At 35.2% G+C, this 114,702-nt stretch carries 126 protein-coding genes, 7 pseudogenes and 1 riboswitch (2 of these 134 cut by a window edge); of the genes and pseudogenes, 29 read left to right on the top strand and 104 right to left on the bottom strand.

Annotated elements, in window-relative coordinates; translation table 11 throughout:
* The 3 genes from ACWNMZ_RS03805 to ACWNMZ_RS03795 form a co-directional block, all read right to left on the bottom strand.
* Window positions 1–253, bottom strand: partial view of a methionine ABC transporter permease gene (locus ACWNMZ_RS03805; RefSeq protein ID WP_235250848.1) — the 5' portion only. It extends 410 nt beyond the left edge of the window; the window shows 253 of its 663 coding nt (coding positions 1–253); it begins with the start codon at window positions 251–253; the stop codon falls past the left edge of the window.
* Window positions 246–995 (bottom strand): methionine ABC transporter ATP-binding protein, encoded by a 750-nt coding sequence (locus tag ACWNMZ_RS03800; RefSeq protein WP_235250847.1) that lies wholly within the window; start codon window positions 993–995, stop codon window positions 246–248. The genes ACWNMZ_RS03805 and ACWNMZ_RS03800 overlap by 8 nt, the downstream gene beginning before the upstream one ends.
* 116 nt (window positions 996–1,111) lie before the next feature.
* Window positions 1,112–1,726 (bottom strand): LysE/ArgO family amino acid transporter, encoded by a 615-nt coding sequence (locus ACWNMZ_RS03795; RefSeq protein WP_048718628.1) that lies wholly within the window; start codon window positions 1,724–1,726, stop codon window positions 1,112–1,114.
* 123 nt (window positions 1,727–1,849) lie between these two features.
* On the opposite strand from ACWNMZ_RS03795, the gene ACWNMZ_RS03790 reads away from it, so the two are divergent.
* Window positions 1,850–3,319 (top strand): aminotransferase-like domain-containing protein, encoded by a 1,470-nt coding sequence (locus tag ACWNMZ_RS03790; RefSeq protein WP_235250846.1) that lies wholly within the window; start codon window positions 1,850–1,852, stop codon window positions 3,317–3,319.
* 8 nt (window positions 3,320–3,327) lie between these two features.
* Here the strand turns inward: ACWNMZ_RS03790 and ACWNMZ_RS03785 are convergent, their stop codons facing one another.
* The 6 genes from ACWNMZ_RS03785 to ACWNMZ_RS03760 form a co-directional block, all read right to left on the bottom strand.
* Window positions 3,328–3,984, bottom strand: a complete 657-nt coding sequence (locus ACWNMZ_RS03785) for a FusB/FusC family EF-G-binding protein (protein WP_031535473.1) — start codon at window positions 3,982–3,984, stop codon at window positions 3,328–3,330.
* Window positions 3,985–4,113: 129 nt separating this feature from the next.
* Window positions 4,114–4,389, bottom strand: a complete 276-nt coding sequence (locus ACWNMZ_RS03780; protein ID WP_031535475.1) for a CD3324 family protein — start codon at window positions 4,387–4,389, stop codon at window positions 4,114–4,116.
* Window positions 4,390–4,646: 257 nt separating this feature from the next.
* Window positions 4,647–5,627, bottom strand: a complete 981-nt coding sequence (locus ACWNMZ_RS03775) for an LLM class flavin-dependent oxidoreductase (RefSeq protein ID WP_109768075.1) — start codon at window positions 5,625–5,627, stop codon at window positions 4,647–4,649.
* A 35-nt stretch (window positions 5,628–5,662) separates the two neighbouring features.
* Window positions 5,663–6,658 (bottom strand): LLM class flavin-dependent oxidoreductase, encoded by a 996-nt coding sequence (locus ACWNMZ_RS03770; RefSeq protein WP_235250845.1) that lies wholly within the window; start codon window positions 6,656–6,658, stop codon window positions 5,663–5,665.
* Window positions 6,659–6,748: 90 nt separating this feature from the next.
* A complete protein-coding gene (locus tag ACWNMZ_RS03765) occupies window positions 6,749–7,051 on the bottom strand; it encodes a DUF3219 family protein (RefSeq protein ID WP_235250844.1) in 303 nt (100 codons plus the stop codon).
* Between the two features lie 55 nt (window positions 7,052–7,106).
* Complete coding sequence (locus ACWNMZ_RS03760; protein WP_449598281.1) at window positions 7,107–7,358, bottom strand: ATP-binding protein; 252 nt, start codon at window positions 7,356–7,358, stop codon at window positions 7,107–7,109.
* A gap of 20 nt (window positions 7,359–7,378) precedes the next feature.
* Here ACWNMZ_RS03760 and ACWNMZ_RS03755 point away from each other — a divergent pair, with 20 nt between their 5' ends.
* A complete protein-coding gene (locus ACWNMZ_RS03755) occupies window positions 7,379–7,729 on the top strand; it encodes a diguanylate cyclase domain-containing protein (RefSeq protein WP_235250843.1) in 351 nt (116 codons plus the stop codon).
* A 309-nt stretch (window positions 7,730–8,038) separates the two neighbouring features.
* On the opposite strand, the gene ACWNMZ_RS03750 is transcribed toward ACWNMZ_RS03755, so the two are convergent.
* From ACWNMZ_RS03750 to ACWNMZ_RS03740, 3 genes are all read right to left on the bottom strand, one after another.
* A complete protein-coding gene (locus tag ACWNMZ_RS03750) occupies window positions 8,039–8,212 on the bottom strand; it encodes a hypothetical protein (RefSeq protein ID WP_449598269.1) in 174 nt (57 codons plus the stop codon).
* Window positions 8,197–8,520, bottom strand: a complete 324-nt coding sequence (locus ACWNMZ_RS03745; RefSeq protein WP_235250840.1) for an MFS transporter — start codon at window positions 8,518–8,520, stop codon at window positions 8,197–8,199. The genes ACWNMZ_RS03750 and ACWNMZ_RS03745 overlap by 16 nt, the downstream gene beginning before the upstream one ends.
* A gap of 85 nt (window positions 8,521–8,605) precedes the next feature.
* The gene (locus ACWNMZ_RS03740; RefSeq protein WP_235250838.1) at window positions 8,606–9,184 is read right to left on the bottom strand and encodes an isochorismatase family cysteine hydrolase; all 579 of its coding nucleotides are present in this window, start codon (window positions 9,182–9,184) and stop codon (window positions 8,606–8,608) included.
* 117 nt (window positions 9,185–9,301) lie between these two features.
* On the opposite strand from ACWNMZ_RS03740, the gene ACWNMZ_RS03735 reads away from it, so the two are divergent.
* A complete protein-coding gene (locus ACWNMZ_RS03735) occupies window positions 9,302–9,904 on the top strand; it encodes a TetR/AcrR family transcriptional regulator (protein ID WP_235250836.1) in 603 nt (200 codons plus the stop codon).
* A gap of 86 nt (window positions 9,905–9,990) precedes the next feature.
* Here ACWNMZ_RS03735 and ACWNMZ_RS03730 read toward each other — a convergent pair whose 3' ends face one another.
* The 17 genes and pseudogenes from ACWNMZ_RS03730 to ACWNMZ_RS03650 form a co-directional block, all read right to left on the bottom strand.
* Window positions 9,991–10,332: a zinc ribbon domain-containing protein YjdM gene (locus ACWNMZ_RS03730; protein WP_235250834.1), complete on the bottom strand. Its 342-nt coding sequence runs from the start codon at window positions 10,330–10,332 to the stop codon at window positions 9,991–9,993.
* 239 nt (window positions 10,333–10,571) lie between these two features.
* Window positions 10,572–12,020: a DEAD/DEAH box helicase gene (locus ACWNMZ_RS03725; RefSeq protein WP_235250832.1), complete on the bottom strand. Its 1,449-nt coding sequence runs from the start codon at window positions 12,018–12,020 to the stop codon at window positions 10,572–10,574.
* 132 nt (window positions 12,021–12,152) lie between these two features.
* Entirely contained in the window at window positions 12,153–12,344 is a 192-nt protein-coding gene (locus tag ACWNMZ_RS03720) for a hypothetical protein (RefSeq protein ID WP_031535506.1), read from the bottom strand.
* Between the two features lie 274 nt (window positions 12,345–12,618).
* Window positions 12,619–13,365: an amino acid ABC transporter ATP-binding protein gene (locus tag ACWNMZ_RS03715; protein ID WP_031535507.1), complete on the bottom strand. Its 747-nt coding sequence runs from the start codon at window positions 13,363–13,365 to the stop codon at window positions 12,619–12,621.
* A gap of 19 nt (window positions 13,366–13,384) precedes the next feature.
* Entirely contained in the window at window positions 13,385–14,128 is a 744-nt protein-coding gene (locus ACWNMZ_RS03710; protein ID WP_048719147.1) for an amino acid ABC transporter permease, read from the bottom strand.
* Window positions 14,129–14,191: 63 nt separating this feature from the next.
* The gene (locus ACWNMZ_RS03705; RefSeq protein WP_048719145.1) at window positions 14,192–15,028 is read right to left on the bottom strand and encodes a transporter substrate-binding domain-containing protein; all 837 of its coding nucleotides are present in this window, start codon (window positions 15,026–15,028) and stop codon (window positions 14,192–14,194) included.
* Between the two features lie 107 nt (window positions 15,029–15,135).
* Window positions 15,136–15,316, bottom strand: a riboswitch (Lysine riboswitch).
* A gap of 176 nt (window positions 15,317–15,492) precedes the next feature.
* A complete protein-coding gene (locus ACWNMZ_RS03700) occupies window positions 15,493–15,600 on the bottom strand; it encodes a methionine/alanine import family NSS transporter small subunit (RefSeq protein WP_081836551.1) in 108 nt (35 codons plus the stop codon).
* A gap of 1 nt (window position 15,601) precedes the next feature.
* Complete coding sequence (locus ACWNMZ_RS03695; RefSeq protein ID WP_235250830.1) at window positions 15,602–17,104, bottom strand: sodium-dependent transporter; 1,503 nt, start codon at window positions 17,102–17,104, stop codon at window positions 15,602–15,604.
* Window positions 17,105–17,583: 479 nt separating this feature from the next.
* A complete protein-coding gene (locus ACWNMZ_RS03690) occupies window positions 17,584–18,195 on the bottom strand; it encodes a hypothetical protein (RefSeq protein WP_235250828.1) in 612 nt (203 codons plus the stop codon).
* 12 nt (window positions 18,196–18,207) lie between these two features.
* A complete protein-coding gene (locus ACWNMZ_RS03685; protein ID WP_235250826.1) occupies window positions 18,208–19,377 on the bottom strand; it encodes a ParM/StbA family protein in 1,170 nt (389 codons plus the stop codon).
* A gap of 536 nt (window positions 19,378–19,913) precedes the next feature.
* Window positions 19,914–20,750: an aldo/keto reductase gene (locus tag ACWNMZ_RS03680; protein ID WP_349204535.1), complete on the bottom strand. Its 837-nt coding sequence runs from the start codon at window positions 20,748–20,750 to the stop codon at window positions 19,914–19,916.
* Between the two features lie 28 nt (window positions 20,751–20,778).
* Window positions 20,779–21,468: pseudogene (locus tag ACWNMZ_RS03675) on the bottom strand (NAD-dependent epimerase/dehydratase family protein); the annotation flags it as partial.
* Between the two features lie 171 nt (window positions 21,469–21,639).
* Entirely contained in the window at window positions 21,640–22,323 is a 684-nt protein-coding gene (locus ACWNMZ_RS03670) for a DUF421 domain-containing protein (RefSeq protein WP_047945101.1), read from the bottom strand.
* A gap of 274 nt (window positions 22,324–22,597) precedes the next feature.
* Window positions 22,598–22,924 carry a hypothetical protein gene (locus ACWNMZ_RS03665; RefSeq protein ID WP_226793915.1) on the bottom strand — a complete coding sequence of 109 codons (327 nt, stop codon included), beginning with the start codon at window positions 22,922–22,924 and terminating at the stop codon, window positions 22,598–22,600.
* Window positions 22,925–23,157: 233 nt separating this feature from the next.
* Window positions 23,158–24,651 (bottom strand): annotated as a pseudogene (locus ACWNMZ_RS03660) (phospholipase D-like domain-containing protein).
* A 209-nt stretch (window positions 24,652–24,860) separates the two neighbouring features.
* Window positions 24,861–25,325 carry a hypothetical protein gene (locus ACWNMZ_RS03655; RefSeq protein ID WP_109768765.1) on the bottom strand — a complete coding sequence of 155 codons (465 nt, stop codon included), beginning with the start codon at window positions 25,323–25,325 and terminating at the stop codon, window positions 24,861–24,863.
* Window positions 25,326–25,605: 280 nt separating this feature from the next.
* Window positions 25,606–26,181 carry a recombinase family protein gene (locus ACWNMZ_RS03650; protein ID WP_026677826.1) on the bottom strand — a complete coding sequence of 192 codons (576 nt, stop codon included), beginning with the start codon at window positions 26,179–26,181 and terminating at the stop codon, window positions 25,606–25,608.
* Window positions 26,182–26,604: 423 nt separating this feature from the next.
* Here ACWNMZ_RS03650 and ACWNMZ_RS03645 point away from each other — a divergent pair, with 423 nt between their 5' ends.
* Window positions 26,605–28,263, top strand: a complete 1,659-nt coding sequence (locus tag ACWNMZ_RS03645; RefSeq protein ID WP_449598268.1) for a multicopper oxidase family protein — start codon at window positions 26,605–26,607, stop codon at window positions 28,261–28,263.
* Between the two features lie 227 nt (window positions 28,264–28,490).
* Here the strand turns inward: ACWNMZ_RS03645 and ACWNMZ_RS03640 are convergent, their stop codons facing one another.
* Together ACWNMZ_RS03640 and ACWNMZ_RS03635 are read right to left on the bottom strand one after the other, a co-directional pair.
* The gene (locus ACWNMZ_RS03640) at window positions 28,491–29,021 is read right to left on the bottom strand and encodes a DUF6944 family repetitive protein (protein ID WP_031538325.1); all 531 of its coding nucleotides are present in this window, start codon (window positions 29,019–29,021) and stop codon (window positions 28,491–28,493) included.
* A gap of 298 nt (window positions 29,022–29,319) precedes the next feature.
* On the bottom strand, window positions 29,320–29,925 hold the full coding sequence (locus ACWNMZ_RS03635) for a recombinase family protein (RefSeq protein ID WP_031538326.1): 606 nt from the start codon (window positions 29,923–29,925) through the stop codon (window positions 29,320–29,322).
* Window positions 29,926–30,098: 173 nt separating this feature from the next.
* On the opposite strand from ACWNMZ_RS03635, the gene ACWNMZ_RS03630 reads away from it, so the two are divergent.
* Both ACWNMZ_RS03630 and ACWNMZ_RS03625 read left to right on the top strand, forming a co-directional pair.
* Window positions 30,099–30,413: a helix-turn-helix domain-containing protein gene (locus ACWNMZ_RS03630; protein ID WP_031538327.1), complete on the top strand. Its 315-nt coding sequence runs from the start codon at window positions 30,099–30,101 to the stop codon at window positions 30,411–30,413.
* A gap of 183 nt (window positions 30,414–30,596) precedes the next feature.
* Complete coding sequence (locus ACWNMZ_RS03625; protein ID WP_031538328.1) at window positions 30,597–30,881, top strand: hypothetical protein; 285 nt, start codon at window positions 30,597–30,599, stop codon at window positions 30,879–30,881.
* A 137-nt stretch (window positions 30,882–31,018) separates the two neighbouring features.
* On the opposite strand, the gene ACWNMZ_RS03620 is transcribed toward ACWNMZ_RS03625, so the two are convergent.
* From ACWNMZ_RS03620 to ACWNMZ_RS03585, 8 genes are all read right to left on the bottom strand, one after another.
* A complete protein-coding gene (locus ACWNMZ_RS03620; RefSeq protein ID WP_031538329.1) occupies window positions 31,019–33,967 on the bottom strand; it encodes a Tn3 family transposase in 2,949 nt (982 codons plus the stop codon).
* A gap of 70 nt (window positions 33,968–34,037) precedes the next feature.
* Window positions 34,038–34,622 carry a recombinase family protein gene (locus ACWNMZ_RS03615; protein ID WP_031538330.1) on the bottom strand — a complete coding sequence of 195 codons (585 nt, stop codon included), beginning with the start codon at window positions 34,620–34,622 and terminating at the stop codon, window positions 34,038–34,040.
* 204 nt (window positions 34,623–34,826) lie between these two features.
* Entirely contained in the window at window positions 34,827–36,164 is a 1,338-nt protein-coding gene (locus ACWNMZ_RS03610) for a glucose-6-phosphate isomerase (RefSeq protein WP_031538331.1), read from the bottom strand.
* 240 nt (window positions 36,165–36,404) lie between these two features.
* On the bottom strand, window positions 36,405–36,896 hold the full coding sequence (locus ACWNMZ_RS03605; RefSeq protein ID WP_031538332.1) for a hypothetical protein: 492 nt from the start codon (window positions 36,894–36,896) through the stop codon (window positions 36,405–36,407).
* A 346-nt stretch (window positions 36,897–37,242) separates the two neighbouring features.
* Complete coding sequence (gnd, locus tag ACWNMZ_RS03600) at window positions 37,243–38,136, bottom strand: phosphogluconate dehydrogenase (NAD(+)-dependent, decarboxylating) (RefSeq protein WP_031538333.1); 894 nt, start codon at window positions 38,134–38,136, stop codon at window positions 37,243–37,245.
* Window positions 38,137–38,334: 198 nt separating this feature from the next.
* Complete coding sequence (gene zwf, locus ACWNMZ_RS03595; RefSeq protein WP_031538334.1) at window positions 38,335–39,807, bottom strand: glucose-6-phosphate dehydrogenase; 1,473 nt, start codon at window positions 39,805–39,807, stop codon at window positions 38,335–38,337.
* 96 nt (window positions 39,808–39,903) lie between these two features.
* On the bottom strand, window positions 39,904–40,068 hold the full coding sequence (locus ACWNMZ_RS03590) for a hypothetical protein (protein ID WP_155986760.1): 165 nt from the start codon (window positions 40,066–40,068) through the stop codon (window positions 39,904–39,906).
* A 474-nt stretch (window positions 40,069–40,542) separates the two neighbouring features.
* Entirely contained in the window at window positions 40,543–40,908 is a 366-nt protein-coding gene (locus tag ACWNMZ_RS03585) for a winged helix-turn-helix transcriptional regulator (RefSeq protein ID WP_031538335.1), read from the bottom strand.
* A 203-nt stretch (window positions 40,909–41,111) separates the two neighbouring features.
* On the opposite strand from ACWNMZ_RS03585, the gene hxlA reads away from it, so the two are divergent.
* The 3 genes from hxlA to ACWNMZ_RS03570 all read left to right on the top strand — a co-directional run bounded on the left by hxlA (window position 41,112) and on the right by ACWNMZ_RS03570 (window position 43,655).
* Entirely contained in the window at window positions 41,112–41,744 is a 633-nt protein-coding gene (gene hxlA, locus ACWNMZ_RS03580) for a 3-hexulose-6-phosphate synthase (RefSeq protein WP_031538336.1), read from the top strand.
* Between the two features lie 8 nt (window positions 41,745–41,752).
* The gene (gene hxlB / locus ACWNMZ_RS03575; RefSeq protein WP_031538337.1) at window positions 41,753–42,310 is read left to right on the top strand and encodes a 6-phospho-3-hexuloisomerase; all 558 of its coding nucleotides are present in this window, start codon (window positions 41,753–41,755) and stop codon (window positions 42,308–42,310) included.
* A gap of 358 nt (window positions 42,311–42,668) precedes the next feature.
* Window positions 42,669–43,655: a Gfo/Idh/MocA family protein gene (locus ACWNMZ_RS03570; protein ID WP_031538338.1), complete on the top strand. Its 987-nt coding sequence runs from the start codon at window positions 42,669–42,671 to the stop codon at window positions 43,653–43,655.
* A 375-nt stretch (window positions 43,656–44,030) separates the two neighbouring features.
* On the opposite strand, the gene ACWNMZ_RS03565 is transcribed toward ACWNMZ_RS03570, so the two are convergent.
* Both ACWNMZ_RS03565 and ACWNMZ_RS03560 read right to left on the bottom strand, forming a co-directional pair.
* Complete coding sequence (locus tag ACWNMZ_RS03565; protein ID WP_349205235.1) at window positions 44,031–45,080, bottom strand: LacI family DNA-binding transcriptional regulator; 1,050 nt, start codon at window positions 45,078–45,080, stop codon at window positions 44,031–44,033.
* Window positions 45,081–45,153: 73 nt separating this feature from the next.
* Entirely contained in the window at window positions 45,154–46,491 is a 1,338-nt protein-coding gene (locus tag ACWNMZ_RS03560) for a glycoside hydrolase family 30 protein (protein ID WP_235252481.1), read from the bottom strand.
* Between the two features lie 388 nt (window positions 46,492–46,879).
* Between ACWNMZ_RS03560 and ACWNMZ_RS03555 the strand changes: the two genes are divergently transcribed.
* Entirely contained in the window at window positions 46,880–47,554 is a 675-nt protein-coding gene (locus tag ACWNMZ_RS03555; RefSeq protein ID WP_235252479.1) for a YesL family protein, read from the top strand.
* Window positions 47,555–47,771: 217 nt separating this feature from the next.
* On the opposite strand, the gene ACWNMZ_RS03550 is transcribed toward ACWNMZ_RS03555, so the two are convergent.
* Window positions 47,772–49,001, bottom strand: a complete 1,230-nt coding sequence (locus ACWNMZ_RS03550; protein WP_235252477.1) for a helix-turn-helix domain-containing protein — start codon at window positions 48,999–49,001, stop codon at window positions 47,772–47,774.
* 304 nt (window positions 49,002–49,305) lie between these two features.
* Between ACWNMZ_RS03550 and ACWNMZ_RS03545 the strand changes: the two genes are divergently transcribed.
* A complete protein-coding gene (locus ACWNMZ_RS03545; RefSeq protein ID WP_235252475.1) occupies window positions 49,306–50,940 on the top strand; it encodes a M4 family metallopeptidase in 1,635 nt (544 codons plus the stop codon).
* Window positions 50,941–51,129: 189 nt separating this feature from the next.
* Here the strand turns inward: ACWNMZ_RS03545 and ACWNMZ_RS03540 are convergent, their stop codons facing one another.
* The gene (locus ACWNMZ_RS03540) at window positions 51,130–52,014 is read right to left on the bottom strand and encodes an AraC family transcriptional regulator (protein ID WP_235252474.1); all 885 of its coding nucleotides are present in this window, start codon (window positions 52,012–52,014) and stop codon (window positions 51,130–51,132) included.
* 157 nt (window positions 52,015–52,171) lie between these two features.
* Between ACWNMZ_RS03540 and ACWNMZ_RS03535 the strand changes: the two genes are divergently transcribed.
* Window positions 52,172–52,912 (top strand): SDR family oxidoreductase, encoded by a 741-nt coding sequence (locus ACWNMZ_RS03535; RefSeq protein ID WP_235252473.1) that lies wholly within the window; start codon window positions 52,172–52,174, stop codon window positions 52,910–52,912.
* A gap of 91 nt (window positions 52,913–53,003) precedes the next feature.
* On the opposite strand, the gene ACWNMZ_RS03530 is transcribed toward ACWNMZ_RS03535, so the two are convergent.
* The gene (locus ACWNMZ_RS03530) at window positions 53,004–54,461 is read right to left on the bottom strand and encodes a DHA2 family efflux MFS transporter permease subunit (RefSeq protein WP_235252471.1); all 1,458 of its coding nucleotides are present in this window, start codon (window positions 54,459–54,461) and stop codon (window positions 53,004–53,006) included.
* Between the two features lie 31 nt (window positions 54,462–54,492).
* Window positions 54,493–55,068: a TetR/AcrR family transcriptional regulator gene (locus ACWNMZ_RS03525; protein WP_235252469.1), complete on the bottom strand. Its 576-nt coding sequence runs from the start codon at window positions 55,066–55,068 to the stop codon at window positions 54,493–54,495.
* A gap of 292 nt (window positions 55,069–55,360) precedes the next feature.
* Between ACWNMZ_RS03525 and ACWNMZ_RS03520 the strand changes: the two are divergent.
* Window positions 55,361–55,840 (top strand): annotated as a pseudogene (locus ACWNMZ_RS03520) (nitroreductase family protein); the annotation flags it as partial.
* A 312-nt stretch (window positions 55,841–56,152) separates the two neighbouring features.
* On the opposite strand, the gene ACWNMZ_RS03515 reads toward ACWNMZ_RS03520, so the two are convergent.
* Together ACWNMZ_RS03515 and ACWNMZ_RS03510 are read right to left on the bottom strand one after the other, a co-directional pair.
* The gene (locus tag ACWNMZ_RS03515; RefSeq protein WP_235252468.1) at window positions 56,153–56,704 is read right to left on the bottom strand and encodes a GntR family transcriptional regulator; all 552 of its coding nucleotides are present in this window, start codon (window positions 56,702–56,704) and stop codon (window positions 56,153–56,155) included.
* A complete protein-coding gene (locus tag ACWNMZ_RS03510; protein WP_235252466.1) occupies window positions 56,680–56,865 on the bottom strand; it encodes a GntR family transcriptional regulator in 186 nt (61 codons plus the stop codon). The genes ACWNMZ_RS03515 and ACWNMZ_RS03510 overlap by 25 nt, the downstream gene beginning before the upstream one ends.
* Before the next feature lie 165 nt (window positions 56,866–57,030).
* On the opposite strand from ACWNMZ_RS03510, the gene ACWNMZ_RS03505 reads away from it, so the two are divergent.
* The 3 genes from ACWNMZ_RS03505 (at window position 57,031) to ACWNMZ_RS03495 (ending at window position 59,710) form a co-directional block, all read left to right on the top strand.
* Window positions 57,031–58,467, top strand: coding sequence for a DDE-type integrase/transposase/recombinase (locus tag ACWNMZ_RS03505; RefSeq protein WP_016205479.1), 1,437 nt, complete (start codon window positions 57,031–57,033; stop codon window positions 58,465–58,467).
* 159 nt (window positions 58,468–58,626) lie between these two features.
* Window positions 58,627–58,953, top strand: coding sequence for a hypothetical protein (locus ACWNMZ_RS03500; protein ID WP_284561086.1), 327 nt, complete (start codon window positions 58,627–58,629; stop codon window positions 58,951–58,953).
* A gap of 202 nt (window positions 58,954–59,155) precedes the next feature.
* Entirely contained in the window at window positions 59,156–59,710 is a 555-nt protein-coding gene (locus ACWNMZ_RS03495) for a ComEC/Rec2 family competence protein (protein WP_152910776.1), read from the top strand.
* Between the two features lie 482 nt (window positions 59,711–60,192).
* On the opposite strand, the gene ACWNMZ_RS03490 is transcribed toward ACWNMZ_RS03495, so the two are convergent.
* The 4 genes and pseudogenes from ACWNMZ_RS03490 to ACWNMZ_RS03475 form a co-directional block, all read right to left on the bottom strand.
* A complete protein-coding gene (locus ACWNMZ_RS03490) occupies window positions 60,193–61,341 on the bottom strand; it encodes a zinc-dependent alcohol dehydrogenase (protein ID WP_031537008.1) in 1,149 nt (382 codons plus the stop codon).
* A 114-nt stretch (window positions 61,342–61,455) separates the two neighbouring features.
* Window positions 61,456–61,626, bottom strand: coding sequence for a DUF559 domain-containing protein (locus ACWNMZ_RS03485; RefSeq protein WP_081836609.1), 171 nt, complete (start codon window positions 61,624–61,626; stop codon window positions 61,456–61,458).
* 180 nt (window positions 61,627–61,806) lie between these two features.
* Complete coding sequence (locus tag ACWNMZ_RS03480; protein ID WP_155986740.1) at window positions 61,807–61,959, bottom strand: hypothetical protein; 153 nt, start codon at window positions 61,957–61,959, stop codon at window positions 61,807–61,809.
* A gap of 310 nt (window positions 61,960–62,269) precedes the next feature.
* Window positions 62,270–62,605: pseudogene (locus ACWNMZ_RS03475) on the bottom strand (DUF4317 family protein); the annotation flags it as partial.
* A 344-nt stretch (window positions 62,606–62,949) separates the two neighbouring features.
* Here ACWNMZ_RS03475 and ACWNMZ_RS03470 point away from each other — a divergent pair.
* The 3 genes from ACWNMZ_RS03470 to ACWNMZ_RS03460 are packed head-to-tail and all read left to right on the top strand — an operon-like array spanning window position 62,950 to window position 66,653.
* Window positions 62,950–64,425 (top strand): spore germination protein, encoded by a 1,476-nt coding sequence (locus ACWNMZ_RS03470; protein WP_235252360.1) that lies wholly within the window; start codon window positions 62,950–62,952, stop codon window positions 64,423–64,425.
* 4 nt (window positions 64,426–64,429) lie between these two features.
* Entirely contained in the window at window positions 64,430–65,563 is a 1,134-nt protein-coding gene (locus tag ACWNMZ_RS03465) for a GerAB/ArcD/ProY family transporter (RefSeq protein WP_081836610.1), read from the top strand.
* A 31-nt stretch (window positions 65,564–65,594) separates the two neighbouring features.
* Window positions 65,595–66,653 carry a Ger(x)C family spore germination protein gene (locus ACWNMZ_RS03460; protein ID WP_268817929.1) on the top strand — a complete coding sequence of 353 codons (1,059 nt, stop codon included), beginning with the start codon at window positions 65,595–65,597 and terminating at the stop codon, window positions 66,651–66,653.
* Between the two features lie 81 nt (window positions 66,654–66,734).
* On the opposite strand, the gene ACWNMZ_RS03455 is transcribed toward ACWNMZ_RS03460, so the two are convergent.
* The 5 genes from ACWNMZ_RS03455 to spxA form a co-directional block, all read right to left on the bottom strand.
* Complete coding sequence (locus ACWNMZ_RS03455; protein WP_031537013.1) at window positions 66,735–67,004, bottom strand: transposase; 270 nt, start codon at window positions 67,002–67,004, stop codon at window positions 66,735–66,737.
* A 919-nt stretch (window positions 67,005–67,923) separates the two neighbouring features.
* Window positions 67,924–68,259: an IDEAL domain-containing protein gene (locus ACWNMZ_RS03450; protein ID WP_031537014.1), complete on the bottom strand. Its 336-nt coding sequence runs from the start codon at window positions 68,257–68,259 to the stop codon at window positions 67,924–67,926.
* A 147-nt stretch (window positions 68,260–68,406) separates the two neighbouring features.
* Complete coding sequence (locus ACWNMZ_RS03445) at window positions 68,407–68,835, bottom strand: RrF2 family transcriptional regulator (protein ID WP_031537015.1); 429 nt, start codon at window positions 68,833–68,835, stop codon at window positions 68,407–68,409.
* Between the two features lie 262 nt (window positions 68,836–69,097).
* Window positions 69,098–69,232 (bottom strand): BA3454 family stress response protein, encoded by a 135-nt coding sequence (locus tag ACWNMZ_RS03440; RefSeq protein WP_031537016.1) that lies wholly within the window; start codon window positions 69,230–69,232, stop codon window positions 69,098–69,100.
* Between the two features lie 27 nt (window positions 69,233–69,259).
* Window positions 69,260–69,655, bottom strand: coding sequence for a transcriptional regulator SpxA (spxA, locus tag ACWNMZ_RS03435; RefSeq protein ID WP_031537017.1), 396 nt, complete (start codon window positions 69,653–69,655; stop codon window positions 69,260–69,262).
* A 186-nt stretch (window positions 69,656–69,841) separates the two neighbouring features.
* Here spxA and ACWNMZ_RS03430 point away from each other — a divergent pair, with 186 nt between their 5' ends.
* The gene (locus ACWNMZ_RS03430; protein ID WP_031537018.1) at window positions 69,842–70,063 is read left to right on the top strand and encodes a hypothetical protein; all 222 of its coding nucleotides are present in this window, start codon (window positions 69,842–69,844) and stop codon (window positions 70,061–70,063) included.
* A gap of 94 nt (window positions 70,064–70,157) precedes the next feature.
* On the opposite strand, the gene ACWNMZ_RS03425 is transcribed toward ACWNMZ_RS03430, so the two are convergent.
* The 8 genes from ACWNMZ_RS03425 to ACWNMZ_RS03390 form a co-directional block, all read right to left on the bottom strand.
* Window positions 70,158–71,057 (bottom strand): aldo/keto reductase, encoded by a 900-nt coding sequence (locus tag ACWNMZ_RS03425; RefSeq protein ID WP_031537019.1) that lies wholly within the window; start codon window positions 71,055–71,057, stop codon window positions 70,158–70,160.
* A gap of 150 nt (window positions 71,058–71,207) precedes the next feature.
* Window positions 71,208–71,924 (bottom strand): SDR family oxidoreductase, encoded by a 717-nt coding sequence (locus ACWNMZ_RS03420; protein ID WP_031537021.1) that lies wholly within the window; start codon window positions 71,922–71,924, stop codon window positions 71,208–71,210.
* A 91-nt stretch (window positions 71,925–72,015) separates the two neighbouring features.
* Window positions 72,016–72,528 (bottom strand): type 1 glutamine amidotransferase domain-containing protein, encoded by a 513-nt coding sequence (locus ACWNMZ_RS03415; protein WP_031537022.1) that lies wholly within the window; start codon window positions 72,526–72,528, stop codon window positions 72,016–72,018.
* Window positions 72,529–72,673: 145 nt separating this feature from the next.
* Complete coding sequence (locus ACWNMZ_RS03410) at window positions 72,674–72,829, bottom strand: hypothetical protein (RefSeq protein WP_284561524.1); 156 nt, start codon at window positions 72,827–72,829, stop codon at window positions 72,674–72,676.
* Window positions 72,819–73,841, bottom strand: coding sequence for an LLM class flavin-dependent oxidoreductase (locus tag ACWNMZ_RS03405; RefSeq protein WP_031537023.1), 1,023 nt, complete (start codon window positions 73,839–73,841; stop codon window positions 72,819–72,821). Before ACWNMZ_RS03405 ends, ACWNMZ_RS03410 begins: the two co-directional genes overlap by 11 nt.
* Window positions 73,842–73,875: 34 nt before the next feature.
* On the bottom strand, window positions 73,876–74,841 hold the full coding sequence (locus tag ACWNMZ_RS03400) for a TIGR03571 family LLM class oxidoreductase (protein ID WP_031537024.1): 966 nt from the start codon (window positions 74,839–74,841) through the stop codon (window positions 73,876–73,878).
* Between the two features lie 11 nt (window positions 74,842–74,852).
* Window positions 74,853–75,104, bottom strand: a complete 252-nt coding sequence (locus ACWNMZ_RS03395) for an ArsR/SmtB family transcription factor (RefSeq protein WP_371472758.1) — start codon at window positions 75,102–75,104, stop codon at window positions 74,853–74,855.
* A gap of 258 nt (window positions 75,105–75,362) precedes the next feature.
* Window positions 75,363–75,488 carry a hypothetical protein gene (locus tag ACWNMZ_RS03390; protein WP_264298268.1) on the bottom strand — a complete coding sequence of 42 codons (126 nt, stop codon included), beginning with the start codon at window positions 75,486–75,488 and terminating at the stop codon, window positions 75,363–75,365.
* A gap of 164 nt (window positions 75,489–75,652) precedes the next feature.
* Between ACWNMZ_RS03390 and ACWNMZ_RS03385 the strand changes: the two genes are divergently transcribed.
* On the top strand, window positions 75,653–75,826 hold the full coding sequence (locus tag ACWNMZ_RS03385) for a hypothetical protein (protein ID WP_193224634.1): 174 nt from the start codon (window positions 75,653–75,655) through the stop codon (window positions 75,824–75,826).
* A gap of 40 nt (window positions 75,827–75,866) precedes the next feature.
* Here ACWNMZ_RS03385 and ACWNMZ_RS03380 read toward each other — a convergent pair whose 3' ends face one another.
* Window positions 75,867–76,385 carry a DJ-1/PfpI family protein gene (locus ACWNMZ_RS03380; protein WP_031537026.1) on the bottom strand — a complete coding sequence of 173 codons (519 nt, stop codon included), beginning with the start codon at window positions 76,383–76,385 and terminating at the stop codon, window positions 75,867–75,869.
* A gap of 148 nt (window positions 76,386–76,533) precedes the next feature.
* Between ACWNMZ_RS03380 and ACWNMZ_RS03375 the strand changes: the two genes are divergently transcribed.
* Entirely contained in the window at window positions 76,534–76,923 is a 390-nt protein-coding gene (locus ACWNMZ_RS03375) for a winged helix-turn-helix transcriptional regulator (protein WP_031537027.1), read from the top strand.
* A gap of 524 nt (window positions 76,924–77,447) precedes the next feature.
* Here ACWNMZ_RS03375 and ACWNMZ_RS03370 read toward each other — a convergent pair.
* The 12 genes and pseudogenes from ACWNMZ_RS03370 to ACWNMZ_RS03315 all read right to left on the bottom strand — a co-directional run.
* Window positions 77,448–77,621: a hypothetical protein gene (locus ACWNMZ_RS03370; protein ID WP_155986741.1), complete on the bottom strand. Its 174-nt coding sequence runs from the start codon at window positions 77,619–77,621 to the stop codon at window positions 77,448–77,450.
* Window positions 77,622–78,222: 601 nt separating this feature from the next.
* Window positions 78,223–78,895 (bottom strand): annotated as a pseudogene (locus ACWNMZ_RS03365) (DUF421 domain-containing protein).
* A gap of 257 nt (window positions 78,896–79,152) precedes the next feature.
* Entirely contained in the window at window positions 79,153–80,013 is an 861-nt protein-coding gene (locus tag ACWNMZ_RS03360; protein ID WP_031537030.1) for a DUF421 domain-containing protein, read from the bottom strand.
* A 31-nt stretch (window positions 80,014–80,044) separates the two neighbouring features.
* Window positions 80,045–80,251 (bottom strand): DUF1657 domain-containing protein, encoded by a 207-nt coding sequence (locus tag ACWNMZ_RS03355; protein ID WP_031537031.1) that lies wholly within the window; start codon window positions 80,249–80,251, stop codon window positions 80,045–80,047.
* Window positions 80,252–80,263: 12 nt separating this feature from the next.
* On the bottom strand, window positions 80,264–80,614 hold the full coding sequence (gene spoVAE / locus ACWNMZ_RS03350; RefSeq protein WP_031537032.1) for a stage V sporulation protein AE: 351 nt from the start codon (window positions 80,612–80,614) through the stop codon (window positions 80,264–80,266).
* The gene (spoVAD, locus tag ACWNMZ_RS03345; protein WP_031537033.1) at window positions 80,611–81,630 is read right to left on the bottom strand and encodes a stage V sporulation protein AD; all 1,020 of its coding nucleotides are present in this window, start codon (window positions 81,628–81,630) and stop codon (window positions 80,611–80,613) included. The genes spoVAE and spoVAD overlap by 4 nt, the downstream gene beginning before the upstream one ends.
* The gene (gene spoVAC, locus ACWNMZ_RS03340; RefSeq protein WP_031537034.1) at window positions 81,630–82,109 is read right to left on the bottom strand and encodes a stage V sporulation protein AC; all 480 of its coding nucleotides are present in this window, start codon (window positions 82,107–82,109) and stop codon (window positions 81,630–81,632) included. The genes spoVAD and spoVAC overlap by 1 nt, the downstream gene beginning before the upstream one ends.
* A gap of 17 nt (window positions 82,110–82,126) precedes the next feature.
* The gene (locus ACWNMZ_RS03335; RefSeq protein ID WP_031537035.1) at window positions 82,127–82,600 is read right to left on the bottom strand and encodes a YhcN/YlaJ family sporulation lipoprotein; all 474 of its coding nucleotides are present in this window, start codon (window positions 82,598–82,600) and stop codon (window positions 82,127–82,129) included.
* Window positions 82,601–82,679: 79 nt separating this feature from the next.
* Window positions 82,680–82,886 carry a DUF1657 domain-containing protein gene (locus tag ACWNMZ_RS03330; protein WP_031537037.1) on the bottom strand — a complete coding sequence of 69 codons (207 nt, stop codon included), beginning with the start codon at window positions 82,884–82,886 and terminating at the stop codon, window positions 82,680–82,682.
* Window positions 82,887–82,977: 91 nt separating this feature from the next.
* Window positions 82,978–83,100: a hypothetical protein gene (locus tag ACWNMZ_RS03325; RefSeq protein ID WP_264298269.1), complete on the bottom strand. Its 123-nt coding sequence runs from the start codon at window positions 83,098–83,100 to the stop codon at window positions 82,978–82,980.
* Window positions 83,097–83,315 (bottom strand): hypothetical protein, encoded by a 219-nt coding sequence (locus ACWNMZ_RS03320; RefSeq protein ID WP_035416354.1) that lies wholly within the window; start codon window positions 83,313–83,315, stop codon window positions 83,097–83,099. The genes ACWNMZ_RS03325 and ACWNMZ_RS03320 overlap by 4 nt, the downstream gene beginning before the upstream one ends.
* Before the next feature lie 944 nt (window positions 83,316–84,259).
* Window positions 84,260–84,433: pseudogene (locus ACWNMZ_RS03315) on the bottom strand (NAD-dependent epimerase/dehydratase family protein); the annotation flags it as partial.
* A gap of 422 nt (window positions 84,434–84,855) precedes the next feature.
* Here ACWNMZ_RS03315 and ACWNMZ_RS03310 point away from each other — a divergent pair.
* Window positions 84,856–85,539 (top strand): GNAT family N-acetyltransferase, encoded by a 684-nt coding sequence (locus ACWNMZ_RS03310; protein WP_449598267.1) that lies wholly within the window; start codon window positions 84,856–84,858, stop codon window positions 85,537–85,539.
* A gap of 55 nt (window positions 85,540–85,594) precedes the next feature.
* On the opposite strand, the gene ACWNMZ_RS03305 is transcribed toward ACWNMZ_RS03310, so the two are convergent.
* The 7 genes from ACWNMZ_RS03305 to ACWNMZ_RS03275 form a co-directional block, all read right to left on the bottom strand.
* Window positions 85,595–85,918, bottom strand: a complete 324-nt coding sequence (locus ACWNMZ_RS03305; RefSeq protein WP_031535519.1) for a hypothetical protein — start codon at window positions 85,916–85,918, stop codon at window positions 85,595–85,597.
* A gap of 307 nt (window positions 85,919–86,225) precedes the next feature.
* The gene (locus ACWNMZ_RS03300; RefSeq protein ID WP_349205449.1) at window positions 86,226–86,453 is read right to left on the bottom strand and encodes an HTH-like domain-containing protein; all 228 of its coding nucleotides are present in this window, start codon (window positions 86,451–86,453) and stop codon (window positions 86,226–86,228) included.
* 303 nt (window positions 86,454–86,756) lie between these two features.
* Window positions 86,757–87,998 (bottom strand): TerD family protein, encoded by a 1,242-nt coding sequence (locus ACWNMZ_RS03295; RefSeq protein ID WP_349205448.1) that lies wholly within the window; start codon window positions 87,996–87,998, stop codon window positions 86,757–86,759.
* Window positions 87,999–88,623: 625 nt separating this feature from the next.
* Window positions 88,624–89,409 carry an endonuclease I family protein gene (locus tag ACWNMZ_RS03290; protein WP_435406685.1) on the bottom strand — a complete coding sequence of 262 codons (786 nt, stop codon included), beginning with the start codon at window positions 89,407–89,409 and terminating at the stop codon, window positions 88,624–88,626.
* Window positions 89,410–89,782: 373 nt separating this feature from the next.
* Window positions 89,783–90,739 carry a TRM11 family SAM-dependent methyltransferase gene (locus tag ACWNMZ_RS03285; protein WP_349205445.1) on the bottom strand — a complete coding sequence of 319 codons (957 nt, stop codon included), beginning with the start codon at window positions 90,737–90,739 and terminating at the stop codon, window positions 89,783–89,785.
* A 112-nt stretch (window positions 90,740–90,851) separates the two neighbouring features.
* Window positions 90,852–91,331, bottom strand: a complete 480-nt coding sequence (locus ACWNMZ_RS03280; protein WP_349205444.1) for a hypothetical protein — start codon at window positions 91,329–91,331, stop codon at window positions 90,852–90,854.
* 175 nt (window positions 91,332–91,506) lie between these two features.
* Window positions 91,507–92,253, bottom strand: coding sequence for an HIRAN domain-containing protein (locus ACWNMZ_RS03275; RefSeq protein WP_349205443.1), 747 nt, complete (start codon window positions 92,251–92,253; stop codon window positions 91,507–91,509).
* Between the two features lie 333 nt (window positions 92,254–92,586).
* On the opposite strand from ACWNMZ_RS03275, the gene ACWNMZ_RS03270 reads away from it, so the two are divergent.
* Window positions 92,587–93,702, top strand: coding sequence for an IS4 family transposase (locus ACWNMZ_RS03270; RefSeq protein WP_169188410.1), 1,116 nt, complete (start codon window positions 92,587–92,589; stop codon window positions 93,700–93,702).
* Between the two features lie 329 nt (window positions 93,703–94,031).
* Here ACWNMZ_RS03270 and ACWNMZ_RS03265 read toward each other — a convergent pair whose 3' ends face one another.
* Complete coding sequence (locus ACWNMZ_RS03265; RefSeq protein ID WP_235252358.1) at window positions 94,032–94,532, bottom strand: HipA domain-containing protein; 501 nt, start codon at window positions 94,530–94,532, stop codon at window positions 94,032–94,034.
* A 551-nt stretch (window positions 94,533–95,083) separates the two neighbouring features.
* Between ACWNMZ_RS03265 and ACWNMZ_RS03260 the strand changes: the two are divergent.
* From ACWNMZ_RS03260 to ACWNMZ_RS03250, 3 genes and pseudogenes are all read left to right on the top strand, one after another.
* Window positions 95,084–95,212: pseudogene (locus ACWNMZ_RS03260) on the top strand (hypothetical protein); the annotation flags it as partial.
* Window positions 95,213–95,443: 231 nt separating this feature from the next.
* A complete protein-coding gene (locus tag ACWNMZ_RS03255) occupies window positions 95,444–95,755 on the top strand; it encodes a hypothetical protein (protein ID WP_048718321.1) in 312 nt (103 codons plus the stop codon).
* Between the two features lie 526 nt (window positions 95,756–96,281).
* Window positions 96,282–96,476 carry a hypothetical protein gene (locus tag ACWNMZ_RS03250; RefSeq protein WP_235252357.1) on the top strand — a complete coding sequence of 65 codons (195 nt, stop codon included), beginning with the start codon at window positions 96,282–96,284 and terminating at the stop codon, window positions 96,474–96,476.
* Window positions 96,477–96,708: 232 nt separating this feature from the next.
* On the opposite strand, the gene ACWNMZ_RS03245 is transcribed toward ACWNMZ_RS03250, so the two are convergent.
* Entirely contained in the window at window positions 96,709–97,065 is a 357-nt protein-coding gene (locus ACWNMZ_RS03245) for a winged helix-turn-helix transcriptional regulator (protein ID WP_235252356.1), read from the bottom strand.
* A gap of 167 nt (window positions 97,066–97,232) precedes the next feature.
* Here ACWNMZ_RS03245 and ACWNMZ_RS03240 point away from each other — a divergent pair, with 167 nt between their 5' ends.
* Entirely contained in the window at window positions 97,233–97,979 is a 747-nt protein-coding gene (locus tag ACWNMZ_RS03240; protein WP_235252355.1) for an SDR family NAD(P)-dependent oxidoreductase, read from the top strand.
* Window positions 97,980–98,445: 466 nt separating this feature from the next.
* Here ACWNMZ_RS03240 and ACWNMZ_RS03235 read toward each other — a convergent pair whose 3' ends face one another.
* The 16 genes from ACWNMZ_RS03235 to ACWNMZ_RS03160 all read right to left on the bottom strand — a co-directional run bounded on the left by ACWNMZ_RS03235 (window position 98,446) and on the right by ACWNMZ_RS03160 (window position 110,129).
* Window positions 98,446–98,667: a YdbC family protein gene (locus tag ACWNMZ_RS03235; protein ID WP_235252354.1), complete on the bottom strand. Its 222-nt coding sequence runs from the start codon at window positions 98,665–98,667 to the stop codon at window positions 98,446–98,448.
* Between the two features lie 263 nt (window positions 98,668–98,930).
* On the bottom strand, window positions 98,931–99,260 hold the full coding sequence (locus ACWNMZ_RS03230) for a hypothetical protein (RefSeq protein WP_235252353.1): 330 nt from the start codon (window positions 99,258–99,260) through the stop codon (window positions 98,931–98,933).
* Between the two features lie 649 nt (window positions 99,261–99,909).
* On the bottom strand, window positions 99,910–101,499 hold the full coding sequence (locus ACWNMZ_RS03225; protein WP_349204536.1) for a recombinase family protein: 1,590 nt from the start codon (window positions 101,497–101,499) through the stop codon (window positions 99,910–99,912).
* A gap of 15 nt (window positions 101,500–101,514) precedes the next feature.
* The gene (locus ACWNMZ_RS03220) at window positions 101,515–101,793 is read right to left on the bottom strand and encodes a hypothetical protein (RefSeq protein ID WP_235252351.1); all 279 of its coding nucleotides are present in this window, start codon (window positions 101,791–101,793) and stop codon (window positions 101,515–101,517) included.
* Window positions 101,794–101,828: 35 nt separating this feature from the next.
* Complete coding sequence (locus ACWNMZ_RS03215; RefSeq protein WP_235252350.1) at window positions 101,829–102,266, bottom strand: hypothetical protein; 438 nt, start codon at window positions 102,264–102,266, stop codon at window positions 101,829–101,831.
* Between the two features lie 27 nt (window positions 102,267–102,293).
* Window positions 102,294–103,121: a recombinase family protein gene (locus tag ACWNMZ_RS03210; RefSeq protein WP_235252349.1), complete on the bottom strand. Its 828-nt coding sequence runs from the start codon at window positions 103,119–103,121 to the stop codon at window positions 102,294–102,296.
* Between the two features lie 56 nt (window positions 103,122–103,177).
* The gene (locus tag ACWNMZ_RS03205) at window positions 103,178–103,300 is read right to left on the bottom strand and encodes a hypothetical protein (RefSeq protein WP_268817925.1); all 123 of its coding nucleotides are present in this window, start codon (window positions 103,298–103,300) and stop codon (window positions 103,178–103,180) included.
* A 102-nt stretch (window positions 103,301–103,402) separates the two neighbouring features.
* On the bottom strand, window positions 103,403–103,897 hold the full coding sequence (locus ACWNMZ_RS03200) for a hypothetical protein (protein WP_235252348.1): 495 nt from the start codon (window positions 103,895–103,897) through the stop codon (window positions 103,403–103,405).
* Between the two features lie 82 nt (window positions 103,898–103,979).
* Window positions 103,980–104,360, bottom strand: a complete 381-nt coding sequence (locus tag ACWNMZ_RS03195; protein ID WP_235252347.1) for a hypothetical protein — start codon at window positions 104,358–104,360, stop codon at window positions 103,980–103,982.
* Between the two features lie 15 nt (window positions 104,361–104,375).
* Window positions 104,376–105,224: a hypothetical protein gene (locus ACWNMZ_RS03190; RefSeq protein ID WP_235252346.1), complete on the bottom strand. Its 849-nt coding sequence runs from the start codon at window positions 105,222–105,224 to the stop codon at window positions 104,376–104,378.
* Window positions 105,225–105,272: 48 nt separating this feature from the next.
* Window positions 105,273–105,794, bottom strand: a complete 522-nt coding sequence (locus ACWNMZ_RS03185; protein ID WP_235252345.1) for a hypothetical protein — start codon at window positions 105,792–105,794, stop codon at window positions 105,273–105,275.
* Window positions 105,795–106,351: 557 nt separating this feature from the next.
* The gene (locus ACWNMZ_RS03180; RefSeq protein WP_235252344.1) at window positions 106,352–106,873 is read right to left on the bottom strand and encodes a hypothetical protein; all 522 of its coding nucleotides are present in this window, start codon (window positions 106,871–106,873) and stop codon (window positions 106,352–106,354) included.
* Window positions 106,874–107,013: 140 nt separating this feature from the next.
* Complete coding sequence (locus tag ACWNMZ_RS03175; protein WP_235252343.1) at window positions 107,014–107,358, bottom strand: hypothetical protein; 345 nt, start codon at window positions 107,356–107,358, stop codon at window positions 107,014–107,016.
* Window positions 107,359–107,400: 42 nt separating this feature from the next.
* Entirely contained in the window at window positions 107,401–107,736 is a 336-nt protein-coding gene (locus tag ACWNMZ_RS03170; RefSeq protein WP_235252342.1) for a hypothetical protein, read from the bottom strand.
* 604 nt (window positions 107,737–108,340) lie between these two features.
* Complete coding sequence (locus tag ACWNMZ_RS03165) at window positions 108,341–109,240, bottom strand: tyrosine-type recombinase/integrase (protein WP_235252341.1); 900 nt, start codon at window positions 109,238–109,240, stop codon at window positions 108,341–108,343.
* A 427-nt stretch (window positions 109,241–109,667) separates the two neighbouring features.
* Window positions 109,668–110,129 (bottom strand): hypothetical protein, encoded by a 462-nt coding sequence (locus tag ACWNMZ_RS03160; RefSeq protein WP_235252340.1) that lies wholly within the window; start codon window positions 110,127–110,129, stop codon window positions 109,668–109,670.
* A gap of 265 nt (window positions 110,130–110,394) precedes the next feature.
* Here ACWNMZ_RS03160 and ACWNMZ_RS03155 point away from each other — a divergent pair, with 265 nt between their 5' ends.
* Entirely contained in the window at window positions 110,395–111,855 is a 1,461-nt protein-coding gene (locus ACWNMZ_RS03155; protein WP_235252339.1) for a helix-turn-helix domain-containing protein, read from the top strand.
* Between the two features lie 698 nt (window positions 111,856–112,553).
* On the opposite strand, the gene ACWNMZ_RS03150 is transcribed toward ACWNMZ_RS03155, so the two are convergent.
* Window positions 112,554–113,747: an SH3 domain-containing protein gene (locus tag ACWNMZ_RS03150; protein ID WP_235252338.1), complete on the bottom strand. Its 1,194-nt coding sequence runs from the start codon at window positions 113,745–113,747 to the stop codon at window positions 112,554–112,556.
* 19 nt (window positions 113,748–113,766) lie between these two features.
* On the bottom strand, window positions 113,767–114,702 hold the end of the coding sequence (locus tag ACWNMZ_RS03145; RefSeq protein WP_235252337.1) for a type I restriction endonuclease subunit R. The gene runs 2,139 nt beyond the window's last position; only the last 936 of its 3,075 coding nucleotides appear in the window; its start codon lies beyond the right edge, outside the window; its stop codon occupies window positions 113,767–113,769.

Here is a 114,702-nt window from a genome sequence, read left to right as displayed (position 1 = left end):
TTATTCTTGTAAACGGAATAAGGAAGACAACCAATAATAAAAATGGAAACGAGCGAATAATATTTACTATTAAATTCAGCGTAGAAAAAACAAAAGGATTCTCCAACATTTTGCCCTTTCTAGTTAAGAAAAGCAAGGTACCAACTGGAAGACCTATTATAATGGCTGCTAAAATAGATATACCAACCATTACAAAGGTTTGTCCAATTGATTGCCAAATTTCCATTCTATATTGAATCAATATCTCAGGCATGGTCTAGCTCACCATCCTTTTTCAGCTGCTCTACCAAGCGTTTTGAAGTATTATTGATTTGCTGTATTCCTTTTGGTTCAATTGCCACTGTATCATAAATTTCACCGTCTTCAATGACCGTCACTCGATTGCATATACTTTTAATTACTTCCATCTCATGGCTGACGATTACAATCGTTACGCCTAGCCGTTTATTTACATCCTCTAATACATGTAAGATTTCAGCTGTCGTTTTCGGATCAAGAGAAGATGTTGGTTCATCGCATAATAATACTTGCGGATTATTCGCAATTGCCCTAGCAATCGCAACACGCTGCTTTTGTCCACCGCTTAATTGGGCAGGATACTTCTCCATAAAGCTTTCCAATCCAACAAATTGTAGACACTCTATTACACGATTTCTTCGTTCTTTCCTTGGATAATTAGCCAACTCTAAAGAGACTAAAATATTTTCATAAACTGTCTTATTAGCTACAAGATTGAAATGCTGAAAAATCATCCCGATGGATTGGCGAGCTTGACGAAGTTCTTTGTAGCTCAAGCTAGTCAACTTTTTGCCGTCCACTTCCACTACCCCGTCTTCAGGTACCTCTAATAAATTCATTAATCGAAGTAACGTGGATTTACCGGCACCACTCGCACCAATAATCCCGAAGATTTCTCCTTTATGTATCGCTAAACTAATAGACTTAATGACCTGGTAATTCGCATAACTTTTACTGACATTATGCAATTGAATCATCTAAAAAAACCCCCTTTATCATTTGAAGGGTAATTACAACCTTTTCATTATAGCGAAATATTGGTAGGTTGTCATTTTGGATGCCCAAATAGATTAACAGACGTGGCCATGGTCCTCTACAAGGTTAACAGATTTGTTCCCAAATAAAGTGCCATTCCCCAAATGATTATGGCAGATAGCTGATTCATGCGCTTTAAAACGATCCCATGGGTATCAATTTGCCCAAGCTTTCGACCTAGCAAAACTAAAAAACAAAACCATATCCATGAAACACTCATGCAAGCAACCGCAAAAATAATTTTTTCTTCACCACTATAAGCAAGAGAGCTTGTACCGATGACTCCAATCGTATCCAGAATTGCATGTGGATTTAATAAAGAAACGGAGGCGGCGAACGTAATTTGTCGACGTGGAGAAAACCGTATTTTTTCTTGTTTAATTCCCACTTCCGCAGCACTCTTCCACATAGCCCATCCCATATATACTAAGAAAAAGAATCCAATAAAAAACAAAAATGCTTTTACCCATGCAAAGGTAAATACCACCACAGAGACACCAGCAACAGCTAAATAGATTAGTAAACTGTCACAGATACTAGCTGTTATGATTGCCGGTAACGCATATGTGAATTTTTTATGTGTTGCTCCTTGATTAAACAAAAATATATTTTGAACGCCTAAAGGTAGTATTAACCCAAATGCCAATATCATTCCATGTAATAATGCTTCCATCCTTATTCCCCCTCTTCTTCCTACAGAATAGCGAAGAAGAGGCGTTCTGTCTCCATCCAATTGGATGGTCATTAACCCAACCATTTTGATAAAATAAGAGAAAATAAAGATAGGAGTATACTCATGGCAGAAATTGAATGGAAACCACAAAAAAGCTCAACCGTTTCTTTACACCAGCAAATAACTTCCTTTATGAAAAAGAAAATAACGCATGGAGAATGGACAATTGGTATGAAGCTCCCCTCTCAACGGAATTTAGCCAAGCAATTCCAAGTTAACCGAAGCACCATTATAACAGCCCTAGAGGAACTAGCTGCTGATGGGTTAATTGAAGCAAAGGTGGGGAGCGGAACAAAGGTAATAAATAATACGTGGAGCTTGCTTGCATCTACTCCTCCGCCAGATTGGATTAGTTATGTAAAATCAGGCATACATCAACCAAACATTTCTATCATCCAAGAAATTAATCAAGCAGAAGCAAATCCAAGTATTATTAGGTTGGGAACAGGTGAGCTTTCTCCAGAATTGCTACCTAAAGAACGCATGGAACAAACATTTCAATCTAGCGGAAAATTAAATCTCTCTCTTGGATATACAGAACCGAAGGGAAGCTTAGCTTTACGCCAAACAGTAAGTGCCTATTTGAAGACGAAAGGAATTATAACTTCCTCTGAATCCATTTTAATCGTTTCAGGAGGACTTCAAGCATTGCAATTACTTTCTATTGGGCTATTAAAAAGAGGGTCTACTATCTTTCACGAAGCCCCCTCCTATTTAAATTCTATTCATGTATTTCAATCTGCGGGAATGAACTTAATAGGACTTCCTCTTGATGAAGAAGGGTTAGCGTACGATGCTATTGGACGAATTAAGAGTAAGACCCAGCAAAAATCAGCATTACTATATGCCATCCCTAATTTTCACAATCCAACAGGTACATTAATGTCTGAAAAGAGGCGAGCTGACTTAATAGCAGTTTGCCAAAAAGAATCGATTCCTATTATTGAAGATGATGTGTACGGAGATTTATGGCTGGACAGCCCTCCGCCTAGGCCTTTAAAAGCAATCGATACGCAAGGAAATGTTCTTTACATTGGCAGTATCTCCAAATCCTTAAGTCCTGGACTGAGAATTGGTTGGATTGTAGGACCAGAACCAGTCATAGAGCATTTAGCCGATATAAAAATGCAGACAGATTATGGTTCCAGCACCTTATCTCAGTCTGTTGTAGAAAGCTGGCTGCATCATGGCTTATATGAGGATTTTCTAAAGGAAGTAAAAGCTGAGCTCAGGTATAGAAGAGATTTTACAATGGGATTATTAAAGAAATATTTTTCAGATATTGCAACATGGCTCTCTCCTAAAGGCGGGTTCTATATATGGCTAAAACTAAAGCCAAGCATCTCTACACGAAAGCTATTTGATTTAGCACTTCGTGAAGGAATTCTTATCAATCCAGGAATCATTTATGATAAAACAGATGATCAGCATCTGCGCATATCCTATTCATATGCTACATTGGATGAATTAGAAAGAGGATTGATAATCTTAGCACAGGTAATTAAAATACAAGCAAAAGGACAGTTCTACTGATGATGTCCTCAGTAGCGCCGTCCTTCTGCGGTCTGAAAAAATTCTTGCAAATATGCGGTATTGTCTATATTCCTATTGCATTCGCTGCTATCTGTACAAATAAAATTTCCAATAGCCTTGTAATAATCTGCATTTTTGGGTTTTTTGTCTTTGGTAATCGTTGAAAAATAAGCAACTTCTCCAAAGCTATTGCAGAAAGAGCAAATATTTTTTTTATTAGTTGCTGTCATTTTCCCCTCCATTCCTACTAATTGTCCTTCTAAATCATAAATAATAAATTTTCTATTAGACTTTCCATCCGTCCAGCTTAAATAGGTTAGTTTATGGTGATCGATTGTTGTTAAATCAGGTAATTTTAATTTCTTTTGCTTTGGAAATAATTTTTTTAGTTGTTGTTCCGTCAGTTTCGGAAATGGCAATACATATGCAGTAAGTCCCTCGATGTATTGATCGTATTCATTCTTTGTTTTCCATTTGGAAATATCCAATAACGCTTGCTGTTCACTTGATGCTTGAGGAAAAAGTTCTAAAACTTTCGCATGAGCTAATTCTATTACGGCAACTAACACTGTTTTAGGTAAGCTTTTATTCATACTATCCTTAATAATGGCGATCTGTTTTTTAATAAAATTCAGTTGTTCATTTTTGATAAATGGTTCTGTCATTGCATTCTCTCCTATTATTTTGTTGTGTCCTGTCTTTCTATTTTAGTAAAACTCACTCCCTTTCTAAAATGGAAAAGATGATTGAGAAACAATTTTTACATAAAAAACACTGATGAGAGGTCACCAGTGCTAGTCTTTCTTTTTATGTGAGTACACGATTTTCTTAATTGTTTCCGTGGAGAGATGATATTCTATTGCCAATGCCTGAATAGTGCTTCCATTAGCAAAAGCTGCTTTTATTGCATTGTTTCGGCCATCTAGCATTTTTCTTCCACCACTTGAAGTTCCCCACTTCTTATACGCATTTTCTTGTTTCGGAATATACAAGGTCTCACCTTGAACATATTTTTGAATTTCTACAACAAGCTTTTCAGGTAAAACATTCGTTGCATTTGTATACTTCAATTTTGCCCGCTCCCTTATTTTTATTTTTTTCTAAAATAAGGTGCAAAGCCAAAATATTAGTTAGCGATAAAAATTACTTGTTTCGCCCCATGCAAAGTATCGCCTTTCTAATAATAGGCTTTGCATGAGTGGAAGTAGTATCAGACAATCGTATGTGATTCTCCAACTGTAAGCACCCCCTTTTACATTATTATAGCTAAATTTAATAAGTGTTTACATTCAAAGTTTAAGACTGCTTTCGTATCAAACAGCCAAATTTAAAGAATGGCCTCTGCTAATAAGGTATATGACTGCATTTTGTCCTCAAAGTCATAAATATTGGTGATTATCATAAATTCCTCTGTTTGATAGACTTCACTTAAATGCAAAATCTCGTCTTTTACCTTTTTGGGCGTCCCAATTATCGCTCGTTTTCGATTTTTTCTTATGATTGCTTGGTCTTCTTCTGATAGCTGAATCCCTTTTGCCTCTTCTTTTGAAAGAATAAAAGTGTCTTCGCCTTTTTCAATTGCTAGCAGCCAAAGATCTTGGCTAACTGCCATTTCTTCTGCTTCTTCCTGTGTTGGTGCACAAACAACAAATACACATACATTTGCTTGTGGGTTTCTAAGAATGCTAGACGGCTGGAAGTTCTCCCGATAATGTTTCATCGCAATGCTGCCACTGATTGGATTTATAAAGTGCCCATAAGTAAAAGCAGCTCCCTTTTCTGCGGCTAATCTAGCTCCCCGCTGCGAGACACCTAGCATCCAAATTTCTGGTCGAGTTTCAATGGATGGATACGCTTGGACCTCTTGATTAGATTGCGTATTGGCTATATATTCTTGAAGTGCCGTAACCTGACGCGGGAATTCATTTAAGCTTTTTCTCATTCCATCTGTTAAAGCTAGCCGAGTAGGCGCAGATCCACCTGGTGAACGTCCAATCCCTAAATCCATTCTGTTCGGATACAATGCTTCTAACACCTTAAAGTCTTCCGCAATTTTAAAAGGACTATATTGTGGAAGCAAAACGCCACCAGAGCCTACACGTATCTTATTTGTCTGTGCGGCAATAGTCGAGATAAGAACCTCTGGGGAAGTCCCAGCAATTCCATTGGAGTTATGATGTTCAGCAACCCAAAAACGAGTGTAGCCAAGCTCCTCTGTTCGTTTTGCCAATTTAATTGTATTTTGAAGTGCAAACCCTGCATTTAAATTCTTACTAATAACAGATTGATCCAGTACACTCAATTTCATTTGAATGACCTTCTTTCCTTACGTTTTAAAAAATATTACCATATTTCCTTTGCAATAAGCTCATAAGACTTCTTTCTACTTTCATAGCTATTCGTAATAGTCACAATCATCATTTCGTCTGCATTGTACGCTGATTGCAGCTCAACCAATTCCTTTTTAACCTCTTTTGGACTTCCAATAATCATCTTTTGACGCATTTCTTTCATTCTTTCTTGTTCCTCACTCGTAAAAGAATAATTTTTTGCCTCTTCTATAGTGGGAATACCTTTATTTTTTTTCCCTTTATCCGTTTGGATTTTCGATAGGAACCAGCTTAAAGCCAGCTCTTCAGCCTGTTCTGTTGTTTCCGCGCAAATAATCGATATCGTTACAATCACTTGAGGTTCCTGAATGCCATCATTTTGTCTAAATGAGCTTCTATATGTATTCACAATCTCGATTCCATCTCTATCGCTCATAAAATGTCCAAATGCATAGGCTGTCCCATGCTCTGCCGCTTGTATAGCACTTTTTTCACTCGTTCCGAGAATCCATGGAACAGGAGCCACATCAGGAAAAGGGTGTGCTGTTATTTTGGAGAACATCTGATCTGCTGGGTAGTTATTATATAAAAAATGTAGAAGCTCTTTAATGGAGTTAGGCATATTCCGAACATTTTCTAAAAAGTTCCCAGAGAGCGCAATCGAAGCTTCGGCAGATCCTCCTGGCGCTCTCCCTATTCCTAGATCGATTCGATTTGGAAATAATGTCGCTAGCATATTAAATGTTTCCGCTACTTTATACGGTTTATAGTGTGGTAATAATATGGCTCCAGCACCAATTCTTATCTTTTCTGTATTGGCACCAATATACCCAAGCATTACTTCTGGAGCAGAACTAGCAAGGCCGGGAAAATCATGATGTTCCGCAATCCAATATCTTGTATATCCTAGTTTTTCTCCACATTGGGCAAGCTTCATTGATTCTATAAGTGCATCTTGAGAGGTTTTCCCAGATAAAACAGGTGCTTGATCTAAAATACTTAATTTCATATAGAGAACCTCCCTTTCCGTGTATATATAAGAAAAAACAGATCTCTAAATCCGATAAAGATGATCTGTTTTGCTAATTCCCTTCTGAATTTATTCCACTTCCACTAATTCCAAAAAGAAATCACTAATGCTGTTTTCATCGGAGAAATTGGTATAGGAAGTGGAATATTTGTTGATTTTCCCTCTAAAAGCCACTTGCTCATTAGGGATATTTACATCAAATACATTTTCGTATAAAAACTTCGTAACTACGTGGTATTCTTCCCCACCTCTTACTTTAAATTCAAAGCTTACCATTGTTAACAGCTTCTCTGATTTGTTACTTTTAACCTTTTCCTCTTTATAATTGGAAACAGTTAATGCAAAGTCATTTAAGAAAACTTTATTTACCATCTTAATAGCTCCTTATTTAGAAAGTGGAAGCAGAGGGACGGTTATGGAGGTCGGGTTAATCGACCTCATTAAAACCTTCCCTCTGCTCCCCTATTTTCACCGTAATTTCTGTTCCTTTTCCTATCTCACTTTGGACTTGGATTTCTCCTTCATATAAATCAATGAATTTTTTGACAATGGAAAGGCCTAGACCATTTCCCCCAATATTTCGATTTCTTGATTTGTCGGCTTTATAAAAACGCTCAAATATATGCATGAGTGAATCTTTGTCCATTCCGATTCCTGTATCTCTTATTTTAACAGCAATACTCCCATTCTCCGATTTAAATGCCTCGTGAATTCATTGTTATCGTAGAAGAATCATCAAAAAATGAATTAGAAAATATTGCAGACCGGATTATCCAAAGTACTTCGCAACCATATTTCATAAACAAAACGGAAGCTCAAGTTTCTGTTAGCATTGGTATAAGTCTCTATCCGAATGACGGTGAAACGAAAGAAATACTTCTTGAAAATGCGGATAGAGCAATGTACTATGCGAAAAACAATGGAAAAAACCGCTTTAAATTCTATACACCTGATTTAATGAACATTGATCCCCCAAAAGAAGGATTTATCGAAAAATGGCGGAATACACTCCAGAATTCTTTATTTAAAATTGATAAAAAGGGGAAATAGGATTTAAATGCATTTGTACTGGTTAATTAGACATTGACTAGCAAAAGACTAGCAAAAGTAAGAGGAGGGGACATAACTATTCTAATTTTAAGATAAACCCAAACAATTATACGAAGATACCAACGAAGGATTCGGCTAATTGTTTGGGCTTTTTTAATCATTTAATTGTATTCAAGGAAATTTGTTGCTATGACCTGCAGCTCAATACACTTCGCTTTCCATGTGGCAATCGCCAATCCTCTTCATTGCAATATAGACTACATTTTCATACTAGTTATTTATGATTATACATATAGTCATATGTTAAAACTAATTTATTCCAACCACTCGTTTTTCCTCTTGCACTCCTTTAAGTCCTACTAAAGTTATAATCATCAAGACAATTCCAATACCTGCTCCAAATATCGCAATTTGGTGCATCCCTGTAATAGAATCCGATTTTAAAAACAAACCATTTCCTGCAGAGGCTAGCATTGCGCCCATATACATAAATCAGGGGTAAATATTGCGATAAAACTTGATAGACCTACTAATGATGTGGCTATTAAAAAAAGTAATCTAGGACCATATAAATCAATCAATTTCCCTACAACAGGCTGCCCTATTGCCGTTGCTAAATACAAAGCAGAAATAAGCCAAGCTGTTTGTGAAGGTGAAACACCGAATGCTTTTCCAATTGGAATTAAAGTAACAGAAATAATAGAAGAGTTAATAGGGTTCAAAATAGACCCTAAGATCATCGGGGCAATCAACTTTTGATTAAAGTAGCTTTTATCTTGAGTATTTGCCAATATTATTCCTTCCTTCTTATTTATCATGTTCACACAAATAGACTCACAACAAAACAAGGACTATTTTTTGAAAAAACAACCCCCTCTATCTTTCATTCAGTGTATCAATCCAGTCTTGCACATTTAACACATCAGCCTGACTAGGAAAGACTTTATCCATTAAAACGTCATGGACCTCTTTATTCGTATCGAAACAGGCGTCCGCTAGTACCTTTAATTGAAAATCCTTGTCCGCTGCTTCCCTTAAAGTAGATAGAACGACTCCACTTGTTGAAATTCCACTAAGAACTAGTGTATCAATTTGCTGGGAACGCAAAATAATCTCCAAATTGCTTCCAGCAAATGCACTTATTCGATATTTTGTAACAATAGCCTCCCTTACTTCTGGTTTTACAGATTCATGAATTTGTGTTGCTTCATCAAGGACAGTCATCCCACCGTACTTTAATACACTGGAAAATCTTTTGTTTTTTGGACTAATTTCAGGGTATCCTTCTCTGAATCCCACTCTAATAAAAATGACTGGAATAGCATGTTGGCGGGCTGCCATTATTACTTTCTGATAGGTTGTTAATGCCTCTTCTTTATTTTCCCCTAAGTTTGAAACAATGCCGTTTTGAACATCCATAACTAGTAGCGCTGTTTTACTATTGTGATATTGCATATATTGTAATCTCCTTTCTATTAGGTTAAAATTAAGCGGAGTACTCTCTCACTTATAATAAACGGAGAATTCTCCGATTGTCAATGAAAAGCATTATTTTTTGGGGAGTGATAACGAATGACTAATGGAAAATTAACTAATATACGATTGGAAAGACGAGATGCAGCAGAGAATCGTCAACGAATATTAGAGGCAGCGCTGAAGTTATTCGAGCAATATGACGTGGAACAAGTTAGTATGAATCAAATTGCAAAAGAAGCAGATATTGGTACAGGAACACTCTATCGTCGGTACCGTAACAAAGGGGAATTATGTCTCGATTTAATCAAAGATAATATAGTAATATTCTTTGATAATATGGAAAATTATTTGCAGGATAATCAAACAGCTACTCCAGCTGAGCGATTAAAAGGCATTATTCGTTTATTCATCCAATTTAGAGAAAGCAAAGCCCAATTGCTTAAAGGTGTAGAGGATTCTGAGGCATCACCACCCTCAAAACCCAGAACGCGCAGTCCCTTACACGATCAATTGCATCAGCAATTTGTGAACCTATTCAATGAAATGAACAGCACTTCAAAAAAAACTGACACCAATGTCTTTAAAGCAGATATTTTATTAGCCGCTCTTAAAAGTGATTCCTATTTATTTCAACGAGAGGTTCGTGGATATTCACCAGAAGATATTGCAGAAGCACTATATGAAATGTTCATTCTATAAGCTGCAAAAAGACGGTTCTATTGAGGACAACAATATTAATTGTCCTCCAGTAGAACCGTTCCTTTGACTGCCTTGATCTTAAAAATCTATATTTTCTTCACAAATTCCGATTTTAATTTCATTGCTCCAAATCCAGCAATTTTACAATCAATATCATGATCACCGTCTACCAAGCGAATATTTTTCACCTTTGTTCCTTGCTTTAAAACAGAGGAACTGCCTTTTACCTTAAGATCCTTGATTACCGTAACTGTATCCCCGTCGTTCAAAACATTTCCATTTACATCTTTGATCACTCTATTATCACCATCTGTTTCCAAATCAGTGTTTGACGTCCACTCATATCCACATTCTGGACAAACCAAAAATGTCCCATCATCATATGTATATTCCGAATGACATTTCGGACAATTAGGCAAATTGCTCATTATTTTATTTCCTCCACCGCTTGAATTTGTACTAAAGTACTATTATATCAAAAACAGTGGAGCAGTAGAATGAACCTCCATACAATCATTCATTCAAATAAGGTCTTGCTTATGACGTTCTTTTAAAAAATCCCAAGATATCTAATTTTGCAGATGATGCTATTTATGGGAAAGGTAATTACAATAATCTCAAAGGAATCTACACGAAAGATTCGTAATCAATAGTAACTAAGCATTTCTCAGTTCTTATTAGCCTCATATACCTTCAACTGCTTACCTTTTATGGTTGTTTTCTTCATTTTATCCAGTACCATAGGCCCTTTATTATTTAAAATTTCAACATAAGAATGAGTATCCATTATTGTAATGATCCCAATATCCTCTGCTGTTACTCCGTCTATTTTAGCGATCGTTCCAACAAAATCTACTGCTCGAAGCTTCTTTTTCTTACCGCCATTAAAGTATAGCTTCATAATATGCTTGTTTAGTTTTTCATTTTTCGCCTTTTTAATTGTTGGCTCTACGTTTTTCTTTGCCTCAAATTCCGATTTATTAGCAGAAACCTCTTCTTTGGAAGGAGCTATTATAGCTGGAATTACAAAACCGATATATTCTTCAATCTCTTTTAAGAACTTATCTTCAAATGGGGTAACAAATGTGATAGCTTTCCCTTTTTTACCTGCCCGACCTGTTCTACCTGTACGATGCACATAGCTTTCCTTTTCTAAAGGAAGGTCATAGTTAATAACATGGGTGATATTATCAATATCAATCCCTCTAGCTGCTACGTCTGTAGCAATTAAATAGCGGAACTCTCCCCTTTTAAAGTCATTCATTACTTCAAGTCTGTCTTCCTGTACCATACCACCGTGAATTTGATCACAGTTATATCCTAAATCAGATAACTGATCACACAATGTATCTACTCTATCCTTTGTTCGGCAAAAGATGATACAGCTATCGGGATTTTCAACAATCGTTACATCTTGAAGAATAGAGAATTTGTCTTTTTCCTCTACTTTCATAAGCGAATGATCAATTTTATCCGTTGTGAGTCCAGTTGCCTTTATTTCAATATCAATAGGTGTCTTCATATAGCGAAGAGATAGATCTTTAACCGCCTCAGGTAGGGTAGCTGAAAATAGCATCGTCACTCGATTTTTTGGTAATGCCTTTATAATAGCCTCTACCTGTTCAATAAACCCCATGTTTAGCATTTCGTCTGCTTCATCTATTACAAGGTAGTTAATTTGATCTAAAATCAACGTACCTCTTTCTATATGATCTAATACACGTCCTGGTGTACCTACCACTATATGCGTTTTTTGTTTTAATTCTGTTTTTTGGATAGCAAAAGGCTGTTTTCCATATACAGCTGTTGCTTTAATCCGTTTAAATCTCCCTATATTGATAAAGTCCTCTTTCACTTGAACAGCAAGTTCTCTTGTTGGTGTCAAAATTAACGCTTGAGGCTTATTTTCTTCCCAATCAACTAATTCACAAATAGGAATCCCATAAGAAGCAGTCTTACCACTTCCTGTTTGTGATTTGACAACAAGATCGATTTTTTCTAACACGAGTGGTATTACTTTACTCTGAACTTCTGTTGGTATTTTATATTCTAAACTATCCAGAGCCTTTACTATTTGATTACTTAATTTAAAATCATGAAAACCTTTTTCACTCATTACGAAGCCTCTTTTATTTTGAATTATTCTTCTTATTATTTCCGTAACATTTATTCCCTTATACAAACTTCTATTATACGCTATCTTTTCTTGGCAAATGTACAATCCTTTATAAAACAGTCTAAAAAAGACCTACCCTTTTGGTAAGTCTAATGCTTGATATGCGGATTGATACTTTCCGCCTGCTGCTACTTCTGAATGATACAATGCTCTTATAGCCGAACTTTTATCAAGGTCATGTTCATCAATCAAATCCTTTAAGCGTATCTGTAAGTCCTTATTATCTTTGATTAACTTTTTCATTTGTGATTTCATGTATTTCATAAGATATCTATCCTTCCTAGAGCACAGCTTGCACTTCACTCTATTATGACATAGAATCCTCAAATATTAAAAACATCTTTAACTTATGCTAAGGTTCACCAATCTTATGCTCCGTATTGCCTTTTCTCGTGCGCTTTAGGTGCATATTCCCATTTCACCAATTTTTTCTAATAGAAAAAGATGACCTCTACACAGGCAGAGATCATCTTCTATGACTAAAACTCACTTATTTGGTTGCGGATTATCTTCCTCATTCTCTAGCTATAGCTATAAGTTAGGATGGTTGCGTTACTAAAGTGCGCTTTAAGAATTCTCTCGTACGTATTTGTGTCGGGTTATGGAAAATTTGATCTGGACTTCCTTCTTCTGCAATAACTCCTTTGTCCATAAAGATAACCCGATCAGATACTTCCTTCGCAAATTCCATTTCATGTGTTACGATGATCATCGTTTGACCGGAATTGGCGAGGTCTTTCATGACTTTTAGTACTTCTCCCACCATTTCTGGATCAAGAGCGGAAGTAGGCTCATCAAACAACATGACATCTGGACTCATCGATAGGGCTCTCGCAATTGCAACACGCTGCTTTTGACCACCAGATAGCTGTTTTGGCTTTGCATTAATATATTTATCCATTCCCACAACTTTTAAATAATGCATGGCCATCTTTTCTGCTTCTTCTTTGGATCGTTTCAACACCTTTACTTGTCCCACCACACAATTTTTAAGGACATTGTGATTATTAAACAAATTAAATTGTTGAAATACCATACCAAGATGTTTGCGATAATCTGCGACATTATGATTGCTATCCAATATATTTGCACCATGGTAAAATATTTGCCCGCCACTTGCTTTTTCTAATAAATTTATACAACGAAGAAGCGTAGATTTACCAGATCCAGAGGAACCAATGATGGAAACAACTTCCCCTTTATTTACGGAGAAATTAATGTCTCTAAGTACTTCATGTGTTCCATAGGATTTGTTCAGATGCTGTATATCAATGATTTGTTCCATCGTTCTTCACCTTCTTCCATTATTTTTTATCTAATTCTAACTGTGCATCATTTCCGATGATCGTGTAATTATTCGATCCATCTAACTTTTTCTCCATATATAGCAATATTCTCGTAACAATAAAGGTCATTACAAAATAAATCATACAAGCTACGAAAAACGATTCAAAATATCTAAAGTTATTTCCTGAAATGGATTTTGTAACAAAATATAATTCCGTAACAGAAATTACGTTTAATACAGATGTATCTTTAATATTAATAACAAATTGGTTTCCTGTTGCTGGTAGGATATTTCGAATAACCTGTGGTAACACTACATTCCACATTGTTTGTAGATGATTCATGCCAATTGCATGAGCCGCTTCAAACTGGCCCTTATCAACGGAAACAATCCCACCACGAACAATTTCCGCCATATATGCTCCTGTATTAATGGATACAACAATAATAGCTGCAGTGAGCACATCCATATTTAAACCAAAAGCTAGCGCGGAACCATAAAAGATAACCATCGCTTGGACGATCATCGGTGTTCCGCGGAAGAATTCAATATAGATAGACAAGATGATATTAATTACTTTTAATATAACTTTTTTTACTACTCGTTCCGGGGTCGGGATAGTGCGAATAACCCCTGCAACCAATCCGATTGCTGCTCCAATAATAGTTCCGATTAACGCAATCAAAAGCGTTACACCAGCACCACGAAGAAACATCGGCCAGTTCTCTGAAATTATTTTAATGATCCACTCAAAACTCATCTTTTCTCCTCACTTACTTGATAAAACCGTCTGTATAAAGGCTACAGTCGGTTTTATCCTTTTTTATTCTGCTGCAGGTTGATTTTTAATAGCATTATCCATCATGCTTGTACGTTCTTCTTCTGGAATATCTGCTAAAATTTTGTTAATCTTCTCTGTTAAGTCACTGCCCTTTTGAAGACCAACAGCGGTAGTTGTCTCCTCTTCTGACGTTTTGAATCCATCCTTAAATTCAACCATTACAAACTTATCATTTGCAGTGGAAGCACTAATCCCTTCTGGACGTTCAGATACATATCCATCAATAACTCCTGACTCCAGTGCTACTCTCATAGCGGGGAAGTTATCCATTGCCGTCTTTTTTTCTACACTATTAATTTGATCAATAACAGAATAATGGAATGTATTTAACTGTGCCGTAATTTTTGCTCCTTTAAAATCCTGGATAGACGTAGCATTTTCAAACTCACTACCTTTTTTTACTACCATTACTAAATTGGATGTATAGTAGTTACCTGAAAAATCTATTGTTTCTTTACGCTCTGCAGTCGGTGACATCCCTGCGATGATGGCATCAATTTTTCCTGAAACTAATCCTGGTACTAAGCCATCCCACTCTGTTTTTACAATCACTAATTCTTTTCCTAAACCTTCTGCCACTTTTTTAGCAATCTCTACATCATAGCCTCCAGCATATTCTGAAGACCCTTCAATTTTCACCGCACCATTAGAATCATCATTTTGCGTCCAGTTAAACGGAGCATAACCTGCCTCCATCCCTACTTTAAATGTATTATCATCATTCGATCCAGAAGCTGAATCGCTGCTTGTCCCACATCCAGCTAATAAAAGCATTGCGGATAATATTAAAACTAAAAATAATGTTAACTTGTTTCTCATGATGTCTTTCCCCCTGTTTTCCTATTAATCTACTAAAACAAAAAAAGACCTGAGATAAACTCAGGTCGTAGTATATGCGATAGCCCTAAAGTCCTCTCTTTTATCCCAAATGAGATAGCACAACTCAATAAACTAGGTGTTTATTGAGACAGTCCTGCAGCTCTTAACTACAGACCCAGCATGTAATATGGAGAATATTACAAACTTCGGCGACATTTCCTTCTCCCTAGCATCAAAGCTCCTCAAACTCCACTAAAGACTGTTAAATATCGCGCCTCTACCTCACTGTAAAAAAAAAGTGAGGTCTTATTCAATTAGTTTTTATAGTAACGTATTTTGTCGATATTCGTCAACTTGTTTTTTGTTATCCATTATTTCTTTTGAATTTTTAGTGAACTTTTCCTCTTTTTCAACCAATAAAAAAGGATCAACCATATCGTTATGGCCAATCCCTTTTAAAATTATTATTTAGCTTTCTTAGAAACTCTTACGACATTAAAGATACTGGCTGCTAAGCCGCCCCATAGGATAACCATTCCAACTACCATCATGGTGATCGCACTAGCTGACATATTAAACAACCTCCTTATTCTTGTCTAGAGCATTAGATTTCCACTTTTTAAAGGATAGAAGAACCCCAATAATGATGCTCAAAGCGACTACTAACACACCTGCATACAAAATTAATGTTGTTGGATATCCTTCATAATTCTCCTTTAAATTCTGACGAATGTTGTCAACCATCATATAACCAAGAACAAGAGGTGTTACAATACTTAAACAGAACTTCCACCAAGCACCAATACGTATATCAGAAATAGCATTCGAATGAGTCTGTAGTCCATTTAATCCTCTAAAGAACCAAGCAATTAAGATGACTTCTACTAATCCTGCCGTAACAATTCCAAAGTTATTTATAAAGTAGTCAACTACATCAAGTAAATATAAACCGCCATTTGTTGCAAAAAGCAAGGAGATTACTGTTGCCACTAGCCCGCTTGTTAGTACCGCTTTTGTTCGTGATACATTAAACTTCTCTTGAACTCCTGCGATGAAGGTTTCTACGATAGAAATAAGCGATGTCATACCTGCAAAAACAAGAGAAAGGAAGAATAATACCCCAAATAGACCATTCATTCCAGGGAATTCATTGATGATGCTAGGGAAGACTACAAATGCTAGTCCAATCCCACTACTTACTACATCTTCAACAGCAACGCCTTGTTGATTTGCCATAAAGCCGAGTGCAGCAAATACACCAATACCTGCCAATAATTCAAAGCCAGAATTTGCAAATGCAGTAATGAATGCATTATTATTTATATCCGACTTTTTCGGTAGATAACTTGAATAAGTAATCATGATTGCAAACCCAATCGATAAAGAGAAGAAGATTTGCCCATATGCTGCAATCCAAACCTTTCCGTCAAGAATCATTTCCCAGTTTGGTTTAAAAAATGCGTTTAATCCTTGTGTCGCTCCATCAAGAGTTAAAGCACGAATTACGATTACTAAAAACATAACAATCAGGATAGGAAGGAATATTTTATTTAATCTTTCAATCCCTTTTGAAACTCCACGATATAAAACAAAGAGTGCAACTGCCCACACACAAAGTACTGGAATAACAATACCAGGAACTAATCCGCCTATTGTGCCAGGTTGATCCGCTATCTTTAATACACTACCAAAAAAGAAGCTTTCAGGGTCTGAACCCCATTGCGTTCCAAATGAATAAATTGTAAATTTTATCGCCCATGCGACAATAACTGCATAATAAGTACAGATGACAAAGGCAATTAATAATTGCCACCAACCAAGCCATTCTGCTTTTTTATTTAAACGGAACAGCGATAGTGGTGCTGAACCACGAAATTTCTGACCGATTGTAAACTCTAAAATTAATATTGGGATCCCTGCTGTTATAATTGCAAATAAATATGGTAAGAAAAAGGCTCCACCTCCATTTTCATAAGCTACTGCTGGAAACCTCCAGATATTCCCTAAACCAATGGCAGATCCGACAGCTGCCAAGATAAAGCCATACCGTGATCCCCATTGTTGACGTTGTTCCATAAGATGACCTCCGATTAATCACTGTTTTAGAAAGATTCAGATAATTTTTCACATTTTATTAATATAGCGGCTATTTTTTGAAATGTCAAACTATTTATTGATTTTTTTGTCGAATTTTTGTTTTTTCTTTTCTATCACTTGTTTTGCATTTCTCCGTACAAAGGAACTCCATGAAAAACTTGTTTCCCCTAACTGTTACACATCCCTTAGCATATAAATCTACGGAAATTGTTTAAATAAATATAGTAACTGTAAAAAATCCTATTTATGGAAGCGATTGAGCCCAAACAAAAAACCAAAAAATATTGAGTTCTCAGCATTTTTTGGTTTTAATCTCTCTATTTTATTAACTAACTATTTTTTGAATAGACATTTTAGAATAGGCTGCTAAATCATTTCAGAAATGCATGGAATTACACACTCTATCCATCTTCGACAAATTTCGAGAATTCCCTGTGCATCCTAACTTTCAACCTACTCTACTTGTTCATGGAATGAAGAAAGTCTCCTAATAAACTATCTAAATCTTCATTTTCACTGTCTTCTGGTTCCTTTTCCGCTTCTGCTTCTATTGATTGATTATGTGTTGCTTTATCCCAATCAAAATTGTCTAAATCATCCACGCTATCTATCTCTTCGACAACAGCTCTTTCCTCGATTGCATGCAAGTAGTCATCTACTTCCGATGCTGCCTTAAGCTCGCTTGTGCTTTCTTCTTGCAAATACAATGCCTCATTTATATCTAAGGAGTTGCTATTTAATGATGCAAGCAAAGCAGTCGCACGAACTGGATCCATTAAAAGTTGGTATATAATAGAGCCTAACAAGGCCTCAGAATGCTCGTGCTTTAACCAGTTCCGCTGTGATTTGCTCAATTTATGGGGAAGAGGAATCGTAATCGTTTCTCGTTCCTTCGAAAAAGATTGACCAACCCCTTGCAGCACAAACTCAGCGATTTTACTAGAAAAATTCCTTCTTTCAATTTCCTTGAGCTTTTGTAAATGGTTTAAAAGATGATCAGGAGTATCAGAAGGGACACGAAACGAAATAGCTTGTCCTCTCTTAATCCCATTTGAGCTTGAGTTTTTCATATAATCACCTTATTAATTTTTCACAGGTTCTTGTGGTGGTTTAGGCTTTTCCGTCTTTCTTACAAAATCAGTAATGAGCTTATAATACGCATTAGCCATCATCCAAATACTCTCTTTCTCATCTTCAAAGAATTCAATATTATACCCATCTAAATTATTATTTAATGTTTTAATGTACTCTTTTAATACATTGGCTCCTCCACCAACAAAATAACAGATTTCTGTCTGGGAATTTTTCTGCCATACATTACGTAATAATCGATATTGTTTTTTCGCTAGTTCAAGTAGGATACGATCTGTAATATCATGAACACTAGTCCTGCTTCCCTTAACCATAATATGATTCCGGTCATTTTTTCTCGTGATAATTTCCACCACATCACGACGGCTGTCTAGTTCAATGCCATGCTTTGATCTAATTTCTTCTCTTATTGCCTCTAATGATTCCGATACGCCAAGATTAAATCCTTGTGCCTTATCATCATCGACATTTCGATTCTTAATAACAGCGATATCCGTAGATAATCCCCCGATATCCTGAATTATAATTCTTTTATCGATCAAATCTTTATTAATAATTTTTAGATTGTTATCCATTACAAGATTTATATAGGCTGCAAATCCCTCAGGGTAAATCTTTACCTCATTAAACTTAATATTTACTTTCAATCCTTGGTATTTTGGTGTAACAAGAAACTCCACTTGATGGACAGAACCAACAAATTTAGATCGGTATCCAGCATCTTTTCCTTCCTTCACTTCACGTAGAGGGAGGCCAGTGCCAAGCGTATAATTGGCATCAATCACATTTTTCATTCGTGGAAATGAATTCGAATTTTTCTCATTAACGGCATCTAATGCCAATGTAGCAAAAAGCATGACTAATGTTTGATCTTCCTCCGATTTAGCACTGCCTGGATCTAATTCGGTTGCACTGCTACTCTTTGTTGCTAAATGGCCAACACGATAGATAGCATTATTTTCTTTTAATGCAGGGGAGTGAACCTTAATATGTATTCCTTCGAGAGGATTCTTGTTATCTAATTCTTCTATTCCTATTACAGGACGATCTTCTGTATCTCTTGCCACAATATTAGGAATATTCAATTCGTACTCTACTTCTCCAAAGATTGCCTTAATGGAGTCATTACCAACATCTACAGCCGCAATTCTAGAGCTCATCTTTTCATCATTCCTTTTCTTTTTATTGGATACTCTGTTTTCTAAATATCCTATTTCTTATTTAAGGCTATAAGAGATTGCTAGATTAATCAATTGATTTGCCAAAAAAACACTTAATTGTAAACATCTCGTAAACTAAGTGTATTTGTAGACATTTTCGTAATCTTTGAATACAAATGTGTATACATTCAGTAAATACAGTATGTTTACACATTTGTTTACACATTTGTTTACACGTAAACGACTTTGTATACGTATTGTTTACTTTTTGTATACTTGTAATTGTTTACGTAAACAATTCTTTTCCAAGGAAATTACTGTCTAGGCTTTTAAACATTGTTCGGGGATTTCCTTTATCTTGATATCATCTCCTAAGAAAAAGGAGTCAATTTTATTAGTTCAGATTATTCTTCTGTATCCTGAATATTAGAGTTGGTATTTTGATAAAAACAGCACCTCTCTATCAATGGAGGATGCTGTTTTTTTATTATTCAGTTGCCCATTTTATTACTACTAGAGAATATTTAATACTAAACTTATACTTTAGAAAAAGTATCAGGATTAGCAAACATCCTTTGGTCCTGATTTAGTGCACTGATTTTATCCATGTCCTCTTCTGAAAGTTCAAAATCAAAGACATCCTTATTTTCAGCAATGCGATGGGGCTTAACCGACTTTGGAATCGTCACTACTCCTGTTTGTATGTCCCAGCGGATAATAATTTGCGCTGGTGATTTATTGTATTTTTTTGCAAGTTCAACCAAAATTGGTTCCTCAAGCAGACCACCCTGCATTAATGGAGACCAAGCTTCAAGCTGGATGCCGTGCTTTTTGCAAAAATCATGCAATTCTCGTTGATTAAATCTGGGATGATATTCTACCTGGTTGACCATCGGCACAATTTCACTGTTTGCGATTATTTCTTCAAGATGATGAACCTTAAAATTACTTACCCCAATTGCCCGGACACGTCCATCCTTATAAAGCTGCTCAAGTGCTTTCCATGTGTCTACAAATTTTCCTTGTGAGGGAAGTGGCCAGTGAATTAAATACAGATCTAGATAATCGAGCCCCAATTTCTTCATGCTTACGTCAAAAGCCGCTAATGTTGCTTCATATCCTTGGTCAGCATTCCAAACTTTTGTTGTAATAAATAGTTCCTCACGAGGAACATTTGATTCAGCAATGGCTTTGCCTACACCCTCTTCGTTTTTATAAGCAGCAGTATCGATGCTTCGGTAGCCCACTTCAAGAGCAGCTTTAACTGAATTTACAACTTCTTCTCCATCCTTTACTAGAAAAACGCCTAAACCTAACCATGGCATCTCCACACCGTTATGCAAAGTAGTAGTACTTTTAAGATTAGAAATCATCTATTATCTCTCCTTATTAAAATAGTCATTACATTTTTTCGTAATCTCTCCACTTATGAACAGGCTGCCAATTTAATAATTTCTTCGCCTTTTCATTGTTTAATAATGGCGCAAATCCAGATATATCTTTACGAAAATCCTTTACAGTTGGAAAGCATGTTTCCATTAACTGTTTACTTTCTATATCCATACTTGTTTCATCCGCCCCGATATTAAGGGCAACTGACCCAAGTCCATCTGTCTCAATTGCCAATCGGTAGGCACTCGCAGCATCTCGTGTATCAATATAACTCCAGAGAATCGTTTTTCGCTGTTCTGGATCATGGATAAACCTAGGGAAATTTTCGTACTTTTCAGGGGAGATAACATTTCCTAAACGAAAAGATACGACCTGCATCCCTGTTCTACGATGAATCATATCTGCTGTTTTCTCATTTACAATCTTGGATAAACCATAACTCTCTTCCGGCAATTGTGGGTGATCTTCATCTATTGGCACATATTGTGGTGTTAAATTTTGCTTTGAAAAACAAATACCATAGGAGGACTCACTTGAAGAGATTACCGCTTTTTTAATCCCTAAATTCCCTGCTGCTTCTAAAATGTTATATGTAGACATAACGTTGTTTTCAAAGGTCACTTCATTTGGATGGGAATATGCCACCGGAATCGCTGCAAGATGGACAACCGCATCTGCATCAGCTAATACCCCATATAGGGGTAGCGTCAGGAAAATGCGGATTTACAACGTTAAGGAAATCAAAATATAAAAAGTCTAATTTCTCGGTGTTATAAGTGAAAAATTAGGCTTTAGTTACTTCATTAAAGCGCCTGATTGTTGAAGACTAAAGTTTATATTCACCAAGAAATGCTCTTATCCTAACAAATTTTATTTAGGACTTACATGTATGCCTTCACTCTCTCGCCAATCTGCGTAAAGTATACGCTTTACATTATCATATCCATTGGTAGTTAATTGGTTATCTAACCACTGTTGATCAAATCCGAGTTCATGTAAATTATCCCATAAAATTTCCCCATCTATAATTAACGATGTTGGGAGGTCTACTGGACTTTCTGGAAGATTGAGATCTTGCTTGTCTGGTTTTTGATACTTGGATTTTAATAATAAACTTATTTGCCCATTAGCTTCCAATATACCGTATTTGACTTCGCGAACTGAAAAGACATTATTTTGACGGAGTATACTCAATACTTGATTTACATCCAATTTGTTCTTTGTAAGTAACTTTCTGTCCATAACACCATCTCGAATGATGATGTTAGGATTGCCTAATAAGAGAGAACGTGTCGATTTATTTTTTAGAGTCATAAACTCTATTCCAAACATAAGAAACGTCCACAATCCGATGGCATATAAAAAATGAAAAATCCCTACCTTATCTTCATAAATGGTATTTCCTAAAAGATCTCCAAGTACTAACACAAAAACTAAGTGAAACGGGGTTAACTGATAGATGGATGTTCTGCCTGTTATGATAATGATAAAAAATAAAGTGGCAAAACCAACGATGACTTTGATCGTCAGTAAACCAATATTGACTTCTTCCAAAGTTTTTTCCTCCAATTTAAATTTTACTTAGTTGTAAGATCTTGAGGTTTAGATAAAGAGGCTAGTTTTAGTATTAAAGCTCGAGTTACAATTCCAACCATGATGTAATATATGAATGAATAACTGTATCTCCACTCATAATAATACACAAGTTCGACCCACTCGGAAAAAGGTTCACCAATAAAGGCGTATGTGAGTACCATAGTGATTTGTGCGATTATAAAAATTTTCCATGTTCTAAAATATTGATATAACAACATGTAAGCTACAGGTATCATTGAAAAATCAAAGGGAAAGGCCCTAGGAATAATAGGTAGAATGCAATTGGATAATCCCAAAACCTATATTGTAAGCCAACTACATCTAATAAGGTTGTTGTTATGATAATTATGGTACCAAATAACAAAATTTCTAAAATAATGTCTCGTTTAACAAGTTTAGCCCATATAACCCAAGGCACAACTAAAAAAACGACTAGTATCCACCATTCCCAAGTTAAAAACTCATTTTTTAGCCAACCATTTAATTCTAAATGATAGAGCTTATCTTCTAATAAACGTATTTCCTTAAGATTTTCAAATATATTATCTATTGATATCACCTCTATATTTAAATGAAAAGGTAACAGATATTTTTGAATTCAAACTCTTTGAGCTGCCTTTTTAGTATTACCGTTTTTTAGTAATGAATTTCCATCGTAAATAAGAAAAAACCCATGTTGGAAGTTCTTATAATACACGGGTTTTCGACTTTTTTTCAAATAAGTCAGAAATATATTAAAAACAAAGTTAAATCTAGATTTAAGATAGAACAATAAAAACAGGATACATCAACTTATAATAATGGAGAAAGCAGACGAGCACCTTGTTCAACAATGCGCTCGGTCAGGGATCGTTGCAACAAGTCTTCAATTCTTAATGGTACAGAATCAGTAAGATCCCCCTCGAACTGCTCTGTGAGTTCTCTTGCCACATCAGCACTGTACACGACTTGACACACCTCATAATTCAGGCGAAAACTTCTCATATCATAGTTTTCTGCGCCTACTTCTGCAATTTCCTCATCAATGATCATCAGTTTCGCATGTAACATTCCTTTATTGTACTGGTAGATTTGGACCCCAGCTTCTATAAGTTCCCCGTAATAGGTACGACTTGCATAGCCCACGCTTTTTTGATCAATGTGGCGAGGAACCAGCAATCTTACGTGCACACCACGAGCTACTGCTGTCTTTAATGCCATGATAATATCCGTTTCTGGTACAAAATAGGGTGTTGTTAAATCAATAGTCTTGGTCGCCTGTGTTATACATATAAAGTAAGCTTGCCGAATGACTGGGGTAGGAATTCCAGGGTTTCCTTCCAACGTATGGATATACGCTTTATGCAATGTCCTAGTTTTTGCGGATATGTCCATTTCTTTATCATCAAGGGTGCTCAACTCTGATCCCAATTCGGCTGACCATTTGGAATGATCTGCTCTGCCGATTGAATTGATTTTCGTTACCTTTGATTTTGTTTTCAAATTTGTTTTTGATTTTATCCGTTCCGGCACAGCGATTTCCCAATGAACATCAAAGACAGTCAGCAAATCGACTTATGCTTCTCCTATGACTTGCAAATGAGTATCCCGCCAGAAGCCAACGTCAGGCTTCAATCCTGTATATTCATATCCTACGTTAATGCCACCATTAAAAGCTATCTTTCCGTCGATTATGGCCATCTTACAATGATCCCGATAATTCCAATTGGACAAAATCCAGGGAAAGCGTAAAGGAAATATTGTCCTGCATTCTATCCCTGCTTCCACCATCTGCGTGATTTTTTCACGCGGGAATTTATAACTCCCCAAGCCATCTCTCATAAAACGAACCTGCACTCCATTTACTGCTTTTTCGATTAGCAGTTCTGTGATGCGATTACCAATTTGGTCATTCCGATATATGAAATATTCCAGATCAATTGTTTTTTGGGCTTTTTTTAGGGATTCAAGGAGTTGTTCATATTTTGCTATTCCATTGTTAAACACTTGGACTTGGCCCATTCGAAGCCCATTCACAGTGAAATGCCGTAAAGCATCGGCAATTACCGATGCTGAATCACCGAATGTCTCAGGTAATTTGTTAGATTCATTTTTAGAAGAGTTCAATCTTTTTCGATGAATAAACTTAGGGTTTGATACGCTAAGATAAAGCAAGAAACCAATGACTGGCAAAAGAAGGACGATTATTATCCAATTCAATGCCTTGGCAGGCCTACGTACTTCCCAAATTGCTATGAATAAGATAAAGAACGTATTTAACAGGTATAGAAAAAAAATCCACTCCAACTAAAATTCCTCCTTAGTTTTTCCCTTAACATGTACAAACTATGTAGCAAGTATACGTTTGGAATACGAGGAATTGTTTAGATTAACCTTTTCTCATGAGACACCTCAAATAATTTTGTAATTAGTTTGTTTTGTCACAGGAAATTTAATGTTGGAGATGTATCGAAAAACAAAAAAGGAGGTTCGTTTTACATTTATTCCATTTAAACCTAAAATCTTACATAATTCTGCTGTAGCTGACTAAGTATATTTGATGTTAAAAAGACTCCAACAGGGGGCAAGGTACCACTAATTACGGGATATCCGGTAAGAGCTCTATCGGTTGTAGCAATCCATGTTCCGTATTCGCCTGCTTGTAAAGAAGGAGGTTTCATAATAAATCGTCCATTTAAAATAAAATGTCGAATTCTAATTGTAGCATCATCAATGATAGTTAATGTACCGGAGAACATAGCATAAGGTGAATCAAATCTTATCTGTTTAGTATTCTCATCCCAATATCCACTAATAGGAATAGGTGTACCACGAAAATTAACCGTACCAATTACCCTGTTATCTGTAATAGAGTTAATGTTGAGTACGCCCCAAACGATTGGTTTACCAGCTATAGCAGCATGGATACCCCATACTGATGGGAATGGAATACTAACCATTGTTTGCTGTGCAGTTTGCAATACTAATCTCCCCCTAAATTTAAAGTTTATGTTCTGAAGAATAAAGGATTAGATATCTTATTTACTACCCTATATAAAGGACCAATCCAGTATATGCACCACAAGCTGAATATGTTTACTTTTAACGGTTAGAAGCTCATCCTTTCGTTGAAAAATGCAGCTCATTCAAAAAATAGTTGTTAACTTTTAAGAAATCACTCGTGATGGAATCAAAAATCACGTGACAAAAAGTTATTTATTCAACTATATGGCCTTTTCTGGAATATGGGGTAAGGAAGGACTATTTGTTCTCTTCTGATAGCTTTCTATATAATGAAGCTCTAGACACATTTGTAATTTCGCAAATTTGATTTACAGTCATATTTCCTTCTTTATATAGCTTAACTGCATAATTCATTCCTGCGTGATTTTTATGATATTTCTTTAACCGACCTTTAAACTTTCCTTCTTTCTTAGCCAACTCAATCCCTTCACGTTGTCGCATACGAATAAGATCTCGCTCTAATTGGTTAACACCAGCCATTACTGTAATTAAGAATTGGCTGTATGGATTATCATCTGATAAATCTAGCCATGTATCTTTTAGTGATTTTAAGCTTGCTTTTTTTTTCCGTATGTTATCGATTAATTCAAATAGGTCTTGTGTGCTACGAGTAATTCGAGTTAAGTCTGTAACATAAATGATGTCATCTTCCTGTAGATCCTCTAACATTTTTTGAAGTTGCTCGCGATCCTTTGTTGCTCCAGAAACTTTTTCTTCGTATATAATATCCATTCCAATTTCATTTAGCTGCTCAAATTGCCTTGAAGGATTTTGGCTGGTCGAACTAACACGTATATAACCGATTTTCCGCAAAATATCACCTCGTTTTTGAGACAAGTCTTATGAGACGCTCTTAACTATGATTGTCACTTTAGACGTTATTTTGCACCAATTTTAATCGCTATTTTGCATTATAAGTAATAAAAAAGTTATCTTAAAATGATAGCTGATAAGTTAAAATAAAGTTCTTCAACTTAAAATTAAGTGGTTAAAACAACAGTTATGATATTCCATTAAAGGGCCAGATTGTTGAGGAACGTTTTCAAGTAAATAGATTATTCTAGTATGAATATACGCATGAAATGCTCCTTTCCTGCATATACCGTAGTGATATGAAGAGGAGAGGATGAAATGGTACAACCTTTAGATCCTAAAAGGATTCCTAAATTCGTAAATCAACTCGTTATCCCACCGGTATATATGCCTACTATTCTTAGACAGCCAATATCTGGTGAAGTGATCGGGCATGCGTATAAAATTGAAGCAAGTGAATTCCAGCAGCAAATCTTACCGCCTGGATTCGGTACCACGAAAGTTTTTGGTTACAGTGGTATGATACAGGACCCGTACACGGGAAGAGCGGTTTACTATAAAAGTGCTCCAGGTTCCACATTTGAAGCCATTCGAGGAATTCCTGTACATGTTCAATGGATAAACAACATTACTGGTCCCCATTTTCTTCCGGTTGATCCGACACTCGATTGGGCAAATCCAAATTCCATGTCAGTTCCTCTACCACCATTTCCATCATTTCCACCAGGATTTCCCCTAGCACAGCAACCAGTACCTATTGTCCCTCATTTGCACGGAGGAGAGCATCCATCTTATTTTGACGGTTATCCTGATGCTTGGTTTACTGCAGATGGAAGGACCGGTATGGCTTTCATAACTAATACCTATACATTCCCCAATGTACAACAGCCTACAGCTCTTTGGTATCATGACCATACCATGGGAATGACTCGATTGAATAATTACGCCGGGCTTACAGGGTTCTATTTGCTCCGTGATATGAATGACCCCATTGTCCCGTTTCTTCCTAGTAGAGAAAATGAGATTCCACTCAACATTCAGGACCGATCTTTTAATACTGATGGTTCTCTTTTCTATGATCATATGGGGGCTAACCCAAGTATTCATCCTTATGTGGTACCAGAGTTTTTTGGAAACACGATAATGGTGAATGGTAAGGTGTGGCCGAACCTTAATGTCAAACCTCAACAATACCGTTTTCGTGTTCTGAATGGTTCAAATGCTCGTTTTTATCGTTTACAGCTTTCCAATAAACAGAAATTTATCCAGATTGGCACCGATGGAGGTTATTTACCTCAAGCTGTAGAACTTTCCTCACTTTTGATTTCACCGGCAGAACGAGCAGATATCCTTATTGATTTCTCTACTTTAGCTCCTGGTACAACCGTTATTTTAACGAATACTGCTAACGCCCCGTTCCCTGATGGAACACCGGCAGACCCACAAACTGTTGGTCAAATTATGCAATTTACAGTCATAAATGAAACTGTCTTACCGCCAAAGAAATTGCCACCTGTTCTTAACAGCATTCCTCAATTAAAGCCAACAAAAACGAGAACTTTGACTTTATTCGAACTGGAGGGTCCTAATGGTCCCTTGAAAGTTACGTTAGATGGCCAACTGTGGGGTAATCCCGTTTCTGAGCTGCCTCAGGCAGGAACGACAGAAGATTGGCAAGTTGTTAACCTTACCGATGACACCCATCCAATCCATCTTCATCTCGTTCAGTTCCTGCTCGTTAGCCGCCAGAAATTCCATTCTGACGCTTATTTGAAAGACTGGATGCAACTAAATCAAACGACGCCTCCTAGCACCCCACCTTATTTTGTTAAGCCTAAGACACCACCAATAGACGCATATTTACAAGGTCAACCTATTGCACCTCCACTCAATGAGAAAGGGTGGAAGGATACCATACAAATGAATGCGGGAGAAGTGACAACGATAAGAGTTCGGTTTACTTCCCAGGATGGCAGTCCCTTTCCATTCGACCCTAGCCTTGGGCCTGGATATGTATGGCATTGCCATATGCTTGAACACGAGGATAATGAAATGATGAGACCGTTAAAGGTATTGCCTTAAAGATCTAAAAAAATAAACATGGTCAAAATAAATTTTGTTCTTTGGCAAAGTAAGGTGAACTCGAAATATAAGTTATTCCGCTAGCTTACCAAAAGTAATTCCTGTAACTATTTAAGTAATAAATACCCAAAAAGGAGATAGAACTAGATTCGATATCCATATTTTATCTCCTTTATTATCCAAGCTAAATACGCTTTTCCATTACAATGTAAACTATATATTCAAAATTACTTACTTTGGCCTAAAGCTGAAATGATGGAACCGATGGCTTGGATCCAACTTCCGACCACATTCAGTTCTTGCCCCTCCCTGTTCCTTAGTTCGTTGATACCTGAAAGTGCTTGTAATGCATTACCAATTGCTTGTAGAAGGTTTCCATATATGCTGTAAAGCTCTTTTACAGTAGGTTCACGGCCTAGAGCATCAGCAAGAGATACTCCACCACCAACTGCTTGAAGTAAATTTCCTTTTATGTTTAATTCCTTTTTTGTTTTTTCGCTAAAATTTATTAATATCCCTACAATGACCGTTGAATTTCCTATTGCCTGAATTTCGTTGCCTATCTTTTCAAGGGTAAAGTTTTTTTCACTATCTGCTACTAATGAATTTCCGGTTGCTTGTAATACATTTCCCCATAGATTTAAATCTCCAAGCAGAGTATCGGAAATATTTTTGGAAGGTGTAGCTCCGATAGCTGAAAGGGTTGTTCCAATCGCTTGGACCCAAGAACCAAACGTTGCTTTCAGTTCATTATCCATAACTTGAACACCTTCTTTTAATTATTGTAAACATTTATAGTTTGCTTTGTTACAGATGTATCCAAAATTAGATAAATGGCAAAAAAAATAGTTTGTTGTAGGGAGAAAAATTTGGGGGTGTTTATGTATAGAAGTTAAGTTATTCAGCAATCGGGCGCTTTTCATGAGTAAAAAAAGCCTAATTTCTCACTTACAACACCGAGAAATTAGGCTTTTTTTATATTTGAATTTCCTTAATGTTGTAAATCCGCATTTCCTGACGCTACTACTATTAAATAGTTTAAGAACCCGTAGATTTCTATTCTGCGAGCTCCTTTTTAATCCTATAAACAGTTGATCGAGTAATGGCATTTTTTTCTGCGATTTGCTTAATTGGGGTTCCGGATTTCAACATTCTTACGACTTCTTGATAGACTAATCGCTTTTGTGGATTCTTTGCATTAGGTGAATAAAGTAACGGACGCCCTTTGTAAACTCCTTTTTCTTTGGCAATTTTTATACCTTGGGCTTGACGACGTTTACTTTCTGTCCGTTCCATTTCTGCAACCATCGCCAAAATCTGAACAATCAAATCTTTCATAAATCGGTCCAACAAGGGGTTTCCAATAGCTTCAGCTAAGATAGGCATACTCGTCACGATCAAACCTGCATTTTTATTTTTTAAAGTAGTAACCGTTTCAATAATCTCATTGTAGTTCCTTCCTAGTCGATCAATTGCTTCAACCATGAAATAATCTCCTTCACGAACAAAATCAAGAGCTTTTTGGAATTGCTCTCGATTATTTACTGCAGCACCAGATTTCTTCTCTGTAAATATTTTTTCTGCGCCAAAACTTTTCAAGTTTTCAATTTGCCGTTCCAAATTTTGATCTTCAGTAGAAACTCTAGCATAAGCAACTTTCATTTCGTAATTTTCTCCTTTTACAAATCTATTTAATAGACACCCTAATCATACACTTAAAACCTAATCTTAACAATAATGCTTAAGTGGTTGTTTAAGGTTTACCCTAAATAGACATTGAATAAAAAATATGAAACAATGGACAGGAATCCAAAAAAAGGGAGTGACAAAAGACAATGCAAAAAATAAATTCTTTAACTCAATGTACAGAAATACAACTAGAGGAAGCACACAGAAAATATTTAATTATCTATCCATATTTACAAAAGCCAAAATATTTAGAAAAGATTAGCGTTGAGGAAAACATTTCAATTCGCACTTTGCGTTATTGGATTCAGAAATATCAAGAACTAGGTTTAAGAGGACTGGTTCGAATGAAAAGAACTGATAAGAGCAAAGTGAAAGTTGACCTAGCAATCCAAGACCAAGTAAAAAAATATTCTTGTCCAACAAAGGTATTTCAATTACTTCCATTTACCGAAGAACACTAGCTTGGTGTGAAGATAATGATTTACAATCTCTACGAACTACGCAATTAATTGCTAATTGAAATTCCTTTATTTTTCTATTTTATTCAAGGTAAGTAATATTCAAAGGAAATGTATTACTACAGAACCTAAAGCATAGGTTTAATGTAAACCTTTCTAACAATGTCAGATAAAGGGGGCAATTATATGAATAATACCAATTCAAAGTCAGAACAAAGTGATCAATCGCCAATAAGTTCTAGCCTTAGACTTGCCCTAATAACTGCTATTCTTACTACTATTGAAGAAGGCATTGCAACTATAGAAGCGATAACAGTTATAGATGAGGAAATCATTAATTCAGAAAAAGAAAAACAAGATCAAAAAGAATTAGATGAAAAGTTTGAAAAGATGCAGCAGCAAATTGACAAATTAACAACTGAATTAACAAAAGTAACAAAAAAGGAAATGGGAACAAACAGAAAGCAGTAGGTTTTTATCACAAGATAGCAAGGAGTACTAATAATCAAATTATTAAAGGGGTACGACCGAGATACATGTAAAAAAGGGTCATAGTATGGTATTGTTTACCATTTATAACCCTTTCTTGCTCTTTACTTTCTTATATACTATACAGGAATATCTCCCTCGATTGGTTGTGGAATATTTTCTAAATCGATCATATAGTCTCCGAAACGTTTTATATGCCTAGTCAGATAAGGGCTAAGCATGACAATATCTTCTTTTGAAAATACATAGCCTTCTTTAGAAAGTTCCCACAAAATAAGTGTTATATCACATACATTTTGGAATATCACTGCGTTGGCAACTAAATCATTATATTTAATTCGCTTTTCTTGTTCTTCTGGATCATTTTCTGAAATGATCCCATCGCCACCAAAAAATAGCCATTTGGAAAAGCCGTTATATGCTTCGACTTTGTTTGTACTAGCACCAATTTGCTCTCTTAGTTTTATATCAGAAATATATTTAAGCAAAAATACAGTTCTTACAATCCTTCCTAATTCCCTAAAAGCTTGATATAATCGGTTTTTTCTACTATAGTTACTTAGTTTTCTAAGTAGTGTAGAGGGTAATATTTTACCAGCTTTTATAGAAAGAACCACTTGGAGCAGATCTTGCCAGTGTGTTTCAATTAGGTCCCAGTCAACGGTATCACTAAACAACTGATCAATGTGGTGATATTTTGTGTCCTTATCAGCCCTGTAAAATTTTAAATCCTTCCAATTTCGAATACGAGGCATTAAATTAATCCCCAATAAATGTGCAAGTGCAAAAACAGGCGTTGATTGACCTTGCGTATCAGCATGTAACGTATCGGGCTGAATGTCTGATTTATTTTTCAGCAAACCATCAATAATATAAACTGCTTCCCAAACTCCACATGGAATGAAGTGACTAAAGAGTGCAATATAAGTATCTGAAACATGATGATATGCAATCCCCCCATAACCTCCGTATCGAATGTGGTATTCAGAGATTAAGTTTTCTTCGTAGAGATCAAATTTTGTTCCATCTGCAGCAGCCGTTTTTCCATCACCCCATAGTCTAGGCAAACTAAATTGATTGTATTGATTTAAAATATTACGAATAGCTTCGTCTATTTTAGATGCATTAATATGTCGCCGATTTACAAATGAAATCATGTGTGGGGTTACTGCTTTTTTCATGTGCTTAGAAGTCTGTGTTGGTCCTAAATTACATCCGTATCCAAAAGAAGTAATGATATAACGTTCCATTGCATTTTCAAGCTTAGGATCTGAACCAGATAATGGTCCAAAATGCCGTGTCCAATTTGTCCAATGTTCTACATTACAAAGAATATCTAAGACATTTCGTTCAGGTAAACGTTGAGAAATAACTACCTCTAACGCCTTACTTGTCTGAGGTTGTTCTTTTCTCATTATTTTTCTCAACGTTGGTTCTCCATTTTCATTAATGATTACCTGGCCGTTATCAGGGTAGTTTAAATCTACTTTTTGTGCAGTATCTCCTAGCCAGAGCTTTAATTGTTGAACAAAATCCCCTGAATTTGAAGAAAAGCCAAGTTCCTTACAGTATTCATCTACCATAGGTTTACACTCATCCCAAGAAAGGAGCTGTTCACGGTAATCAGCAAAATTCTCTGATCCTTTTACACAAAGGTCTCCCGTTTTTAAATCGCTTGCAAGATAGGAAAAAATACAGATTTCAAGGTGTTTACGATGGATTAAGTTATTTTCTTTAGGTACATAAATCGTTTTTTTCCACTGTTCACTAGCAAATGAAAGATCCAAATCTATTTGTAGATTTTCAATTTTTCGGTTCTCATTATCACGTAAAAATTGTAAAGCTTCTAAAAGTGATTGATCCTGTGTGGTTGAATTAATTTCAATCATACTAATCAATCTAAAAAGAGTTTTCCTGTGGCTTTTATAGAACTTCCATAAAAGAGGAAGGTAGTTATTGCCATTATATGATGAAATTGATTCACAATCTTCTTTTAATGCGTCGATACCACCTCTTCTCCCTAATAACTCCCTTATTTTCTGACCAGTCAAGGTATCGTTCTCATTTATACTTGTGGCATTTAAGACTTCCGCCAAAACAGATATAAGATTTTCAGTTTTTGATCTATGTTTTTCTCGAAGAAGTTCTAGCTCCTCTTTGCCTTTGTTATGTATAGTTCTGACTCTTTTGAGAAACATCTCTACCAAACTATCTATAGCTGAAATTTTTGAGCGATAAATCATACAAAGTAGCAGCATATATCTTTTAGCTAAATTAAAGTCTTTTAATTCTGATGCATCAAGCGCTTTTGCTTCTAAAGCGAAGTGTTTAATTTTTAAATTTGGAATATCCTCTAGTAAGCTATCAATTTCTTCTATAAAATCAGTTAACAGAAGTAACCTATTTTGTATTTCTTTCATATGCGAAAGTGTTGCGCTTTTTGGAATTTCTTTTAATAAGTTATATTCAGAAGTCCGATTATCATTTTTAGTAACTAGTAATTGATCTAATTTTCGCTCAATTTCAGGAGTCAATTTTGAAAATACTGAATTAAATAACTGGTGATTCACTAATGTTCTTATACGACGAGCCAATCGATCTAATGTACTAAAAGCAGGTAATTCACACCTTTCTTTTATTAATATTTCAATGGATACGTTGATAAGATCGGCTGGATTGTCCATTACCTGTGTAGCCTTATAAATTGAAGTAGTTGCAATATGTAAGGCTTCTTTTCCATAAGGACGTACATTGAGGTAATCTCTAATTGCTTTTTGATGTCGGTAAATTGATTTACTATTGTAATTCGGTTCAACACTAGCAGAGAGATTCAAACAGGTCCGAATATGAATCATGATCTCTACAGGAATATCTTTCGGTAGAGGAAAGTAACCAAGTCGTTGGAAAGACTTTAACATAACTAATAGACTTAGAACTGAAACAGGTCCTCTAGCAACTTTATGCGCAAATTGGTTTTCTTCAGGTGTAGGGGAGTAAACATCACGAAGTTCTTTTGAAGTAGGACGTTTTTTAAATCTTGGATAAGCCGTACGTTCTATAGATGCCAAATTACCAACTCCATTCAAATTAAGTTGGGGGTGGTGACAGAGTAGCTGCCCTAGTCCGTCACATAATTCCCTAAAAATATAAGAGATTTTTAATTTGCTTCTCTAGTTTTCTTTTATTAATCGCTCGATATAATGATCCCTGTGAAAGTCCTGTACCTTCTACAATTTCTTTTACCGAGTATTCTTTACTGTCATACATCCTCAAGGCTATTTCAATTTTCCCTTGATCCACTTTAGGCCTTCCTAGTTTTTTTCCTCTTCTTTTACTCGCTTCTAACCCTTCTTTAACTCTTTCTACAATTAAATTTCTTTCTAACTCTGCGATGACACACATCATTTGAAACATGGCTTTTCCTGTTGATGTTCTTGTATCCATGTTCTCCTTAATAGAAACGAACTTTACACCAGTATCCTCGAATTGCTGAATAATAGAAAGAATATCAAGTGTTTTTCTCCCTAAGCGTGAAATACTTTCTACTACAACGGTATCACCTTTCCTTATTACATCTAGCAATGAGTTAAGTCCATCTCTATCCTTTGTAGTCCCAGTAAATTTCTCTTGAACCATTTTTTCACAGCCGTACTCAGAAAGTAATATAATTTGTCGGTCTAAATTTTGGTCAACTGTCGAAACTCGAGCATAACCGATTATCATAAAGAAGCCTCCTGCACAATTTAATAATCTAATTGTACAAGAGACATCATTTTTGTAAAAGTATTTGGTAAAACTTTTGGTAATTATTTTTGGTAACCTATAAAATTAGTAAAATCAAGCATCAGTATTTCTCATAAATATTGTTACAAAAAATATGGTTTTTGGTAACAATCTTTTTATTAATACAAAACCAATCAGATATAATTATTTTGATAAACGCTCCATGAGAGTAGCTTTTTCTGCTTCAAAACCAGGTTTGTCAAGTAAAGCAAACATATTCTTCTTGTATGCTTCGACTCCAGGCTGGTCAAATGGGTTAACTCCTAATAGATGGCCACTAATCCCACATGCCTTCTCAAAAAAGTAAACCATCTCACCGTAAGTGTATTCATTCATTTCATCCAGTTCAATCACGAGATTAGGTACTTCTCCATCTATATGGGCCATAAGGGTACCCTGAAATGCACTTTTGTTGACTTCATCCATCGTCTTACCTGCCAGGAAGTTTAATCCATCAATATTTTCTGGATCCTCCTGAATAGTCACTTCAATTCGAGGTTTCTTAATCTGTAAAACCGTTTCTAAAAGGTTTCGTCGACCTTCTTGTACATATTGCCCCATGGAATGCAAATCCGTTGAAAAATCAACGGAAGCAGGGAATAGCCCCTTTTGATCTTTTCCTTCACTTTCCCCAAACAGCTGCTTCCACCATTCCGATACGTAGTGAAGGGAGGGCTCATAGTTAACAAGCACTTCAATTGCTTTTCCCTTATTGTAGAGTACATTTCGGACCGCAGCATACTGATAGCTCTCATTTGTCAATAAATCAGGATTGTTGTATTTACGGGCTGCTGCTGCTGCCCCTTCCATCATATGATCAATATCAAGTCCTGCTACGGCAATTGGTAAGAGACCAACTGCTGTTAGCACAGAATACCTTCCACCAACATCATCCGGAATAACGAACGTTTCATATCCTTCTTCGTCCGCAAGCTTTTTTAATGCGCCTTTTTTCTGATCTGTAGTAGCAAAAATACGTTTTCTCGCCTCTTCTTTTCCGTATTTTTTCTCCATATAGTCACGGAAAATACGGAAAGCAAGGGCTGGCTCTGTCGTTGTTCCTGATTTAGAAATGACGTTAACAGAGATATCTTTCCCCTCTAATAGTTCAAATAAATGAGATATATAAGTAGAACTGATATTCTGACCGGCAAAATAAACATGTGTCTTATTGTTCATCTGGTTATGAAAGCTATGGGACAGAGATTCTATAGCCGATCTTGCCCCCAGGTACGAACCACCAATACCAATTACAACCATTGCGTCTGAATGTTTCTTGATTCTTTCAGCAGCTTGTTTAATTCTTTCAAATTCACTCTTATCATAGTTTAGTGGCAAATCGACCCAACCAAGATAATCAGAGCCGGGGCCTGTTTTTTCATGTAGCATTTTATGAGCCACTTTTACAAATTCACTTAGATTATCTACTTCACTCTTTTTCATAAATGCTAATGCATTGGAGTAATCAAACGAAATAGTCATACATTACTTCCCCTTTCAATCAAATTTAGCTTAGCTGCTTCAATCGGAGATCCTTCTCCGTAAAAAAGATCTCTCGGCATAGTAAAACGTTTCATGTTAGTGCATTCTCCTTTTCTACAGTATATAAGGGAAGTTTTTAAAAACACATTTAAACTCCCCCTTTTCAATTTTGAAAAATCCTTAGTGGGACCGTGTAATTATCAATAGCGTACATTAAAAGATAGTTAGTATTAAGAAAACTCAATGGTCCCTCTCTACATCGGCACTTAGTATGTCTTCTGTTTTGATTTCAAGTAATATTTCCAAGAATCTTATCGTTCCTAATACTTTTCGAGTGTCTCCCTCATTTTGAACATTCTCCATTTTCTTTTGTTGGATCAGTTCACTTATTACTTGCTTGAAAGCATTGGTTTTTATAAGCCATTCTCCAACCAGTAGCTTAGTTGAGTCTCTCTCGTGTTCGGTTTTGACAGCAAATAAACTTTCGGTATCTGTCTCTCTTAACGTGATTGAATTAAAATCTTCGCTCATTTGAATCCGAAAATAATTCCTTTCACTATCATAGTATTTTCCGTCCCTTAGAAGAAAATACTCTATCCCTAATACTATTTCATAAAAGGGCTCATTATCTGATGGAGAATGGAGTTCTTTTACTTCGATATTCTTCACCATGTCTAAATAGGTTTCTAAACCATATTGTGTGTTAATGATTTTTGCATCCAATACGTTCATGATGTCACACCTCAATATTGTTTTATTTTTTTGGCTCTGTTAAACTTGTCTGTTGGCTCCAGGTGCTCGCTTTCCGCGGGCGAGCCGGGAGCCTCCTCGGCGCTGTGCGGCTGCGGGGTCTCCCTTGTCCTGTTTTTCCCACAGGACGTTGAATCATCATCCGTGAATAGGCACCGCACGAGAAAATGTGAATGCATTTTCGAGGAGTCTCGCTCCTTCCGCTTCAATCAACATAGTTAGCACTATCAACGACTTAAGTAAATCTACCAATTTTTGGGATATACCAAACTAAAAATCCAATGAATTTCCGGCTCATTTTAACGAAAGACATATACAGCAGATGACTTTATGATTTTTCCACAGCATGTCCGCCAAATTCATTACGAAGGGAAGCTACCACTTTACCTGTAAATGTATCATTGTCTAATGAACGGTAACGCATTAGTAAAGACATAGCGATAACAGGGGTAGCTGTTTGAAGATCCAAAGCGGTTTCAACTGTCCATTTCCCTTCCCCAGAAGAATGCATAATGCCCTTAATTTCATCTAATTTTGCATCTTTAGAAAATGCGCGTTCTGTCAATTCCATGAGCCATGAGCGGATGACAGAACCGTTATTCCACACCCGTGCCACTTTTTCATAGTCAAAATCGAAATCGCTTTTTTCCAGGACTTCGAATCCTTCACCAATGGCGGCCATCATTCCGTATTCTATTCCATTGTGGACCATTTTTAAGAAGTGGCCACTACCAGATTTCCCAGCATATAAATACCCATTATCTACAGCTGTATCTCTAAAAATCGGCTCGACAATGCTCCATGCTTCAGGATCTCCACCAATCATATAACAAGCACCATAGCGAGCACCTTCCATCCCCCCAGAAGTACCGGCATCCATAAAGCTCACTCCAACTTTCTTCAACTGTTCGTAACGACGAATGGATTCCTTATAATGCGAATTACCAGCTTCAATGACGATATCTCCTTCACTTAGAAATGGTGTGATTTCACTAATAACTGAATCAACGACGGAGTGTGGGACCATTATCCAAACAACTCGTGGCTTTTCTAATGATTGAACAAGATCTTGTAAACTGGATGCTCCTTCAACTCCATATTTTTTAATTTCTTCAATAGTATTTGTATTTAGATCAAACGCCATTACACGGTGTTTATTGTCAATTAAGTTTTTTCCTAAGTTCATACCCATTTTCCCTAATCCAATTAATCCTACTTTCACTTGAGTTTCCTCCTTTAAATTACAAAAAATAGCGTGTATTATTATGCTACCCATTTGTTGTTCTTCATGGTCTCCTTATGGAACCATAAGGATTCAACAAATACTTTAAGTTCCTTGGGTAAATCGCGTAACAATTATCTGTCAAATCCAACCTCGGTTTGCTCTCTTCATACCAATAGCCTTCCAGGGAGGTGCGGATTAAACTCCCCCCCTGGTTTCCCACCATTTAAAACCATCCTCCTCCAATAATTGCGAAGCAGCTTGTGGCCCCATCGAACCGGCTTGATATAGGTGGAGTGGAAGGGCATTTTCCTCAAACGCCTCTAAAACGGGCTGTACCCATTTCCAAGATAATTCAACTTCGTCCCAATGAGCAAAGAAGGTAGAGTCCCCACGCAGAGCATCGAATATTAAGAGTTCATAAGCTTCTGGTATGTCTTTTGTACTTGCTGAGAAGTCAACAATTATCGGCTCCAAATTTCCATTTGTTAAATTTTTGCTATTTAATTGCATCGACACACCCTCATTTGGACTTACTTTGATAACTAATAGATTGGGTTCTGCAAATTGATTCTCGTTAGTATACACATTTTTCGTTGGATTCTTGAATTCAATCACAATCCGCGTCGACTTTTCCTTCATTCTTTTTCCTGTCCGGATATAAAATGGCACCCCATCCCAGAATGAACTATCAATCCATAAACGAGCAGCCACAAATGTATCGTTTGTGGAAGAAGCATTCACTCCAGGTTCTTCTAAATATCCGACTACAGGTTTACCCTTTATTTCCCCCGGTCCATATTGACCACGAACAACGTGGATACCTACAGTATCTTTCTGTACAGGCCGAAGAGAGTCCATAACTTTTCTTTTCACTGTACGGATATCGTTCGTGCTCATCTGTTTTGGCTGATGCATGGCCGTCATCATCAACAGCTGCATCATATGATTTTGGACCATATCACGAATAGCCCCTGCTTTTTCATAATAACTAGCTCTCTCTTCTACACCAACCGTTTCACTAGCCGTTATTTGCACATTGGCAATATACCGATTGTTCCATAGTGATTGCAGCACAGGGTTGGCAAATTCTAAAGCTTCAAGGTTTTGAACCATCGGTTTTCCAAGATAATGGTCAATCCTGAAAATTTCGTCTTCTTCAAAAGCTTTGCTTAGTTTTTCATTTAAATCTTGAGCAGATTTTAAATCACGCCCAAATGGTTTTTCGATCATTAATCGTTTCCATCCTTTTGTCGAGCCTAATCCACTCTCCTTGATGTTCAAAGCAATTACATCAAAGAATTCAGGAGCAACAGAAAGATAAAACATTCGATTCTCTTCAATACTCTGGTCTTTTTCATTTTGTTGAACGACTTCAACTAACTTCTTATACCCTTCAGCATTCGTGAAATCTAACTGGCAATAACGAAATGCCTTTACAAACTCTTGTTTTTCGGATTTATCATTTATCAAGTGTCTAGAAAAAGTGTATAGCGAGTCTGTTACATGGTTTTGAAAATCAACATCAGACATTTCGTCTATTCCTACACCAATGATCAAAAAAGAATCTGGTAATTTTTGATTCAAATATAAATTAAACAAGGCAGGGTAGATTTTTCGCTTAGCTAAATCCCCAGTTGCCCCAAATAAGACAAACGTCATAGAATCCACTTTTCATTCCTCCACTTTTTCAAAGCATTTTCAAATAGAAAAATGTCTGATTTTCTTCGTTTTCCCTACAAAACAACAAGGATTTTCGCTATTGCGTTATCCTACTTTTGGATGTAAGTTTCGTTTATTTCTCCCAGCTTGTCCGGTAATAATGATATCTCTTAATTGAGAATGTCCACATTTTGGACAGGTTTCATTATTTATGGTGATGATTAGACATCTTTCACAAACTTTTCGCTGCTTAGTTTTGAACCTTTCCATGCGGATCTCTCCTTTCGTAAAAAGCAACAACATGTATAAATTATTAAATGAAGTTTCACTTCATCTCACCATGCTTGTAGCAGTATTCCCTTAAGGTTTGGTAGTATTCTTTAAGCTCGCTATTACTTGAGCAAAATCAGTATATTACGTATGTTATATTTTTGAAAGTACGCACTTTATTAACATATAGATACATTGGTATAACATAGTGTTAAAAATAATACTATAAACTTGAATCCAATACCAAGAGTGAAAAGCCAAGGACAGCGATTATACAAGATTCGCTGCCCTTGGCTTTTTAGTAACTGATTCTTTTATTAAATGTTGTGTTTAAATGTTGTGTTTTTTCAACCTTTTAAATACGTAGAGATATAAAAAAACACGGACAGCATCTTTATTAAGATAGCTAACCGTGGTTTGTTAGTATATGAACTTTTTTACACTTTTTCGAACCCCTAGGAGAAACACTTTTTTCTACTGAATAGACGATTTGTTTTCTGTTTCTTTTTCCAATACATTCTCAATATAATCTTTACCCCAGTCATACATAGCATCCAGAATAGGCATCAGACTTCTTCCATACTCAGTGAGTGAGTATTCAACTTTTGGTGGAACGACAGGATAGACTTCACGATGAACAATCAAATGGTCTTCAAGTTCGCGCAATTGATTAACAAGCATTCTTTGAGTGATACCCGGCATGAGGGCCTTTAGTTCACCAAAACGTTTGGTTCCTTCTTTTCCTAGATGCCACAATACCAACATTTTCCATTTTCCACCAATAATCGAAAGAGTCAATTCTTTTTCACAATTAAACACTTTTTCCCCAAGATTCGGCATTCATTTCACCTCCAACCCTTATTATGTCCCATAGTATACTTTTTGTTACTATATGATAAAAAAGTGCATACTTTTAATTTAGTAACATACCCAGTATACTGAGTATCATACCGTTAGTAAATAGCTATCAATTGGATACAATAACACTGTGCAAAAGAAAGCTATACGGCACAATATACTATTATATAAGGAGCGAGTAATAAATGAAATTACAATTAGCATTAGATCTTGTAGATATTCCAGGAGCCATTGAATTGGTGAAAGAAGTAGAAAATCATATAGATGTTGTAGAAATCGGCACGCCGGTTGTGATTAATGAAGGCCTTAAAGCAGTAAAGGAAGTGAAAGCTGCCTTCCCTAACTTAACTGTATTAGCTGACCTTAAAATCATGGATGCAGCTGGATATGAAGTTAGCCAAGCATCTGCAGCAGGCGCTGACATCATCACCATTCTTGGTACAGCTGAAGACGAGTCCATTAAAGGTGCTGTAGAAGAAGCAAAAAAACAAGGTAAACAAATCCTTGCTGATATGATCGCAGTTAAAGACATTGAAGGTCGTGCGAAAGAACTGGATGAACTAGGAGTAGATTATATCTGCGTTCACACAGGTTATGACCTTCAAGCTGTAGGAAAAAATTCTTTCGAAGACCTTGCAACCATTAAGAGCGTTGTAAAAAATGCGAAAACTGCTATTGCAGGCGGAATCAAATTAGAAACACTTCCAGATGTGATTAAAGTACAACCAGATCTTGTCATCGTAGGTGGCGGTATCACAAGCAAAGACGATAAAAAAGCAGTTGCAGCTAAAATGCAAGAATTAATTAAACAAGGTTAATTATAACTATGAAAACTACTCAATATTTAGCTGAAGTCGTTCAAGAATTAAGTCGGACAGTCGACTTAATCTCTGACGAAGAAGCAGAGAAGTTGGTTAATAAGATTCTGGAATCCAAAAAAATCTTTGTTGCAGGTGCGGGCAGATCTGGATTTATGGGCAAATCTTTCGTGATGAGAATGATGCACATGGGGATCGATGCTTATGTAGTCGGTGAAACTGTAACAGCAAATTTAGAAAAAGGTGATTTGTTGATCATCGGTTCAGGTTCAGGTGAAACGAAAACCTTGGTTTCAATCGCTGAAAAAGCAAAAAGTTTAGGTGGGACGGTCGCAGCTGTAACGATTTCCCCTGACTCCACGATTGGAAAATTAGCTGATATTATCATTAAATTGCCTGGATCACCGAAAGATCAATCTGAAAGTGAATACAAGACCATACAACCAATGGGGTCACTTTTTGAGCAAACGATGTTATTATTTTATGATGCATTGATCTTGCGTTTTATGGAAAAAAAAGGCTTAGACTCTACTAAAATGTACGGCAAACATGCCAATCTCGAATAGAGTACACTTTAAAAAATATGGAAACATCGTAAAGACCGCATTTATTTCTTTTATGAATTGCGGTCTTTACTGCATATTACAAATAACACAGTCCATACAGGAAAGAAAAAATAGCCTCTGATTCAGTCCCTTCTATGGCCGGATCAGAGATCATTATTGGGTGGGGCACAGCCAAGAATTTAGCCATCACTCACAGTATGAGCCCTATTTGGGTTATCACCAATATTTCACTGGTAGGCCCCATGTCTATATAAGTTTTTTTATGGGAAAATAAAATCCTATTGGCGATGAAAAACGCTTCATAAGTGTAGTAAACAAAACTCTTCGTTTTATAAAACAAAGGAATGAGGTTGAATAAATGGTTCGATTCGGCGTAATCGGTACTAATTGGATTACAGAAAGATTACTTGAAGCAGCAAATGATGTAGAAGATTTTAAACTAACTGCTGTTTATTCTCGCACGATTAGTAGAGCAGAAGAATTTGCAAGTAAATATGGAGTAACAAAAATATTTACAAACCTAAAAGAAATGGCAGTTAGTCAAGAAATTGACGCGGTGTACATTGCTACTCCCAATTCATATCACGCAGAACAAGCTATTTTATTTTTGCAAAATGGCAAACATGTGTTATGTGAAAAGCCACTGGCTGTTAATGCAACCGAAGTAGCGAGGATGATTCAAGCCTCAAAAGATCATAACGCCCTATTAATGGAAGCAATGAAATCAACATTACTTCCAAACTTCAAGGTCATTCAAGATAATTTACATAAAATTGGTCCTATCCGTAGATACTTTGCAAGCTATTGTCAGTATTCATCTCGTTATGATAAATACAAAGAAGGAATTGTCCTTAATGCCTTCAATCCAGAGTTTGCGAACGGTTCATTAATGGACCTTGGTGTCTATTGTTTGTATCCACTTATTACATTATTTGGTGAACCAAAAGAAGTGAAGGCAACTGGCATTATGCTTGATTCGGGTGTGGATGGTGAAGGTAGCGTCATCTTAAAATATGATGATAAAGATGCGATTGTGATGTATTCCAAAATAACGAACTCTTATTTACCAAGCGAAATTCAAGGCGAAAAAGGAAGTATCATGATTGATAAGATTCATACGGCTGAAAAAGTAGAAATTCACTACACTGACGGCACGGTTGAACAATTAACAGTCGACCAATCTCATCCAGCTATGTATTACGAAGTGAAAGAATTTATTGAATTAATCAACCGAGGAAAAACAGAGTCTGATACTAACTCATATAAAAATTCATACACCACGATACAAGTGTTGGATAAAGTGAGAGATGAAATAGGTCTTGTATATCAAAGTGATCATAAGTGAAAAAACACAAAAACCCCTACAGCGACTTGTATTATTCTCTTGAGAAATTACGAATCTGGCCTGTTTGTCGAAGAATAAAAGAAATCGTTTTAGAACTTACCTAAACTATTTTGCATCCATTCTTTTTTATAAGAGCATTATAGCATTTTCTACCCGGCTAACAAATTTTAAAGGACTTTTGCTTATTATGCAAAGGTTCAATGCTCATTTTTTAAGATGTGTTTCTTCTTTAATTTGTGATTTAGTTTAAGTATTCCTTAATAGGAGTAGCAACAATGACACTACCCCTATTAGGATCCTACCAACAACCGCACTTTTCTGACCCCACCCTACCCTACAGAGTAAAAAGGGTTGTAAATGTAAAAAAAATCCATGCTATGACCCTTTTTTACAAGTACCTCGGTCGTACCCCATTAATATGTTTTTATTGATGGTGCATGAATCTCTGACAATTAAGCTTCCTTGCAATTTATCCAATTTCCCTACTTCTTCTCCTCTAATAATACCAAGCAGCCTTTCTATCGCATGCTTTCCGAGCATAATAATAGGGTTATTTACCGTTGTTAACGGGGGAGTGAAGTATTCGCTTAAATCTATATCATCAAAACTAATTATACTAATATCTTTTGGAACCAAGATCCCTTCCGATTTCAATGCTTTAATACAGCCAATTGCACTAAGATCATTAGCAGCCACAAATGCATCAGGCAAATCTTTTCCACTTCTCACAAATGCTTTTACCGCACTAAAGCTTGCTTCTTCTTCAAAATATCCGATTAATAAATCTTCTTCATAAAAAGGAATATTGGCATCTAGTAATGTATCTCGAAAGCCCTCATATCGCTTTATATCATCATATAAATGATCATACCCTCTAATATAGCCAATCCGTTTATGCCCGAGATTGATAAGATAACGTGCTACATCTTGCCCTCCTTTATAGGAATCAAAGACAACGGATGAACTTGTTTTGCTTACTCTTTCTCGATCAATGAATACGACAGGAATTCCTGCTTCTTCCAGAACGGCAACATCCTTTTCATCGATAAATTCATTGGAAATAATGGCTCCATCTACTCTTTTCCCCAAAATATTACTTAACGCTGTCCGGTCATTTTTCGTAATAAAAATATTTAGTTCATACCCTAACTTTTCACATTCTTTCGAGATAGAATCAACCAACTGATCATAATAAGGTCCTCTCATGCTTGTGATGAATAGGCCAATTACTTTTGTCGCATTTGATTTCAGGTTCTTACCATTTAAATTCGGAATATAATTCAATCGTTTTGCGACATTTAATACATGCTCTCTTGTATCTGGATGCAGAACATCGACGTCATTTAGAGCATTGGAAACAGTGGAAATCGATACTCCCGCTTCTCTTGCAACATCTTTAATGGTAACTTTAGAAATGGGAATCACCTCCTCGTGATTAAAACGTTTTTATTTCTATATTCTTTTATACCATATATAGTTGGTGCTGTCACCGCGGTATTTAAGCTAGTATAGCGGTAACAATCGAATTGGCTGCTATAGAAAATTGACTAACTTCTCCATTCATTCGCAAAGCAACCGGCAAATCTTCTTCGAATCGATTAAGCAGTACGAGAACAATTTGATTATTAGGATTCTTCATCGCAACAAGCTCTAACTTATCTGTATATTTAGTAGCAGCTATTCTTTTTGCTCCAGGTTCGATATATCGGCTGAAATGACCTATATATGTATAAGAAAGATTTTTCATCATTTGATCATTCTCTGTGTCACACATAATCGGAGCATCACAATAATTCCCAACATGATTTGGACCGCCCTGTCTATCTAGAATGATATTCCAGTCAATAAAGGCATTCATCCCAGCATTTATATTACCAATCATGTCATGTGCATACATTTGTGCTTTTTGTAATTGGCCTGCAGTGTTAAATCTGCTGTATTCGACACAGCCTTCTGTAAAAATTAATTTTTTATTTGGGAACTTCTCACGTACTAGACCAATGGCGTCAAAGTGGTCACCTGTATACCAATGGAAAGCTACGCCAGCAATCATATTGTCCGTCTGATTATCAATTATCGCAGCAGCTCTTTCATACATTCTTTCTTTATTATGGTCCCAGATCAACACTTCTATCTCACTTAGATTATTTTTTTGTAGAGTAGGATATAGATAGTCTCTAAGAAATTCTTTTTCTTCGATATCTGTATATAAACAAGAATCCCATGATTGTCTAGCATTAGGTTCATTTTGAATTGTTAGCATTTTTACAGGGAAACCTTTCAATTGATATTCCTTTATGTAGTGGCAGATATAATCGGCCCAAAATTGGCGAAACTCTGATTTTAATTTCCCACCTTTTACTCTTTCCTCGTTCGTTTTCATAAAAGCTGGTGGAGACCAAGGAGATAGCATTAGATCAAACGGCTTAGCGGAAACTTCCGTCACTTTTTTCAGTAAAGGCAGAATATATTCTTCGTCTCTAGCTAGGGAAAAAGACTGGAATTCCTTATCCTCTGGATTACTCATTGCCTCATATTGACCGACAGAAAAATCACAGCTGTCAATATGCGTTCGAATTAGATTGTAGCGATTGCCGTTTTCTCCAAAGTAGGCATCTACTAACTTCTGTTGCGAACTCTCACTCATTTTCGAATACGTATAGCCAGCAGCCTCGGTAATCGCACCACCAAATCCATCAAATTTTTGGTACTCTATTTCTGGATATATATTTACTACTTTCATTTCTACATTATTATCTTTTGTAAATTCAACTATAGAAACTTTTGTTACCGGTTTGTTTTCTTCATAAGTAGTTGTGGATAAGTTAATCTTCATATGACGCACTCCTTTTCTATAAAAACGTTTTTATTAATTTTATAAAAAATACCCACATTTTCTGGTAGGTAATTATCTAACATTCTATATAAAGCGTTTTCAAATTCGAAAATAAACTAAATTAATGAAATAAGAGCTGAAACGATAGAATTTACTACAATCCTTATAAAAACGTTTTCTTCGTTTATAGAATAACACCTTCCTATACTAGTGACAATACTTTTTTTCATAAATATTTTGATTTCCCTTTTAAAAAACGAAGAGCAGAACAATTTTTTTCTTTTATTATTATTTTATTTACCAATTAAAAGTGGCATGTAATAATAGAATTATCACTCAAATATAAAAACGTTTTAATTTTTCATACAAGAAATTGGAGGAACTCATAATGGAGACAAAAAGTATCGTTACTCGTCTGTTTATTGTTTCAGAATGGATTACAAGAATTGCTTTTTTAAATCTTATTTGGCTGCTATTTAATCTTCCTATTTTTTATTTATCCTTTCATTTATTTGTTAGTACTCTACCACAACAATTGCTCGCTATTATCTCACTTATAGCTGTCTTATCACCATTACTCCTTTTTCCATCTACCACTGCCCTCTTCGGTGTAGCACGAAAATGGGTGCAAGGGGAACTAGGAGTAAAATTGCTTCCTTCTTTTTGGAAATTCTATAAAGAGAATTATTTACGTAGTTTTTTAGGCGGCATTGCTTTCACTATTGTTTGGCTATTTCTGCTTTTGGATTTTTACTACTTCTCCACTATAAAGTCACCTATTTATTATCTATTTTTAATTGTATCCCTATTTATGGTAGTCATTACGATTAACTTTTTCTCTCTCTCTGTACATTACGAGGGAACACTTTTTCAGACAATGAAAAATGCCTTCTTACTAACATTGGGGCGTCCCGTTCATACACTCGGTATTGCATTTATTAGTATCGCCTGTTTTTATATAAGCTTTAACCTTTTACCTTTTTTACTATTCTTAGGATTTGGATCCCTTTGTGCCTACGGATCTTTCTTCCTCTTTCATCGTGGGGTAACTCCAGCTGCGTAGTTTAGCGGAAAAAGAGAAAAATCTTCCATATATGCTATTTTTAGCTTCAAGCGAAAGACAGCATAAGGAAGATTTTTTTCTCTTCTCGGAAATTTATATTGATAAGGAATCAGTAGAACCCATCCCCCTGAGGACATGCTTTATCCTTATACAGGAGGCCAAATTGGATGTGCTAGAGCAACTAAAAGGATTGCTGAAACTAATAAAAATTTTTTCATTATTTTCTTCCCTCCATTTCTATGTATTTAATAGCTATTTCAAATTTTCCTAATCGCTTATAGTATTTAGCTAATTGATTAGAAAAATAATGAAGCTCTTCTCTATGTTCTCCAATACTTTCTAAATAGGGAATGATTTTATTCTCTAAATATTTGAATCCGACTTCTTCTTCGCCATTTATCATATGTAGATAATAAATAGATAAATACTGATACTTAAGATTGTTTAGCTCTTTTGATAAAGCATATACTTCTTCAAAAAAGGTTTTCGCTTCATCAGATTTAAGATCATGATAGCATTGCGCCACTGTATAAAGACTAATAAGATAATGAACAGTCCCAGGAGTTTGCATATTTAAACCTAGTTTGTAATAATAAAGCGATTCTTCATGAAGACCCATCTTATGCTTTAAATATCCTAGATTATTATAAATTCGCGGCAGTAACGATGTCTCTTTTAAGAGCTTTACATTTCGAATGATATGTTTATAGCAATCTAGTGCCTCTTGATAAATGCCAGCATGTGTATAATTAATCGCAAGTAACATAAGTGTATGAATAATTCGTTTAAAATTATACTGATTGGTATACAATTGCAAAGCTTTCTTTCCATAGAAAATGGCTTGTCCCGATTTCTCTAGAGATCCCTTCACTAATGCTATATGATAGTATAACTCTCCTGATGCAAGAGGGTTTGTTACATCATCATGTAAGAGTTGCAATAATTGATCTCTTGCATCATTGAACTCTCCTCTTAATATTAAGTGTATTCCATGATAATAAGAAAATAAATAGGATTCATGTTGGGAAAAATTTTTTCTTTGTTTATATAACCACTTGCGGTGATTGTCGGCTTTTTCTAGATTTTTAATAAATAAGAAATAACGATATTTATAAAGCTCATATAGATAGATATAGGGGGTAAAAGTGATTAGTTCATTCCGTTTCTCTAGTTCTACAAAGACAAATCCAGCTTCCTCCTCTTCAAAGTATTCCATATGTTCAATAAATCTAGTTATAAGTGATTTAATTTGCTTCATATCGTTTTCTACTACTTGAAGATCAATATGTAAACGTTCAAATAATAGTTTGACTGTTTCTTGATTTGCTTCTTTATGATTATTCTCGATTTTACTTAAGTGGGGAATCGAACAAATCCCCTCTGCAAGCTCACTTTGTGTCAAATTTGCTTTTGTTCGATAATATTTCAGTAATGAGCCAGTCTTCATGGACATACCACCTATTTTCTTATAGTTAATCACTTATGATATATAATTAGTATATTAATAGAATTAATATTGAACTGTAAATGCTATCCAATCGCATTTTTTCCCAAATTTAAAAGGTTGTAAAGGATAGATTTCTCATTCTAAAGTCCCTATTTCTCGCCTATCTTCTTATCCCAATGGCATTTTCAGTCCATTTGCTCCTTAATATTTTCCCAATTATCCCTACTATTTTTCTATGATATTATCACACTAAGAATTTTTTTAATATTCTTTTTTCATTCCAAAATTAAGGGAGCGATTACAAATGAAGAAAAGTTTATCTCTATTACTAGCAACTGGTCTAGTATTCGGAGCTGCTATTCCAAATGGATTAGCAGCAAACAGTGAACAAAAAAAGTTAGAAAAGTTCCAATTGTCTCAGAAAAATTGGGATAATAAAAAAGATTTACCCACCTTCCTATCTGGAAAACTATCTACTAAAAAATACAAAGTAGAAAAAGAGATTAGAACCTATTTAAAAGAAAATGAGACACTCTACAAAATTAACCCAAGTAAAGATCTTACTCTATTAGAAGAAACAACAGACGAGCTTGGAATGAAACATTATCAATATGTTCAATCAGTAAATGGTGTTCCTATTGAAGGCGCGGCATTTTATGTTCACATAAATAAAGCTGGTGAAGTCGTAGCTGTCAATGGTGGATTACATCCAGAAGCATCAAAGAAAGTTACAACAACGAAACCGAAACTAGCAGACAAGGATGCAATCGAGAAGGCATGGAAGCACTTAGATTTATCTAAAGAAGAGACAAGCAATGGTGATACAGTTGAATCAAAAGGATTAAACAGCAAAGTGGCAAGTGAATCAACTACTGTCGAAAAAGACTCATTAGTCGTGTTTGAGAAAAACGGAGCTTTCCATCTAGCATATAAAGTAGAATTACAATTTATTGACCCATATCCAGCAAACTGGCAAATTTTCGTTGATGCCAACGATGGCACAATTATAGATTCCTTAAACGCAGTAACTGATGCAGCAACCACAGGTCGTGGAACCGGAGTAAACGGAGACACTAAAACATTAAATACATATTTTTCAAATGGGACGTATTATTTGTATGATACAACAAAGCCAATGAGTGGTATTATTCAAACAGCTACTGCACAAAATCGTTCGACGCTTCCTGGGGTATATTCAACAGATGCTGATAACGCTTGGACTGCAAGTAATCAACGTGCAGATGTTGACGCTCATTATTATGCTGGAGTAGTATATGACTATTATTACAATACTCATAACCGAAATAGCTACGATAATAGAGGAGCATCTATTACATCAACCGTTCATTATCAAACAAACTATAATAATGCCTTCTGGAATGGTTCACAAATGGTTTACGGGGATGGAGATGGAACTACTTTTGCACCACTTTCTGGCGCACTTGATGTAGTGGCACATGAAATTACCCATGCGGTAACAGAAAGAACAGCTGGCCTGCAATACCAAAATCAATCTGGTGCACTAAATGAATCTATGTCTGATGTGTTTGGCTATTTCCTTGACCCGAATGATTGGTTATTAGGAGAAGATGTCTATACACCAAAAGTTTCTGGCGATGGTCTGCGTAGTTTATCTAATCCTGAAAGCTATGGACAACCTTCTACGATGAGTAATTATGTCAATACAACAAGTGATAACGGCGGTGTTCATATTAACAGCGGTATTCCTAACAAAGCAGCTTATTATACAATTAGTTCTATCGGAAAAGCACAAGCGGAAAAAATTTATTATCGTGCATTAACAACCTACTTAACACCTACAAGTAATTTTAGTAATGCAAAATCTGCTTTATTACAAGCTGCTTCAGATCTTTATGGCAGCAATAGCAGCACTTATAATGCGGTAAGAAGTGCTTGGGATCGTGTAGGTGTAAACTAATTTTGATGGGCAGTTTCCTTTTAAAGGAGAACCTTGACAAGGAGCTGCTCACTCTATAAAAAAGGGAATCAATTACAATAACAGCATCTATCACTATTTCATTCCTAATCACAATAAATCGATGAGATAATAAGTAATTTTAACAAAAGGAGAACCTGACATTCAGTTTTCAAATATTCGGATCTTCCATTACTTCAGATTATCTTGTAACTTTTTCACATCACTTTTTGGTGGCAATCCAAACATTCTACTGTATTCTCTGCTAAACTGTGATGGACTTTCATAGCCAACCTGAAATGCTGCTTCTGCAGCTTCTAATCCTTCTGATAACATTAGCCTTCGCGCTTCCTGCAGACGAACCATTTTCTGAAACTGTAAAGGAGACATGCCAGTAATCGACTTAAAATAATGATGAAACGATGAAAGACTCATATTCACAGATTTAGCTAATTCCTCTACGCGAAGTGGTTTAGCATATGCATGATTGATTATGTGAATAACGTTTTTTATTGCTTGAGCATGACTCCCTAAAATAGCGAATTGCTTGATTTGTTCTCCATCCTCATTTTGTAAAATTCGATATAAAATTTCCTTTTGATATAAAGGTGCAAGAACAGGAATATCTTTTGGTGAGTCCAGCAGCTTTAATAGCCTTACTAATGCATCTGTCATATCTGAGGTAGTTTTATTTACTAGCATCGCCCTTCTAGGAGGATAGGAATCTGCTTCTTTTTGATTGGCAACAGCTTCTAAAATCTGCTCTGTTGTAAATCCAAGTCTTATACATAAGTACGGTTTTTCTTCGTCCGCTTCTGTAATTTTCCCGCGAATCGGCAGATGAACCGATGTGACAAGATATTGACTGGAGTCATAATGAAATATTTCCTCGCCTAACATCACTAATTTGGAACCTTGCACAATGAAACATACAGAAGGCTCTATAATAGAATGCAGTGGTTCTGTTAAGGTAGATGCTCGAATAATGCTTAAATGGTTTATCTCGGTTTCATGAGTACCATCTATTTTTATGTGCTTTTCTATTAATCCCGTTAACTCCCTTTTAGTGCTCAACATATTCCCCCCTTTCTATTTTTCATTCATTTTACATCTTGTTTGGAGAATTAGGCAAAGATTATACATGAATCTTCTATCTCCCTTGCTTCTGACTTCCTTATAATAACCATACAACATCCTTAAAAGGATGAAAAACTATACATATTGGAGGATAATGATGAGTAATTTACAAGACAAAGTAGCTATTATTACTGGTGCTTCTAGAGGAATTGGCACAACGATTGCAGAAGAACTTGCACAATTAGGTGCTAAAGTGATCATTAACTATGCAAATAGTTCAGATAAAGCACAAGAAGTTGTTGCAAACATCGTAAATAACGGTGGGAAAGCTATTGCCATCCAAGCAGATGTCAGCAAAATTAAAGAGCTAGAACGTTTATTTGCAGAAACGCTTCAACACTATGGAAAAATAGACATTCTTGTAAATAATGCAGGAATTATGCACACCATTCCATTAAATGATGTAACAGAAGAAGAATTTGATTTGCATTTCTCCATCAATGTTAAAGGAACGTATTTTGCATGTCAGCAGGCGCTCAAATATATGGAGCAGAATGGTAAAATCATTAATTTTTCTACATCAGTGGCAGGGATGATGTTCCCTGGATACAGTCTATATGCTGCCACAAAAGGTGCTGTAGAACAGATTACAAGACAGCTAGCTAAAGAATTGGGACCAAAGGGCATTACTATAAATACAATCTCACCTGGCCCTACAAACACAGAATTATTTATGAATGGCAAAAGTCTAGAACAATTAGAAAATCTAAAAAGGCTTAATGCCTTTGGACGCTTTGGAGAAACCGATGATATATCGAAAGTTGTTGCCTTTCTTGCAAGCGATGACGCTCGTTGGATTACTGGACAAACGATTCGCGTAAATGGTGGAATGGTTTAAACAAAAGAAAAACGATTGGAAGAATGGATAACATCAAGAAGTGTTATTCCGAATTCTTCCAATCGTTTTTTTCGTTTTGAAATTTACTTTATTAATGAGATGGATGATCCACTTTCACACGTTTAATAAAGAAAGATAGAACAAAACCAATTATTGCGACAATAATTGCGAAGCTAAATGATTTCTGTACACCTGCTGTAAAGGCAAGCAATGGATTTAACGGATTGGTTAAATCTGTCGCATTGCTCAAATAATTGCTAGCACCTGAAGCTAATAAAGAAATTGCAATTGCTGTTCCGATTGCACCACCAACCTGTTGCAATGTATTCATAATTGCAGTTCCATGTGGATACAATTCTGGCGGCAGCTGGTTTAACCCATTGGTTTGTGCCGGCATCATTACCATCGATACACCAATCATCAGAACAATTAGAAGACCAATAATAAAGCCTGATGATGTATCAATATCAATGGTGGAGAATCCGAATAATGCAAGAGTTGCTAACGCAAGACCAGGAATAACTAGCCATTTAGGTCCAAATTTATCAAAAAGGCTTCCCATAATAGGTGATAGAAATCCATTTATTAATCCACCAGGCAGAAGCAATAATCCTGCTGTAAATGTACTTAATGCGAGAACGTTTTGTAAATACAGTGGCAATAGGATCATTGACGAAAGCATTACCATCATAATCATAATAACGAGCACTAATCCTAACACAAACATCGGGTATTTAAACGCACTTAAATTCATCATTGGCTGTTCCATTTTTACTTGACGGATAGAGAAGATGATTAGTGACACAAGACCAATTGCGATTGAAATAATTACAACCGGGTTTCCCCAACCTCCACCTTCTCCAGCATTACTGAACCCATAAACAATTCCGCCAAATCCAATGGTTGATAGAATTATCGATAAGATATCAATTTTAGGCTTCGTTGGTGTCGTTACATTTTGCATAAATACACTTCCAAAAACAAGCGCAAAAACTAATAATGGGAGTGATACCCAGAAAATCCAATGCCATGTAAGAGAGCGAAGAATTAAACCAGAAATAGTTGGCCCTACTGCCGGCGCAAAACTAATTACTAGCCCCATCATTCCCATTACTTTTCCACGATTATGCGGCGGAATTAATACAAGAATTGTGTTAAACATCAGCGGTAATAAGAGTGCTGTGCCGACTGCCTGGACAATACGAGCAATCATTAAAATAGTAAAGGTTGGCGCAATTGCCCCTATTAGTGTTCCTGAAATCGAAAAGATTAACGAAGTAATAAATAACTGCCTTGTTGTAAACCATTGCAGAATAAGTCCAGAAACAGGAACCAATATACCAAGTGTTAATAGAAACCCAGTTGTTAACCATTGTACGGTTGTTTCCTTTATAGCAAAATCAGTAATAATTGTATTTAATGCCATATTCAGTGCCGTTTCACTAAATAATCCAACAAAACCCGCTATTAAAAAAGAGGCGATAACAGGAAGTGTCTTAAACTCACTTTTTCCGATTGCATCGCCTTTAGCGGAAATATCCATTGTCATATTCATTTTCCTCCTTTAATATCCATAGAAATTACTGTTTTAACAGCACTGCTATTTGATTTGAAATGCAGCGAAGCGGGTTACTGCTCTTGTTTGTTAGAGCTAACATACATCCACCTTCTATCATTGCATTTAACGTTATGCCTAACTCTTGTGCCAGCTCTTTTTTAAAGCCAAATTCTTCTAATCGATTCGTATAAAGAGCTTGCCAGTCTGTAAAAGTAGCATCACATGCTACTCGCAACGTTTCATGTGTTAACGCTGTTTCAGAAGCAATCAAACTAATTTGCAAGCCTTCAAGTGCACTACAGCCCATTTGATCAAATTCATTTGCGATAGAATTCACATGTTGCTGAAAAGCAGACACAGGTGTATCGCCACCATTTAAGTCTTCTCTCATTTTCTCCACTACTAGTTCCCTCATTCGCTTAATTGCTTCTAAAGCAATTTCTTCTTTCCCATTCGGAAAATGATAATATAAGGAGCCTTTAGGAGCGCCACTCTCTTCAATAATTTGATTAAGTCCAGTAGCATGAAATCCTTGTAGCTGAAATAATTTAGTTGCAGTAGTTAGAATTGCTTCTCTTTTATTGTTGGATTTCTTCATTAGAATCATCTCTTCTTAATAAAATTATAACAACTGGTCTACATAATATTAATGACATCAATGAGAAGTGTCAAGAAATTAATTATGATTTTTTCTTATAATCAGGCATTATTTACGTATTTTTTAAAGTAAGCATTTACATTTTTAATTCTTATAAAGTGAAACTTCCATCAGTGGAGGTTTTCCTTCTTCCCCCACTGATGGTTAGTTGACCAATCGGACCTTCACGAACAGTTGACTTCCTCGTATTCTCATAAGCTTGCTGGGAAGTCTTACTGAATGTTAAGAGTGGGATAAAATAAAACATTCATCTTGGGGAGCCTATACAAAAATTCCTGCGGCAAGCCATTTTGTGATTTTATTGGCTAGAACAAAATTGGATACAGCCTATGATTCTGCCTATCTAAAAGATCAATTTACAAATGTATCAAAGCTTCCTGCTGAAGTTATTCCCAAAATGATGGAACGCATAGAAGCATTCCAAAAAGATGACTTCCGTTTATTGGACAACGACCGTGCATTATTCGACTGGGCTTCCAAACAAACCTATCTTGCCCTTGGTAATATGATGACAGCTGCTGCCCAAATCGGCATTGATTCTTGTCCAATTGAAGGCTTTAATATGGAAAAAATGAATCATCTTCTAGAGGAAGAAGGACTTTTAGAAGATGGGCATTTGGGCATTTCCGTTATGGTAGCATTCGGTTATCGTGCCAAAAAACCTTATCCGAAAACACGTAGAGCATTTGATGATGTGGTGAAGTGGGTATAGGATTGTTCGTTTTATTAATACCGATGAAAAGATTTTTAGAAGCTTACATTGAATTTTCATGCGTTGCTTGGAGTGGAAGGGGTGAGACTCCTGTGGGATTAGCGAGACAGCTTAGACCCTGCAGGCTGTAAGCAGACCGCGGCTAAGCGCGAGCCCCACGGAAAGCAACATCCTTATTCAAAGGGGCTAATAAATATACTGTAGACAAACCTTTATATATCTAAAATTCAGAGGTTTGTCTACAGTCTGAAGTGACGTTTTTATATACGTCACTTTTTATTTATACTTTAAGGATTTTAATTACTGCCTCTTTTAATTCTTTCGATACTGATGACTATATGGATTAAACGGAGTGAAATAAGAAACAGAATAATCCAAGTTTATCATTTCGCTATATTCAAATACTGTGCCATTTTGTTGGATTCCTCTATTAAAAATTTTCATAGCCGCGACACCTTTTTTGCAATTCAAGAGATCAGCATCTTCTTTACTTACATTGATTGCACTATAGGTAGTAACGAAATGAGAGATTTGATAGCCACATTGCTGTACATACTCATGAACGGATTTTTTCACTTCTTCTTCTTCTAACTCTGGAAAATACGCACACGGAAGTCTTGTTGTTTCTATTTGCATTTTTTGATAATCAACAATTCGAACTCGTTTGTATTCCCACACCTTTGTTTTTCTTCCACTTAAATCAAATATTTTTTCTAATGTATGATCTGCCTCTATTTTTTTAAAATAAATAATTTTTGATTGGATATCTTTAAACTTTCTTTCTGTGAGTGAATTATAAATTAAAGGGCTTTTATATCTTGTTTCATTTACAAATATCCCTAACCTTGAATGATTTTTACACATCCTATGTTCACAAGCTTTTTTAATGCTTCGCGGACGGTGTATCTTGATACATCATAATGTTTTGCCAGTTCTCTTTCCGTTGGAATCTTTTCCCCTGCTCTATATTTATTTTGATAAATCTTACTTAAAATATCTTCTGCTATAAAATCTCTTTTTTTCATATTATTACCCCTCAAACAGAATACGTATTGTCAAAACTTTTATATTAAATAGGCTATAAAATACCTTGATAGAGGGCTTTTTGAGCAAAAAAATTGCCACCCCCTGAATTCTAAGGATAATTGAGGTTACCACACACCCAACAACCTAGAATAGGAAGTGACAAATTGTACCCTCAAATTATAACCTATTTACTTACTTTTATTAAGTACCAAGATCAGGTTATTCGAACATTATTAACTCTTTTGATTGGGAAAAGTATGTTTGATAAACCTGTAGAAAAACCTGTAAATAAGCCTTATCGAAAACTACAGGTAGACGACCTCCCAATCATCGAAACCCTACAAAAGTTTGATTATAAACTTCTTTTGAATGAGTATCAGGAGAAAAATGGGAAACCCCTTAAACCTGTTCGAAGACACTCAAATTCAAAAACAACTGTTCCTTCCAGCATAAAATGTCCAAAGTGTGGTGCTCCATCTGATTTTCTTTATGCAAATAACGGAGACAAGGGACAGTATCAATGCAAGGTGTGTACATGTTTGTTTAACCAAAAAAATCATTATTCAAAAGAGGCAATTTTAAAATGTCCTCACTGTGCTAAAACGCTTGAAAAGGTCAAAGAGAGAAAAGATTTCGATGTATTCAAGTGTAAAAACAACGACTGTTCTTATTACCAAAAGAAACAAAATGGACTATCTTCAAAAGAGAAAAAACAGTTTAAAAAGGATCCACAGGCATTTAAAATGCGTTATATTTTCCGTCAGTTTCGTATCGATTACCAACCCTTATCGAAGCGTTCACCTCAGAAACCAAAGTTAGATTTATCAAGACTATATGTGTCGCCACATACATTGGGACTGATTTTGACCTACCATGTGAACTATGGGTTGTCAGCCCGTAAAACAGCTGCACTCATGAAGGATGTACATGGTGTATCCATCTCCCACCAAAGCATTTTGAATTACGAAAATAGCGTAGCACTGATGCTTAAACCTTATGTGGACCATTATCCTTATGAGCTTTCTGATCAATTCTGTGGAGACGAGACCTACATTCGAGTGAAAGGTCGCTGGCATTATTTATTCTTCTTTTTTGATGCCGTAAAAAAGATTATTCTGTCTTATCCTGTTTCTCCTAATCGAGATACTCAGTCAGCCATTCTGGCTATCGATGAGGTTCTTCTAAAGATGAAGGAAATCCCTAAAAACCTCACGTTTATTGTAGATGGCAATCCGATTTACCTATTAGCCCAACATTTCTTTGCCCAACATGATATTTCGTTTGATGTGAAGCAAGTCATTGGATTAACCAACGAAGATCCAGTATCAACAGAATACCGACCACTCAAGCAAATTATTGAACGACTCAATCGAACGTTTAAAGGAAATTATCGCTCGACTCATGGGTTTGGATCTGATCATGGATCTGTTTCTTTCGTCACTTTGTTTGTCGCATACTTTAACTTTCTACGGCCTCATTCAGCCTTAGAAGGAAAAGTACCTGTGATTCATCCAGAGTTACTTCAGCTTCCCAATATGCCAGCAAGATGGACTAAGCTAATTGGATTAGCTCAAGATTGGATTATAGAACAAACAACCTAGCTTTTGTTTAGCTGAGCCCTGAACCAGCAATCGGCGGAGCGAACTCTTGACAAACCGAACTTGCCAATGGTTTAAAATGGAAAAAATCAAGGGCTTATTTGGCATGCCTTCTTTTGTCCCCTTCGCCCTTGATAACCTGAATTCAAACCATTGGTGTGTTTGTCAAGAGCGATTGCGAGCCTCTCCACTTCAAAAAGGAAAGAAGAAAAAGACTTCAGGTTACTTTTTCATAGAAGTTTTGACACTACCATCTTTCAACCTAGTGTTCTTGATATAATTATTGGTGAAAAAGTATCTGAGGGTACCGAACAGACTACTACTACCTTAGTTTCGGTATCAAAACTGACTGAAGACCATCCAAAAAAAGTCGTAGTGAATGCCTTTATCAGAAGAGGTGCAACAATTAGACATCACAAAAATATGCCGACTAGGACAGGTTGGACTGCCATAACTCCCCTTTCCTTTAATCCAAATGTTGAAAAATAACAAATAATAAGGGGGAGAAAGAAATTGAATCTAGAGGTTCTACTTAATACCTATGAAAGGAAGGCAAGATATCTATCTGCATTATTGACGGTCGCACCAATTATCATTTGGTTGTATTTTTGGTTCCCTGAAATCCGGTCACTCGAAGGAACTATTATTAGTCTAATTGTTGGTTTAGGCATATCAATTCCACTTTCTATACTTGCAAGAACTTCAGGAAAAAAAGTACAAGATAAACTATCTATTAATGTGGGGGGCTCTTCCTGCTACTATAATTTTAAGGAATAACGATAAAACATTAAATAAAGAAACAAAAAATCGTTATCACCAAAAATTAAGGTTACTAACAAACGTGGATATCCCAACAAAAGAAAGAGAACTAGAAGACCCCTTAGAGGCAATCCAGAAATTTAATTCTTGTATTGATTACCTAAGACAAAGAACAAGAGACAAGGCTAAATATTCTTTAATTTTTAATGAAAATGTTTCTTATGGACAGGCTAGAAATTTACTTGGTCTAAAAACTTTCGGATTAACAATATGTTCAATATTAATAGCAATACAATTATTTTCAATCTATAAAAACTATGGTGTTGGACTTAATATTTCTGCTGTTCCTATTTTTGAAATTATATCAGTCATTATAACTGTATTGTTTTTATCGTTTTGGATATTCTTTGTTAGTGCAAAACAAGTTTATAATGCTGGAGTAAATTATAGCAAAGCATTACTAGAGTCGTCTGAGCATATTGAATAACTCTGAAGAAATATATAAGAGGGATTGTATCTGATTGTTATTCCCTCTTTTGAAATTAAACTTTGAATTATTTCATTAATTTTATTGCAATTTTTCTAACCACTCTTTATCAAGCACTACTTCCACTCTCTGCTTTACCACTATTTGTGATACGGTTCATCGTAACGTTACGAGGGACAAACATTTAAATGTAATTAAAATTGAAATTTAATATCTATTTAAAGGGGATACCTAATTAAGACTAAGCCATTCTCTTTTGAAGTACCCACGTAGGAAAAAGCAAATGTAAAAACATGCATAAAAGCAGTGGATTTCACACCTGAAATCACACTGCTTTTTAGCATTATTAAAACACCTTTTTTATAACAAATACCTATTTATATGTAACTAAGGTCGATACTGGTATGCCAATTCCTTTTGGACTATCGGGATTATCCTTGAAACCATTAAAGCGTAAAGAATTAAAATAATTATATTTTTCATTATGGTTTTAAAACTACTTTTATACAATCATCTGCATGTTCATAGAAGGTTTTATACATTTCACTTGCTCGGTCTAACGGTACAACATGCGTGATAATTTCAGTAGGGTCAAATTCACCCTTTTGAATCATATCAAACAATATTGGCATATAATGAACAACAGGTGCTTGCCCCATTCTTATACGAATATTTCTTTCCCATAAATTACCTAAAGGAAATTGATTGTAAACAGAACCATATACACCTGTTAATTGTAAATTTCCGAATTTTTTAATAGCTTGCATACCAATTTGTATAGGGCTTGTAGTTCCCCCAACTAAACCCATTTGTTGTTCTTGTGCTTCTTTAGGAGTTTTCTTCCCATCCATTCCCACACAATCAATGACACAATCTGCTCCACCTTTTGTTAATTCACGAATATATTTTCCAGCATCATCAAATGTTGGAAAATCATCAAAGTTAATTACTTCCACATTGTTCATTTTTTTAGCATGATTTAAGCGATAAGGAACATTGTCAACTGCAATCACTCGACTTGCACCTTTCAACCATGCAAACTTTTGTGCCATAAAACCAACAGGTCCACAACCAAGAACGACAACTGTATCACCCTTTTTAACTCCTACATTCTCGACACTCCATAAAGCGGTAGGTAATACATCTGACATAAACAACAATTTTTCATCATCTAATTCTACTGATTCTGGGATAACAAAAGGAATAAAATTACCATATGGTACACGAAGGAGTTCCGCTTGACCACCTTGATACCCACCATATCTTTCAGTGAAACCAAAATAACCCCCAGTGTCTACAGCCTTATTAGGATTAGAATTATCACATTGGCTCTCCATTTCATTTTGACAGTAATGACAATGACCACATGAAATGTTGAATGGAAGAACTACTCTATCACCTTTTTTTACCTTTGTAACTTCCGAACCAACTTCTTCAACAATACCCATCGGCTCATGTCCTAATACATAATCTTTTGTAGCTGGTACTGCCCCTTGATAAATATGAAGGTCAGAACCACAAATTGCACTTGAAGTAATGCGAACAATAATATCATCATTCTTTTGAATTGTTGGGTTTGGTACTTCTTTGACTTGCATATTTTTTACACCTTGAAAAGTAACTGCTTTCATTGTTCTCAACTTCTTTCTTAGAATTTATATTTTGTCTTAGATTATCTTTTCCAGAAATTATTTTTTTATTCATCATTGTTGTCACCATCCTTATTAAAGACAACAACAAGAAGATTAATTATCGTCCTTTATTTGTTTTTTGTGATGTTTTTCATCATATTCAATCACTAATTCTAATTGTGGTATATAGAAATCAACGATGTAATTGTCCACTCTATATTTATCATAAATATAAACAATTCCTTCTAAAGAGTTTTTTAATATTTCTCCAAATCTGCGTTCCATTTGTTTGCGCGAAATTAATAAGATTATTAAACTCCTCAAAATATTGGCCTCTTATAGCGATATTAAAAACAGTATCTAGATTATAATGTAAAACTTTCCTTTTTACTTTTCTAGTTCCTTCTTTATTTTGTACTATATAATACTTAGTATCTTGAAGTAAATCTAATATTCTACTAATATTTATAAATGAATTGTTATATTTTGCATAGTGGTTTGGTAAAGTGTTGCAATTGCCTTCTGTGTCATCCAAACTGTTTCATCTGCTATTTTAACTTCTACTGATGTATCCCTGCCCTCTGGTTGATAGATCAAAGTTTTTATGTTATTTAACATTGCTCTACCTTCCTTTTCTACGTTCTTCTATGTACTATTATACCGTTAACCATCGAATAGTTTAACAAAAACAGAACGTTTATTCCCCTGTTATAACTTATTCTAAGACAAATATAAAACCCCTTCAGACTTGATATAAAATCCTTAGGGGCTGTTAATTTATTTAATTTGTTCTAATACGGTTTTGCTTAATTCAACTTCCACTCTCTGCTTTACCACTATTTGTGATACGGTTCACCGTAACAGGGCTAAATGAGGTTTTTTCCCCTGTCCATTTTAGATAGCTGGCTGAAGGATCACCCAATCTCTCTTACTCCAACAGCTCTTCCGGAAGCAGCTTAAATCCTTCAATCATCGAGTCTTCTTCCACCTTGATCAATAGACAGCGTTTGCCATTTTAATTGACCTGTTTGACATATCTCAAGTCTTGAGGGCTGATTGCAACATTCGCTACTTTTGTGCTGATCTTAATGGACTTGGACGCGTAACTCGGAACGATATGGCTTGCTTTCATTTCATACGTTTTGTCTTCAACCACCTGCTGAAATGCCCTTTCCACTTTTTCCGTATTCATATCTTTTACGCCGCTCGCCTTCAGCACACGTTCAATCTCTTTAGTATCCAAAGTAGGAGTACTCTCTTCTTCCACCACTATTTTCAGTAAATCGTTATCCAACTTAAATTGTTTTCGAATCTCTGCTATATCTTTGTTATTCATCTCTAAATTTTAACTCCCTGGCTAGTAAGATTCGTGTTTTGAACAAAAAAGAGCATCCAAAGCTACAGTTAGCTTTTGACACTTCTTTATTATAACAATCTTTAAGATGAAGAAGGCCTATCTATTATGGATTGCCTTTGTTCCTCTTGGGTCGTTATGCACCTCTACGTGTTTTGTATATTTTAAAATTAAATTGGTAACAATGTGTATGAATATGAAATTTTTAAGTACGACTAGAAATGTTTTTTCTCAATAAGAGGGGTGGGATGTACATGTTTTGGAAAAAAAAACAAATTGAAAGTAAGTTTGTTGCTCAATCAATAGCTGAATCAGAATTATCGATAGAAGCTCTGAAAAAAAGCCTCGTTCAAATGGATGATGCAGAATTTGTGGAAATTGACATTTCCGTTATTCGAAAAATTCATCTTGTTTACATACGAACTCTCATTGACCAAGAAAAATTAAATGAAAGCATTATAAAACCTTTAACTAAATGTTCCAAACCGTCTATTCAAGATTGTATTACGAATTCCTCCATTATTCACATTCCTAATTTTATAGAGGCAAAAAAACAGTTGTTTTCAGGTTCCATTTTGTTATTTGATTCTTCGCAAAACCTTTGGTTAGCTGTGCCATTAAAAAATCCTATTGGACGTGCCATTGAAACTTCCGAAACAGAAACCATTCTGTTCGGAGCAAAGGACAGCTTTAGTGAACAAGTAGAACAAAATATTACGCTTATTCGAAGACGACTCCCCATACATGAACTGAAAGCAGAGAAGTTTACTGTCGGTTCTATGAGCGAGACAAGTGTTGTTTTAATGTACATAGAGGGGCTGACTAATCCAGAATTTGTTTCAACAGTCAAAGAGAAGATTTCTGAAATTAATTTTGATCTCTTCTTTGACTCCTCTCAAGTTGCGGCATTCATGGAGGAACATCAAAACAGTATTTTTCCTCAGTTTCAGCAAACTGACCGGCCTGATATAGTTGCTTATTCTCTGGGATTAGGAAAGATCACCCTTCTGGTAGACAATACACCATTTGCTCTTGTTGCACCCATTACTTTTTTCCATTTATTCCAATCACCCGAGGACTATATTAATCGATGGGTAGTTGCCAGTTTTTTGCGCATCATCCGATATGCCAGTTTTGTTCTGTCAATCACATTGATTCCTTTCTATGTGGCATTGACAACTCATCACTATCAAATGATTCCTATGCAAACACTTCTGGTCTTGGTCGAATCAAGGAGCATGCTTCCTTTTACTCCTTTTTGGGAAGCATTTATCATGTTAATTTTTATTGAAATCATAAAAGAAGCAAGTTTAAGAATGCCTACAAAAACTGGTCAAACACTTGGGGTTATTGGTGGTATTGTGATTGGTCAAGCGGCTGTTGAGGCTGGATTCGCTAGCAAAGTATTAATTGTCATGGTTGGGATCTCGACGATAGCTTCCTTTCTTATTCCCAACTACCTTATGACAAAAGCAAATTCATTAATTCAATTGATGCTTCTTGTTTTTTCTTCTTTACTTGGGATAATTGGGATTGCACTAGGAAGCATTGCTATTTTGGCTCATCTTAATAGCTTGTCTTCAATCAAGCAACCCTATTTTTCACCAGTTTCCCCTTTTTTCGGTAAGGATTGGATTGACTTATTCATTCGAGGGCCATTAGTCAAAATGTTGGAGCGTCCAGAGCATCTTAAACCTCTAAAACAGAAGAGAGATAAAACTAGGAGATGACTTGATGATGGAAACCCACCAATTATTTAAAAAGAATGAAACCTATAATGGGTTCTATGCCATGTTGTTGGTAAATCGCCTCCAAATGCTATACTTCTTTCTGATTATGCCAAATATCTTGATCAATCCATATATGATTTGGGTGCTTATAGCTGTCGGGATATTATCCCAACTAAACCTTCTTCTTTTATCGAAGTGGCTTTTAACCCGTTTATCTAGCAATGGATATAATGGATTTGTCCAATTGTTTGGGAAAAAATTGGTACGTTTTCTCTCTTTCATCGGGTTGTTCTTTATTCTACTTAAACTTTCCGTCATAACGTTAGGATTCATCGAAATTGTTCAAACATTTATACTTCCATCAACAGATACAAATTTTCTTGTCTTTTTTATTTTGTTGTTATGTTTTTATGTCGCAGGTAGGGGCGTTGAACATACCATTCGTTTTGTGTTGATTTCTTTTTTCTGTACATTTTGGATGTTCACATTTTTCGTTTTTTTCGTCTTCCCTCCAATAGCTCAACTCAGTGATTTGTATCCACTTATTCCAATGGAGTGGAAAGTAGAAAATTGGAAAGCCGTTTTTTTAATTTTGTCTTCCTATTCTGGTCCGGAATTTCTGGTATTTTTGGGACCATGGCTTAAAACAAACAATAAAACCTTTCGCTATTTGTCTTACGGAAACGCTCTCACCGTTGTAGAGTATGTATTCCTATTTATAGCATCCCTATTTTTTTTCGGTTCCAATTATTTAAGTAAAACTCAATATCCAATTATTAATATGTCCCGTTATTTTCAAAACCCAGTGTTTGAACGAATTGATATGATCATGCTTTCCTTTGAATTATTTAACCTAGTTTTTGCAGTTTCTCTATTTCTACTATTGTTTTATGGAGCATCTAGAATAGCTTTTGGTAAATTGAGCAAGCCAACCAGTGGAAAAGGTTTGTTATTCAGTGTATTCCTTATTTTTATCGGAATGATTCTTGTGAATGAATTATTTTGGAAGCCTTGGGAGAAGCAGAATTTTTTACTTAATCTTCAAATTATAGCTGGAAGCATAAGCTATTTTCTTGTTCCACTTGTTATTGTTTTAGCAATGAAAAAAAGGGGAGTTAAAAAAAGTGCGTCTACATAAAAAGATATGTAATAGATTAATACTTCTTTTTATGACTATTTGTTTATCTGGCTGTGCCCCTTTTACCGAAAATAACCTTATTGAAGAAATTTCTCCCGTTACCTTTTTGGCAATTAGTAAGGGGGATACAGGGAAATTAAAAGTCAGTACAATTTTGCCTCCTCTAAGTAAAGAAAAGAAGTTTGTTATGTCGCAAGAAGTCAGCTTATTAAAGGAGGGAGTACAGAAGTACAACCTCAACTTCTACCAGGAAATGAAATCTGGACAAATGCGGATGCTGGTAATTAGTGATGAACTTGGAAGAGACGGCATTATGTCCATTATAAATGTATTATTGACTGATCCGGATATTTCTCCGAGAATCTATTTAGTAATCGTAAAAGGAAATTTTGATGAATACTTGGAAAGTCAATTGGACAAAGATGAAAACTTTGATTACTCGTTTTACCGTATGCTGAAGCATTATGAGGAAAAAAACCAAGGAGAATTAACTGTCGTTAATCTTCATCAATTTAAAAATTTGCTCTATACTCCTTATTCAGATCCTTTTTTGCCTGTATTCAAAATAGAAGAGGATGGGGTCAACTATGAAGGTACAGCCTTGTTTAAAGATGACAAGCTAGTTGAAACTATTTCATCTTTAGATGATCGTATCTTCCAGCTGATAAACAACGATCACTACTTAGTTGTTTTACCGATTCAAAAATTTGAAATTGTACTGGGTCATGTTAGATCTAAAGTAATAGTAGATTTCGATAGCAGCTATTCTACAATGACCTATACCGTGAATATGGACACTAGAATTGAGGAATACCGGGGAGAGAAACAATTATTTGACCCAAAGGAATTAGAAAATATGAAAAAAGATATCGAAACCCATCTTGAAAAACAAACACATGAACTGTTTAAAAAGATGCAAGAATTGAAAGTGGATCCATTACAGATTGGCATACAAACAAAAAGACCATTCTCAAAACCAATGGAAGAAAAAAAATGGATTGAATTGTTTGAGAAGATGGACATTAAAATACAATACAATATTAATATCGATCCTTTGAGGGATGCAAATTCAAAAAGGCAAAACTTTTAATTTTTCTTATCGAATAACTCATAACGTATGTGATTTAATGCTTGATAAATATGCTTCGTATGCAAATCTTCCTTGTGCCATTCAGCCACAAACCCACCCACGTTCTTCCGCTGTTAATTCTGCAGGTTTTTGTGCTAAGCAGCGGTCAATAAAACGTGATTTATGGTGTTTCTTTACTTCACCTAAATACCGTCTACATCTTTGTTGGGCATCCGTGAAAAATTGGACGAGATGAAAGCGATCCAACACATGAATGGCAGATGGAAATCCGTTTGGTTCATCGTCGGTTGGCAAAGAAATTGTAAAAAAAGATGGTAACGGTAAAATCAATTTGATAAACTGGTTATACAAGGCGAAAACTCCTATCGTGGTTTGTCTAAGCAACAATTACGATACGTGAGTTTTCGCTTTTCTTCTATACTTAAATGTCACACGTGTTGATTAGCCAAAATCACGTAACACTTTTTTGATACATCATCCGAGCTGACGACAGAATTTCTTCGACGTATATTCGCCATTTTAATGGAAGTGCATGCCAAAGAAACAGGCGTGTAAAACCTGCAAATGACAAGGCTTCTACATCTGATTTTACCTGGATGCGCTTGTGTAAAAACTTTAATTAAACGGCTGACAATCCGTTCAAAAATGCGTTTCACGATGAGATAATTCAGTTCACCTAAACGTTTTGAAAGTGTCGAATAATCCACTGATTTCAAGCCTTGTGCTGGTGCAACATCCGCAGCGTGGTGCATACTTTTCCATTCAAATGTAGCGGCACCCACCAAGTAGTTTAAAAGTGTTGATACATCACATTTACGAGCCGTATCTTCAAACTGAACAGCTAGAATCCCGTCGATTTCTTTTTGTGAAATAAAGTTTTGAAGTAGTGTGAAAATCGTGGTATTCGCAAGCCTAGAGATTCCTCCTTGTAAAGGTTTGTGTGGTAACTTACATTTTACATGGAATCTCTCTTTTTTATTAGTTTTTAGTGATAAAAATTAGTTAATCAACAGACGTGATAACATATATGTATTAATTGCATATGTTATCTATAAACTTTATAAATATTTTACAATAATTCTTGTTGTTATTGTCCTAACCGAATATAACCATGATATTAAAACTATATATACCTTATACATATCTCATATGTACAACGGAAAACCATTACTGGCTCCGTTAGTGATGAATCACGATTTTCACGAAAAATGAATATTTCCAAACACGTTGTAATTTAATTTAAAAAATCTATATATAATTTGTATAAGTTTTAATGTACTCCATCAACAAGCTGATTGATTGAGTTTAACTTGGAAGAAAGCTCAATAAACCATGCTTCATCCCCCGTTGATAATGCCAAGTCTATTAGAAATAGAATTTCTTCCTTGTTTACCACCTTAGAAAGTGGCAGTTTCCTAACATTTTTACTTAAAATCGGAATTGTTTTGCCAAGCGTTTCACGATTGTCACTCGTAGCAACCGTTACTTTAACAACTCCATCCAGAATACTCTGTGATTCAATATAACCAATTATTAATTCCCCATCCTCTGATTTTCCCTTAATCCAATCACCTGTTTTCAAAACGGAATTACCATTCGTCAACATCCTTTTTCACCTTCTTAAGTTATTTTTGTATTTTATGAATGTAATCAAGATAGAACCTTTTTTTAAGCTACAGTCATCGGGGATATATCACCTAGATAAATCTGTAATGTTTTTTATTACAATTTAATAAAAAGAAGTCTACGGCCGTCAGTCACAGCCGCTATTTTGTTCTTGATTTATAAGATCGACAACTTCTTTAATTGTATAGTTCTTTAAATATTCACCCAAATGTTCTTCCGCACCTAAGAAAATTGTAAATAATACACTTTTCATATTTGCTCCCACAATACACTTTTCATTTGAATCAGTACACTTAGGCTGTAAAGCACCTTCAGAGGTTATCATATATATTTCCCAAAGATTAACTTCACTAAGCTCTAGAGTAAAAATAAATCCGCCGCCGGTTCCTTCTTTTGATTTTATAAATCCATGTTTTTTTAACAAGCTCAGCACTTTACGAATGCGTACTGGGTGGACACCAGCACTCTCTGAGATACCATCACTTGTTGACATACGGTCCGGCTGCAACGCAAGATAAGTTAAACTATGAATGGCAAGTGTAAAATCACTATTCATGTCCTGCCTCCTTATAAATCAACACAGCTAATTACCTTTTTGCTTTACATATAGCTTCTGCATCTTTTTTTAAAATCAATCAACATAGTGTAACAATATATATTACAGTTTATCTTGTCAAGTATCTAATTAGAAATGTTGTATTAACTCTTAACCATGAATAAGGAATTCCAAGCATCCTGTAAATCTTTACGAATCACCTTCACTTCCTTAAAGGTGCGTAAACATATTTGTTTGTTTAGAAATTTTTGTATAATTAAGTTTAATAACCCCATTGTTTTTTAACTTGTTCTTCTGCTAACTGTTTAATTTTTTCCCATGCCATTTCTTTATTTACAATGACATTGGTTTGATAATTTTTATCTTTATAATTAACTGTAACGAATACTTCAATCATCACTTTCTTCCTCCTTCCGAAATAATATTAATTGGCCACTTTTTGCCATTCGACGTTCGAAAATGTGCGAAGTCTACGAGGCAAAAAACTGCGGATTTCTTCCTCGTTATATCCAACCTGTAATCTTTTTTCGTCTTGGATAATTGGCCGGCGCAACATTTGAGGGTAGTTGATTATTAATTTATAAAATTCATTAAGTGGAAGAGATTCAATACTTACATTTAATTCCTGAAATGTTTTTGATTTAGTTGAAACAATGTCATTAGTCCCATCTTCAGTCAATCGAAGAATTGATTTAATCTCATCGACTGTAAGGGGATTGGATAATATGTTTCTTTCAATATACTCAATTTGATGTTCTTCAAACCAAGCTTTTGCTTTTCGGCAAGAAGTACAACTTGGTGTCGTATACAAATTAACCATACTTATACACACTCCTTCATATTATTCAGCTCATCTACTGGCTATACTGTAATTTTAATTATTACAGTTTGTAAAGTCAACTGTAAATTTATGGATTAAAATCAGAACGCATTAGAGTTTGTAATTTTTAAAATTACTGTACTTAAACTAGCCTCTTGAATGAAATGTTGGATAATAATGAAATAGATGGAAAAGACCCTCGTTGTTTTGTTCATTCTTGTTCTATTATCAGGGTATGGTGCTGACCGAATTATCGATAAAATTCAAATCATTGATACACTACCTTATGATAAGAAAGGAGACAAAATCGAAGGAATGGTGATCTATCCTCTCTTCACGGAAAAAGGGAAAACCGTATTAAAAGATTTCAAAACTTTTTCCAATACGTTTGAGGAAATCCTTCCATGATTGGATACAAAAGTCGCTTGGCCGGTTGAAATAGGAAAAAAAGGAGTCGCTGAAGCTTTAATAAGTCTCGATCGATCCTTTGTTCCCATTCATTTTATATAATATCCAAAGGTATTTTTCTTGTTGGTTTTGGAAATACCTCGTCAAGTCTGTTCAGATCTTCTATGGTCAATTGAATAGTAGCAGCTTGAGCATTGGCTAAAACATGTTCTTCCTTAACAGCTTTTGGGATAGCAATTACGTTGTTCGAACGAATGGTCCATGCAAGAGCAATTTGTAATGGCTGCACATTGTATCTTTCTGCAATCTCAATGATGGTTGGATCGCTTAGTAATTGTCTTCTTAAGCTCCCTCCCTGGGCCAGGGGACTATAGGCCATAATTGGCATGTTATGTTCATGATGCCATGGTAGGAGATCATAATCAATTCCTCTAGAACCTAGATGATATAACACTTGATTTGTCACACAATTTTTTCCGTTAGCGGTATCCCACAACTCTAACATATCATCCGTATCAAAATTAGAAACTCCCCATCTTACAATTTTACCATCCTTGCGCAGTCTCTCCATTCCTTCAATCGTTTCTGCCAATGGAACACGACCTCTCCAGTGTAAAAGATACAAATCAAGATGATCTGTTCCTAGTCGTTTTAGACTATTTTCACATGCACTTTCAATCAAATCTAACCCGGAATGATGAGGATATACTTTCGATACTAAAAAAACTTTATCTCTACGCCCCTTGATTGCCTCACCAACTAAACGTTCGGAATCGCCATTTCCGTACATTTCAGCCGTATCGATTAGCTTCATGCCTAGTTCAATTCCAAGTTGCAAAGCTTTGATTTCTTTGTTTCTCGATTCAGGATTTTCACCCATGTACCATGTTCCTTGACCAATGCTTGGAAGAAAGGTTCCATCAGGTAAAGTTACTACACGTTTTTCAAGTGAATGCTTAATTCTCAATATTTTTTCATTGTCAGGTAAACTCATTTTCATCATGCCTTTCATATCTCACCTTGTTTTTCTTGAACTGCAATTCTTCAATCATTACCGTTTATTGGAAAATCGGATCATTATTAAAAAATTAAATGTGGCTATACATGTTGTAGTATAGCCACAAAAATAACATTATAATCTCACTTATACCAAGTGAGCCCCGCCATCAATAAGAACAGTCGTCCCAGTAGTAAAACCATTTTTAGCAAGGTATACATAGGTTTCAGCTATGTCTTCCGGCTTTGCAATCCGTCCAACAGGGAGCTGTTGTGCAATGCCGTTGAACAGTGCTTGCCTCTGATCATCTGACATTCCAGCATAGATTGGAGTATCTACAATTCCAGGTGAAACCACGTTTACCCTAATAGGCGCTAGGTCTATAGAAAGTCCTCGAACCAATCCTTCAATGGCTGAATTGATTGCCGCTAACGTAGTAGCGCCTTGAGGAGGACGAACTCCATATACACCAGAGGTTAAGGTGATTGAGCTCTCATTGCTTAAATATGGAAGTGCAAAACGGACAGTGATATATTGCCCCCAGAATTTACTATCAAACGCCTCTTTTGCACTTGCCACAGGCAGTTCGCTAAAGTGCCCCATTGCTCCTTCACCTGCTGTTACCACAAGGTGGTCAAATTTTCCAACCTTACTGAAAAATTCTGCTACTTTTTCTTCGCTTCGAAAATCGATTTCAATTGCTTCTACATTGCCACCAAGAACTTGTTTTGCTTCATTTAATTTGGAAACAGAACGGCTGGCAATGATCACTTGAGCTGATTGATCGAGAAACGCTTTGGCAGTTGCTAAACCAATACCAGAAGTACCCCCTAAAACAACTACTCGTTTACCATTTAATGACATAGTAAAACCCCTTTCTTATTAAAACCTTTTTTTATTGAAATTCATTGTGAAATATTAATTTCTAAAACGATACTATTGAGTACTTACGCTATTATTCAGCTAATAATTTTAAGGATTCACGATTAAAGGCAGGAATGTCATCCGGAAAACGGCTTGTTACAATATTATTGCTTACCACAACTTCTTCATCTTTGTAGTTAGCACCTGCATTTTTGAGATCGTTCCTTATTGATTTGAAACCTGTTATGTCGACGCCTTTTAATAGGTCTGTATCAATTAATACTTGTGGGCCATGGCAAATGGCAAAAACAGGTTTACCTTCTTGTATAAATGCTTTTGCGAATTCACCAAAACGGTCGTCTTCACGTAATAAATCGGGAGAGAAGCCGCCAGGGATGAATAAAGCATCAAAGTCTTGAGGATTAACTTCCCCAATTCCTTTATCAATTTTTACTGCTTCACCTTTTTTACCAGTAATATCTTTTCCAGCCTGTATGTCGATTGTGATCACTTGATGACCAGCATCTTTAAATGCTCGTGCTGGTTCTGTGAATTCTACATCTTCAAATAAGTCTGTTATTAGTGTAGCGATTTTTTTGCTCATTATGATAAGCCCCCTTATAATTGTAAAGCATCGTTGGTATTATTCTCATTTAACACAATAAATACAAATAATCTACTGTTTTTAGTATATGTTACTGCTAGATATATGATGGTATAAAAACATTTAGTATCGCTCTGTCACGTGTTTAAGGATGGTGATGCCCTTTGGAAGAATTCGTGATGTCAAATCCTGCTTGTGACACATAGAAATACTTGATCCAAACCACATCTAAAAACGGTTCCCTTTTATCAAGTAAAACATCAATACTTTCCTTGCTGATGTCCTCCTTATTACCTTTCACTTTTTGTAATTTCTGACAGAAGCTCGTATGAATGCAGGCGAGCTTTGTGGTCGTAAACTTGTGCAATGACCATTATTTCATCTGCCTGGCTCTCCTCCAAAAATGTATATAGCTTGTCCTTTACCGTCTGCTGGCTGCCAACAATCGATGAGCCTAATTGCTGCTCGAGAGACTTTAATTGGTAGCTGCTGGCCAATTCGGAAATGTCATCTACCGGTGGTTGAAGCTGTGTAAGGTTGCCACTCATCAGATTCAAAAATTGCTGCTGCAGGGTTGTGAAAAGGCGCTTTGCCTCTTTATCCGTTTCTGCTGTAATGATATTCAATGCCACCATCGCATACGGCTTATCGAGAACATTCGAAGGCTTAAACGCCTTGCGATAGATCTGTAGAGCACCCAGAGTGTTAAGTGGCGAGAAATGGGCGGCAAACGCGAATGGCAAACCCAGTTCTCCGGCCAGCTGCGCACTGAAGCCGCTTGAACCCAGCAGCCAGATTGGAATATTCAAACCTTCACCCGGAATCGCTTTTATAGGGTTCCCTTGGGCCAGGGATGGATCAAAGTAACCGCGGAGTTCCGCTAATTGCTCAGGAAAGTCATCTCCGGTACTTCTCAAGTCGCGTCTCAATGCACGAGCGGTCAACTGATCTGTACCAGGTGCACGCCCCAGACCAAGGTCAATTCGCCCAGGATATAAGGATTCAAGAGTGCCAAACTGTTCAGCGATGACGAGCGGAGCGTGATTCGGCAGCATGATTCCTCCTGAACCAACCCGGATTTTTGATGTACCGGCTGCCACATGGGACATCACCACAGAAGTGGCGGAACTGGCGATAAACGGCATATTGTGATGTTCAGCGAGCCAAAAACGTTTGTAGTCAAGTTTTTCAGCATGCTGTGCGAGTTCCAATGTATTGCGGAAAGAGTCAGCAGGAGTACTTCCGGCTGTTATCGGTGAAAGATCAAGCACCGAGAAAGGAATTTCGTTTAGTTTATTTGCATGTTTAGACATAAGTTCATCTTCTTCCCTTATCTAATTTTTAAAACTAATCTAATACTGGAATTTCATGAGTCGAAAAGTAAGGCAACACAAACTCTCCAAGCTCCTGGATGACTTCCTCTGGAGGGCGCTTTGAAAAATACAATACAAATGCCAGGTGATTGACACCAATGGATTGAAATTGATATAGAATTTCTAATAACTGTTTGCGCCCTACACGAAATCCTAACGGAATCGGAACAGGAGACAAATCGGGATTTTCCGATAAATCGATAAATAAAGTCTGAGTGAAAGGTTTAAACACTCCTGGGGCGTAAATTTCCGACAACTCGCGATACTCGTTAATCAATTGAGTTTGTTGCGGGATAATCCTCGGGTACTGGATCCAGCCGTCCCCGTTCTGGGCGATCCATTCAATCGATTGATTGCTGAATCCTGTCACCATGGTCGGAATCGAAGAAAAAGGTTTGGGGATCATTCTCATATCCGTTCCATCGATGATGCCTAAATCGCTGTTGATAGTGGGATTGTGCTCCTTTAATAGCCGTTCAAGGAATGCATAATTCTTTTTAAACAGCCCTCCGCTTTCGAGCTTGGATATTCCCAAAGCTGTGAAATCTTTATCCCGGTCTCCTGAAGCCACTCCCATGATCAGCCGTTCGGGAAACAACCGGTCAATAGATGATGCTTCCTTTGCCACTCGGACAGGGTGGCGCAGCGGGAGGACCACACTCGCCGTCCCAAGTGCAATTTCCTTGGTATGGGCCGCAAGATAGGTCAAATAAATCCATACATCATACAATTGACCGTTATCATCAATATTCAAATTCTGAATCGTAACGTCCCGAAGCCACAATGCCGCGAAACCATGGTCTTCAATTTTGCGGGCAAGCGACAACTGATTTTCCATAATCGGATATTTGGACATCCTTGCCGTCGGAATCGTGAAACCAAGCGTCATTTTATCCTTTTGGTACAACCTGTTATATGCTCGATGCTGTAATAAACTCACTTCAATTCTCCTTAAATTTTTGTACCAATGTATTTTTCTAACTTTTTAATCGTTTCCTCATTACGGCGATAATACGTCCATTGTCCGATTCGCTTCATTTCAACCAGTCCGCTTTGCAGCAGAATCGATAAATACTGTGAAGTAGTGGATTGCGAAATCCCGGCCTTGCTTCGGATATCCCCTACGCAAACCCCACCTTCAAATCCTTCATCAGCAATAATATGGGCTTGCGGTGAAAAATGACTGTCGGGATCTTTTAACATTTGAAGAATGCTCACCCTCGTCTGGTTCGACAATGCTTTAAAAATTTCAACGGCTTGTTCATCATTTAAGCGTTCCAATTTCTGCTTCAATGTCATTTGCCTCTTTCTATATCGATTATCACTATCCCAATGGACGCTGGATAGATGATCTGAAAGCATCACGCCAAATCGGTAATTCGCGATATTAATATATTAGCCATTTGGTCTGTCCAAATCAAAAGATTTGTTTCGAAGGAGATACGGCGAAATGCTCCCTTCTTAATAAAGACCACTAAAAAAACTCTCTTCCCTTGATACCGCTTGTACCTTTTTGAGTTCTGATAATAGTTGCCCCTGCAGGCCTTCTTTTGGTTTTAATACAGCATTAATTACAATATGTTCCATTTTAATCCTCCTTAATAATGAGTAGTTTGTCTTTCTTTTATAAAGTTTTAAGGTGGCAGTGGGGTTTATGTCCCTCCCAGCATCGTGTAAAAAATATACCCTTTTAAATCTCTTATCAGCTTCAATTATGTAAGCTTTTACTGTTTACTCTTAACTTTTTTAGTATGACGAAAAAGTTGAGGTTTGATTTTCGATTGAATTTGATTGATATTCAACTAAAAGACGACCTAGTAAAACTATATAAATATCGTAACACGGTTCATATTGAATCAGAGTTAATATTTGGTGTATTTTTCTTACATTTGGATAGCCAAAAGCCTACGGAATTAATTCCGTAGGCTTTTGATTATATGAAAATTCAGCGAAGAGACTGTAGAATTAGCTTAATGCTTTTACTAAAGCTTCTCCAAATTCTTTAGCGCCATCTGGACCATCACCAGTGATAATATCATCATGAGCAACAACATGTTTTTCAACATATGTTACTTTATTCGCTTTTAATTGGTCTTTTTGTATATCTACTGGATAGCAAGTTGCTTCTCTTCCAGTAAGTAAACCCGTTTTAGCTACAGTAACCGCACCTGCACAAATCCCTGTTACAAGAACTTTATTAGTATACGCTTGTTTCAAGTAGTCTTGTAATTCTTTATTTTCCCATAAATGATCGTTCGTACCAGATCCACCAATAACAGATACAACATCATAGTCAGTCGCAGAAACGTCTGAGAAAATGACCTCAGCAATTGCTTTACCTTCATAATCCCCTATGATTTCACCTGTTTTTGTACTTGCAATTGTCACTTCAATTCCGTTGCTTTCCAATTCCGCTTTTGGTTGAAATAATTCGTCTTCATTGAAACGTTCTGGTGGTATAATTAAAAGTGCTTTTTTACTCATTAGTAGTTCCTCCTCATTAATAAAAATAATTCGCCGGTAAGACGACTATTTCATTCTACTGCTGGGTTTCTTCACTGTGAAGACTGCACTTTTTTGTAAGGAGGTTACCAACAGGTTACAATTGATACAAATAAGGAGGTAAGAATTTATGCCAGATACATTTAGAGATGAAGTTAAAGAAAAGATCATAAATGGTGATTATAATTGTGAAAAAGAACTTACCTTATCAATTATAAGTGGTAAATGGAAAATCGTTATTTTATGGCATTTAGGGGTAGAAGGACCACATCGATTCAGTGATCTCCAAAGGCTTTTTCCAAAAATATCTCATAAAATATTAACGAATCAATTAAGAGAACTGATGGAAGATGGAATAGTTCATCGCGAGGTTTATCCAGAAGTTCCACCGAAAGTGGAATATTCCATGACTGAATTGGGGATGACTTTACTTCCTATCGTTGAAATGATGTATGAATGGGGAAAAAATCGGATAGCAGAAATCATAAAAGAAATGGATATTTCGGAATTAAACAATTAAGCATAAGCTTACATTTACAATGTTGCTTTACAAAATCTATTAGAAAAGAAGCACCTTCACTTAACTGTAAGGAAGGTGCTTTTTATGCTTAATTGCGGAGTATTTGGATCATTTATGCTGTGGATTGGTTCAACTGAACAGGGATTGTGTTTTCTTTTATTTAAAATAAATTATACATAAAAGAATATATCAAAAGGCTTCCATTCCGCTAATGATGAATCAAGGGTCTTATTAAAAATTAACGAACTCATTTCCAAAACTGCATAATCCAAAAGGCTGGCTAAAAGAAATTTTTGTTTTTTAGGCAGCCTTTTTGCTTTACTAGCGTGTCAACATCCTTTCAAAGTGCTAGTCAATTTAAAAACTTGATTAGATAAATTAACTGTTTTTCAATGTTTAGAATCTTATATGCCCTCAAAAACCTCTTTTACTTATGATACGGTTCACCGAGGTTGATATTAAACTTATCTCTATAGTCATAATGAACGAAACGGCTCCCATCGCTTAACGTAGATTGCACTTGGTCATAATGGTACTATATGGGCCAACTCATGAATAGACGTTGCTAATGCTTGTGTTTCTGTGTTACGACTATTCATAACAATCTCTTTACCTTTACCATCTTTACCTTGAACAAAGGCACCTTTAGATGCTCCTAATTCTGTTACACCTAATTCCGATTGTCGCATATCTCTCATATCGATATTTAATTCTTTAGAAACAGCTTCTATCCCTTTCCTTAAATGCTCGACATTTCTGCCTTCTTCAATTTGGAAATTAAACTGTTTATTAGGGAATATTTTTGGTAAATCTTCTAATGGTGCATTCGTTTGGGATATATCGAATACATGCCCAACTTTAAAATTAGCAATTTTTCTTGTTGAGATCTGCCCCTCTTCGATAGGGATAATAAAGATGAGTAATAGGGATAACTAGTAAAAAGCCGATTCTCCTTTTATGTCAAGGAAAAATCGGCTTTTTAATTAATTATTTCGGATCAATTTGTTGGTGAATTGATTTTTATTAGATTAATGGAAAACTCTATTATAGCATTAGCCTTTTAGGCATTTGACTGTTTTTTCGGGAAAGAAAATTAATTATTAAACAACAACCACACTCAAAGTTTCACTCTTTATATCCCCATAGTATGGAAAAAGTTATAATGATGCATTTGGTTTCTCATCTTTCTTCAAAAATACTTAGAACTTGATAGTTTGATAAGGTACTGTACTAAGAAAACCATATTTACCTAAAACCGTTTATCTAGGATTAATATAGGGAGGGGAAATCGTTTTAAGATTAGTCGCTAATATCAAATGTGTTAATGTTTAGTGAATGGTCGGTATCTCTAACAGAAGCGTAAAATATATCTTTAATTTGATGATATCCCTTTGCCTTTAGTTCTTGCTTAAGCCACTCTTCATTCTTGTTGATTAATTTTAAATTACGCTTCTGAACTTTCCCTTCAATTACAACAGCTATTGGGAATCCATGGTATTCTACTTTCATATGTAAATCCTTTGGAGTAACAGGAACTAATTCTTTCCTTGGTAAAATGCTGATTTCACCTGTTGCTTCCAAAATCGCATATTCAATATCTTGAATATCTGGATATCTTGCTGTTCTTAAACCTGACAACAGCTCAGATAAAGGATATCTATTTTTCCTTAAATTTTTATATACAATTTTTCCATGTTTAACTAAAATAGTCGGTTTTCCTATAATAAAAGGGTTTAACCAATTTAATAAACTTAATTTTGATATAACTAAGTGACGCCCGTTATAACAATGATTCCAATAATCCCCTCTGTTACTCCATTTACTTTAATGGACCCCAATGCTAAATAAGATAAAAATAGAATCGCTCCAAATTCGTGAGGGGTAAGTTGTGCTAGGGCTGATTCCCTAAAATTTTTATGGATACAATAAAAACAATATATATATAAATTAATTTAACTAAAAAAATAGACACTTCTAACACCTCTTAGGAAAAATCACCTTAGTCTGAAGTCAGACTAAGGATGTTCATCTCTTTGACAATACTGCAAAAATTAACAGAGAAAGTTAACCAGTAATGTTTTAATATTTTAAGCACCCTCTAATCAATTTAAAAAAAGATATTTTTCCAAAGATTTTATTTTCAAGATTCGACTTAATGTTATTATGCAAAAAATGGTACTACTTTTTTGTTATGTGTCTTAAGATCATCCAATATAGCGAAATAAACCATTATCCTTTTAAAATAGGCATCACTTTATCAATAGCTTCTTGTAGTTTTTCACTATTTTTACTATACATTTGCTTAGCTTCTTTTGATTCGGTTCCAAGAGCAAACAACTCTAAGTCTGCTTGGCATTTTTTCATGGTCGAAAGAATTGAAGGTCTTTCTTGAGGAGATGCGACTTGTAATTGATCGTCAAACAGGTCAACTGTTAACTCTCCATAGGAATTAACTTGTCCAAGAAAAACATTTTCTACCGTTACACCAAGTTTTTCTAATTCAGTGTGTAACCAAGCACGGCTTCGTCCAATAGTCGCAAGTGGTTCATCCATGATCACACCATCCATAATGACAGTCTGAGGCTCTTTAATTGAAGCAACCGTCAAGTTTAGATCCTTTGCTGTTAATGGTTGGTTTTCTTTCTTTAACATGACGGATAAATCCCCTGTTGCCTCTAATACAGCGAATTCTACATCAGACACCTGATAAACATCCTTCTTACGAAGTAATTCTAATAATTCATCTGTCGTGTATCTTTCCTTTTTTAAATTATCTTCCATGATTTTCCCATCTTTTATAAAGACAGTTCCTGTTCCTTCTACAAAATCACGGAACTTTTTACTTTTTAAGGAAAGCAAACCAGATAAAAAGGGTATTGCTGCAAAAATGACAATTCCAATGATTCCATGAAAAATGTTCCGTTCCAGTCCCATAGCAACTTCAGCACCTATACTTCCAATGGAAATACCAGTTGCATATTCAAAGAAAGATAATTCAGAGATTTGCTTTTTCCCTAACCATTTTGTAATAAAAAATAAAACAACAACAAAGAATATTGACCTTACGGCAATATCTAACCATTCAGGCACCACTTAACACCCCCTATAAAAATTATATCTCTTAAAAACCTTTGTACTGAAATTCCTCTTGTTCTAATTCTCCAACTCGTTTTTTTAAATCCGTGACTACTTCATGTACAACCATCATGGTTTCATGTAATGAACGTTTCGAATCATCATCTAGAGTCTGTAATGCTAAACTTGAAAGACTTGCTTCTACTCCTTTTAAACTGACAAAACATTGTTTGACATCTGATCCTACTGTCATCCTAGATTCTCCTTATCCTTTTGGTTTAAAAATTAAAGCCCCTATCATGCCGAAAATAATGGCTGCTGAAATTCCTGAACTGGTCACTTCAAACATTCCTGTGAGCACACCAACTAACCCATGTTGTTCTGCCTCTTGCATGGCCCCATGTACAAGGGAATTCCCAAAGCTTGTAATAGGTACGGTAGCTCCTGCACCAGCAAAGTCAATCAAGGGTTCATATAATCCAAACCCATCTAAAATGGCCCCCACTACTACAAGGGTACTTAACGTATGTCCCGGAGTTAGTTTAAACACATCAAACATAATTTGCCCAATGACACAAATCAAACCACCTACGGTAAAAGCCCAAAAGTAGGTCATAATGATTGTTCACCTCCGTATTCAATCGATACCGCATGAGCGATACAAGGAATCGTATCATTTTGCTGGAAAGAAAGAGGTGATAATAAAGCACCAGTGGCCACTACTAACATTCTTTTAAATTCGCCTTTTTTCATGCGATTTAATAAATGACCATAGACTACTGTTGCTGAACACCCCGCCCCACTTGCCCCTGCGAGGACTGGTTGTCCTTTCCGATAAATCATAAGTCCACAATCTTGGAATTGTCCTTCACTAATGGAAGTTCCATGCTTTTTAAATAAATCAAGGGAAACTTCACGCCCTATCTTTCCAAGATCCCCAGTGACGATTAAATCATAATAAGAGGGATCAATCTTTCTTTCCGTTAAATGCGCTTCAATCGTATCAACAGCAGCTGGTGCCATAGCCCCCCCCATATTAAATGGATCGGTCAGTCCCATATCAATCACACGGCCTATCGTAGCAGAAGTGACACTCGGTCCATCCCCAGAATCACTTAAAAGGGCCGCACCAGCACCAGTAACCGTCCATTGTGCAGTAGGTGGTTTTTGTCCTCCATATTCTGTCGGATAACGAAACTGTTTTTCAACAGCTGTGTTATGACTCGAAGCCCCTGTTAATATATATTTAGCCCCCTTTGTATTAATAATATAAGCACCTAGAGCCAATCCTTCCATAGAGGTAGAACAAGCACCAAATAAACCAAAATAAGGAGCTCCAATGGTTCGACTAGCGAAACTTGTGGGAGTAATCTGATTGATCAAGTCCCCTGCGAGAAGAAACTGAACCTGTTCCTTTTGTATTTCTCCTTTTTCCATTGCCTTTTGACAAGCTTCTTCAAAAAAAACTTTATGTGCTTTTTCATAGGAATCCTGTCCGAGCCATAAATCGGCATGAAGAAGATCAAAATCTTCCGATATAGCTCCATCTGCTTCAAATGGTCCACCTACTGTTCCAGTGGAAATAATCACAGGCTTTTGTTCGAAAACCCATGTACGATGACCTGCAAGCATTATAAACCACCCCATCTGATTAAAATTGTTTTAATTAAGGCAATGATAAAAGCAGAAAACACACCAAATAAAATGACAGAACCGGCTAGTTTAAACATATTGCCGCCTACGCCCAGTACAAATCCTTCGGTTCGATGTTCAATGGCAGGTGATATGACCGCATTACCAAAACCAGTTACGGGTACAGCTGTCCCTGCTCCCCCAAATTGGGCCATTCGATCATATACTCCAAAACCGGTAAGAAGCATCGTAATAAAAATCAAAGTACCTACCGTCGGATTTCCGACCGTTTGCTCTGTAAAATCAAAATAATAGATGTAAAAGTCTTGAATAAGCTGACCAATAAGACAGATGAGACCACCTGTTAGAAAGGCTTTTATACAATTTGTTACAACCGGTCTTTTTATTTCACGTTGTTTTTGTAATTCCTGGTACTCCTGTTGGACAGGAGTTAATTGTTTCTTTTGATTATTTGACATAGCTCGATCCTTCCTCTTTACGTCTGTTCCTTTAGAATACTTTCAAGTTTTTGCAAATCTTTTTTCAAGCTTTTCTTATTCATATTGTTTTTTTGCAGTCTTTGTTCTATTTTTTCGAGTTCCCAGAACATTTTTTTATCCGTCGAAACGACGACTTTATGATTCGGATACATTTTTTCTAAGTCTGACTTTACTGTCTTCTCGATACTTTTTAATCGAAAACGATTGAAATTTTCTACCTTTATTGCTACAAAAAGCTCTTTATCTGTATTCACAGCCTTTACATCTGAAATTTCTTCTTTGGTAATAATCTTTTCTTTAGCCCTATTGGCAACAGATTGACCGATGGGTTTACTCGTATGTACTTGTGAAATACCTAAATGATTGTTATCCTCATCTAACTGATTTTGGTTATCGTTACATCCTGTTCCAAACCCGATCACGGCTAAAATGGAAAGAAAAATTTTTATTTTGGTTATTTTGTCTTTCATGAAACCATCTCCGTTTTTCCCATTATTTAAAGGAATTAAAAAAGGTTGGTTGGGAGGCCAACCTTTTTTATCTTACTCATTATTGTTGTTTGTATTGAGGTTCTTCTTGTTCAATTTGTTGAACGCGTGGTTCAAGGCTGTTAATAACAGATTGGGTTTGTTTAGCAGCATCTTGGTAAAGTTGCTTTGCCTGTTGATTATCTGTACCAAGAGCAAATGTTTCGAAACTTGCTTGTGCACTTTTTAATCCTGCTAGAGCTGTCTTAACATCATTTATTACTGTCATGATGAATCCTCCTTGAATTTTTTGACCTTTTTAGATTACCCGAATCAGAATTTTCTTATGTGGTGAATTTTTTGGGAATATAGTTATAAAATTACTTTTGGTGAATAGCACCATTTTTTCTGTAGTAACCTCGTTTCCAAATCCCCATCAGTTCTTCTATTTGGCGACGATTATAGGTTTGCGATGTATAATCTTTTTGGGTAATATGTCTCATCTCAAATTTTTTCCACCGTTCCCTTTACTGAACTTAATTAAACACAATAAATATAGAAAACCGCCTGCAACTTCATTTGATGCTTGTTTTAATGCTTCTGAAGCAAGAGTAGTATTAGCAGCAGATTGTTCAATCGCTGAAGTTATCATATCTTTTACTATAGAAGAGGCTGCCTCTGCTTGTTTTAATTTATTAGTATCAATTTGATTAGCCATGCTACTTCCTCCTGTTTGTGGTTTAGTACAAAGATAGAATGCCTCGAATAAAATGTTTTATCCTCAATTCTAAATAGCAATTATTCCTTTGGATAGACAATTATTGAGATTCCTTTCGTTTTAAAATTAAGCCAAAATATTACTAAAATAAATCTTCTGTAGCTTTGAAATAAAGTTGCAATACTAATAAAAAAGACGCGATATTTTTAAGAAAGTCGCGACGTTTATAAAAAAGATGCGATGTTCTAGCCCTTAACAAAGCACCAATTACAGATTTAAGCCTGATTTAAAATCCCTTTTCATGAATTCAGAACCGCAATATTATTACGATCCATCTCGGCAAAATAATCAGGTTGAAAATTTAGACCAAAGGATTTGGGGTATAAGGCCATTTTCTTTAGACCATTTTTTAGGCCTTTTCCCTTTAGACCATTTTTTGGATCTCCCTTCTTTTGGAGACCATATTGGTGGAGAAGCCCATTTCTAGGCGGTTTATTAGGTGGTTTGTTGGCTGGTACGTTATTGAGCCCATTTTGGTATGGTTATCCTTATTTTTATTATCCGTATTATCCGTATATCTTTTTTTTAGCATCATGACTCTGTATAAATTAAAATCATCACTAATACAACATGTATTATAAACAGGTATTTTGAAGTATAAAATTGAGAATAGGAGTTTGGAGTCCAGATTGGAGCTGACACCACTTCACGGGGTAGCGTCAGGATTTTCACAATTTACAACGTTGAGAATACAATCGTTGTTATATCAAGGGGTATGAGGTTTATATCAATATGGTCTAATCTATTGGGACTTAACCGATTTTACGTAAAATAAAGCTTACTAGTGTCTCGTAAGACTTGTCTCAAAAGTCTTATCGTTGTTAAATCCTTCGTTTTTAACAATGAAAACAGCTTAACGTTGTAAATCCGCATTTTCGGGACGCTACCCCATATACTTCACCAAGATTTGTTAAGTCTGTTATTACTGTTCTGCAGAGCGCTTCTTTTGGATACTGCCTATCCACATTAAGAACTTCATAACCATGATCGATAAACTCTTTTATGACATCTCGGCCAAGTAGACCACTTCCACCTGTAATGACAACCTTTTTCTTCATTTTCTCTCCTCCGTATCTACTTAATAGAAAAATACTTTTGTAGTTCCTAAAAGAAATTTGTGTTTTACCTATACTTTGTTTATCGTGTAAACTAAGTATAGGTAAAACGCTTCCATTTTTCAAATAATACCTTTTATGCTGACCAAAAAACTTGAAGGAAATGGTTAAGACTGGAAGCCACCCATGGGCTGAAGGCCTCGAATAGTAAATGGGGGAGTACAGGTTCGGATGAGCTATGAATATCCCTCTTCTCTTATACTAATTAACCACTAAAGGCTTGGGGAATTAGAAAAAAATAGTTTAATAAGCAATGATTCCAACTATTTTAAACGATCAATTAGCATTCAGAAGGACTAACGCTATTTTTGTGGAAGTAAAAAGTTATGAAGATTTATGACCCCCGAAAGGAGTAAGCTTAAAAAATGGAAGCTATGGCGCTTAGGTATTTAAATAAAAATATTCTTCATCATATTAATATGATAGAAAGTATTAAACGACATCAAGCAAATATCATACGATCAGATATTCACGGGGTTGTATTGTTTGATGTTCCGAGCGAGACCTATATGATTAGTTGTGACAGTTTGGATGATTATAAGAGATTGTTACAAGATATTGAAGAGATAAAAGAATGCGAAGTATTTCAAAGTTGGGCCAAATCTTATGTTCAGGAGAAATACCATTTAATTCATAGAGATACCTATTATCAGGCAGCGATTTTAAAAGAGTTTCCCGTAACTATTCCAAAACCAACATTAACCATAAGACGTCTTAATGAAAATGACATTTCTTTAGTGAAAACTTTTTATCCTACTAATGATTATACATATGTTATCCAACGTCTTAAGGAAGGTACTCTTTTCGGTGGGTTTTCAAATAATAAGGTGATTGGATTTATTGGCATTCACGATGAAGGTTCAATTGGCTTACTAGTAGTGATTGAAAAATACAAAAGACAAGGGTATGGACTTGCGCTACTGGACTTCATCATTCACCATTTTATAAAAAATAATAGAATCCCTTACTCTCAAATTAGTCATACGAATCAAGCTTCCAGATTTCTTCATCAAAAAAGCAGGGATGGAGATTTCAACAGGTGTGATTGAGTGGCTCACTGTACAATGACTATCCGGAAAATATTTTGTGTGTTCCGTTTTCTAGCTATTGATTAATATTCTTATGCGCTAGAAAACTTTTTATTTTTGCAGCTATGCCGATGATTAGATAACTAATTCCGTTAGCAATAATGACTAAACCGATGAAAGCTGCCCCAAATCCTGCTCCTTCACCAGTACCACCACTACTATGGTCCAGATTCACAAATAGGGAACCAGAAATGAAAGCAATAATGGGTCCAAATACACCGATGATAATACCTGATAACCAAAAAGGCAATTTGATTCTTCGATTGAAGTAAATTGCGGAAAAATTTAAAATTAATAGAGCTACTATCAATACAAGCCAAATCAATCCATCTCCACTCATATAACCCTCCTATTTTCGATTTTTACTCATATATAGTTTTTTTCAGTACTAGTGATGCACGAAAAATATTGTTTAGGAAATAGATTGACTTAAAAAGTCACTTAATTTCAGTTTAGCAAATTCAAATAGTTACGCTCTCTTTCAATATTAAACAAATTTGGGCGAGTCATCACTTTGGTTAACCATAACCTAGTCTCTATAGCCTTAGCAATGTTAATTTTCTTACTATAGCTATTAGACCCTCATTACTGGATATCATTTGAAGAAACCTAGAAGCATTATAATCACAATTTTCCTTTTTTTACCTTTAAACTTTTGGTGTTACATACTTAGATAACTTTATACCTTTACTTAATTCAGTAGCATAGGATGGTTTAATTCCTGACCTTCTTACAATTTCAGTAGCTTTATAATTATTCCTTAAGATATGATCTGCGTATTTAACCCCAAATAAATGTATATTCGCTACCTGGTCTCCTTCTGAGGCATTAGAATACATTTTATTTAATGTTTCTGCTAGTTCGTTTAAATTCACTCTTAAATAATCTCCCCTCTACATATATTAGTAGTGTGTATACAATTATACCACTTATTACCTTTTGTTATATATTATAATAGTTGAAAAACGAATGTTTTAAATACATGAACAGAGAAAGAAAATATAGGTTATGGTCTTTTAATATTTCCTGGCACCTATTTTTTAGTTTTTTTAGTACTAGTGATGCACGAAAAATATTGTTTAGGAAATAAAGTGACTTAAAAAGTCACTTTTAGAATCGATTCTATCTAAAACAAAACCATAAAATGTTATATTTTTACATTTTTATAGAATACTAATTTACTTGTAATCATTTTTCGGTCCTTCATCCATTATTACCTCGACCAAATTAGAAGCACCCATCCTAAGCTTAGGTCTAAATTCTGAGTTTGGCTTACTATAAAGCTCCAACGGACTTATCATAACCCCATCTTCCGTATTATGAAGGATTCCGGGCACACAGGAATAAATTCTGTCATTATTATTTGCATTCTTGGCAAATATGGTAACAGATGTTCCGTTATGATTATCTATACTCATGGACACCTTGTATCTGTGGAATGAGCCTGTCCCATTTGACTGAGCAGAATAGACCACGGGAACAACTGCGAGTATAGTATCATTAAACCTTAATTTTATTACTTCTGTCTTAGTTGCTCGACTATCTCTCCTAACATCCCCCATGTGTTCAACTGCTCCGTTTCCAAAGCTTCTAAGAGGAGTGGTTCCTTCTGCTCCAAACATAGCCACATCTATTTGCTCACCATTCTTAGTGTAGACTAAAGCATATATATCGTAATCGGTACCAGTCTTCCAAGATACTGTCGCAGTAATTTCAGGCGTTTTCTCGATAATAACTGGCTTTTGACTTTTATCGAGACTTACCTTCCCCTTTACCTTTTCAAGGCTTATCTTGGTATTTTGTTTATTTTTATTCTCAGGAAAATTTACAGCTCCGACAGGTTCCTTAAGTGTTTGTTTTTGAATAGTTATAGATTCGGATGGCTTATTTTGCTCCTCAGCTTTTACCTCCACACCATAATTTTCACATAGACCTTCTAGCCCAGAATTAAACCCTCGCCAAATAGATCTAGCTTTTGTCTGCCCATTTCTTAGATATAATTCAGCTACTACAATTCCATTTTCACTTGTGAAATGAGTTGGGGTTAGCTGGACTGAATTATTATCCGTACAGATCTCCGCCTTTAAATTCTTTACATTGGAAAATCCAGTGCTATTATCCTCTGTTAGTGTTATTGCTATTTTAGTAATACCTTTAGTGGCTTTACTCATATCAAAATTAATTTTATGTACGTTTGTATTCCCAACTTTTTCAGGGGGTATAAGGGTAGCTGCCCCTGAAGGACTCTTTGGTTGATTATAAAATATAATCCCGCTATCTCCTTGTACCTTGTCTGAATCAGTTAAAAGAAAAGCCGTTAAGGATATATCAATCCTATTAGAAATTTCATAGCTAACCGTTACATATCCTTTCGGGGAACTTAACGCTGTATTAGCTCCCATTTGAAGAATTTGATTCATTTATAACCTCTCCCCCGCTTCTCTATGCTTACTGCCATTCAAACTAGACAAAAATCTACCAACTGCTACTTTTTACTATCTACATTTATTATATATTATCATTTGGAAAAATTGGTTAACATTTACTTTATGCTATTATATTTTTTGGAGAAATAAGCTGTATGAGGAAGCTAATAAAACCAACCAGTTTTCAAAATAAAGAGGCTGAGACATAAGCATTTCAACCAACAACAAACACGAACTATAATGTAATTAAATTACAAAAAAGTCCGTGTTTGTTTTTTTAGAAAAAGGTTTAAAAACGAAGTGTAATGGAGCGGAAGACGCTCGACTCCTGCGGGAAATAGAGGAAAGGCTGAGACCCCGCAGCGCATGCGAGGGAGGCTCAGCTTCCTCCCCGACGCATCCAGCGTCTGTAGCGCAATGGAACGTCTGAGTTTTTACACTTAACTATATTTAAAAACATTGATAACCATCATGAGAAAGTAGCTTTATTTAAGAGCTAAATTAAAGATTGTTCGTCTTTAAAGACTAGTTATTTAGTTTTGTCCCAGCCTCTAAACTAACTATGGGGCCTTATAAAAGAGAGAATCTATTTAAACTCTTCTCTCAAATGGAGATTGATTTACTTTTCATATATCCATCTCTCTGCAAGCTCTGGAAAATCAATATATGGATTCCGATTTCCCTGTAAGTCATAGATAGCAAGGTTACGATGTTTTTCATACAAAGATACCGGAAATTTCTGATGCCACTCTAGTAAAACCTCCAGATTTACTAGATTATTGTCCATTATTCCAATATATCGAGTCATAAAATAAAAGGTTGCTCTCGCAACAATTCCCTTTCCATATTCAGGTTCAAACTTCCCTTCATCCGCCTTTCCACAGCCTTCCTGTATACCTAAAATAGAGCTTTCTGGAACATAGTCAGGAAAATCCGCATAAGGGCTGTTTCCACGGCGGCTGTTACACGAGGGATCACAGGCAAATAAATGATGCAAATCCCCTCTCATTGGCTGACGTTTATCAAACCAAGACTGAGGTACTACATGCTCACAGTTTAACGTGACCTTATCGGATAAACTATTACTATTAACACCTGTCTCTTCAAGCATACGAATATCCTTTTCTATAACAGCTACCGGATCCATTTCCTTCCCTGAATAAATACTTTTAAGTTTCCCATTCTCATTAAGATCGACCCATGGATAAACATAACGGTGAGGTGCATAACCTAACTTATTTTGATGTGTTTTTTCTAGTAACTCATGCATGGTTTTTCTATCAAGCGAGCTATCTTTATAATATGTTTGTTTCATTTCTTTGTCTCTATCCTCTTCATAATAAACGTGGTTATTGCTGTACTCTAAATAGGTTGCTTTTGCTATATTTAGTTCCTGTACTAGCATTTCTTGGATCTCAAATTTCTGGTTTTGATTCGATTCTACTTCCTGATTTGAAGCCATGTTTTCTTTTCGCTGCATCTTCTTCCCTCCTATAGGATTAAATGGAAGTTAATTCATGATATTATCAATAGTTTAACAATTCTAACTATTTATTCACAGCTACTTTCGGAGTAATTTCTTTTTAACTATTAAAATATGGCATGAACTTATCCGCATAATAGTGAGTTTTCCAAGAATAGAAAAACAAAACAGCATTCCTCAAATTGAACCGAGGAATACTGTTTTGTTATGTTGATTTCTGTTTTACCTAATCAAAAAAATAGTAAACAAACTTTCCCTTCTAAATGGAAAATTTCTTTGATTCCATCCCCATGCATTAACAACAAACAATTATTTGGCGTATAAACTTCCCCTTTTTAACTTCACACCGATCTACTATTTCAAAACCTACTTCATTTAGTATTTCATCTATATTTTCCGTTGTCACGACGACCATTTTTTTCGCAAAGCGACGTGCACATTGAAGCATTTCAAATTTTTCCTTATCTGACACGACGGAGCAAAGGTTATAAGGCATGTCTATAATGGCAACATCATACATTTCTGTTATGTCTCTGATATCTCTTAAGAATACTGGTCCAGAAAGGTCAAAATGTGCGAGATTATTACGAATGCCTTTCATTACTAAAGGATTGTTGTCACTACCTGTTATATTAACTCCCATCGATAAGCCCTCTACCAATACTGTCCCGATGCCACAGCATGGATCAATCACCTTAACACCCGTTAATTCTGGAACCGCAATATTCACTAGTGCTCTGGCCACTCTTGTATTTAATGCCGTTGAATAATTGTGAGGCTTTTGTTGATGAATAAGCCAAATACCTTGGTTTTCCGAATAGCATCCGAAATACCATTTTCCTTTTAACTTGGTAATCGAGAAAACTATCTCAGGATGATGAAGATTCGCTACACCTGGAATCAAGCATCCAACTTGTCTAGCGATTGCCTTCCTTTCTTCAAAACCTATTTTATCTAGGGGATCTATATCTCGATAATTGATGCCAATTACCTTATAAGTACTATTCCACGCAGGCATGGCTTCAACCTTTTTTAATAGATCTTCCAACGTATCACCCTTAAATAGAACTTCTATTTTTCCTTTTATAAAAGGACTCCTACTTGGGTCTACATTCATCCTGCTCTCTAATATAAAGGCATGTAAGTTAGCGCGAAATAGGGAACGAACTTCCAATTTACATAAATGCTCTTCTTCTTCAGCATAATTAAATGTATATAAAAAGGTGTTTGGCACTACACTATTTTGGCTCAAGTTCTTTCTCTCCCTTTTTTTGGATAAGCCTCCTTAGCTGTTCCATTTTTTCAATCTCAAAATGCCATACTCTTGATTAGGAGTATGGCTATCCTGACCTTTCCTATAATTCTTACATGTTAGATTTGGTAAAGCCTTCTTCTTGTAGATATTCACGCGCTTCCATATAGCTTGAAAAACTATTTTCTAAATTTACTCCGGCATATATATTCCAAAATCCTTCTTCTTGAAGAAGGAGGAGCGTATTATTTTCAGAATCAGCCCATTTTTCTTCTTCCATTGCTTCTTCTTCAATCGTCTCTCCTTCTAGTGCATTGGGTTCTAATGATTGAATAGATTTTTCGATAATTTCTCTTAATTCTTCCTCTGAAAAATCTCGAATATTTACCATACCTTTATCATCTGTATCATACTCATTTAGCTTGTCCGCATACACAAATCCATTTCCATTTGGATGTAAGTGATACACTACGTTCTTTTTGTCACTTCCACTTTCCAAATAATGAAAATTAACACGTTTTAATGACACATTTTTTCGTTCCAATTGGGGGAACGATTCGATGATTTTTAGTTTATCTTCAAATGATAGCATATTTGCCTCCAGGGTGTTTTTGATACTAATTATTATAACAAAAGCTTATTTACTTATGATAGGTTTCAACGTAAGGTTGGAAAGGGACGCCATTTCATTAACTTACTTTAAAAGTATATAATAAGCCCGTACCTCTAAACAATTTAGATTTACGAGCTTGTTTTAACTATTTTGTTTATTGCATCACAGACAATACTTCTGATGAAGCAGATAATTGAATAGAAGGAACTTTACATTCAAAGTTTAATTTAAGCCACCAATGTGGAGTTGACTTTTCATTAATATAAATTACTCGAACCTCTGGCGTCGCATTATATGATAATAATGAAAAGATGGCTTTACTATAAAAACCAGGGACATAACCTAAATGTTTCCCTCCTTGAGTAAAAATTCCAACAGCATGAGTGTCATGAGGATTAGTTGGCTCTTGTATTAATTTTACTTGTTCATTAACGGCTAACCATGTTGGCCATTCTTCTGGAAGGTTTTGATATCGCATTCCATGAACAAAAAAGCTAGAGTAAAATTTCCCATCATTTTCTCGACGTAGTGGCTGCTCAAAAGAATAGGTATCATTAGCAAGTCGACCACGTGTTTGTTGTAAAAAATCCATTTTTGTAGAGTTTTCGTTTAAATGCAAATCAGACATGATTGCCTTAAAATCGAAACGATCAGGGGAAGGCAATCGACGATCAAATGCTGGAAATAGTTTTTTTGACTGATATATCTTATTTGCATCAGGAAATGCAGGATGCAACATGTAGCCATTATCTAATGCATCTTTTAGTTTTCGATGACCTGTTCCGTAGTTTGTATAAGCAAACTCGTATTGATTATTATAATAAGATAAAGTTCCTACGTGATAATACAACCGACTTTTCGTATCTTGCCAAACAACTAATAATGTGTGAACGTTGCTCATATTATTCTTCACCCCTTCCTGCCCAATCTAATATTTTTCCCCTTCGAAAAGGTATTAGATTCGTTAACCACTTCTTTTGTGTTTCACTTAGAATACTTAATGATTTTATAAAAATAGTATATTGCTTCATGTCAAAGTCCTCTAACATCTTTACACCATTATTGAATTCAACTGGATATTGAGAAGTAATATCACTAGTGTTGCATTAATTTAATTTCACTATTAAAAATACTCGAAATGTTCACTTTTATTATTTTATGCATAGAAAAAGTCCTTTATAATGGATAAGTCAGGTGGTAACCCGTCCAAATCCACTAAAAAAGGACCAATCTCATGGACAAGATTACACGAAAAACTTCATTTGGACAATGGTTTTCGCCAATTAATCTTCAATTATTTGAAGAACAGGTGAAAACATTGAAATTAGATTGCTATACGAAAAAGTTAACGACAGAATCATTCCTAAAACTATTACTTTTTGCACAATTAGAAGAAGTTGAAAGTCTTCATGCGTTAAGTGATTGCCTTTTTGATGATCATCTTCAAAAGGAAATCGACCTTGATTCTATAAGCATTTCTCAGCTCTCGCGCCGTTTAAATGGTCTAAATCCAGATTTGTTTCAAAGACTTTTCCTTGATTTAGTCGGACAAATTCACGCCAAAACACACTACACAAAACTTGTCATGCCGTTAAAAATTATTGATTCAAGTACTTTGCCACTAAATTTGACCAATCATAAATGGGCGAAGTTCCGCAAAACTAAGGCAGGCGTAAAGTTACACTTACGCCTTGTATTTATGGAAAAGGGAGAATCCTATCCCGAAAAAGCCGTGATGACAACGGCAAGCGAACACGATCGTGGTCAACTTGAGATTATGGTTGACGATAAAGAATGCATGTATGTGTTTGACCGAGGTTATCTAGACTACGAGCGTTTTGATCGCATGACCGATGAAGGCTACTTTTTTCTTTCTAGGCTACGAAAAAACGCAGTCGTACGGGAGGTTTATGATTTTAAACTACCCAAGGATTCATCTGTTTTGTCGGATCAAATGGTGTTGATTGGTACAACTCAAAACCGAGCTGAAAACTATTTTCGACTTCTAAAAATAATAGATTCAAAAGGTAATGAACTTCATTTAATCACAAATCGTTTTGACTTAAGCGCCGAAGAAATATCGGAAATGTATAAATCACGATGGGCAATTGAGCTGTTTTTTAAATGGATTAAACAACATCTCAATATCAAGAAATTCTACGGTCAAAGTGAATGGGCGATTCAAAATCAAGTGTTTATCGCACTTATTGTTTTTTGTCTTCATGTTCTGGTACAACTCGAAACAAAAAGTAAGCGGAAAACCTTGCAAATTAGCCGTTATTTAAGGGCAGCATTGTGGAAACCAGCACATGTCTGGCTTCGCAAAATTGAAGGAAAAGCCATTCCTTAATCAACAAATTGTTGTCGTTGCACAGGTCTAATTGTAAATAAATTTCCAAATGGACAGGAGCCGCCTTTAGAAAGGTAATTACTTTTTTGGCTCTAAGTAGAGTAAACAATTAAACTGAAAATTATGACACTATTTACGCAACACTAGTGAAGTAATATATATGATCAAATCTCTAGCTTTGACTTTTTTCTTTTCAAATATACCTGCTTTTACTCTTGTTTTGTTAGTATATTTGTTCAACTCCTGTTCATTGGACAACATGTATGCAAGTTTAGTATCGTCAAAACGGAAGCCTAAGGAGGCACCATTATCATATATTGGAGAAAATTTCACTCCTGAATGTAAAACCAATTAAACGGATGTCGATCTTGATTGCCAATTAGGACATCGAATAATTGTAAATTAATAAATTCAGATTTCATCGCGGACCAATAAGGAAATTTCTCCATAAATTTGAATCCATATTCAATTAATTCAATGTTTTTCAGAGGTGACTCTAATAATTCATGATAACCGTCCACTAGACTAGGCAAAAGGGAACCACCTTCTTCAGCCATCATTGCATTGTGCTCTTTTACAAAATTACGTAAAAGACACCCCCTCTTCCCCTTTCTTATTACCATTTCAACTTTCATCATTTCAAGACCGCAAAGTGTACCAATTTTAGCAGCAATTAATTCAGTAAGATCTTCCCAAGAAACACCTTCATCAAACTCTCTTGGATATTTAATCAAATAATCTATTCGATTTGGAGAACGTAACTCCTCTTTTTCGAGTGTACTTTTCCCACCATAGCCCACTAGTTCCCAATCACTGATATCCTTTAACATTTATATTCGGTCCTTTAACTTATTGTTTAATTAATATTAACATATGGATTCTAATTACACATGTAAAAGATTTCAATTTTTTCTGTTTTAATCAATTTATACTGATAATTTAAATTTCCTACTATTTCCATTTTTCCGAACAGACATTTTAGAATAAATTAGCTACTATTTCAGTTTTACAATTCATATAGTTACACTCACTATCAATATTCGACAAATTCCGGGGAGTCCCTGTGAACATATACTGATTCTAGGGAAGATTTTGTTTCACATAAATGTTGTACATTCATATCATAGACCGCTCCGAATATTGTTTAATAAATAAAGCTGACTGTAAAAAAGCCTATTTAGGATTGGTTTTTCTTTTCTCGGATTTTTCAAAAAACACTTTCCGAATAGACATTTTGAATCAATTAGCTGCTATTTCATTTAGCAAATTCTTGTAGTTACACTCTTTGTCAATCTTCAACAAAATCCGAGGAGTCAATGTGAATATAACGTTATGAAGTTGTTCTTCAAGGGAGGGTGTTGGCGTTCTCCCCCTTTCCAATGGCATCATGGAGGAAAAACATAATAAAATAAAAATTATCAAAAGACGGGGATTTGGCTATCGAATATCCATTGTTAATGCGATTACGTTTAGAAACTGGCCCATTATTCGGTATCTTTTATTGAAATAATATTTTCCTATGATAACATAGAAATGTAAGTGGTTACATAAAAAAATACCCCTTCATAACAACCTCCACTTAAAATAATTGAAAAAGGAGGAGTTTATGAAGAAAATTTTAGTGCCGTTTGTTCGTTTAGCTCGACTCTTTTCTGTAACATTGCCGTACAGTTCAAGTGCTGCCAATTCCTCAGTTAAATACTGAGGCTATCGAATTCAGTATATACTTATGAGGATAATTATGGAAAACAAAGAGAATTTACTGCAAGTACAGGAGATTATTACGGAGAATATGTGTCTCATGTTTAATGAAGGGATTGACAAAATGACATTTAAAAAACTACGCTACACTGTTATGGGGATATTAATAGGATTAGCAGTTGTGTTCTTAATACTAGTTATAACAGTTACTCAATTAGAGTTAAATAAATGGCAAGACACCATCACCCTCTTATTTTGGATTTATATGATCCTAGTATTTGTGTACATTATTTTCATTAATTTAGTGCCCTTGATATGGAAACGTTTTAAAAAAAGTAAGGACACACTATAGTAATCTTTGCCACAGTGACTCCCCCAAAAATCTTGTTTCACATAAATGTTACACAGTCCATAACATATAAGTTTACGATTATTGTTTAATAAATATAGCGACTGTAAAAACGCCTATTTAGGATTGTTTCTTTTCTCAGATTTTACAAAAAACTATTTTCCGAATAGACATTTTAGAATAAGTTAGCTGCTATTTCAGTTTAGCAAATTCATGTAGTTACACTTTCTATCCATATTCGACAAATTCCGGGGAGTCACTGTGAACAGTTTTTCTTTGGGAGACCTGAAGCAGCGGCTGCCAAAAAGCTTTGGATTCCTTTTGCAGGGTCGCAGCAAGCTAAGAAACGAGTCCAACCCCTTCTAAAAGCGATGGGAGGACAGGGTATCTTCGATTTTGGGGAGGAGGTCGGATCAGCAACGCTTGTCAAGCTCTTGGGAAACTTCCTGCTTTCTTCTGCTTCTTATTCTCTAAAGGAAGCACTTACGACAGCTGAGAAAAAGGTGTCGATCCAAAAGCCGTCGTCGACATGCTGACACAAACGTTGTTTCCTGCTCCGATTTATCAAAGCATTGGAAATAGGATTGCCGAGAAAAAAGAGGCAAATCCGAGTGAGATACCACTGAAGGATATTGGTCTTTTGAAAAAGACAGCACAACAGGTGGAGTCACCTACACCGATCTCAAGTATTTTACATGGTCTCTTAAGAACTGATTTGGAATAAAATTTGATCAAACTTCAAAAAAACGTTGTGCCGTTAAAGGGTGCGATTGTTGAACAACTTAGATAGGAAATGATCAAACTTTTTTTCAAATCAACACGTTTTTAACTACATTAAGGAAGCTTTAATGATCTTAAAGAATCAGTCGAGGCCATCTACTTCGAATTAAAATGGCCAAATCTTAGTACAACAATAAAATACCTTACATATAAGGTGTTATAAGTTGGTTTCCTCATTAAGAAGCCTCTTCTGGTTGTGCGATTTCAAATTCACCTTCTGCATACTCTTGCTCGGCATAATGGCTTCCCCATTGACAGAGCTCCTGCAAGATAGGTTTAAGAGATTCTCCAAGTTCAGTGGATGAATATTCAACCTTCGGCGGTACTTGATTATACATCTTTCTGCTCACAAGTCCATTGGCTTCAAGCTCTCTAAGTGTTTGAATCAGCATTTTCTGAGTAATATTTGGGATAATGCGCTTTAATTCACTCGTTCTCTTTGGTCCATTCATTAAAAAGTATAATACAAGGCCTTTCCATTTTCCGCCAATAACTTCCTTTGTCACTTCAAACCCACAGCTAAATTTTTTCATGTCTAAACCTCTCCATTCCATATTTATTACTTTTTAGTTACTATATCACAAAAAAGTGGGTACTTCCGATAATGTGCTTACTGAAGGATACTATATCTTGTAAGTTGTTCCTCAAGTACTTAAAGGTACTAGACATAAATAAAATTAATTCTAAAGGAGTGTTAAGTATGGGTAAATTTGAAGGTAAAATAGCGCTTGTAACGGGTGGAACAAGTGGGATTGGTCTTGCTACAGCACAAAAATTTGTAACCGAAGGTGCATATGTTTATATCACGGGACGTAGACAAAACGAACTTGATAAAGCTGTTAACCAAATTGGCAAGAACGTAACCGGTGTTCAAGGTGATATTTCTAAACTTGAAGACTTAGACAAACTATATGACATTATAAAGCAGGAAAAAGGTAAGTTGGACATTCTTTTTGCTAATGCAGGCATCGGCAACTTCCTTCCATTAGGTGAAATTACTGAAGAGCAGGTTGATAGAACGTTCGATATTAACGTTAAAGGAACCATCTTTACTGTTCAAAAAGCGTTATCACTATTCCCAGACAAAGTAGGTTCTATTATTGTAACGGGCTCTACTGCTGGATCAATTGGCAACCCAGCGTTTAGTATATATGGAGCATCTAAAGCAGCATTAAGAGCACTAGTTCGCAACTGGATTCTTGACCTAAAAGGTACTGAAATCCGTGTAAATGTGGTTAGTCCAGGAGGTATTCTTACACCTGCATACGATGAGCTTTTTGGTGATGCACTTGAAGAGGTACTGGAAAATAGCAGAAATACTGTTCCAGCTGGAAAAGTTGGGACACCTGAAGAAGTAGCAAACGCTGTATCTTTCCTTGCTTCAGACGAAAGCAGTTACTTGACGGGTGTTGAATTGTTCGTAGATGGCGGGCTAGCACAGGTTTAATTTCACTCAGCAGAGATTACAAATAGTCCCGAAAAAAGGTTAATGGGGATTATTTACTTGAAGAAGTCGTATAAAAAAGTTGTTTTCCTTAAAGGACAGGGAATACGACTTTTTTTATGTTTGAATTTGATTAACGTTGTAAATTCGCATTTTCCTGGGGCTACCACTAAGTAACCTGTAAAAAAGATTACTTTGTGAATAAATGTACTTAAAGTAAAGGGGGCGTTAGAAAAATAAGGAATGAAAATAAAGAGCCGAAGATATGCAAGTTTTTATACACTACTACTTGCATAAATCGGCTCTTTTTCCATTCAAAAAACATACTGCCGTTTATAGCATTATTTAATTGCCAAATACAATTTGTTCGACATTACGATTCGAAAAAATATGTTTGCCTACTTCTTTTCGTTCAATTTGAAGTAACAGTACATTAAAAGAAGCTGATGGATACCAGCTCCTTTACTCATTACAAATCCATTCCATTCAACAAATCCTTTAAAACCTTTAATTCCACAACACTCAGCGTAACACCTTTCCCCATCTTTTCATGCTCTGGCGCCCAATCACGCAAGTCGAATTTGGGTTCTTTTCCATTCCAGCTGATAAGATTGAGTTCTTTGCTCCAACCTTTAGGTGACTGTGATAAAGCCCCCACTGTTTCTTTAATTTCAAATTTGATTTCTGTCACTGTTCTTGTCCCCTTTAAAAAACATAATTACTATTTGGATACGCAACGTTCTGAAAATACTGATGTACTTCAGACCATTTCGCTGCCAAACGCCTCTAGTTTATTAATTAATTTAATTCCTTTTATTACATCATTTTTAATATATTATAATCTGGATACTTCTACCAGTATGATTGACTGAAGTTGGTGAGGAAATAGTTACTTGTTGTAGTATATCGATAAGAAATGAAAGCGAGGAATTCAAAATACATTCTAAAATAACATTAGCAAAAACATACTCTTACCTTTTCTTCTTTCTTTGCTGTTGCTAAACAGTTCTGAATAAAATTCAGAATTTGTTTCTGATCCCCATGTAAATTATTATTTCCTGATGGGGAATCAGGCTTACCAAATAACTGATTATAGGTATCCAAAGCCTTTTCCATCTGTTTAACGGAGAAGGCAGCAGTACCCCCTATTCCACTAACGCCTCCATTGTATTGATCTGCATCAAGTAAACTGTACAATATATGAGCATTGTAATTTCCCATGCTAAAACGTGCATAAGCAATTTCTTTCCCTGCTTTATTGAATCCTGAAATATCGTGGCCCATTGGTTTATCCTCCTCAAAATTTATAATTCATTTCCAAAGGCAGTTGCCCTTAAAATACTTAAAAATAAGCATAAATAGTTTGCTTGGATTTATCACTCCTTTCAGGTTTCTAACAAATTTTTGAAAAGGTATTAGGAGAAAAAGGATGTTAAGGTGATTAACTAGAAAGATTCATTTAAGAGGTTATTTAAAACGGTTAGGAATACCTTATAATACTGCCTAATAGCAGGTATAAAATGATGAATTTATAGAAGAAGATTCCCTGTTACAAGAGAGGAATGAAAGATTTGAAAAAATTATATCATATTTAAATCCATAGTTAATTTGGCTTTACAAAATCTTTTCTACAAATTTGTGAACAGTTAGTCTTGCCCGTCAAAAGCTGACAACCATTAATGAAATAAACGGAGATTTTTCTGATAGATGCTGAGTGGAGCTCTTCTCAAGGTAAATAAGGGGAAGCTGTCTGTCTATACAATAAAAAATCCCCCATTTCTACGTGATTCGATTAAATAGACGGAGTGTCTCCGTCTATTTAAAATATTTAATGATAATTTCTAAATAAACGAGAGGTTTCTCCCTAATTATCTTCTCGGCTGCTTGACCAAATCCCCCAACCTTTAGGGATTTGGTTGATACCCTCATTTACTTATGGTACGATTCTCCGTTCTTCACTCTCTGGGAAAATTTCACCTAAAAAAATAGGTGGTGGAGAAGGGATGTTGTCTCCTTCTTCAAACCACAAAGTTAATGACTTGATTGATTTTCTGTCTTTACTTAAATCAATCCTTTTTATTATTGACCGTAAAAGTACTTTTCTAGTTTCTTTATCGGCTATTTCAAATAATTCATCAAAATCTTTTAAAGCCGTGACAATTTGGTCTTTAGTAATATTTAAGGAGGTCGAATGGTTTTTGATAAAGATTTCATACTCGTTAACCTTCTTTTCAATTTCCTCTCTTTCACCAACAGTCTGGATTAACATCAAATTATAAATTTTTTCTTCCTCTTTGTTTTTTGATTTATTGGCCTGTCTTGCTTTTAATAAAAGATCTGATTCTTCATCCAATTTTTCTTTTAATTCTTTTTGAAAAAATCCCAATTCCTCCATATACTTTTGGGTATCTTCTGTTCGTTCTTGTTCTATGTTGCTACATATTCCATCAATTAATTTAGGTGAATTCATAAGGCCTTTTACCTTGGGAAGAACCTGCTTTTCAATATCCTCTTTTACAACTAAATTAGAATTGCAGGCTGCTAATCCCCTTTGGTGGAAGTTTTGGCATTGGTAGTATAGGTAATAATCCCCATCAGGTTTTTTAGTTTTTGACATAACCATACCTTTGCCACATTGTGGGCACTTCAGTATTCCTGATAATAAGAAATCCCCTTTGAAATTACTGGTTCTAGTGAACTTTTTCCTTTCTTCGCCAATTTCCAGAACTCTATCCCATAATTCTTTTTCAATTATGGCCGTATGATTACCTTTGACTAAACCAACATTTTCTTGCTTACCACTTCTGCGTTTTTCATTCCATTGCAAATGTTTCCCCCATCTGATAAAACCTGCATATGTAGGATTTTCAAGAATGGTTTTCACCGAATTTATGCCAAATGCATTTCCTTTTTTCGTTTTAAACCCTCTTGTATTTATATGGTTTACAATACTTTTATACCCATGCCCTAATGCTCTTAATTCAAATATCTCCTTTACAATACTGCTCTCATATTCATTGACTAATAATTCGCCTTCCTTTGTGTCATATCCTAGGATAATACCACCATTCCACTTACCACTATCCGCCCTTTTTTTCATTCCACTACTGACACGTTCAATTATTTGTGTCCGTTCATATTCAGCAAAGGTTCCAAGCAGTGAAATAAACATGTAACCATTTGCAGTTGAACTATCAATGTCACAGGTACTTATTAACAACTTTTTATCAAATGGTTTTAAGTAGTTATTTATCAAACTAAGTACCTGTTCGTTGTTTCTTGAAAGTCTGTCAACCTTCCAAACAGCAATGGCATCGAAACTACTTAAATTTCTAATTAATCGTTGAATATTGGGACGATTAAAGTCCTTCCCAGAATAGCCATCGTCAATAAAAACTTCAATTTCAGTATATCCTTTTCTTTCAAGGTAAATTTTTAATTGCTCAACTTGACTTTGAAGTGAAAATCCTTTTGTTTGTTCATCTGTTGATACTCGTGCATAAATAGCAGCCCTTTTTCTCAAAATAATCCCCCCATATTATGAAATTTGTCTTCCTCTTGTCATGTCTTGGACTCTTCCCCATAAATCTATATCAACAATTGGAGGATTCTCCCTCACCAAAGACCAAGACTTGTTCAATGTTTGTGAATTTTGAGATAGGTGTTCATAATCTACAAGACTACGATAACCGTTTATATATCCCATTCTAATAAGGTATTCTTTTAATTGCTTAACTGGATCGCTAGGTTCTTTGGGCTTTCTACCTACTCTAATGTACATACTTGCTGTAACTATTTTTCCTTTTGTTTTAACCACGCTACTCTTCCTCCTATAGTTTATTTGTGCCATATTCAAACCTGCTTAACTTCCCCTTTTGCTGTTAATACCTCTGTCTTAATTAAATAGTCTACCGCGTTTGGAAAATTGGTTGTTGCATTCTTTGCCTCTTCTAACCAAAGTTTTTTTAGAAGTTTTGGTTTCATAAGGTAATCACCTTCGATGACTCTGAAAATAACATCTTTTCTAATGAAAGAATTAAGAATTTTAGGATTTGCAACAAGCGTAGGTGATACTATTAATACAGTTGACCTTCTTTTGAGTTTCGAAAAATACTTTTCTAGACTACTATTTTCGAAGGTTGTAACACCACATGAATTTCGAAGATTAAGATTATTTTTGTCAGCAAAGTTAAATGCTCTTGCCACATATAATAAAAACTCCTTATCCGCCTCCATTCTTTTTCCTTTAATTGACTCTGGCAATAATGTGAAAAAAGTTACGTTTTCCATAAAATATCATCTCCTTAAATTTTTTTATTAATTACCTGTAGAAGTATGTTTCTGTTCTAATGTTATATTTTGCACTCTTTCCCATATTACTTGGTCAATAATAGCGGGATGTTGACTCTCCACATACTGAAAATCATTTCTTTTTATAGGAATTTCATCCCTTTGTCGAAGTTTGATAAATCCAGCGTAGATTGGATTTTCAAGAATAGTTTTAACCGAATTTATACTGAATCGATTTCCACTTTTAGTTCTACATCCTTTGTCATTAATTCGATTAGCGATGCTCTTATAACTTTTCATATTACTTCTTAATTCAAAAATCTCCTTAACTATCAGGCTTTCCCTTTTATTGATAGCAAGTTCACCATTGTTTAAGTCATAGCCTATCATTACTCGGCCACTCCATTTTCCTAAACGAGCCCTTCTTTTCATTCCATTACTAATGCTTTCAAACCTTATCTTTCTCTCATATTCTGAAAAAGTTACTAGTAGAGAAAGAAACATGTACCCATTAGGAGTTGAACTATCAATATCACAAGTACTTACTAACAACTTTTTGTTTGATGGTTTTAAATAGTTATTTATTAACCCAAGTACCTCATCGTTGTTTCTTGATAGTCTATCTATCTTCCAAACAGCAATGGCTTCAAATCCTTCTAAATTCGTAATTAACCGTTGAAATTCAGGTCGATTAAGGTTATTCCCGGAATATCCTTCATCAGCAAACACTTCTATGTCTGTATATCCCTTTTTATTTAAAAAGGTTTTTAATTGTTCGATTTGGTCTTCTATTGATAAATCATTTAATTGTTCGCGTGTAGCAACACGTGCATAAATTGCAGCAACTTTTTTCACAATTAATCTCTCCTTTTTATTTATTTGGTGGCATGGCACCACCAAATATTTAGTCTTTATTTACGTTTTGTTTCAGCATATGCTTTCACAAGTTTGGCTAACGTTTCGATAAGTTCTTGTTTCTTCAGTTCTTCCGTAGTAGGAAAGACTAAACTTTTTGAATTATTAAGTAATGTCAACCCCCTGCACCTCCTGCTAACGCCTCCCTGCAAGATTTTTATTTATTATTCATAGAAACCTTCCTTTTCACGAAAAGGAATCTTACATCATAACTGAAACAATCACATTGTTTCTTTATCCATTTCATTCATCATGCCATTTAGCCAATTTGCTGCCTTTTCTTTTCGGATTAGTGCCTTTTTATACTTACTTTTCAAATTTACCCACCTAGATGAACTGATTACATTTTTTTCGTGATTATGTTTCAAATCATCATTGGATATCGCTGTAAAACGGTATTTCGGTTTAACCCCATTTACCTCAATCAATAAAAATTGGAATCCCTCATCAACAAATAAACCAATCACTTCTTTATTAAAAATTAATGGATCATGGACGACTATAGTATTAATACCATCCTTCCTTAACTCCTTTATAAACAATTGTGCAACTAAAGGATTATTTTTGTATGACAAAGAATTTGTTGCGTGTAAACCTTTTGCTTCCTCTAATAATCCATTTAATATTCGTCGTTTTAAATCCAAGTCTATGCTGTCATCTCTCTCACTACTGAGATGGACTAAATACCCTACTTTGGTTAATGATTTTGTTTGCATAACTATCTCCTCCTTAATAATTTTAAATTTTTGTATTTGCTTATGATGTGGTCATATCCCTTGAAACATTCCCAATATTCAATTATTTCTTCTTAATTCTTAGTTCACTTTCTAACCTTAGAAATGCCTTCTTAGTACAAGCATAAATTGGTATTCCAGAGATTAAACCAAGAAAAGCAAATAGTGTTGTATCTTCGATATTAAGAATCAGCCTTATTATATTTAGGATGATCAACAGCACCATGGTCAGAATCAATATTTCTTTTATGCTTATATGGCCTTGTAATTTAATTTTCGAAGCAAGTATCCCTCCAAAGGCACCAGCGTTAAAGTATAGTGCTGTATCAAAGGTTTGGCTTGTTTTCGTTATCCAAAGTAAATAGTAATAACCACTAATGACTAAAAAGGAAATACAGAACACTTTTGCTGCGAAAATTATTGTATGCCCCTTCACTTTGACCATCCCCTCCTCCACTTTCTATAAATTTCCGGTAACAGCATCAAGAAATGTTTGCAATGGATATTCATTAAATGTAGATAGATCCTCATCCCAGAAACGTGCTTCAACTGAATAGTTATTGCAAGCAATTATAAAATCCCTAAGATCATCAATATTGCCATTTACTAAATCATCGCAGATAACTCGATAATATTTATTGGATTGCAATAACTCTTCAAATTCATAGAAACCCTCATAAACTACCACACGGGAAAATTCGGTTTTGTCTAAAAACATTTCAGATTGAACATCTATAGTCATCTGCTCCAAATTACTTTCATCGAAAACGACTCCTAGTATCCCTTTGTCTTTTCTGTAGTTTTTAATAGCCTTTTGGGTTTTCTGCTTCTCTCTTTCCTCCATTCTTGTATTTTCCTCACGATCAATAAAGAGGACATCTTTACGGCTCTTTGATAGATTTCCAACCCAATTCCCAAAATCTACAGTCAGTGCCTCATCGAACATTGATTGATTAATTACTTGAATATCTTTCATTTTGGACTTACTAAGCATTTCTTGGATTTCACCATTATGAAATCTTATTACATCAATACCTATTAAATGTGACACCAGATTAATAAATGCTGCTATATTATAGAAGGCATAGCAACTATTAAATATAATGGTTGTAGCCTTCTGGGATTTCATTGAATTATAAAGAGTCTCTAAACAGTCATAATCTTTTTCACTATTTCGGGTTTCGTCAAACAAGATTTCAACTATTTCTAAGTTATTTTCCGAACAATATCTTTTCACCTTTTTAAGATCTGATTGTGCTTCTACTGGTGTTAATCCTTTGATATAAACTAATGCGTTATTGGTTTTCATAAACAATCTCCTCCTCAATGATTATTGGTTTTTAATTTTTTGGTTTGCTTAAGATGCCATGTTTTTCGTAATGTATTCCCATAATCCTAGTCTGGATTTATACTTCCCCATAGTTTCATAGACTAAGGTGTCAAATTCTTTTATTGTCCATAATGGATCAACATTTTGAAGGTACTTATGTACAATTTCTATTAACGAATTAGGAATCAATAATATGTCTATTACTTGATTCTTTTCGTTTACAAAATAGTGGGCAACCTTCTTCTGATTTAAAAAGTGGCTCAATTCCTTTAATTGGATTGTTTTATCAAACCAAGAATGATAAATATTCTTATCAGAACTTCCAAACTGCACCAAATAAAGTAGTCCACTGACGGTGCCATTATCTTCTATACTTGCTCTGACATTTGCATAAGGTTTATTAACCATCTTTTTTACCTTGTGATTATAATCCTTAATCACAAACACGATTTCAGGAGTACTACCGTTCATAGCATTATTAATGACTGTTGAGTACATAAAGCCCGTCTTCATTTCCTTAAACATTTCATCCATTTTCATTTTTCTCATAAAAAACCTCTCCTTTTTGTTAGTTAAATTAGATCACTGCCATCTAGAGCAGAGTCAGAATCATTTAATGCAACATATGGTTATAACAAAACCAATAAAAAAAGTCCCCTCTTTTTTATTACAAATAAAAAAAGAACAAACAAAAATTATACATATACGAAACCAAATTGATCGAGTGATAATAGAACACACTCAACCATAGGGAATTATAAGTATGTAAAAACACACACTTTCCCACTTATTCAGTATATTAGTATAATTTTCATTTGCTCTTCTTGTAATAAAAAGAAAGAGACTTATATATATAAAACTAGTGTATAAAAATCAAAATTATTAAATCAAAATATAATGTAATTTACTATGGAGTTAATTCTAGTACAAAATTAGATAATTGTAAAGGTTATTTCTAGAAAAAGTTTCATTTTTTTCGGGAAGGCCCCTAGAAAGCCTTCCTGTAAGTGTATAAAAGTATATTCGATGTATTATAGTAAAAGTATATAACGTCCATGTATAGTTAACAACACCTTTTAAGCAATTAATCTTTCTAAAATTGATCATTAGCCAATACGATACAGATATCCCAAGAGTAATGACAAGATAATGCTAAAAAATAAAATCCTCCCTAACCAAGATTTTTTCTTTTTACTGTCATCTTTTCCTTCCTTATCATTTTTTGCTTGAATGTAACCTTTAAGAATACAAAACCAAGAATATCCACCAATCATCAAAAAGAGAAAATAGTAGAAATAAGTTTTTATATCACCGGTAAGAATCACCATAACGAAAAATAAAATTGAATATGCTACAAATTTCCACCCAAATAACTTAAGTACCATTCCTCTAGGAAAGGAACTTTCGAATCCCTCCCTATTTGCACGCAATTTAAAAGATAGTAGGATATTAAAAATCACTCCTCCTACAAACATCAGAAAAAGTGAAATTATATAGTAATCAGTAGTTAGAATAGTAGAATGAATCCATGCCATTGGTAAAAATACTGTTGTGAAAATTAAAGAAAAATAAAGCATAATTACCAGTAAGGCTACCTTATGCCATTGTTTTTCAACTAATATTCCCATGAAAAGTACCCCATTTCGTTTTATTATATTGGATATAGAATTAATATTTTCTATATCTCCCTTTATTCCGTGTTCATATTGTTAAATTTGCGACATACCGATTAGGAAGTATATCCTCCAGCGATCAAAGGTTGTCATCTTTAACCAGTTTTTAGTTGAATTGAAAGTCTAATTAATGTAAAAGCCTGATACTCGGTTAGGCCCGCAATCTTCTGCAGCAGTTCTCTCCTATTGACATTCCATTTAGTTACCTGTATTTCATCAGGAATTACAGCAACCACCTGATACCTTAACCTGTCTTTAAAAGACATACCGTTTGAAGATTCACTACCACCCCATGTTTCTTTTACCATATTTATTTCATCTTCAGTAAAAAGGGAAAGTATTTCTCTTTCGGTTCTAGTTGCCATTCTTGCAGCCGCCCGAAGTTTTTTATTAATAAAATCAATTTGGCTCTTCGTATACGATTGGGATTTACTTTCCATTAATTCGTACCCCCACTATTTTTTCTAATTAGATAGCATCCTCTACTGAAAAATATCCATAAGATAACCAATTGGTACATCAACATCACTGTGTAAGTCTATTGATTTTTTTATAATGCTGTATTCTAACCCATATTTTCTGCATAGATTTGAAAACCTTTTAAAGGTTTCCCAACTGCCTAGTTCCTCTAAGTCATAAAGTAGAACCCTATCAATTATTGTTATATCCATTGATTTGAAATAAATTTCCAAAAGGTTAAGATCAACCATCAAGTGCATTTCTAGTTTTTTATTAAAAAAACTAGCATGTTCCTGCAATCTTTCTGTTACATCTGGATACTTCTCTGAATAAAATGTTAAGCCGAAGTACATTCCCACATTATCACCCTCCGAATTTTATTTGATGACTACTATAGCGTGAATCTAATCATCTTCAAGTTTTTTATCTATGAAATTGCAATTTATGTGATTAATAGATAAAAGGCGATGGCTTAATCATGGAATAACAAACCGTTAAATATTGAACTCATCATATTACTTTGGATAAAAACTAAAGGTCTTGTTTTTGACGGTTTGGGGTGAAAATCGGGGAGAATGAAGCAAAAACATTAAATGTCGTTTAAAATCTAATTTAATCTATTTTATTCGGCTGTATATTTATTTCGATATTACTTAAAGTGTTTACCATGAATATTTTTTTCACTAGCCAATGGTATTTTATTTACTACCAAAAGTGGCTTTTTAAATATTAATTTCATCCCGTTCTGAAAGAGGCATGAGTAGAGTATTTATCTCCAATTGACTTTCATTAACATCTATTAGCAGCGATTATAACGGTTTTAATGATTATAGTGATTATAATCATTAAAACCGTTATTAATTCTTATTAACAATTAATTTTCAAAGGTAAAGGTTGTTATGACTATTAACAGGAGCCAGTACCAAACATAAAAGCACTCATTGAATTGAGTGCTTGCTTTACTTAAAACTCTGTTCGTTTCAAGGCATTTTGCAACTCCTGAATTGAAGGTGTTACATAAACTCTTGTCGTCTCAATGCTACTATGGCCTGCAAGATCCGCAATAGATTGAATATCAACACCATGCTCGGCTAACTGTTTGCAATATGTGTGTCGAAGTGAGTGCGGCGTAATCTCAATTCCTAATAGATTACTATATTTTTTAAATATATGCTGTACTGCTCTTGTAGTTAAATGATTACTTTTACTACTCACCAGCAAATATTCGGATTCTTGCTCCCTGACCTTCAGCCAGTTAACTATTGTATCCTTAGTATTTTCAGTCAAAGGTGTGATTCTGTGTTTATCCCCCTTACCGTTTATTCTGATAATTTCCTTTTGGATATCTATATCAATAATTCTAACATTGCAGATTTCCTGTACGCGAAGGCCTAAATTTACAGCCAAATAAACTATCGTTTGATGCAGCATACCCTTTTTGTAATTTTGTTGCTTTGTCAACTCAATGGCATGTAGTAATCTCCCAACTTCTTTTCTTGTAAGCCAACGTATGTTATTCTGTTTTTGTATTCTTTTGATTTTAATATTATTGGAAAGATTAACACTTGTTGATCCAACAGTTAATAAAAATTCCGACCATTTCATTAATGCAACCAATCTTCTATTAACAGTTGTTGGAGCAATTGAGTCATCTGATTTAAGTTGTCGTTCATAATCTTTCAAATCTGTAGAAGTAAGCATTGAAATTAAATGAGGTTGCTCATATCTTTGATGGAGCCATTTTAAGAAGTGGTTTAAATCTTGAGAGTAACTTTTAATGGTGTTTAAACTTTTATCATTCTTAAAAAGATACGTTTTGAAACTTTCAACTGATTGTGAAATAGTTGCTGAAGCCGTGTTCATTATAACAATCCTCCCTGCTATGTTATACGACGAAAAAGGTATTTCTTAATTAGGTGTTATGCGACGAGAAAATATATGAAAATGAATTACTCTTGTCGCATAAACCATATTATCTGACAAACTTGTTGTTGGTCGTATTATAGCGCGTAAGAATCACTTTGCCAGCGCCTCTCGTATGTAATTAAATATTTTCTGATATTGAAATAAATTTATGCTTTACTGCTGAATATAATTTAATTGTTCCTCTGTTACTCTATACTCGTCACACCCAAAACCGAAATTCAAATATAAATTATATGTGCCGTCATTGTTGAGGCTAGCACTTTTTGAGTTTGCATGACGGTACATTCCCCTTACCGATTCTAAATCTGAATTCAATAGTAGTTCCATTAATATCACCTCCACCTGATAAACATCATAAAAAATTTTATTTATAGTAAGTAAAACTTATATCATTCACTTCCTTCAGTGCATACCGTTCTACTAACTCGTTGTGTTTTAGTTCTGCTAGTTTTAATTCATCTTCATTACAAAATGTTTTTAAGTTGGTTCTCTGAACATTATAAAGAGCACATAAGGAAGCCTCTTCCAATTTCTCTTTTAATTCTTTACCATTTTTTTCATCAGGGTGTTCTGCTGCGATATCAGAATAGTATTCTGATATTCTGGATTGTACTTCATCAACCATTTCCTCAATCTTTTCAAAAAGTAGGCTAATTGCTTCAGCCTTACTTTCGGCTATAAAGTCGTTTGTATAGGAAGAACTATCTGTTCGGTCTATAAGAAACCTTCCCTCCTCCTTATCAATATAAAATCCTACATAATCATATTCGTTACCAACATCTACATTAAACAGATTATCCAAATCATCTTTAATTACATCTTCCATTAATCATCCTCTCCTTCCATTTTGCCAGTTTAATTGGCTTACAATTGTTATAGCATAAAAAGAAAAAGACGAGGTGAGTATGAAGACAAATAAGTGTGACGGGTTTCGTGAAAATATGAAAATCAGAATTATACATGATATCCTTATTAAAACCCTATTTAAAGACTATTAATAACAAAATAATAAATAAGTACTCTTCTATGCAGTTTTTTACAGTCATATTTAAGAATACTTAATATGTTTAGATAGGGAAGGAGTGATTAAAATGGAAAAAGATATTAATGCTATTGTCAAAAAAATGAACGATCTGTTTATTACAGAGAGAAAGAAATATATTATTCAAAAAGAGGACGGCACATATAATTGGTTGGATATAAAAACAAATGAAAATACTAAAGTATTCCATGATGGAATGCTTATTTCACATTTAAATCGAAAATATACATACGGTATTTTTTGTGGAAGGGCAGTTACAAAATTTATATCCTTTGACGTTGATGTACCATCAAAGGAAGTGGTGCAGTCCATATATCAAGTATTAAATCAAATCGGAATCTCCTCAGAATTTATATATACAAGTTGGAGTGGTACAAAGGGCTATCATGTAGATGTCTATTTTTCAGAAGTCATAGGATATTTAAATATGGTTAAACTTTTCGATTATGTAGAGTATAAAGTACTTCAAATTCATATCCATATCGAGGAGAATAAAATCGAATGCAGACCTAGTCCTAACCAAGGACTGAAACTTCCTCTCGGCATCAATCGAAAAAGCAAGGATATGAATAGTAATGTTTGTTGGTATGTAAACAATGACTTTCAACCAATAAAAAAACTAGATTATATTCTAGATATTAAACAAATTGACAAGAATCAAATCCTCACGATAATAAAAAGACTTCCAACTATAGAAAGCGAAGGCGTTTCTAAAAATGAACCGGGTACAAAAAAAGGGATTAGTGATAGTGCCACTCATTATAAACAGATAAAACTTAGTGAGACACAGAATTACTTACAGAATTTATTGGATTATGGGCTGAGGAAAAAAGGTACAAGACATAAAAGCCTTCTAGGGCTTGCTAAATTGTTAAACACAAGAAATCTAAGTAGCGAAAGTTGTGAAAAAGAACTAAGAGAGTGGATGATAAACCAAAAGAAGGAATATTATGATACCCCATTGGAGACATGCTTTAAAGAGATTAGCAGAATCGTGGAAGGGGTTTACTCAAAAAATATCGTCCTTGGGAAAGGAGAACCAAAAACCAAAATAACAATTTCAAGAAATGACTTACTAACTATTCATCAGTATCCTAAAAAATTTCACAAAACGATTAATGCGCTCTTTATTCATTCAAAACGTTTTGCAGATGAAAACGGTGAATTTTATATGACATATGAACAAATTTCGAAGGCTGCACCTTGTAGTCTTAGGACAGCAATGGATCATATTAAAAGCCTTGAGGAATTAAAAATTATTAACGTTACTAGATCACCTGTCCTATTTGAAGGTGAGACACCATATAACTTACCAAATATATACCAATTAAGCCTTGATTTGGTGGAAAGTGATAAAGATATCGCTATTACAGTAGATGCACCTGTGCTGGAAAAATACAGTCATATTAGAACCATACTTACTCTTAAAGCATTCCCTAATGAAGAGTGGATGGACATAGATAATATATTAAAGAAGACCTTACATAAAAACACTGAAACTAATAAATAAGTACTTTTCTATGCAGATTTTTACAATATTATTAATTCATATCCACATGGTGTAACTATAAAGAATCCGCCAGCATAAATATTTAAGTTACTCACTAATTAATCCTAACCATAAACTTATAGAGGTTCTTAACAATTGCTTAAAAGCAACCGGAGAAAAATTTCATTATCCAAAAATAAAAAAGAACAAGGATTTTCACTCCTTGTTCTTCAATTTTGTGGATTAAGTTTTTGGACCTTTTTTAGGCATCTAAAGACCTCATCTTGATTTAATATATACTCTGCCAAAATTGAATAAAGGTTAAGAACCATTTCCTCAAAAGTAAAGTAACCCTTGTTAAAACAGATTATGTTAAAAGTGTCCATTTCCATATTACTATTCTGTTCCCTTGCTAAATGATGGTGTTTGCGGAAGATATAAATTAAATATAAATATCTGGTTTCTTTCCGCCTGTCTGTGTCTGTTAAACTAACATGGTCGAACCTAGTAAAAAGGATATTATATTGTTGGTGGTTAAACTCAACAAATTCAGTGTCCCTTCCTTTTACTTCTAAGTGCTCCCTTTTCATGAGTAATCTCCTCCAGTGTCTTAATAATTTGAAATTCTCATGTAAACAGTTGCACACCAACATTCGATTCCCTTTAAATATAAAGAAAAAGAGTAGTATAGAAATACCACTCAAATTGAAAAGGTTATTTTATTTTTTTAGTTTCTCTAAATATCTTGTATATACCCAACCAGTAACAATTTGTTCATCTTCATTTTCGTACTCAATTAGTGTCCAATTTTTATTCTTGTAAAGTACTTCTACCACTGTACCAAAATTAACTTGTCCAACTGGCTCAGAATTTTTCCTTTTAGTTATTCTTACAATCATTTTATCTGTACTAACAATACGGTAATGTAATTGTTCTTTATTATCTAATACAAGACTTTGATATTCTGCCTTAATTACCTTCAATACTTTTACTTTATTTTGAACCATTGTTTTCATTATAGAATCCTGTACTGTTTGCATAAATGGTGTTGCTAAAAATAGAATTATACCGCATATTAGGTTCATTAAAATTTGCTGATAAAGTGGCTGTTGTTTATTTTTTTTCACTTCCGATATTAGTGCATTAATTTCTATACTATTTTGCTGAATAAGTAGGCTGCTTTCATGAATGGCTCTGTTAACAATATCTTGTACTTCATCCCTTGTGTATTGTGCATCTTGATATTTAACACTACCGTTTTCTTCGACTTCTATCTCTTCAAATGAAATGTCATTTAATAAATCGGTAATTGCTGAAATATCTACCGTTGCAATATCAATATTCTTTGTCCTTATATTATCAAAGACATGGCTAAGGTTCGGTAACAGAGAACTTAAATCGTAATGTGCCATATTATTCATGCTTTGTATCTGTTCACTTAAACGCTGTAGCGGCATAGTTATTCCACTTATAGATTCTAACGATTTTCTAATACCAGAGAAATCAAACTTTGCGCTTATTTGACTTAATGCACTTGTCGCTCTAGCCATTTCCGAAAATGCGTCTGAGTGCAGTATTGTACCTAGATTTGAAACTTCACTTATTGTAGCAATTGAATTACTAAGGTCAATTAAACTCATTCTTTTTTGGAAATCATATATAGGTAATTGGATTTTACTTAATTGACTAACAGCCTCTAATAAACCACTAGAATTAAAGTAACTGTATGTTTCTAATAAAGGAAATCTCATTCCTTCCATCATTTTGGATACAGTTAGTCCAATGGATTGAATTTCTTTTTGAGCATTAAGCATTGGACTAAAATCTAATGGACTTATTAATTTGCTGACGGGCTGCACTTGCTCGTTTAATCCTGAGAAACTATCAATGATATTATTATTGTCTTTCCCCAAATAAGTCCCTCCACTTTACTTATGCATCAATTGGCCAATCCTTAAACTGTTCCTTTGCTTCCTCCACAAAGGCATTGGTCAAAAACTTCAACTGCTCTGGCTTTATCTTATTTTTCATTAATGTAGCCTTTACTGCGAGATTAACTTTTGATAAGATATCTTGACGGTGTGGGTTGGTCCAATCAACTTGAAATTCTTTTTTCATATTTTCCACAACTTGATGGACTAAACCTGCCATAAACTGATTGTCGAATGTAGCGTTTTCCATATTTGCGATAATTTCATAAAACGCTACTTCCTCCTCAGTAAGTCCTAAATCCATTCGTCGCTTTGTCTCTTCGTCTAAGTTATTTCTCATCTCAACCATAAAGCGAATAACATCTGCTGCTGATATTACTCTGTTGTGATACTCTTCGATTGTTTTCTTTAACATTTCACTCATCTGTTTACCTTTTGGATTTTTCTTTTTAAACTTAACCTTAATTTCATCCTCCAAAAGTTGTCTCAACAATTTCATGCGTAAGTCAATATGGGGTTTTTCGACTAACCCTGCCAAAAAGGCATCATCTAATACTGATATGTTAGGTTTTTCAATTCCTGCAATTTCAAACAGATCCAAGGCACCATAAGAACTTACACTTTCATTTACAATTTGTCCTAATTTCTTTTCATAATTGTTATCGTTTTGGCCGTCTCCACCAATTGGTTGTGATATTTTGCGGAGTTGTGTTTTAACAATGTCATATAATAAAACTTCTCCTGAAACTGCAGTTACAGAGGAAAGGTGAGAAACAAGTTTATGGGATTTAGCAAGTTTGACTTGTGCTTCTAAAAATACCTTTTCTTCACCACCTAAAAAGTGATTAACCACCTCTGCAATAAAATCTTCCCGTTCAACTTTTGGCAATGCTCGCCACTCATTTAAGGACAGGTTATTAGGATAAAGTTTTTGAGG

The organism is Niallia sp. Marseille-Q9988 (genome assembly GCF_976954375.1).
This window is presented reverse-complemented; position numbering and strand designations above follow the sequence as displayed.

Coding starts and splice junctions, on each gene's coding strand:
- ACWNMZ_RS03800 (WP_235250847.1), bottom strand. CDS start 995: ATGATTCAATTGCATAATGTCAGTAAAAGTTATGCGAATTACCAGGTC.
- ACWNMZ_RS03795 (WP_048718628.1), bottom strand. CDS start 1,726: ATGGAAGCATTATTACATGGAATGATATTGGCATTTGGGTTAATACTA.
- ACWNMZ_RS03790 (WP_235250846.1), top strand. CDS start 1,850: ATGGCAGAAATTGAATGGAAACCACAAAAAAGCTCAACCGTTTCTTTA.
- ACWNMZ_RS03785 (WP_031535473.1), bottom strand. CDS start 3,984: ATGACAGAACCATTTATCAAAAATGAACAACTGAATTTTATTAAAAAA.
- ACWNMZ_RS03775 (WP_109768075.1), bottom strand. CDS start 5,627: ATGAAATTGAGTGTACTGGATCAATCTGTTATTAGTAAGAATTTAAAT.
- ACWNMZ_RS03770 (WP_235250845.1), bottom strand. CDS start 6,658: ATGAAATTAAGTATTTTAGATCAAGCACCTGTTTTATCTGGGAAAACC.
- ACWNMZ_RS03765 (WP_235250844.1), bottom strand. CDS start 7,051: ATGGTAAATAAAGTTTTCTTAAATGACTTTGCATTAACTGTTTCCAAT.
- ACWNMZ_RS03755 (WP_235250843.1), top strand. CDS start 7,379: ATGCCTCGTGAATTCATTGTTATCGTAGAAGAATCATCAAAAAATGAA.
- ACWNMZ_RS03750 (WP_449598269.1), bottom strand. CDS start 8,212: ATGGGCGCAATGCTAGCCTCTGCAGGAAATGGTTTGTTTTTAAAATCG.
- ACWNMZ_RS03740 (WP_235250838.1), bottom strand. CDS start 9,184: ATGCAATATCACAATAGTAAAACAGCGCTACTAGTTATGGATGTTCAA.
- ACWNMZ_RS03735 (WP_235250836.1), top strand. CDS start 9,302: ATGACTAATGGAAAATTAACTAATATACGATTGGAAAGACGAGATGCA.
- ACWNMZ_RS03730 (WP_235250834.1), bottom strand. CDS start 10,332: ATGAGCAATTTGCCTAATTGTCCGAAATGTCATTCGGAATATACATAT.
- ACWNMZ_RS03725 (WP_235250832.1), bottom strand. CDS start 12,020: ATGAGTGAAAAAGGTTTTCATGATTTTAAATTAAGTAATCAAATAGTA.
- ACWNMZ_RS03720 (WP_031535506.1), bottom strand. CDS start 12,344: ATGAAATACATGAAATCACAAATGAAAAAGTTAATCAAAGATAATAAG.
- ACWNMZ_RS03715 (WP_031535507.1), bottom strand. CDS start 13,365: ATGGAACAAATCATTGATATACAGCATCTGAACAAATCCTATGGAACA.
- ACWNMZ_RS03710 (WP_048719147.1), bottom strand. CDS start 14,128: ATGAGTTTTGAGTGGATCATTAAAATAATTTCAGAGAACTGGCCGATG.
- ACWNMZ_RS03705 (WP_048719145.1), bottom strand. CDS start 15,028: ATGAGAAACAAGTTAACATTATTTTTAGTTTTAATATTATCCGCAATG.
- ACWNMZ_RS03700 (WP_081836551.1), bottom strand. CDS start 15,600: ATGTCAGCTAGTGCGATCACCATGATGGTAGTTGGAATGGTTATCCTA.
- ACWNMZ_RS03695 (WP_235250830.1), bottom strand. CDS start 17,104: ATGGAACAACGTCAACAATGGGGATCACGGTATGGCTTTATCTTGGCA.
- ACWNMZ_RS03690 (WP_235250828.1), bottom strand. CDS start 18,195: ATGAAAAACTCAAGCTCAAATGGGATTAAGAGAGGACAAGCTATTTCG.
- ACWNMZ_RS03685 (WP_235250826.1), bottom strand. CDS start 19,377: ATGAGCTCTAGAATTGCGGCTGTAGATGTTGGTAATGACTCCATTAAG.
- ACWNMZ_RS03680 (WP_349204535.1), bottom strand. CDS start 20,750: ATGATTTCTAATCTTAAAAGTACTACTACTTTGCATAACGGTGTGGAG.
- ACWNMZ_RS03640 (WP_031538325.1), bottom strand. CDS start 29,021: ATGGATAATGAACTGAAAGCAACGTTTGGTTCTTGGGTCCAAGCGATT.
- ACWNMZ_RS03635 (WP_031538326.1), bottom strand. CDS start 29,925: ATGAAAGTTGCTTATGCTAGAGTTTCTACTGAAGATCAAAATTTGGAA.
- ACWNMZ_RS03630 (WP_031538327.1), top strand. CDS start 30,099: ATGCAAAAAATAAATTCTTTAACTCAATGTACAGAAATACAACTAGAG.
- ACWNMZ_RS03625 (WP_031538328.1), top strand. CDS start 30,597: ATGAATAATACCAATTCAAAGTCAGAACAAAGTGATCAATCGCCAATA.
- ACWNMZ_RS03615 (WP_031538330.1), bottom strand. CDS start 34,622: ATGATAATCGGTTATGCTCGAGTTTCGACAGTTGACCAAAATTTAGAC.
- ACWNMZ_RS03610 (WP_031538331.1), bottom strand. CDS start 36,164: ATGACTATTTCGTTTGATTACTCCAATGCATTAGCATTTATGAAAAAG.
- ACWNMZ_RS03605 (WP_031538332.1), bottom strand. CDS start 36,896: ATGAACGTATTGGATGCAAAAATCATTAACACACAATATGGTTTAGAA.
- ACWNMZ_RS03590 (WP_155986760.1), bottom strand. CDS start 40,068: ATGGAAAGGTTCAAAACTAAGCAGCGAAAAGTTTGTGAAAGATGTCTA.
- ACWNMZ_RS03585 (WP_031538335.1), bottom strand. CDS start 40,908: ATGCCGAATCTTGGGGAAAAAGTGTTTAATTGTGAAAAAGAATTGACT.
- hxlA (WP_031538336.1), top strand. CDS start 41,112: ATGAAATTACAATTAGCATTAGATCTTGTAGATATTCCAGGAGCCATT.
- hxlB (WP_031538337.1), top strand. CDS start 41,753: ATGAAAACTACTCAATATTTAGCTGAAGTCGTTCAAGAATTAAGTCGG.
- ACWNMZ_RS03570 (WP_031538338.1), top strand. CDS start 42,669: ATGGTTCGATTCGGCGTAATCGGTACTAATTGGATTACAGAAAGATTA.
- ACWNMZ_RS03560 (WP_235252481.1), bottom strand. CDS start 46,491: ATGAAGATTAACTTATCCACAACTACTTATGAAGAAAACAAACCGGTA.
- ACWNMZ_RS03555 (WP_235252479.1), top strand. CDS start 46,880: ATGGAGACAAAAAGTATCGTTACTCGTCTGTTTATTGTTTCAGAATGG.
- ACWNMZ_RS03550 (WP_235252477.1), bottom strand. CDS start 49,001: ATGAAGACTGGCTCATTACTGAAATATTATCGAACAAAAGCAAATTTG.
- ACWNMZ_RS03545 (WP_235252475.1), top strand. CDS start 49,306: ATGAAGAAAAGTTTATCTCTATTACTAGCAACTGGTCTAGTATTCGGA.
- ACWNMZ_RS03540 (WP_235252474.1), bottom strand. CDS start 52,014: ATGTTGAGCACTAAAAGGGAGTTAACGGGATTAATAGAAAAGCACATA.
- ACWNMZ_RS03535 (WP_235252473.1), top strand. CDS start 52,172: ATGAGTAATTTACAAGACAAAGTAGCTATTATTACTGGTGCTTCTAGA.
- ACWNMZ_RS03530 (WP_235252471.1), bottom strand. CDS start 54,461: ATGACAATGGATATTTCCGCTAAAGGCGATGCAATCGGAAAAAGTGAG.
- ACWNMZ_RS03525 (WP_235252469.1), bottom strand. CDS start 55,068: ATGAAGAAATCCAACAATAAAAGAGAAGCAATTCTAACTACTGCAACT.
- ACWNMZ_RS03515 (WP_235252468.1), bottom strand. CDS start 56,704: ATGTGTAAAAATCATTCAAGGTTAGGGATATTTGTAAATGAAACAAGA.
- ACWNMZ_RS03510 (WP_235252466.1), bottom strand. CDS start 56,865: ATGAAAAAAAGAGATTTTATAGCAGAAGATATTTTAAGTAAGATTTAT.
- ACWNMZ_RS03490 (WP_031537008.1), bottom strand. CDS start 61,341: ATGAAAGCAGTTACTTTTCAAGGTGTAAAAAATATGCAAGTCAAAGAA.
- ACWNMZ_RS03485 (WP_081836609.1), bottom strand. CDS start 61,626: ATGGAACGCAGATTTGGAGAAATATTAAAAAACTCTTTAGAAGGAATT.
- ACWNMZ_RS03480 (WP_155986740.1), bottom strand. CDS start 61,959: ATGTTAAATAACATAAAAACTTTGATCTATCAACCAGAGGGCAGGGAT.
- ACWNMZ_RS03470 (WP_235252360.1), top strand. CDS start 62,950: ATGTTTTGGAAAAAAAAACAAATTGAAAGTAAGTTTGTTGCTCAATCA.
- ACWNMZ_RS03465 (WP_081836610.1), top strand. CDS start 64,430: ATGATGGAAACCCACCAATTATTTAAAAAGAATGAAACCTATAATGGG.
- ACWNMZ_RS03460 (WP_268817929.1), top strand. CDS start 65,595: ATGACTATTTGTTTATCTGGCTGTGCCCCTTTTACCGAAAATAACCTT.
- ACWNMZ_RS03450 (WP_031537014.1), bottom strand. CDS start 68,259: ATGTTGACGAATGGTAATTCCGTTTTGAAAACAGGTGATTGGATTAAG.
- ACWNMZ_RS03445 (WP_031537015.1), bottom strand. CDS start 68,835: ATGAATAGTGATTTTACACTTGCCATTCATAGTTTAACTTATCTTGCG.
- ACWNMZ_RS03440 (WP_031537016.1), bottom strand. CDS start 69,232: ATGATTGAAGTATTCGTTACAGTTAATTATAAAGATAAAAATTATCAA.
- spxA (WP_031537017.1), bottom strand. CDS start 69,655: ATGGTTAATTTGTATACGACACCAAGTTGTACTTCTTGCCGAAAAGCA.
- ACWNMZ_RS03430 (WP_031537018.1), top strand. CDS start 69,842: ATGGAAAAGACCCTCGTTGTTTTGTTCATTCTTGTTCTATTATCAGGG.
- ACWNMZ_RS03425 (WP_031537019.1), bottom strand. CDS start 71,057: ATGAGTTTACCTGACAATGAAAAAATATTGAGAATTAAGCATTCACTT.
- ACWNMZ_RS03420 (WP_031537021.1), bottom strand. CDS start 71,924: ATGTCATTAAATGGTAAACGAGTAGTTGTTTTAGGGGGTACTTCTGGT.
- ACWNMZ_RS03415 (WP_031537022.1), bottom strand. CDS start 72,528: ATGAGCAAAAAAATCGCTACACTAATAACAGACTTATTTGAAGATGTA.
- ACWNMZ_RS03405 (WP_031537023.1), bottom strand. CDS start 73,841: ATGTCTAAACATGCAAATAAACTAAACGAAATTCCTTTCTCGGTGCTT.
- ACWNMZ_RS03395 (WP_371472758.1), bottom strand. CDS start 75,104: ATGTTAAAAGATCCCGACAGTCATTTTTCACCGCAAGCCCATATTATT.
- ACWNMZ_RS03390 (WP_264298268.1), bottom strand. CDS start 75,488: ATGGAACATATTGTAATTAATGCTGTATTAAAACCAAAAGAAGGCCTG.
- ACWNMZ_RS03385 (WP_193224634.1), top strand. CDS start 75,653: ATGACGAAAAAGTTGAGGTTTGATTTTCGATTGAATTTGATTGATATT.
- ACWNMZ_RS03380 (WP_031537026.1), bottom strand. CDS start 76,385: ATGAGTAAAAAAGCACTTTTAATTATACCACCAGAACGTTTCAATGAA.
- ACWNMZ_RS03375 (WP_031537027.1), top strand. CDS start 76,534: ATGCCAGATACATTTAGAGATGAAGTTAAAGAAAAGATCATAAATGGT.
- ACWNMZ_RS03370 (WP_155986741.1), bottom strand. CDS start 77,621: ATGAGAGATATGCGACAATCGGAATTAGGTGTAACAGAATTAGGAGCA.
- ACWNMZ_RS03355 (WP_031537031.1), bottom strand. CDS start 80,251: ATGACAGTAGGATCAGATGTCAAACAATGTTTTGTCAGTTTAAAAGGA.
- spoVAE (WP_031537032.1), bottom strand. CDS start 80,614: ATGACCTACTTTTGGGCTTTTACCGTAGGTGGTTTGATTTGTGTCATT.
- spoVAD (WP_031537033.1), bottom strand. CDS start 81,630: ATGCTTGCAGGTCATCGTACATGGGTTTTCGAACAAAAGCCTGTGATT.
- spoVAC (WP_031537034.1), bottom strand. CDS start 82,109: ATGTCAAATAATCAAAAGAAACAATTAACTCCTGTCCAACAGGAGTAC.
- ACWNMZ_RS03335 (WP_031537035.1), bottom strand. CDS start 82,600: ATGAAAGACAAAATAACCAAAATAAAAATTTTTCTTTCCATTTTAGCC.
- ACWNMZ_RS03330 (WP_031537037.1), bottom strand. CDS start 82,886: ATGACAGTAATAAATGATGTTAAGACAGCTCTAGCAGGATTAAAAAGT.
- ACWNMZ_RS03325 (WP_264298269.1), bottom strand. CDS start 83,100: ATGAGACATATTACCCAAAAAGATTATACATCGCAAACCTATAATCGT.
- ACWNMZ_RS03320 (WP_035416354.1), bottom strand. CDS start 83,315: ATGGCTAATCAAATTGATACTAATAAATTAAAACAAGCAGAGGCAGCC.
- ACWNMZ_RS03310 (WP_449598267.1), top strand. CDS start 84,856: ATGGAAGCTATGGCGCTTAGGTATTTAAATAAAAATATTCTTCATCAT.
- ACWNMZ_RS03305 (WP_031535519.1), bottom strand. CDS start 85,918: ATGAGTGGAGATGGATTGATTTGGCTTGTATTGATAGTAGCTCTATTA.
- ACWNMZ_RS03295 (WP_349205448.1), bottom strand. CDS start 87,998: ATGAATCAAATTCTTCAAATGGGAGCTAATACAGCGTTAAGTTCCCCG.
- ACWNMZ_RS03290 (WP_435406685.1), bottom strand. CDS start 89,409: ATGCTAGTACAGGAACTAAATATAGCAAAAGCAACCTATTTAGAGTAC.
- ACWNMZ_RS03280 (WP_349205444.1), bottom strand. CDS start 91,331: ATGCTATCATTTGAAGATAAACTAAAAATCATCGAATCGTTCCCCCAA.
- ACWNMZ_RS03275 (WP_349205443.1), bottom strand. CDS start 92,253: ATGAGCAACGTTCACACATTATTAGTTGTTTGGCAAGATACGAAAAGT.
- ACWNMZ_RS03270 (WP_169188410.1), top strand. CDS start 92,587: ATGGACAAGATTACACGAAAAACTTCATTTGGACAATGGTTTTCGCCA.
- ACWNMZ_RS03265 (WP_235252358.1), bottom strand. CDS start 94,532: ATGTTAAAGGATATCAGTGATTGGGAACTAGTGGGCTATGGTGGGAAA.
- ACWNMZ_RS03255 (WP_048718321.1), top strand. CDS start 95,444: ATGGAAAACAAAGAGAATTTACTGCAAGTACAGGAGATTATTACGGAG.
- ACWNMZ_RS03250 (WP_235252357.1), top strand. CDS start 96,282: ATGCTGACACAAACGTTGTTTCCTGCTCCGATTTATCAAAGCATTGGA.
- ACWNMZ_RS03245 (WP_235252356.1), bottom strand. CDS start 97,065: ATGAAAAAATTTAGCTGTGGGTTTGAAGTGACAAAGGAAGTTATTGGC.
- ACWNMZ_RS03240 (WP_235252355.1), top strand. CDS start 97,233: ATGGGTAAATTTGAAGGTAAAATAGCGCTTGTAACGGGTGGAACAAGT.
- ACWNMZ_RS03230 (WP_235252353.1), bottom strand. CDS start 99,260: ATGGGCCACGATATTTCAGGATTCAATAAAGCAGGGAAAGAAATTGCT.
- ACWNMZ_RS03215 (WP_235252350.1), bottom strand. CDS start 102,266: ATGGAAAACGTAACTTTTTTCACATTATTGCCAGAGTCAATTAAAGGA.
- ACWNMZ_RS03200 (WP_235252348.1), bottom strand. CDS start 103,897: ATGCAAACAAAATCATTAACCAAAGTAGGGTATTTAGTCCATCTCAGT.
- ACWNMZ_RS03195 (WP_235252347.1), bottom strand. CDS start 104,360: ATGGTCAAAGTGAAGGGGCATACAATAATTTTCGCAGCAAAAGTGTTC.
- ACWNMZ_RS03190 (WP_235252346.1), bottom strand. CDS start 105,224: ATGAAAACCAATAACGCATTAGTTTATATCAAAGGATTAACACCAGTA.
- ACWNMZ_RS03185 (WP_235252345.1), bottom strand. CDS start 105,794: ATGAGAAAAATGAAAATGGATGAAATGTTTAAGGAAATGAAGACGGGC.
- ACWNMZ_RS03180 (WP_235252344.1), bottom strand. CDS start 106,873: ATGGGAATATTAGTTGAAAAACAATGGCATAAGGTAGCCTTACTGGTA.
- ACWNMZ_RS03175 (WP_235252343.1), bottom strand. CDS start 107,358: ATGGAAAGTAAATCCCAATCGTATACGAAGAGCCAAATTGATTTTATT.
- ACWNMZ_RS03165 (WP_235252341.1), bottom strand. CDS start 109,240: ATGAACACGGCTTCAGCAACTATTTCACAATCAGTTGAAAGTTTCAAA.
- ACWNMZ_RS03160 (WP_235252340.1), bottom strand. CDS start 110,129: ATGGAAGATGTAATTAAAGATGATTTGGATAATCTGTTTAATGTAGAT.
- ACWNMZ_RS03155 (WP_235252339.1), top strand. CDS start 110,395: ATGGAAAAAGATATTAATGCTATTGTCAAAAAAATGAACGATCTGTTT.